At 47.2% G+C, this 107,715-nt stretch carries 136 protein-coding genes (2 of these 136 cut by a window edge); 55 read left to right on the top strand and 81 right to left on the bottom strand.

The genetic code is table 11. The annotated features are described in order from the left end of the window. From KNQ06_RS06400 to KNQ06_RS06380, 5 genes are all read right to left on the bottom strand, one after another. Window positions 1-239, bottom strand: partial view of an SDR family oxidoreductase gene (locus KNQ06_RS06400; protein WP_215147629.1) — the 5' portion only. The gene continues 520 nt to the left of window position 1, outside the view; 239 of the gene's 759 nt are visible here — the first part of the coding sequence; its start codon is at window positions 237-239; its stop codon lies beyond the left edge, outside the window. A gap of 123 nt (window positions 240-362) precedes the next feature. Then, complete coding sequence (locus tag KNQ06_RS06395; protein WP_023468370.1) at window positions 363-800, bottom strand: Asp23/Gls24 family envelope stress response protein; 438 nt, start codon at window positions 798-800, stop codon at window positions 363-365. Window positions 801-842: 42 nt separating this feature from the next. Then, a complete protein-coding gene (locus KNQ06_RS06390; RefSeq protein ID WP_035397250.1) occupies window positions 843-1,049 on the bottom strand; it encodes a DUF2273 domain-containing protein in 207 nt (68 codons plus the stop codon). Between the two features lie 15 nt (window positions 1,050-1,064). Further along, entirely contained in the window at window positions 1,065-1,607 is a 543-nt protein-coding gene (gene amaP / locus KNQ06_RS06385) for an alkaline shock response membrane anchor protein AmaP (RefSeq protein ID WP_023468372.1), read from the bottom strand. 285 nt (window positions 1,608-1,892) lie between these two features. Beyond that, a complete protein-coding gene (locus KNQ06_RS06380) occupies window positions 1,893-2,342 on the bottom strand; it encodes a hypothetical protein (protein ID WP_215147627.1) in 450 nt (149 codons plus the stop codon). 85 nt (window positions 2,343-2,427) lie between these two features. Between KNQ06_RS06380 and KNQ06_RS06375 the strand changes: the two genes are divergently transcribed. Further along, window positions 2,428-3,156: an SDR family oxidoreductase gene (locus KNQ06_RS06375; protein ID WP_023468374.1), complete on the top strand. Its 729-nt coding sequence runs from the start codon at window positions 2,428-2,430 to the stop codon at window positions 3,154-3,156. Window positions 3,157-3,222: 66 nt separating this feature from the next. On the opposite strand, the gene KNQ06_RS06370 is transcribed toward KNQ06_RS06375, so the two are convergent. The 3 genes from KNQ06_RS06370 to KNQ06_RS06360 all read right to left on the bottom strand — a co-directional run bounded on the left by KNQ06_RS06370 (window position 3,223) and on the right by KNQ06_RS06360 (window position 5,445). Beyond that, the gene (locus KNQ06_RS06370; protein ID WP_215147625.1) at window positions 3,223-4,191 is read right to left on the bottom strand and encodes an LLM class flavin-dependent oxidoreductase; all 969 of its coding nucleotides are present in this window, start codon (window positions 4,189-4,191) and stop codon (window positions 3,223-3,225) included. Window positions 4,192-4,253: 62 nt separating this feature from the next. Further along, window positions 4,254-4,943 carry an ABC transporter ATP-binding protein gene (locus KNQ06_RS06365; protein WP_050677982.1) on the bottom strand — a complete coding sequence of 230 codons (690 nt, stop codon included), beginning with the start codon at window positions 4,941-4,943 and terminating at the stop codon, window positions 4,254-4,256. 109 nt (window positions 4,944-5,052) lie between these two features. Beyond that, a complete protein-coding gene (locus KNQ06_RS06360; protein ID WP_050677983.1) occupies window positions 5,053-5,445 on the bottom strand; it encodes a hypothetical protein in 393 nt (130 codons plus the stop codon). A gap of 197 nt (window positions 5,446-5,642) precedes the next feature. Here KNQ06_RS06360 and KNQ06_RS06355 point away from each other — a divergent pair, with 197 nt between their 5' ends. Then, on the top strand, window positions 5,643-6,161 hold the full coding sequence (locus tag KNQ06_RS06355) for a DUF4256 domain-containing protein (RefSeq protein ID WP_215147623.1): 519 nt from the start codon (window positions 5,643-5,645) through the stop codon (window positions 6,159-6,161). 137 nt (window positions 6,162-6,298) lie between these two features. Beyond that, the gene (locus tag KNQ06_RS06350; protein ID WP_215147621.1) at window positions 6,299-7,162 is read left to right on the top strand and encodes a sensor domain-containing diguanylate cyclase; all 864 of its coding nucleotides are present in this window, start codon (window positions 6,299-6,301) and stop codon (window positions 7,160-7,162) included. On the opposite strand, the gene KNQ06_RS06345 is transcribed toward KNQ06_RS06350, so the two are convergent. Both KNQ06_RS06345 and KNQ06_RS06340 read right to left on the bottom strand, forming a co-directional pair. Continuing rightward, window positions 7,124-7,813: an alpha/beta fold hydrolase gene (locus tag KNQ06_RS06345; protein WP_215147619.1), complete on the bottom strand. Its 690-nt coding sequence runs from the start codon at window positions 7,811-7,813 to the stop codon at window positions 7,124-7,126. The two genes, KNQ06_RS06350 and KNQ06_RS06345, sit on opposite strands and share 39 nt — an antisense overlap. After that, a complete protein-coding gene (locus KNQ06_RS06340) occupies window positions 7,810-8,655 on the bottom strand; it encodes an alpha/beta fold hydrolase (protein ID WP_215147617.1) in 846 nt (281 codons plus the stop codon). Before KNQ06_RS06340 ends, KNQ06_RS06345 begins: the two co-directional genes overlap by 4 nt. A gap of 45 nt (window positions 8,656-8,700) precedes the next feature. Between KNQ06_RS06340 and KNQ06_RS06335 the strand changes: the two genes are divergently transcribed. Both KNQ06_RS06335 and KNQ06_RS06330 read left to right on the top strand, forming a co-directional pair. After that, a complete protein-coding gene (locus tag KNQ06_RS06335; protein WP_215147615.1) occupies window positions 8,701-9,366 on the top strand; it encodes an HAD family hydrolase in 666 nt (221 codons plus the stop codon). After that, window positions 9,363-9,746 carry a GNAT family N-acetyltransferase gene (locus tag KNQ06_RS06330; RefSeq protein WP_215147613.1) on the top strand — a complete coding sequence of 128 codons (384 nt, stop codon included), beginning with the start codon at window positions 9,363-9,365 and terminating at the stop codon, window positions 9,744-9,746. The genes KNQ06_RS06335 and KNQ06_RS06330 overlap by 4 nt, the downstream gene beginning before the upstream one ends. On the opposite strand, the gene KNQ06_RS06325 is transcribed toward KNQ06_RS06330, so the two are convergent. Genes KNQ06_RS06325 through KNQ06_RS06315 form a run of 3 tightly spaced genes read right to left on the bottom strand, consistent with a single transcriptional unit; the run spans window position 9,738 to window position 11,136 of the window. After that, complete coding sequence (locus KNQ06_RS06325) at window positions 9,738-10,175, bottom strand: GNAT family N-acetyltransferase (protein ID WP_215147611.1); 438 nt, start codon at window positions 10,173-10,175, stop codon at window positions 9,738-9,740. The two genes, KNQ06_RS06330 and KNQ06_RS06325, sit on opposite strands and share 9 nt — an antisense overlap. A gap of 14 nt (window positions 10,176-10,189) precedes the next feature. Then, on the bottom strand, window positions 10,190-10,645 hold the full coding sequence (locus KNQ06_RS06320; protein WP_215147609.1) for a hypothetical protein: 456 nt from the start codon (window positions 10,643-10,645) through the stop codon (window positions 10,190-10,192). Then, the gene (locus tag KNQ06_RS06315) at window positions 10,642-11,136 is read right to left on the bottom strand and encodes a sigma-70 family RNA polymerase sigma factor (RefSeq protein ID WP_215147607.1); all 495 of its coding nucleotides are present in this window, start codon (window positions 11,134-11,136) and stop codon (window positions 10,642-10,644) included. The genes KNQ06_RS06320 and KNQ06_RS06315 overlap by 4 nt, the downstream gene beginning before the upstream one ends. Before the next feature lie 145 nt (window positions 11,137-11,281). On the opposite strand from KNQ06_RS06315, the gene KNQ06_RS06310 reads away from it, so the two are divergent. The 4 genes from KNQ06_RS06310 to KNQ06_RS06295 all read left to right on the top strand — a co-directional run bounded on the left by KNQ06_RS06310 (window position 11,282) and on the right by KNQ06_RS06295 (window position 14,178). Further along, window positions 11,282-12,301, top strand: a complete 1,020-nt coding sequence (locus KNQ06_RS06310; RefSeq protein WP_353049189.1) for a serine hydrolase domain-containing protein — start codon at window positions 11,282-11,284, stop codon at window positions 12,299-12,301. Next, window positions 12,298-12,708: a group-specific protein gene (locus tag KNQ06_RS06305; RefSeq protein ID WP_215147603.1), complete on the top strand. Its 411-nt coding sequence runs from the start codon at window positions 12,298-12,300 to the stop codon at window positions 12,706-12,708. The genes KNQ06_RS06310 and KNQ06_RS06305 overlap by 4 nt, the downstream gene beginning before the upstream one ends. A gap of 11 nt (window positions 12,709-12,719) precedes the next feature. Beyond that, window positions 12,720-13,268 carry a P-loop nucleotide/nucleoside kinase family protein gene (locus KNQ06_RS06300; protein ID WP_215147601.1) on the top strand — a complete coding sequence of 183 codons (549 nt, stop codon included), beginning with the start codon at window positions 12,720-12,722 and terminating at the stop codon, window positions 13,266-13,268. Window positions 13,269-13,371: 103 nt separating this feature from the next. Next, window positions 13,372-14,178, top strand: a complete 807-nt coding sequence (locus KNQ06_RS06295) for a phosphotransferase (protein WP_215147599.1) — start codon at window positions 13,372-13,374, stop codon at window positions 14,176-14,178. Between the two features lie 67 nt (window positions 14,179-14,245). Here the strand turns inward: KNQ06_RS06295 and KNQ06_RS06290 are convergent, their stop codons facing one another. Genes KNQ06_RS06290 through KNQ06_RS06265 form a run of 6 tightly spaced genes read right to left on the bottom strand, consistent with a single transcriptional unit; the run spans window position 14,246 to window position 18,916 of the window. Beyond that, complete coding sequence (locus tag KNQ06_RS06290; protein WP_215147597.1) at window positions 14,246-15,559, bottom strand: HAMP domain-containing sensor histidine kinase; 1,314 nt, start codon at window positions 15,557-15,559, stop codon at window positions 14,246-14,248. After that, complete coding sequence (locus tag KNQ06_RS06285; protein ID WP_214857693.1) at window positions 15,556-16,227, bottom strand: response regulator transcription factor; 672 nt, start codon at window positions 16,225-16,227, stop codon at window positions 15,556-15,558. Before KNQ06_RS06285 ends, KNQ06_RS06290 begins: the two co-directional genes overlap by 4 nt. A gap of 16 nt (window positions 16,228-16,243) precedes the next feature. Continuing rightward, the gene (locus KNQ06_RS06280) at window positions 16,244-17,389 is read right to left on the bottom strand and encodes an ABC transporter permease (RefSeq protein ID WP_215147595.1); all 1,146 of its coding nucleotides are present in this window, start codon (window positions 17,387-17,389) and stop codon (window positions 16,244-16,246) included. After that, a complete protein-coding gene (locus tag KNQ06_RS06275) occupies window positions 17,386-18,063 on the bottom strand; it encodes an ABC transporter ATP-binding protein (protein WP_215147593.1) in 678 nt (225 codons plus the stop codon). The genes KNQ06_RS06280 and KNQ06_RS06275 overlap by 4 nt, the downstream gene beginning before the upstream one ends. Further along, a complete protein-coding gene (locus KNQ06_RS06270; protein WP_251133483.1) occupies window positions 18,063-18,530 on the bottom strand; it encodes an efflux RND transporter periplasmic adaptor subunit in 468 nt (155 codons plus the stop codon). Before KNQ06_RS06270 ends, KNQ06_RS06275 begins: the two co-directional genes overlap by 1 nt. Continuing rightward, on the bottom strand, window positions 18,527-18,916 hold the full coding sequence (locus KNQ06_RS06265) for a hypothetical protein (RefSeq protein WP_215147591.1): 390 nt from the start codon (window positions 18,914-18,916) through the stop codon (window positions 18,527-18,529). Before KNQ06_RS06265 ends, KNQ06_RS06270 begins: the two co-directional genes overlap by 4 nt. Before the next feature lie 168 nt (window positions 18,917-19,084). On the opposite strand from KNQ06_RS06265, the gene KNQ06_RS06260 reads away from it, so the two are divergent. Genes KNQ06_RS06260 through KNQ06_RS06235 form a run of 6 tightly spaced genes read left to right on the top strand, consistent with a single transcriptional unit; the run spans window position 19,085 to window position 26,887 of the window. Then, window positions 19,085-19,780, top strand: coding sequence for an ABC transporter ATP-binding protein (locus KNQ06_RS06260; protein ID WP_215147590.1), 696 nt, complete (start codon window positions 19,085-19,087; stop codon window positions 19,778-19,780). Window positions 19,781-19,807: 27 nt separating this feature from the next. Continuing rightward, on the top strand, window positions 19,808-20,578 hold the full coding sequence (locus tag KNQ06_RS06255; RefSeq protein ID WP_215147587.1) for a hypothetical protein: 771 nt from the start codon (window positions 19,808-19,810) through the stop codon (window positions 20,576-20,578). Window positions 20,579-20,597: 19 nt separating this feature from the next. Beyond that, complete coding sequence (locus tag KNQ06_RS06250; RefSeq protein WP_215147585.1) at window positions 20,598-23,240, top strand: ABC transporter permease; 2,643 nt, start codon at window positions 20,598-20,600, stop codon at window positions 23,238-23,240. 52 nt (window positions 23,241-23,292) lie between these two features. After that, on the top strand, window positions 23,293-23,709 hold the full coding sequence (locus tag KNQ06_RS06245) for an NUDIX hydrolase (protein ID WP_214723299.1): 417 nt from the start codon (window positions 23,293-23,295) through the stop codon (window positions 23,707-23,709). A 14-nt stretch (window positions 23,710-23,723) separates the two neighbouring features. Then, window positions 23,724-26,342 (top strand): ABC transporter permease, encoded by a 2,619-nt coding sequence (locus KNQ06_RS06240; RefSeq protein ID WP_215147583.1) that lies wholly within the window; start codon window positions 23,724-23,726, stop codon window positions 26,340-26,342. A gap of 17 nt (window positions 26,343-26,359) precedes the next feature. Continuing rightward, window positions 26,360-26,887 (top strand): HAD-IIIA family hydrolase, encoded by a 528-nt coding sequence (locus KNQ06_RS06235; protein ID WP_215147581.1) that lies wholly within the window; start codon window positions 26,360-26,362, stop codon window positions 26,885-26,887. 201 nt (window positions 26,888-27,088) lie between these two features. Here the strand turns inward: KNQ06_RS06235 and KNQ06_RS17085 are convergent, their stop codons facing one another. Beyond that, the gene (locus tag KNQ06_RS17085) at window positions 27,089-27,211 is read right to left on the bottom strand and encodes a hypothetical protein (RefSeq protein ID WP_255359375.1); all 123 of its coding nucleotides are present in this window, start codon (window positions 27,209-27,211) and stop codon (window positions 27,089-27,091) included. A 157-nt stretch (window positions 27,212-27,368) separates the two neighbouring features. Here KNQ06_RS17085 and KNQ06_RS06230 point away from each other — a divergent pair, with 157 nt between their 5' ends. From KNQ06_RS06230 to KNQ06_RS06220, 3 genes are read left to right on the top strand one after another with little or no spacing between them, the layout of a single operon-like run. Continuing rightward, window positions 27,369-28,031 (top strand): hypothetical protein, encoded by a 663-nt coding sequence (locus KNQ06_RS06230; RefSeq protein ID WP_215147579.1) that lies wholly within the window; start codon window positions 27,369-27,371, stop codon window positions 28,029-28,031. Between the two features lie 5 nt (window positions 28,032-28,036). Then, window positions 28,037-29,293, top strand: coding sequence for a hypothetical protein (locus tag KNQ06_RS06225; protein ID WP_215147577.1), 1,257 nt, complete (start codon window positions 28,037-28,039; stop codon window positions 29,291-29,293). A gap of 30 nt (window positions 29,294-29,323) precedes the next feature. Further along, window positions 29,324-30,577: a hypothetical protein gene (locus tag KNQ06_RS06220; protein WP_215147575.1), complete on the top strand. Its 1,254-nt coding sequence runs from the start codon at window positions 29,324-29,326 to the stop codon at window positions 30,575-30,577. Window position 30,578: 1 nt separating this feature from the next. Here the strand turns inward: KNQ06_RS06220 and KNQ06_RS06215 are convergent, their stop codons facing one another. Together KNQ06_RS06215 and KNQ06_RS06210 are read right to left on the bottom strand one after the other, a co-directional pair. Continuing rightward, window positions 30,579-31,109, bottom strand: a complete 531-nt coding sequence (locus KNQ06_RS06215; RefSeq protein ID WP_215147573.1) for a nucleotidyltransferase family protein — start codon at window positions 31,107-31,109, stop codon at window positions 30,579-30,581. Beyond that, on the bottom strand, window positions 31,106-31,693 hold the full coding sequence (locus tag KNQ06_RS06210; protein ID WP_215147571.1) for a TetR/AcrR family transcriptional regulator: 588 nt from the start codon (window positions 31,691-31,693) through the stop codon (window positions 31,106-31,108). The genes KNQ06_RS06215 and KNQ06_RS06210 overlap by 4 nt, the downstream gene beginning before the upstream one ends. 154 nt (window positions 31,694-31,847) lie before the next feature. On the opposite strand from KNQ06_RS06210, the gene KNQ06_RS06205 reads away from it, so the two are divergent. Both KNQ06_RS06205 and KNQ06_RS06200 read left to right on the top strand, forming a co-directional pair. Then, the gene (locus KNQ06_RS06205; protein ID WP_215147569.1) at window positions 31,848-32,564 is read left to right on the top strand and encodes an ABC transporter ATP-binding protein; all 717 of its coding nucleotides are present in this window, start codon (window positions 31,848-31,850) and stop codon (window positions 32,562-32,564) included. Further along, window positions 32,564-33,592 (top strand): ABC transporter permease, encoded by a 1,029-nt coding sequence (locus KNQ06_RS06200; RefSeq protein ID WP_215147567.1) that lies wholly within the window; start codon window positions 32,564-32,566, stop codon window positions 33,590-33,592. The genes KNQ06_RS06205 and KNQ06_RS06200 overlap by 1 nt, the downstream gene beginning before the upstream one ends. Here the strand turns inward: KNQ06_RS06200 and KNQ06_RS06195 are convergent, their stop codons facing one another. Next, entirely contained in the window at window positions 33,593-34,297 is a 705-nt protein-coding gene (locus tag KNQ06_RS06195) for a hypothetical protein (protein ID WP_215147565.1), read from the bottom strand. Window positions 34,298-34,379: 82 nt separating this feature from the next. Here KNQ06_RS06195 and KNQ06_RS06190 point away from each other — a divergent pair, with 82 nt between their 5' ends. From KNQ06_RS06190 to KNQ06_RS06180, 3 genes are all read left to right on the top strand, one after another. Beyond that, a complete protein-coding gene (locus KNQ06_RS06190; protein WP_215147563.1) occupies window positions 34,380-34,724 on the top strand; it encodes a DUF2200 domain-containing protein in 345 nt (114 codons plus the stop codon). Window positions 34,725-34,736: 12 nt separating this feature from the next. After that, on the top strand, window positions 34,737-34,907 hold the full coding sequence (locus tag KNQ06_RS06185) for a hypothetical protein (protein ID WP_215147561.1): 171 nt from the start codon (window positions 34,737-34,739) through the stop codon (window positions 34,905-34,907). A 68-nt stretch (window positions 34,908-34,975) separates the two neighbouring features. Beyond that, entirely contained in the window at window positions 34,976-35,185 is a 210-nt protein-coding gene (locus tag KNQ06_RS06180) for a hypothetical protein (RefSeq protein WP_064299809.1), read from the top strand. A 59-nt stretch (window positions 35,186-35,244) separates the two neighbouring features. Here the strand turns inward: KNQ06_RS06180 and KNQ06_RS06175 are convergent, their stop codons facing one another. The 6 genes from KNQ06_RS06175 to KNQ06_RS06150 all read right to left on the bottom strand — a co-directional run bounded on the left by KNQ06_RS06175 (window position 35,245) and on the right by KNQ06_RS06150 (window position 39,275). Next, on the bottom strand, window positions 35,245-35,787 hold the full coding sequence (locus tag KNQ06_RS06175; RefSeq protein WP_215147559.1) for an NADPH-dependent FMN reductase: 543 nt from the start codon (window positions 35,785-35,787) through the stop codon (window positions 35,245-35,247). Window positions 35,788-35,832: 45 nt separating this feature from the next. After that, on the bottom strand, window positions 35,833-36,816 hold the full coding sequence (locus tag KNQ06_RS06170; protein WP_035397186.1) for a ring-cleaving dioxygenase: 984 nt from the start codon (window positions 36,814-36,816) through the stop codon (window positions 35,833-35,835). A gap of 59 nt (window positions 36,817-36,875) precedes the next feature. Further along, a complete protein-coding gene (locus KNQ06_RS06165) occupies window positions 36,876-37,310 on the bottom strand; it encodes a MarR family winged helix-turn-helix transcriptional regulator (protein ID WP_215084123.1) in 435 nt (144 codons plus the stop codon). 136 nt (window positions 37,311-37,446) lie between these two features. Next, window positions 37,447-38,070 (bottom strand): Type 1 glutamine amidotransferase-like domain-containing protein, encoded by a 624-nt coding sequence (locus KNQ06_RS06160; protein ID WP_215147557.1) that lies wholly within the window; start codon window positions 38,068-38,070, stop codon window positions 37,447-37,449. Window positions 38,071-38,094: 24 nt separating this feature from the next. Further along, window positions 38,095-38,853, bottom strand: a complete 759-nt coding sequence (locus tag KNQ06_RS06155; protein ID WP_215147555.1) for an aminoglycoside phosphotransferase family protein — start codon at window positions 38,851-38,853, stop codon at window positions 38,095-38,097. After that, a complete protein-coding gene (locus KNQ06_RS06150) occupies window positions 38,850-39,275 on the bottom strand; it encodes an Lrp/AsnC family transcriptional regulator (RefSeq protein WP_215147553.1) in 426 nt (141 codons plus the stop codon). The genes KNQ06_RS06155 and KNQ06_RS06150 overlap by 4 nt, the downstream gene beginning before the upstream one ends. A gap of 136 nt (window positions 39,276-39,411) precedes the next feature. Here KNQ06_RS06150 and KNQ06_RS06145 point away from each other — a divergent pair, with 136 nt between their 5' ends. Continuing rightward, complete coding sequence (locus KNQ06_RS06145; RefSeq protein ID WP_215147551.1) at window positions 39,412-39,570, top strand: DUF1272 domain-containing protein; 159 nt, start codon at window positions 39,412-39,414, stop codon at window positions 39,568-39,570. A gap of 35 nt (window positions 39,571-39,605) precedes the next feature. Here the strand turns inward: KNQ06_RS06145 and KNQ06_RS06140 are convergent, their stop codons facing one another. Together KNQ06_RS06140 and KNQ06_RS06135 are read right to left on the bottom strand one after the other, a co-directional pair. After that, entirely contained in the window at window positions 39,606-40,070 is a 465-nt protein-coding gene (locus tag KNQ06_RS06140) for a DUF4188 domain-containing protein (protein ID WP_215147549.1), read from the bottom strand. Between the two features lies 1 nt (window position 40,071). Further along, window positions 40,072-40,608: a PadR family transcriptional regulator gene (locus tag KNQ06_RS06135; protein WP_075642403.1), complete on the bottom strand. Its 537-nt coding sequence runs from the start codon at window positions 40,606-40,608 to the stop codon at window positions 40,072-40,074. Window positions 40,609-40,755: 147 nt separating this feature from the next. Between KNQ06_RS06135 and KNQ06_RS06130 the strand changes: the two genes are divergently transcribed. Next, complete coding sequence (locus tag KNQ06_RS06130) at window positions 40,756-41,028, top strand: hypothetical protein (RefSeq protein WP_214770276.1); 273 nt, start codon at window positions 40,756-40,758, stop codon at window positions 41,026-41,028. Window positions 41,029-41,033: 5 nt separating this feature from the next. Here KNQ06_RS06130 and KNQ06_RS06125 read toward each other — a convergent pair whose 3' ends face one another. Together KNQ06_RS06125 and KNQ06_RS06120 are read right to left on the bottom strand one after the other, a co-directional pair. Continuing rightward, window positions 41,034-41,591 (bottom strand): histidine phosphatase family protein, encoded by a 558-nt coding sequence (locus KNQ06_RS06125; protein ID WP_214770279.1) that lies wholly within the window; start codon window positions 41,589-41,591, stop codon window positions 41,034-41,036. After that, entirely contained in the window at window positions 41,588-42,250 is a 663-nt protein-coding gene (locus KNQ06_RS06120; RefSeq protein ID WP_214770282.1) for a Type 1 glutamine amidotransferase-like domain-containing protein, read from the bottom strand. Before KNQ06_RS06120 ends, KNQ06_RS06125 begins: the two co-directional genes overlap by 4 nt. 90 nt (window positions 42,251-42,340) lie before the next feature. Between KNQ06_RS06120 and KNQ06_RS06115 the strand changes: the two genes are divergently transcribed. The 5 genes from KNQ06_RS06115 to KNQ06_RS06095 all read left to right on the top strand — a co-directional run bounded on the left by KNQ06_RS06115 (window position 42,341) and on the right by KNQ06_RS06095 (window position 45,216). Next, window positions 42,341-43,060, top strand: coding sequence for an alpha/beta fold hydrolase (locus KNQ06_RS06115; protein ID WP_149427442.1), 720 nt, complete (start codon window positions 42,341-42,343; stop codon window positions 43,058-43,060). 81 nt (window positions 43,061-43,141) lie between these two features. After that, a complete protein-coding gene (locus KNQ06_RS06110; protein ID WP_214770288.1) occupies window positions 43,142-43,849 on the top strand; it encodes a hypothetical protein in 708 nt (235 codons plus the stop codon). A gap of 10 nt (window positions 43,850-43,859) precedes the next feature. Further along, window positions 43,860-44,564 carry an AAA family ATPase gene (locus KNQ06_RS06105; protein WP_149427443.1) on the top strand — a complete coding sequence of 235 codons (705 nt, stop codon included), beginning with the start codon at window positions 43,860-43,862 and terminating at the stop codon, window positions 44,562-44,564. Between the two features lie 105 nt (window positions 44,565-44,669). Further along, complete coding sequence (locus tag KNQ06_RS06100) at window positions 44,670-45,008, top strand: hypothetical protein (RefSeq protein ID WP_214770290.1); 339 nt, start codon at window positions 44,670-44,672, stop codon at window positions 45,006-45,008. Next, window positions 44,998-45,216 (top strand): helix-turn-helix domain-containing protein, encoded by a 219-nt coding sequence (locus KNQ06_RS06095; RefSeq protein ID WP_167507574.1) that lies wholly within the window; start codon window positions 44,998-45,000, stop codon window positions 45,214-45,216. The genes KNQ06_RS06100 and KNQ06_RS06095 overlap by 11 nt, the downstream gene beginning before the upstream one ends. Here the strand turns inward: KNQ06_RS06095 and KNQ06_RS06090 are convergent. The 3 genes from KNQ06_RS06090 to KNQ06_RS06080 all read right to left on the bottom strand — a co-directional run bounded on the left by KNQ06_RS06090 (window position 45,191) and on the right by KNQ06_RS06080 (window position 47,189). Then, on the bottom strand, window positions 45,191-45,601 hold the full coding sequence (locus KNQ06_RS06090) for an SRPBCC family protein (protein WP_149427447.1): 411 nt from the start codon (window positions 45,599-45,601) through the stop codon (window positions 45,191-45,193). The two genes, KNQ06_RS06095 and KNQ06_RS06090, sit on opposite strands and share 26 nt — an antisense overlap. Before the next feature lie 86 nt (window positions 45,602-45,687). Continuing rightward, entirely contained in the window at window positions 45,688-45,906 is a 219-nt protein-coding gene (locus KNQ06_RS06085) for a hypothetical protein (RefSeq protein WP_149427448.1), read from the bottom strand. Further along, window positions 45,903-47,189, bottom strand: a complete 1,287-nt coding sequence (locus tag KNQ06_RS06080; protein ID WP_214770292.1) for a right-handed parallel beta-helix repeat-containing protein — start codon at window positions 47,187-47,189, stop codon at window positions 45,903-45,905. Before KNQ06_RS06080 ends, KNQ06_RS06085 begins: the two co-directional genes overlap by 4 nt. Window positions 47,190-47,306: 117 nt before the next feature. Between KNQ06_RS06080 and KNQ06_RS06075 the strand changes: the two genes are divergently transcribed. Further along, entirely contained in the window at window positions 47,307-47,885 is a 579-nt protein-coding gene (locus KNQ06_RS06075; protein ID WP_214770295.1) for a hypothetical protein, read from the top strand. A 36-nt stretch (window positions 47,886-47,921) separates the two neighbouring features. On the opposite strand, the gene KNQ06_RS06070 is transcribed toward KNQ06_RS06075, so the two are convergent. Then, window positions 47,922-48,536, bottom strand: a complete 615-nt coding sequence (locus KNQ06_RS06070) for a histidine phosphatase family protein (protein ID WP_215147547.1) — start codon at window positions 48,534-48,536, stop codon at window positions 47,922-47,924. A gap of 144 nt (window positions 48,537-48,680) precedes the next feature. On the opposite strand from KNQ06_RS06070, the gene KNQ06_RS06065 reads away from it, so the two are divergent. Continuing rightward, window positions 48,681-49,556, top strand: coding sequence for an alpha/beta hydrolase (locus KNQ06_RS06065; RefSeq protein ID WP_149427456.1), 876 nt, complete (start codon window positions 48,681-48,683; stop codon window positions 49,554-49,556). 273 nt (window positions 49,557-49,829) lie between these two features. On the opposite strand, the gene KNQ06_RS06060 is transcribed toward KNQ06_RS06065, so the two are convergent. Then, entirely contained in the window at window positions 49,830-50,516 is a 687-nt protein-coding gene (locus tag KNQ06_RS06060) for a hypothetical protein (protein WP_215147545.1), read from the bottom strand. Between the two features lie 20 nt (window positions 50,517-50,536). Next, entirely contained in the window at window positions 50,537-51,067 is a 531-nt protein-coding gene (locus KNQ06_RS06055; protein WP_149427460.1) for a nucleotidyltransferase family protein, read from the bottom strand. Between the two features lie 186 nt (window positions 51,068-51,253). Between KNQ06_RS06055 and KNQ06_RS06050 the strand changes: the two genes are divergently transcribed. After that, window positions 51,254-51,841 carry a hypothetical protein gene (locus tag KNQ06_RS06050; protein WP_064299787.1) on the top strand — a complete coding sequence of 196 codons (588 nt, stop codon included), beginning with the start codon at window positions 51,254-51,256 and terminating at the stop codon, window positions 51,839-51,841. A 65-nt stretch (window positions 51,842-51,906) separates the two neighbouring features. After that, a complete protein-coding gene (locus tag KNQ06_RS06045; protein ID WP_215147543.1) occupies window positions 51,907-55,143 on the top strand; it encodes an FtsX-like permease family protein in 3,237 nt (1,078 codons plus the stop codon). Between the two features lie 52 nt (window positions 55,144-55,195). On the opposite strand, the gene KNQ06_RS06040 is transcribed toward KNQ06_RS06045, so the two are convergent. The 5 genes from KNQ06_RS06040 to KNQ06_RS06020 form a co-directional block, all read right to left on the bottom strand. Next, complete coding sequence (locus tag KNQ06_RS06040) at window positions 55,196-56,119, bottom strand: DMT family transporter (protein ID WP_215147541.1); 924 nt, start codon at window positions 56,117-56,119, stop codon at window positions 55,196-55,198. 105 nt (window positions 56,120-56,224) lie between these two features. Then, on the bottom strand, window positions 56,225-56,695 hold the full coding sequence (locus KNQ06_RS06035; protein WP_215147539.1) for a hypothetical protein: 471 nt from the start codon (window positions 56,693-56,695) through the stop codon (window positions 56,225-56,227). Between the two features lie 31 nt (window positions 56,696-56,726). Then, window positions 56,727-57,044, bottom strand: a complete 318-nt coding sequence (locus KNQ06_RS06030) for a hypothetical protein (protein ID WP_215147537.1) — start codon at window positions 57,042-57,044, stop codon at window positions 56,727-56,729. 29 nt (window positions 57,045-57,073) lie between these two features. Beyond that, a complete protein-coding gene (locus tag KNQ06_RS06025) occupies window positions 57,074-59,518 on the bottom strand; it encodes an ABC transporter permease (protein ID WP_215147534.1) in 2,445 nt (814 codons plus the stop codon). Continuing rightward, complete coding sequence (locus KNQ06_RS06020) at window positions 59,515-60,258, bottom strand: ABC transporter ATP-binding protein (RefSeq protein ID WP_353049188.1); 744 nt, start codon at window positions 60,256-60,258, stop codon at window positions 59,515-59,517. Before KNQ06_RS06020 ends, KNQ06_RS06025 begins: the two co-directional genes overlap by 4 nt. Before the next feature lie 184 nt (window positions 60,259-60,442). Between KNQ06_RS06020 and KNQ06_RS06015 the strand changes: the two genes are divergently transcribed. Continuing rightward, window positions 60,443-62,011 (top strand): serine hydrolase domain-containing protein, encoded by a 1,569-nt coding sequence (locus tag KNQ06_RS06015; protein WP_215147532.1) that lies wholly within the window; start codon window positions 60,443-60,445, stop codon window positions 62,009-62,011. Between the two features lie 64 nt (window positions 62,012-62,075). On the opposite strand, the gene KNQ06_RS06010 is transcribed toward KNQ06_RS06015, so the two are convergent. The 6 genes from KNQ06_RS06010 to KNQ06_RS05985 form a co-directional block, all read right to left on the bottom strand. After that, window positions 62,076-62,498, bottom strand: coding sequence for a cytidine deaminase (locus tag KNQ06_RS06010; RefSeq protein ID WP_215147530.1), 423 nt, complete (start codon window positions 62,496-62,498; stop codon window positions 62,076-62,078). A 10-nt stretch (window positions 62,499-62,508) separates the two neighbouring features. Beyond that, window positions 62,509-63,279 carry an ABC transporter permease gene (locus tag KNQ06_RS06005; protein ID WP_064299780.1) on the bottom strand — a complete coding sequence of 257 codons (771 nt, stop codon included), beginning with the start codon at window positions 63,277-63,279 and terminating at the stop codon, window positions 62,509-62,511. Continuing rightward, complete coding sequence (locus tag KNQ06_RS06000) at window positions 63,276-63,977, bottom strand: ABC transporter ATP-binding protein (protein WP_214723369.1); 702 nt, start codon at window positions 63,975-63,977, stop codon at window positions 63,276-63,278. Before KNQ06_RS06000 ends, KNQ06_RS06005 begins: the two co-directional genes overlap by 4 nt. 96 nt (window positions 63,978-64,073) lie before the next feature. Then, complete coding sequence (locus KNQ06_RS05995) at window positions 64,074-64,514, bottom strand: NUDIX domain-containing protein (protein WP_167507577.1); 441 nt, start codon at window positions 64,512-64,514, stop codon at window positions 64,074-64,076. A gap of 10 nt (window positions 64,515-64,524) precedes the next feature. Continuing rightward, window positions 64,525-64,896, bottom strand: a complete 372-nt coding sequence (locus KNQ06_RS05990) for a hypothetical protein (RefSeq protein ID WP_214723371.1) — start codon at window positions 64,894-64,896, stop codon at window positions 64,525-64,527. Continuing rightward, a complete protein-coding gene (locus KNQ06_RS05985; RefSeq protein WP_215147528.1) occupies window positions 64,896-66,500 on the bottom strand; it encodes a M3 family metallopeptidase in 1,605 nt (534 codons plus the stop codon). Before KNQ06_RS05985 ends, KNQ06_RS05990 begins: the two co-directional genes overlap by 1 nt. Window positions 66,501-66,659: 159 nt before the next feature. Between KNQ06_RS05985 and KNQ06_RS05980 the strand changes: the two genes are divergently transcribed. Further along, the gene (locus KNQ06_RS05980; protein ID WP_023468455.1) at window positions 66,660-66,866 is read left to right on the top strand and encodes a helix-turn-helix transcriptional regulator; all 207 of its coding nucleotides are present in this window, start codon (window positions 66,660-66,662) and stop codon (window positions 66,864-66,866) included. Then, complete coding sequence (locus KNQ06_RS05975; protein WP_215147526.1) at window positions 66,863-67,561, top strand: DUF3169 family protein; 699 nt, start codon at window positions 66,863-66,865, stop codon at window positions 67,559-67,561. Before KNQ06_RS05980 ends, KNQ06_RS05975 begins: the two co-directional genes overlap by 4 nt. Before the next feature lie 44 nt (window positions 67,562-67,605). On the opposite strand, the gene KNQ06_RS05970 is transcribed toward KNQ06_RS05975, so the two are convergent. Next, window positions 67,606-67,755 (bottom strand): hypothetical protein, encoded by a 150-nt coding sequence (locus KNQ06_RS05970; protein ID WP_023468457.1) that lies wholly within the window; start codon window positions 67,753-67,755, stop codon window positions 67,606-67,608. Between the two features lie 100 nt (window positions 67,756-67,855). Here KNQ06_RS05970 and KNQ06_RS05965 point away from each other — a divergent pair, with 100 nt between their 5' ends. Next, on the top strand, window positions 67,856-68,038 hold the full coding sequence (locus KNQ06_RS05965) for a hypothetical protein (protein ID WP_023468458.1): 183 nt from the start codon (window positions 67,856-67,858) through the stop codon (window positions 68,036-68,038). Window positions 68,039-68,044: 6 nt separating this feature from the next. Continuing rightward, on the top strand, window positions 68,045-68,905 hold the full coding sequence (locus tag KNQ06_RS05960; protein ID WP_215147524.1) for an NAD-dependent epimerase/dehydratase family protein: 861 nt from the start codon (window positions 68,045-68,047) through the stop codon (window positions 68,903-68,905). 47 nt (window positions 68,906-68,952) lie between these two features. Here KNQ06_RS05960 and KNQ06_RS05955 read toward each other — a convergent pair whose 3' ends face one another. Next, window positions 68,953-69,927 carry a phosphotransferase gene (locus KNQ06_RS05955; RefSeq protein ID WP_215147522.1) on the bottom strand — a complete coding sequence of 325 codons (975 nt, stop codon included), beginning with the start codon at window positions 69,925-69,927 and terminating at the stop codon, window positions 68,953-68,955. 101 nt (window positions 69,928-70,028) lie between these two features. Here KNQ06_RS05955 and KNQ06_RS05950 point away from each other — a divergent pair, with 101 nt between their 5' ends. Next, the gene (locus KNQ06_RS05950; protein WP_149427488.1) at window positions 70,029-70,430 is read left to right on the top strand and encodes a VOC family protein; all 402 of its coding nucleotides are present in this window, start codon (window positions 70,029-70,031) and stop codon (window positions 70,428-70,430) included. 110 nt (window positions 70,431-70,540) lie between these two features. On the opposite strand, the gene KNQ06_RS05945 is transcribed toward KNQ06_RS05950, so the two are convergent. The 8 genes from KNQ06_RS05945 to KNQ06_RS05910 all read right to left on the bottom strand — a co-directional run bounded on the left by KNQ06_RS05945 (window position 70,541) and on the right by KNQ06_RS05910 (window position 76,857). Beyond that, entirely contained in the window at window positions 70,541-71,992 is a 1,452-nt protein-coding gene (locus tag KNQ06_RS05945) for a 6-phospho-beta-glucosidase (RefSeq protein ID WP_214805039.1), read from the bottom strand. A gap of 14 nt (window positions 71,993-72,006) precedes the next feature. Then, window positions 72,007-73,845, bottom strand: a complete 1,839-nt coding sequence (locus KNQ06_RS05940; protein ID WP_215147520.1) for a beta-glucoside-specific PTS transporter subunit IIABC — start codon at window positions 73,843-73,845, stop codon at window positions 72,007-72,009. A gap of 170 nt (window positions 73,846-74,015) precedes the next feature. Then, a complete protein-coding gene (licT, locus tag KNQ06_RS05935) occupies window positions 74,016-74,858 on the bottom strand; it encodes a BglG family transcription antiterminator LicT (protein WP_149427491.1) in 843 nt (280 codons plus the stop codon). 175 nt (window positions 74,859-75,033) lie between these two features. Continuing rightward, window positions 75,034-75,387: a DUF2178 domain-containing protein gene (locus tag KNQ06_RS05930; RefSeq protein WP_149427492.1), complete on the bottom strand. Its 354-nt coding sequence runs from the start codon at window positions 75,385-75,387 to the stop codon at window positions 75,034-75,036. Next, the gene (locus KNQ06_RS05925) at window positions 75,384-75,599 is read right to left on the bottom strand and encodes a helix-turn-helix transcriptional regulator (protein ID WP_149427493.1); all 216 of its coding nucleotides are present in this window, start codon (window positions 75,597-75,599) and stop codon (window positions 75,384-75,386) included. Before KNQ06_RS05925 ends, KNQ06_RS05930 begins: the two co-directional genes overlap by 4 nt. Window positions 75,600-75,655: 56 nt before the next feature. Next, complete coding sequence (locus KNQ06_RS05920; protein ID WP_244290033.1) at window positions 75,656-76,111, bottom strand: GNAT family N-acetyltransferase; 456 nt, start codon at window positions 76,109-76,111, stop codon at window positions 75,656-75,658. Between the two features lie 16 nt (window positions 76,112-76,127). Beyond that, window positions 76,128-76,472 (bottom strand): DUF3147 family protein, encoded by a 345-nt coding sequence (locus KNQ06_RS05915; protein WP_244290034.1) that lies wholly within the window; start codon window positions 76,470-76,472, stop codon window positions 76,128-76,130. Continuing rightward, entirely contained in the window at window positions 76,453-76,857 is a 405-nt protein-coding gene (locus tag KNQ06_RS05910; RefSeq protein WP_149427494.1) for a MarR family winged helix-turn-helix transcriptional regulator, read from the bottom strand. Before KNQ06_RS05910 ends, KNQ06_RS05915 begins: the two co-directional genes overlap by 20 nt. A 142-nt stretch (window positions 76,858-76,999) precedes the next feature. Here KNQ06_RS05910 and KNQ06_RS05905 point away from each other — a divergent pair, with 142 nt between their 5' ends. Continuing rightward, window positions 77,000-77,287 carry a hypothetical protein gene (locus KNQ06_RS05905; protein ID WP_149427495.1) on the top strand — a complete coding sequence of 96 codons (288 nt, stop codon included), beginning with the start codon at window positions 77,000-77,002 and terminating at the stop codon, window positions 77,285-77,287. A gap of 12 nt (window positions 77,288-77,299) precedes the next feature. Next, entirely contained in the window at window positions 77,300-78,067 is a 768-nt protein-coding gene (locus tag KNQ06_RS05900) for a nucleotidyltransferase domain-containing protein (protein ID WP_149427496.1), read from the top strand. On the opposite strand, the gene KNQ06_RS05895 is transcribed toward KNQ06_RS05900, so the two are convergent. Next, a complete protein-coding gene (locus KNQ06_RS05895) occupies window positions 78,056-78,766 on the bottom strand; it encodes an SAM-dependent methyltransferase (RefSeq protein WP_149427497.1) in 711 nt (236 codons plus the stop codon). The two genes, KNQ06_RS05900 and KNQ06_RS05895, sit on opposite strands and share 12 nt — an antisense overlap. Before the next feature lie 183 nt (window positions 78,767-78,949). On the opposite strand from KNQ06_RS05895, the gene KNQ06_RS05890 reads away from it, so the two are divergent. Beyond that, window positions 78,950-79,585 (top strand): homing endonuclease associated repeat-containing protein, encoded by a 636-nt coding sequence (locus KNQ06_RS05890; RefSeq protein WP_149427498.1) that lies wholly within the window; start codon window positions 78,950-78,952, stop codon window positions 79,583-79,585. A 48-nt stretch (window positions 79,586-79,633) separates the two neighbouring features. On the opposite strand, the gene KNQ06_RS05885 is transcribed toward KNQ06_RS05890, so the two are convergent. From KNQ06_RS05885 to KNQ06_RS05875, 3 genes are read right to left on the bottom strand one after another with little or no spacing between them, the layout of a single operon-like run. Next, window positions 79,634-80,044, bottom strand: a complete 411-nt coding sequence (locus KNQ06_RS05885) for a DUF4362 domain-containing protein (protein WP_082665915.1) — start codon at window positions 80,042-80,044, stop codon at window positions 79,634-79,636. 17 nt (window positions 80,045-80,061) lie between these two features. Continuing rightward, window positions 80,062-80,523 (bottom strand): SRPBCC domain-containing protein, encoded by a 462-nt coding sequence (locus tag KNQ06_RS05880; RefSeq protein ID WP_244290035.1) that lies wholly within the window; start codon window positions 80,521-80,523, stop codon window positions 80,062-80,064. A gap of 16 nt (window positions 80,524-80,539) precedes the next feature. After that, entirely contained in the window at window positions 80,540-80,905 is a 366-nt protein-coding gene (locus tag KNQ06_RS05875) for an ArsR/SmtB family transcription factor (protein WP_149427500.1), read from the bottom strand. 136 nt (window positions 80,906-81,041) lie between these two features. Between KNQ06_RS05875 and KNQ06_RS05870 the strand changes: the two genes are divergently transcribed. After that, entirely contained in the window at window positions 81,042-81,896 is an 855-nt protein-coding gene (locus KNQ06_RS05870) for a LysR family transcriptional regulator (protein WP_149427501.1), read from the top strand. On the opposite strand, the gene KNQ06_RS05865 is transcribed toward KNQ06_RS05870, so the two are convergent. Continuing rightward, a complete protein-coding gene (locus KNQ06_RS05865) occupies window positions 81,884-82,513 on the bottom strand; it encodes a hypothetical protein (protein ID WP_149427502.1) in 630 nt (209 codons plus the stop codon). The two genes, KNQ06_RS05870 and KNQ06_RS05865, sit on opposite strands and share 13 nt — an antisense overlap. Before the next feature lie 118 nt (window positions 82,514-82,631). Between KNQ06_RS05865 and KNQ06_RS05860 the strand changes: the two genes are divergently transcribed. From KNQ06_RS05860 to KNQ06_RS05850, 3 genes are all read left to right on the top strand, one after another. Then, on the top strand, window positions 82,632-83,399 hold the full coding sequence (locus KNQ06_RS05860; protein WP_215084045.1) for an SDR family NAD(P)-dependent oxidoreductase: 768 nt from the start codon (window positions 82,632-82,634) through the stop codon (window positions 83,397-83,399). 63 nt (window positions 83,400-83,462) lie between these two features. Next, window positions 83,463-84,260, top strand: a complete 798-nt coding sequence (locus KNQ06_RS05855) for an SDR family NAD(P)-dependent oxidoreductase (RefSeq protein ID WP_215084043.1) — start codon at window positions 83,463-83,465, stop codon at window positions 84,258-84,260. Between the two features lie 26 nt (window positions 84,261-84,286). After that, the gene (locus KNQ06_RS05850; protein WP_215147518.1) at window positions 84,287-85,312 is read left to right on the top strand and encodes a phosphotransferase; all 1,026 of its coding nucleotides are present in this window, start codon (window positions 84,287-84,289) and stop codon (window positions 85,310-85,312) included. Between the two features lie 17 nt (window positions 85,313-85,329). Here KNQ06_RS05850 and KNQ06_RS05845 read toward each other — a convergent pair whose 3' ends face one another. After that, window positions 85,330-86,577, bottom strand: a complete 1,248-nt coding sequence (locus KNQ06_RS05845) for a polysaccharide deacetylase family protein (RefSeq protein WP_251133482.1) — start codon at window positions 86,575-86,577, stop codon at window positions 85,330-85,332. Between the two features lie 193 nt (window positions 86,578-86,770). Here KNQ06_RS05845 and KNQ06_RS05840 point away from each other — a divergent pair, with 193 nt between their 5' ends. Together KNQ06_RS05840 and KNQ06_RS05835 are read left to right on the top strand one after the other, a co-directional pair. Continuing rightward, on the top strand, window positions 86,771-88,186 hold the full coding sequence (locus KNQ06_RS05840; RefSeq protein WP_029341858.1) for an NAD-dependent succinate-semialdehyde dehydrogenase: 1,416 nt from the start codon (window positions 86,771-86,773) through the stop codon (window positions 88,184-88,186). A gap of 157 nt (window positions 88,187-88,343) precedes the next feature. After that, the gene (locus tag KNQ06_RS05835) at window positions 88,344-88,787 is read left to right on the top strand and encodes an NUDIX hydrolase (RefSeq protein ID WP_215084037.1); all 444 of its coding nucleotides are present in this window, start codon (window positions 88,344-88,346) and stop codon (window positions 88,785-88,787) included. A gap of 85 nt (window positions 88,788-88,872) precedes the next feature. Here KNQ06_RS05835 and KNQ06_RS05830 read toward each other — a convergent pair whose 3' ends face one another. Together KNQ06_RS05830 and KNQ06_RS05825 are read right to left on the bottom strand one after the other, a co-directional pair. After that, a complete protein-coding gene (locus KNQ06_RS05830) occupies window positions 88,873-90,888 on the bottom strand; it encodes a Na+/H+ antiporter (RefSeq protein WP_215084035.1) in 2,016 nt (671 codons plus the stop codon). A gap of 56 nt (window positions 90,889-90,944) precedes the next feature. Then, window positions 90,945-91,853: a helix-turn-helix transcriptional regulator gene (locus KNQ06_RS05825; RefSeq protein ID WP_215084033.1), complete on the bottom strand. Its 909-nt coding sequence runs from the start codon at window positions 91,851-91,853 to the stop codon at window positions 90,945-90,947. Between the two features lie 83 nt (window positions 91,854-91,936). Between KNQ06_RS05825 and KNQ06_RS05820 the strand changes: the two genes are divergently transcribed. Beyond that, on the top strand, window positions 91,937-92,461 hold the full coding sequence (locus tag KNQ06_RS05820; protein ID WP_215084031.1) for a dihydrofolate reductase family protein: 525 nt from the start codon (window positions 91,937-91,939) through the stop codon (window positions 92,459-92,461). A 49-nt stretch (window positions 92,462-92,510) separates the two neighbouring features. On the opposite strand, the gene KNQ06_RS05815 is transcribed toward KNQ06_RS05820, so the two are convergent. Genes KNQ06_RS05815 through KNQ06_RS05805 form a run of 3 tightly spaced genes read right to left on the bottom strand, consistent with a single transcriptional unit; the run spans window position 92,511 to window position 94,478 of the window. Then, entirely contained in the window at window positions 92,511-93,731 is a 1,221-nt protein-coding gene (locus KNQ06_RS05815) for a cation:proton antiporter (protein ID WP_023468483.1), read from the bottom strand. A gap of 3 nt (window positions 93,732-93,734) precedes the next feature. Continuing rightward, on the bottom strand, window positions 93,735-94,235 hold the full coding sequence (locus KNQ06_RS05810) for a cation:proton antiporter regulatory subunit (RefSeq protein WP_023468484.1): 501 nt from the start codon (window positions 94,233-94,235) through the stop codon (window positions 93,735-93,737). A 24-nt stretch (window positions 94,236-94,259) separates the two neighbouring features. Then, entirely contained in the window at window positions 94,260-94,478 is a 219-nt protein-coding gene (locus KNQ06_RS05805; RefSeq protein WP_023468485.1) for an AbrB/MazE/SpoVT family DNA-binding domain-containing protein, read from the bottom strand. A gap of 248 nt (window positions 94,479-94,726) precedes the next feature. Between KNQ06_RS05805 and KNQ06_RS05800 the strand changes: the two genes are divergently transcribed. Further along, window positions 94,727-95,032 (top strand): hypothetical protein, encoded by a 306-nt coding sequence (locus KNQ06_RS05800; RefSeq protein WP_214805066.1) that lies wholly within the window; start codon window positions 94,727-94,729, stop codon window positions 95,030-95,032. On the opposite strand, the gene KNQ06_RS05795 is transcribed toward KNQ06_RS05800, so the two are convergent. Further along, the gene (locus KNQ06_RS05795; RefSeq protein ID WP_215084027.1) at window positions 95,015-95,638 is read right to left on the bottom strand and encodes a zinc dependent phospholipase C family protein; all 624 of its coding nucleotides are present in this window, start codon (window positions 95,636-95,638) and stop codon (window positions 95,015-95,017) included. The genes KNQ06_RS05800 and KNQ06_RS05795 overlap by 18 nt on opposite strands. 3 nt (window positions 95,639-95,641) lie before the next feature. After that, the gene (locus KNQ06_RS05790; RefSeq protein WP_214723420.1) at window positions 95,642-96,211 is read right to left on the bottom strand and encodes a GNAT family N-acetyltransferase; all 570 of its coding nucleotides are present in this window, start codon (window positions 96,209-96,211) and stop codon (window positions 95,642-95,644) included. Between the two features lie 130 nt (window positions 96,212-96,341). On the opposite strand from KNQ06_RS05790, the gene KNQ06_RS05785 reads away from it, so the two are divergent. After that, on the top strand, window positions 96,342-97,553 hold the full coding sequence (locus tag KNQ06_RS05785; protein WP_214805070.1) for an MFS transporter: 1,212 nt from the start codon (window positions 96,342-96,344) through the stop codon (window positions 97,551-97,553). A 16-nt stretch (window positions 97,554-97,569) separates the two neighbouring features. On the opposite strand, the gene KNQ06_RS05780 is transcribed toward KNQ06_RS05785, so the two are convergent. From KNQ06_RS05780 to KNQ06_RS05770, 3 genes are all read right to left on the bottom strand, one after another. Then, window positions 97,570-98,115: a ribonuclease FAU-1 family protein gene (locus tag KNQ06_RS05780; protein ID WP_214723424.1), complete on the bottom strand. Its 546-nt coding sequence runs from the start codon at window positions 98,113-98,115 to the stop codon at window positions 97,570-97,572. Between the two features lie 105 nt (window positions 98,116-98,220). Beyond that, on the bottom strand, window positions 98,221-99,678 hold the full coding sequence (bglA, locus tag KNQ06_RS05775; RefSeq protein WP_214805072.1) for a 6-phospho-beta-glucosidase: 1,458 nt from the start codon (window positions 99,676-99,678) through the stop codon (window positions 98,221-98,223). Between the two features lie 24 nt (window positions 99,679-99,702). Beyond that, window positions 99,703-101,595 carry a beta-glucoside-specific PTS transporter subunit IIABC gene (locus tag KNQ06_RS05770; protein ID WP_214805074.1) on the bottom strand — a complete coding sequence of 631 codons (1,893 nt, stop codon included), beginning with the start codon at window positions 101,593-101,595 and terminating at the stop codon, window positions 99,703-99,705. Window positions 101,596-101,758: 163 nt separating this feature from the next. On the opposite strand from KNQ06_RS05770, the gene KNQ06_RS05765 reads away from it, so the two are divergent. Then, the gene (locus tag KNQ06_RS05765) at window positions 101,759-102,469 is read left to right on the top strand and encodes a GntR family transcriptional regulator (protein ID WP_214805077.1); all 711 of its coding nucleotides are present in this window, start codon (window positions 101,759-101,761) and stop codon (window positions 102,467-102,469) included. A 478-nt stretch (window positions 102,470-102,947) separates the two neighbouring features. On the opposite strand, the gene KNQ06_RS05760 is transcribed toward KNQ06_RS05765, so the two are convergent. Next, window positions 102,948-103,289, bottom strand: coding sequence for a hypothetical protein (locus tag KNQ06_RS05760; RefSeq protein WP_214805079.1), 342 nt, complete (start codon window positions 103,287-103,289; stop codon window positions 102,948-102,950). 321 nt (window positions 103,290-103,610) lie between these two features. Here KNQ06_RS05760 and KNQ06_RS05755 point away from each other — a divergent pair, with 321 nt between their 5' ends. Then, on the top strand, window positions 103,611-104,996 hold the full coding sequence (locus tag KNQ06_RS05755; RefSeq protein WP_058713244.1) for an MFS transporter: 1,386 nt from the start codon (window positions 103,611-103,613) through the stop codon (window positions 104,994-104,996). Window positions 104,997-105,038: 42 nt separating this feature from the next. Here the strand turns inward: KNQ06_RS05755 and KNQ06_RS05750 are convergent, their stop codons facing one another. Genes KNQ06_RS05750 through KNQ06_RS05740 form a run of 3 tightly spaced genes read right to left on the bottom strand, consistent with a single transcriptional unit; the run spans window position 105,039 to window position 106,971 of the window. Continuing rightward, window positions 105,039-105,671 (bottom strand): HAD hydrolase-like protein, encoded by a 633-nt coding sequence (locus KNQ06_RS05750; protein WP_214805080.1) that lies wholly within the window; start codon window positions 105,669-105,671, stop codon window positions 105,039-105,041. After that, the gene (locus KNQ06_RS05745) at window positions 105,668-106,162 is read right to left on the bottom strand and encodes an AAA family ATPase (protein ID WP_214805081.1); all 495 of its coding nucleotides are present in this window, start codon (window positions 106,160-106,162) and stop codon (window positions 105,668-105,670) included. The genes KNQ06_RS05750 and KNQ06_RS05745 overlap by 4 nt, the downstream gene beginning before the upstream one ends. Then, entirely contained in the window at window positions 106,159-106,971 is an 813-nt protein-coding gene (locus KNQ06_RS05740; RefSeq protein ID WP_214805082.1) for an MBL fold metallo-hydrolase, read from the bottom strand. The genes KNQ06_RS05745 and KNQ06_RS05740 overlap by 4 nt, the downstream gene beginning before the upstream one ends. Window positions 106,972-107,100: 129 nt before the next feature. On the opposite strand from KNQ06_RS05740, the gene KNQ06_RS05735 reads away from it, so the two are divergent. Beyond that, entirely contained in the window at window positions 107,101-107,484 is a 384-nt protein-coding gene (locus tag KNQ06_RS05735; protein WP_244290037.1) for a VOC family protein, read from the top strand. Window positions 107,485-107,528: 44 nt separating this feature from the next. On the opposite strand, the gene KNQ06_RS05730 is transcribed toward KNQ06_RS05735, so the two are convergent. Beyond that, window positions 107,529-107,715: the 3' portion of a hypothetical protein gene (locus KNQ06_RS05730; protein WP_058703992.1), read on the bottom strand. 242 nt of this gene lie beyond the right edge of the window; 187 of the gene's 429 nt are visible here — the last part of the coding sequence; the start codon falls outside the window, past its right edge — the gene reads right to left on this strand; the stop codon is at window positions 107,529-107,531.

Genomic DNA, 107,715 nt, shown 5'->3' with positions numbered 1-107,715 from the left:
TAAGCCTCAAGCGCTTGTTGGACGAGTTCTGTTGCTGCGTTAGGTTTGGCGACATCACTCGCAACAGCGATCGCTTCTCCACCCGCTTCCTTGATGTCAGAGACGACCCGTCCGACGGTATCCAACTGAATGTCGGCTGCGACGATCCGTGCGCCTTCTTGTGCAAACAATTTGGCCATGGCTTCACCCATTCCTGAGCCAGCTCCCGTGACGATGATCGTTTTACCTGTTAGTCGCATCTTGAATCATCCTTTCGTTTATCGTGATACTAATCTATTCCCGAAAAAGGCTCTAGTTTAGTCAAACGTCGTGTCGATTCCATGAAAAAAGACCCGACGAGTTCGTCGGATCTTTGGACTGCCTTATTGCAGTTCGCGGCTCTTTTCTTCTTGTTCGTTGTTCGATTTATTTTTCGCTTCAAATTCAGCGCGTGTCATGACGTCCTCGACGTGCATGTTGACCTCGACGACTTCAAGTCCTGTCATATCACTGATTGATTTTTTAATTTTAGCGACCGTCTCTTGGAAGATTGACGGAATGTTTTTACCGTATTCGACGATGACTTTCAAATCGAGTGCGACTTGGCGTTCGCCGACTTCCGCACCGATACCTTTCGTGATGTCTTCTGAACTCCGGAGACGATCCGTCAGTCCACTCATGAATCCACCACTCATTGACAAGATGCCCGTCACTTCATTCGACGCGATCCCTGCGATTTTTTTGATGACTTGATCTTCGAACGTCAATTTATTCTCGCGTACCACTTCGTTTTCAGTTGTTGTGTTTACTTCGTTTGCCATTTGAAATCTCTCCTTTTGAATGTGTAGTTAGATATATATGAATCAGTCCCGTTGAAAGAACTGAATCCACCCTTCGATATCGAGCGCACCATCGCGCCACTTCCCAATCAAGAATCCGATCGCTGCGAAGGCAACGATGAGAATTGTCGGACCAAAGCCAATCGTCAAGAATAAGATGGCGAGGATTAGACCGACAAGTCCTCCGATCAGTCGGAACCGATACGGGTAAAGTGCTTCCCTTGTCTTCATGTTCCCTCTCCTCTCTTAGACGACACGTTCCGATGTTTTTGTTTTCGTGTCACTGATCGTGACCTTCGTACTCGTAACTGGTAACTCGAGTAAGGATTCGACGGCTTGTTTAGCGCGTTCTTGGATATCCTTCGCGATCGTCGGCAGTCCCTCTTGTCCGAAGACTGAGCAGTCGACTTTTAAAGCAACCGTCTCTTTTTTCGAATGGATGTCAGCATGGACACGCGGTGTACGTACGCCACCAATCCCACGAATCGACTCCAGTGCCGTCCGTTCGATTGTTTCCTTCGAAATCGTGATCGTTCCGTCACCCGTTTGAATCAACAGACGTTGACCTTTTGAGCGGCTGAATAATCCTGTGAATAATAGAATGACGAATACGAATGCTAAAAATCCTCCGATGGATAGAACGGTATAGCTATACCATTGCTGATCCTGCCACTGCTCAATCAATGAACTGAGCCGTGGAACATCATACACACCGAGCACAAGCAGCCCGACACTGACGAGTCCGAGTATGCCTATGATGACGAGTAAGAATCGATTGAACCCATTCATCTGCACCTCTCCTTTACGATTGTTAACTTCTTTCACCTAGGTGATTCAACACATGAACTATTATGTGTATGGTGCTTTTATTCCCGTTCATTCGAACCCGAAACATTTACATACACTTTTGTTAAAATGTTCATATATTCTGATTATTCAGACTATAATCAACGAAACAAGTGGATTATTTACTATATTTAACGAAAAAAGACCTCTTTTAATAAAAGAAGAGGTCAACGATTCATTTATTTATCACTAAACATATATCCTGTCAATATGTTTTTATCTTGCCTTTCATTTCACTTCAATCGGAAAGGCGAAATCGCCATCACCTTCTTTCCAGTCGGCTGTAATCTGGTAGACGTATCGTCCGGGAGTCGTCGGAACGGAAATCTTCCCGGTCTTCTCATATATTTTAATTTTTTTATTATCTTCGACCGACCATAAGACGATCGTGACAGACTTCGGAGCTGGTTCCTCTTCAAAACGGATCGTCAAGCGATCTTCAGGATTTGCTAGCGTACTCGGATCGCCTTTTACTAAATCGACGGCTTCCGACTTCGTATCAGCTACTTCTCCACGAAACATCCCTGACCAACTATAAGTGCCGGTATACACCTTCACGTCGCGACCTTTGATGGTTACAGTAGGTTCTGGTGGTTGATGCCGAAATGGATCAAGCGATAAAAACCATCCGATTGCCATTGCAATCACAATCAATCCAATAAAGAGATATCGTTTCATGAATAAACCTCCTACACAATGTTTTCAAATCAATAAAAGCGGCAATACCTCTCAAGGAGTACGTTATTCAAAAGGAGGAGTTCAGATGATTCAGGATAAAGTCGTCATCATTACAGGAGCATCAAGCGGGATTGGGGAAGCAACCGCTAAAGAACTTGCAAAACAAGGCGCAAAACTCGTTCTTGCTGCACGCCGGGAAGATCGTTTGCAAGAACTCGTCAAAGCCGTTGAAGCAGAAGGTGGTCAAGCCGTCTATCAAGTGACGGACGTCACTGATCGCGAGCAAGTCGATGCACTCGCTAAGCTTGCGAAAGACAAGTTCGGTTCAGTTGATGTCATCGTCAACAACGCGGGATTGATGCCACTATCACACCTCCATAAGAATCAACAGGATGAGTGGAATACGATGGTAGACGTCAACATCAAAGGTGTTCTCCACGGAATCGGAGCCGTCTTGCCGTACATGCGCGAACAAAAAAGCGGACATGTCATCAACATCTCGTCCGTCGCAGGTCACGAAGTCATGCCGTCGAGCGCCGTCTATAGCGGTACGAAATTCGCCGTTCGCGCGATCACGGAAGGTCTCCGCAAGGAAGAATCGGTCGACAATCACATCCGTGCAACAATCATCTCACCGGGAGCGGTCGATACAGAACTGAAGGACCATATCTCGGATGACGAGATCAAACAAGGGATTGGTGACTTGAAAGCGATCGATGCGAGCGCGATTGCGCGTGCCATCGCTTACGCCGTTAACGAACCAGAAGATGTCGCGATTAACGAGATCCTGATTCGTCCAACGGCTCAACGTTAATTGAATGTAGAATTTATTAACAGGACCCCTCATTAGCCAAACAGCTAACGAGGGGTCCTGTTCTGTTTAGAGTAGTCGTTCCGCGATGAGCTGGTACGACTGTAATCGTTTTTCTTGATCAAAGGCATTGTTGATCAGTAAAAATTGATCCGTTTGATAACGCGTTGCTAATACCTCTAGCTCACGCTCAACGACATCCGGTGTCCCAACAATTGCTCGTCGGCGATCTTTGCGGATCCGTTCTACTTGCACGTCATTCCAGACCTTTGCTTCTGTCGTCGTAAACGACGGAACGATCGAATTCCCGAGTCGGACGCCTTGAATCCATGCATCCTGTGTTCGAGCGAGACGTTCTGCTTCTTCTTGTGTCGGAGCACAAATAACGAAAACACAGACGATGACGTTCTTCCCGCCTGCCTCGCGATATGTCGAGAGCGTCTCTTCCCAACGATCCGGATTGATGAAGTGACCAAACACGAGACCACGATCTTGTTCGGCTGCAATCCGCGCGCTACGTGGCGACAGACCCAAGATCGAGATCGGCGACGGTTTCCGGTCACGCGGTGTCGTCTTGACGATCCGGTACGGGTGTCGATTCGATAGACTGTCTGTCAAGAAGCCCGCCGTTTCATTGACGAGTCGACTAAACTCCGCCGCTCGGTTTTCTTCTCCATCCGTCAACGCAAGTCGTGTCCGTTCACTCCCGCCCGGCGAATTACCGATTCCGAGTTCGATCCGTCCCGGATAAAACGCATCGAGCGTTGCAAAGCTCTCGGCGACTTTCAGCGGATGATACTGCGGCAACAACACGCCACCTGAACCAAGCTTGATTTTTGACGTCTTCGCACCCATTCGGGCGATGAACAACTCCGGTGCCGCACTGAGCAAACCGTTCGTATTATGATGTTCGGCGAACCAGTACCGTTCGTAACCGAGTCGCTCGGCTTCTAAGACGAGTCGTTCCGTCGCTTCCATCGTCGCTTCGACCGTATCGCCCTCATGTAACGGTACTTGATCCAGTATTCCTAGTCGCATCACGCATTCCTCCTCTACCCTTTCAGTGTAAAGGGTGGAGGAACGGAGTTCAAAAACGAGGCTCAGACACGCACGAGACGATCTTCGATGATGACGCCATCTCGCATCTCGATCGTTCGGTTCGCCCGTTCGGCGAGTGCCGGATCGTGGGTGACGAACAAGACGCCGCAGCCTTTTTCTTCGTTTAATGACCGTAAGAGATTGAAGATGATTTCTCCCGTATCCGTATCGAGGTTCCCTGTCGGCTCATCGGCAAGCAACCATTTCGGTTCATGAACAAGTGCTCGGGCAACGGCGACCCGTTGTTGTTGTCCACCGGAAAGTTGCGACGGCAAACTGCCTGCTTTATCAGCAAGACCGACTTGTGCAAGTAACTGCTCGGCGCGTTCTTTTTTATCGTATGGTACTTTTCGACCGAACAAAGGCGCCATGACATTTTCAAGCGCCGTCAGCGTTGGAATCAAATGAAACTGTTGGAAGATGAAGCCGATGTTCTCGAACCGGAAGTCGGATAGTTCTTTGCTGTTTAATTTGTTGATTGGTTTTCCGTCGTAATGCAACTCCCCGCTCGTCGGACGATCGAGTGTTCCGATCAGGCTGAGTAACGTTGATTTTCCGGATCCTGAAGGTCCAATGATCGAGATGAAGTCACCTGCCTCAAGTGTCACATCGATGTCTTGTAACGCATGTGTCTCGACACCGTCTCCCGAAAATGATTTTCCCATCTGTTTGCATTGAAATGTTCCTTCCATATGTAAGCCCTCCATATATTCGTGATAACGTACTATTCAAGAATTTATTGGGAATTCCTTCTAAATGAAAGGAAATAAAAAACAGCATTCTTGAGGAACAAGAATACTGTCAAGAAACACGTGGTTGAATGGAGACGAAATTTTTACGATAGACGAGTTCATACGGTAAGACGAACAATAGGCAAGCGAGAGCCGTGAATTGGATCATGCTACCGAATGGTGGTAACGGAGACAATGACGCATCATGCCACGCTTCATATAGACCGATGAATAGAAATAAGACGACAGCACTCGTCGTCACGTAGATGAGTAGACGAAGGGTTAACGGATAGTGGCGAACAATCCACAACATTGGTAAACCAAAGATAAAATAGGATAACGTCATCGCAAACGTTCCGAACTGATAGACGATCTCAAAGTCGATCGTCGTCAAGAACGAATACGCTGTGAACGCTAAGAACGAAAGAATCGTCACAACAGCCGCATAACTGATCCAGCGCATACGGTTGGGCTCCTCTCCTGAATGTCGTTCCTGTTCGCGCAATCGCGACAGAAACCGGATATGTACAATTAGTGTAGGCAGTCCGATTTCATTTGTCAATTGTCTTCAGATTGACTTATTCAGTCACTAAACGATTGCACTGGAAGCGGATTCATTGAATAATGGAAAAAAGGAACTAGGAAAGTGAGGTTTTACCGATGGAGGACCAATTCACGAAATTTTGTGATCGCTTTGAAGCTACTCCTGATCGCCATGAGGGTCTTTCGTATGACGAGGTCGAGTCACGACTGACGTCTTCGAAACAAGCAGCCCTCGCTTGGATGGAACAGACAGGCGGAGAGCCGAATGTCGTAACCCTTGATGGACGATTCGTCATCGTCGACACTGTCAAAGAGAGTCCGTCTGGTCGTCGAAGTGTCTGTCTGGACGAATCCGCTCGACTTGGTCGAAAGAAAAATGCGCCTGCCGCAAGTGTCGAGTCGATGATTGAGACGCTAGAGGTGCACCTCTTAACACCTGAACAGTATCAAACACTGCAGACGCAGTTTTCGTTTGACGAAAAAACGTCCAGTTGGCTTGCGACGCCGGACGTGATTCGTCAAAAAGGTGGCGCCTTATTCGGAGATCGTCGCTATGAGACGACGTTCATCTACCACAACGGGGCGGATTCCTATTATGCGAGCCGAGGATTTCGTGTCTGCATTGAGCTAGACTAATCAAAAAACACTCTACGATTAAAGTAGAGTGTTTTTTGTAAATTATAGGTAATAAAATCCAATTATGATATGATGGTCGATGAATAGAGGAGGTGGACGTCATATTTGTATTGGGATTGATTGTGGGTGGTCTTCTCATGTTGATCAGTTTCCGGTTATTCCGCCAGCAACAGCCGGATACAATCGCATTGTGCAAAGATATTTTCTATGTGTTCGAAGTCCAGCCGGAATATCGGTTTCGTTATATCAGTCCTTCCCTCGATGACCATATGGGGAAAGGCGTGGCAGCAGCTAGCTACATGGATCCAGACGAGTGTTTCGCGCGGATTCATCCGGAAGACATCGAAGTCTTGATGTCGAAGATTTCGGGCGACTGTGACTACGATCAGCCATTTCGGCAACGCTGGCGGACGAATGACGGAACGTACATCTGGTTCGAAGAATATGCGACACCAATTCGTGAAAATGGACAGATCGTTGCCATCCAAGGGGTAATCCGTAACATTGACGAGCAGTTGAAATCACAACAGGCATTGCTCGATCAATACCGGATCGATGCTTTGACACGTCTTGGGAATCGCCATGCCTTCAACGAGGCTGTCCACACACTCGATCAAGAGAAGACGGCGTATGGGGTGATTCTGCTTGACTTGAATGAACTAAAAGAACTCAACGATCGGTTCGGTCACGCGGTCGGTGATGCCTTGCTTGAACAAACTGGACTTTGCATCCGCCGATTGACAGATCATGGCTACCGGATCGGTGGTGATGAATTCGTCTTGATCGATGAGAGTCCGTCGATTGAGCTGTTCGAGGGATTCGTCGAACACGTCCGCTCGACGTTCGCGACACACGAAATCGGGCTCGCAATCGGCGCCGTACATACGACAACAGGACGCCGTGTCGACGACGTCCTGCATGAGGCAGATGAGCAGATGTATCAAGAGAAGATAAACGAACGCTTAAGTCGTCAGCATGGATTGATGCGCTTGAAACAATAAGGTGTTGAAGCGTTCCGGTTGATCGAGATTCGCTGTATGCCCGGCTCCCTCGACTGGTAAGACGATGACGTTCGGCACGTGTTCCGCAACGAACGCGGTTGCGTCGACTTCGTATGTTTCATTCGTTCCGTTTAGGATGATGACCGGTAAGGTGATCGACTGCAGCATCGTTTCCGTTAATGCCGGAAAACGGAACGTCATCAAATCAAGGACTGCCCGCGCCGTCGTTTTCCAGGCAGGACCATGCAACTGTTCGAACTGGTCGGCAATTTCCGGTGCCTGCTGTTCGAGGTCGAGGAAGAACTCTCGTTGCTTGCGCATCAGCGGTTCCATCGCTTTAGGAATGAATGGTGAAAAACCCGTGATACATATCCCTTCGAGTTCGTCCGGTGGATCGAGTGCCAGTTGCATAGCAAGCGTTGCGCCAAGCGACAACCCGAGAATCCATCCTGGACCTTCCTGTGCCATCCGTTCGCGGATGGCACGTGTTGCTTGTGATAAGTAATCTTCCGTTGCCGGTTCCGTCGTCATTCCGTGACCAGGCAGATCAATCGGAATGAACGTAAAATCATCCGCTAAAGCGGATAGCTGTGGTGCAAAGTGTGTTGCTGCCGTTCCCATTAAACCATGTAGTACATACATACGTGTCATACGGTATACTCCTTAAATTGATGTAGTGTCAATATCGCGTCTACGATGACGTCCGGACGATCGCGATGCATCAGGTGTGATGTTCCCGGAACGAACGTCACGTTCGCCTGATAGGATAGATTCGCCTGTCGCCGAATCAATTCCTGCCATTTTTCTTCCATCTGCTCCAGTTCGTCTTTTGGAAAACCAGCAGCCATCATCGTTTCGATCGACTGCGCTTTGTCCCGTCCAAGAACGGTCAACGGAACACCGAGATCGCGCATGCGTGGTTGAAGATCTTTCGCATCAGCTTTCCACTGCGAGATGATCGCATGCATCGACCGGTAATACGCCGGGTTCCAATCCGTGCGGTCATCCCCGTCCGGGAAACGGTCACGTAAATCAGTTGCTTTTGATAGTTCTTCGAACCGATCGATCCAGACGGCGTCATCCCCTTCTCGGTCGAGCATCGGTGTATCCAGCTGATCGAGTTCTGCTAAATCAACGGACGTCGCATCCACGAGAACGAGACCGGCGACACGTTCTGGATGATGTAGAGCAAAAGCTTGCGCGACAAGACCACCGTAGGAATGACCGACGAGTGTGACCGGAGTCGCAATATTCGTCGCGTTAAGAAACTGATCGATTTGCCGTAAGATGCCGGTCGTCCCGTCGATGTAATCCTCCGACCATTCGTGTGGATGAAAGCTGACGACGCGGTAGTCCGGTGTCAGTTTAGTCAGAATGTCCGCCCAGTCTTGATACGTCCCACCGAGCGAGGGTAGGAGTAACAACGGTCGACCTGTCGAACCGTCATCATAATACGTCACTTGTTTTCCTTGCTTCTGAATAAAGCGTTCCATTACAATCGCTCCTCTATATCTATAATTAAAAAGGTGGTGTTACTCTTGATTCGTGCCCTATTGTTTGATTTAGACGAGACGTTACATGACCGGTCCGGTTCTCTTCCCTATTTCCTTCGGGATCAGTATCAACGTTTTCGTGAAGTTGCGCATGTTCCAATCGACGACTACATCAAGACGTTCTTGGCGCTTGATCAAGAAGGACGCGTCTGGAAGGACGTCGTCTATGCCGAAATGATTCGTCGCTTCGAATTGTCGCTTTCTGTTGAAGTACTGCTACAGGACTACGTGACGCGTTATCCGATCTTCGCACGGAGCTTTCCGGGAGTCGACACCTTTTTTGCGCAATTACCGCCTGATCTACCCATCGGCTTACTGTCGAACGGTCGGACGACGTTCCAACGTGCCGTCTGTGACGCAATCGGACTGTCTCCCTCCTTTACGCAGATTGGGATTTCGGAACAAGAAGGCGTCCGTAAACCGGATCCGATATTTTTCCTTCGCTTAACGGACCGTTTAGGTGTTCGCCCGGACGAAGTCCTTTATGTTGGCGACAATTACGACCACGACATCTTACCGGCACGCGCCCTCGGCATGCAGGCGATTTGGAAGCGCACAGGTGATGTTCTATTGACTGACACGCAATTTTCGGACTGGTGCCAGTTACCTGCCCCACTCCAAGACCTGATACGAAAGGAGAACCAGCCATGACGGAACAGATTCGCCGTTTCCAACCTGACGATTTTGAGCAGATTCATCGATTGAACGCATTAGAAGGGTGGCAGGATCTCGTCGCTGATCAAGAGCGGACCCGCAACGCGTGGATGAAAGCAAATGCCGCTTTCGTCCTTGAGTCTGACGGAGAAATCCTTGCCTATGTCCGCGCCTTAACGGACGGTTCAGTGACGACGTTCGTCTGTGAGCTCCTCGTCAGCCGAAACGCACGCAAGCTTGGGTACGGACAACAGTTACTCGATCACTTACAACTTACCTATCCGACGCGGATCGATCTCCTGGCAACCCGTCAGTCTGCTTCTTTTTATGAACAACAAGGATTTCGTGCTTTCCATGGTTTCCGTAAATCACGATGAAGCCCATGATTTCGAATAACTCGTGCTCGTTACGCTGTAGCCCATCGCTTGATAAAAGTGATGGGCTGCTTCGCGTTCTGGTCGATTACCACTGTTCAGTAAAACGGCAGTTGCTCCTCTTGCATGCGCCCAGTCTTCCGCTGCTCGGATCAAACGGCGCCCAATTCCCTGCCGACGATGTTTCGCGTTGACGACGAACGCGACGATTCGGACATAGGTCGTATCATGCTCGAACGCTTGCGCCTGAAACAGACCGACGCAGCCGAGAAGCATATCGTCGTCTTCTAACACAAGCAATTCATAATCCGGATGACGAGTGATCCGCGAAAATCGTTCGCGTAAGACGTCCTCGCTTGCCGGATAACCAAGGTGCGTCATCAATCCGACCAATTGTGGTAGATCGTCTTCTTTCCAAGACCGGATGGTCATATTTCTCTCCCCCCTTATCGTGTGGGTGACAGAATCATCACCCGTTCTCGTCCCTCTTCCTCACCAACGACCAGCACGTGCTCAGATACCGGATCATCTTTGATTTGATAGACGGTAAACGCATCAAGGTTCGACGCAAAATCAGATGTGTCCTGTTCTAGTTGCGTATCGGTCAAGACATCATCCGTGACCCCAAGTCGTTTCCCTTTCAGCTGTTGCCAGTCTAAATTCGTCATCTCTTTTGCTACTTTGTAAAACTGTTCATCATAATACATGCCGACCCTCATCGATTGCGATGATTGTTCGGGAACGGTCTCATGCAAGGAGCTGAAACCGATGATCGTCAGACCGGCAGCGAGACAAGCAGCTTGTAACGAGCGCCGGCGCCGTTTCGCTTTGCGGATACCTTGGATTGTCCGTTGCCTGACAGATGACGGTACGTCGATCAAGATTTTTGGCTCGTGATTCATAGACTCATCCCCTTCTGTCGTCGTACTTTCTCGAGTGCGCGGTACAACGTGCTTTTGATCGTACTCAGTGGCACATTGAAGGTTTGCGCAATCTCTTGCAATGACAAATCTTCTTCATACCGGAAGTAGACGATTGATCGCTCGGTCGGCTCGAGGACATCCAGTAAATCGTCCAAGTACAAGCGATCGACGAGACGCTCTTCAAACGACGTCGTTTGACTGGGTTCGATCGCGAGCGGCTGAAACGACGCTCGATGTTGCTTGAAAGCGCAATTCATCGTGATGCGCGTCAACCACGTCTTAAAATACGAAGCATTCCGTAGACTCTTTCGCCCACGCCATGCCCGGTACGCGACCTCTTGGACATTCTCAAGCGCTGCCGCCTCCTCTTTCAAATAAATGAAGGAAATACGGTACACATAGTCTTCTTCTGCGAATAAAGCTGCTTCAAAAGCAGCGTCGGATAATGCTGCACCTGACTTTCGAAACACATCGGCATCCTCCTTTTTTTGCAATCACTCCCCTATTAGATACGCGACACGTTTAAAAAGTTTCATTTTTTTCAAATTTTTCTTATAATTCCCTTTTCTTGCATGAATGAATTCGATAGGATGGGAAACAGAGAGGATGATGAACGTGTACAAGAAACTCACTGCTTTACCGGAGCTTATGCATCTCGAAGGGGCGGTCTCCATCCACCAGCAAGGTGAACAAATCTTTAGTCATGCTAACGGATTCGCACATCGGGGCTACCGTGTATTGAATAAAGAAACGACGCGCTTCGGAATTGCCTCTGGTGCAAAACTTTTCACGGCGGTCGCCATCTTACGATTAGTCGAGGCAGGAAAGGTTGCACTCGACGAACGCGTCGCGACGATTCTACCGGACATAGGAATCGATCTAGACGGTGTGACCATACATCATCTGTTAACTCATACGTCAGGCATCGGTGATTATTTTGACGAAGCGACGATGACCGATTTCGAGGAGGTCTTTCAAGATCTCCCAATGTACCGTTTGCGTCGTCCCATCGATTTTTTACCGTTGTTTCAGGACCAAAAAAGACAGTTCACTGCGGGCGAACGTTTTCATTACAACAATGCGGGATACATCCTGCTCGGTCTCGTGATCGAACAATTGACGAAACAACCCTTCTCGGATTACGTGACGAACGAATTATTCGCTCATGCGCAAATGACACAGTCTGGTTACTTCCGACTCGACTCGCTACCGGCGGATACAGCCACAGGCCACATCGAGAATGAAGACGGAACGTGGCGAACGAATCACTATGCGTTACCGATCATTGGTGGACCAGATGGCGGTGCCTTCCTCACAGCATCAGACATGGAACGTTTCTGGCGAAGTCTTCTGACGCATCAGTTGCTGTCTGAATCGATGACCACGCAACTGTTTCATCCCCACGTCAAAGTCAACGATGTTGAGTCTTATGGTTACGGCGTCTGGCTGAAACGACTCGATGCCTCGCACGAGAAGTGGCACATCATGGGTTACGACCCGGGTGTCAGCTTTCATTCCGCCTATTATCCACAATCGGAAACGATCGTCACCGTCTTATCGAATACGTCTGACGGAGCCTACGCGCTCGTTCAGGCTATCGAACAACTTTTACTTGAGAAAGGAATCCATACATGAACCTTTATATCGCTTCTCGCTTTGATCACACGTTGACCGTCCGCTGGCTCCGCGATGAACTCCGCTTGCGTGGACACGATTTAACATACGACTGGACGATGAATGATCGGGCAGAGGATCCCGAAGCATTACGAAAGATTGGTCTTGCTGAATTCGAAGCCGTACAACAAGCGGACGCCTTCGTGCTCGTGTTACCAGCAGGAAAAAGTAGTCACGTCGAACTCGGGATTGCGCTCGCGACGAATCGCCCGATTTACTTATGCATGCCGGATGCGACCTACTTCACAGGACCATTGGCCAGTACGTTTTATCATATCGGACGGACGACTCCTTGCTTCGGAACGAAAGAAGACTGGCTCATGCAGATTCTCGCCGATCGCTTACCGGAAGAACAACTGACGTCATGAGGACCGTCCTGTTGACGATTGGGACGATTGGACCGACCCATGCCGGGAAAACGACGTTCGCACGACAGCTTGCTAAACGTCTACCAGCAAGCCTTGTCATCGATCAGGATCTTCAAGCACGCTTTTTGCTCGAACATTATCCGGACCTCGTTCCAACAGAAGGACCGAATCAGATCAAACATGACTTGACGGGATGGTTGATCGAACAGGCAATCACGTCTTCCTTTGAGACGATCATCTTATGTAATGCCAACACCACGCAGACCGGTCGGAAACAATTATTAGATCCATTCTCCCGTTCGACGTTCCGCTCGATCCTCGTCTGGTTCGATTTACCCGAAGTGACAATTGCAGACCGACTGACTCACTCCAAACGCGATGGACGAGAGATTCGTGGCGACTCGTCGTACTACGACATCTTTCAGCGGCAACGAATCGAGCCGCCAGTTACAGGTGAAGCGGACCAAATCGTTCGTCTTCGTTCGACCGAAGACGTTGATACATTCCTCGAACATGTCACGAATCCATCGCTTGATGCTCTCTTCAATGCGGTCGACTGATTGAAGAACGTGACAATCGTGCGTAAAGCACTCGCTTCTTCATAAATGCATGCAAAAAGACTAGCCGATATGTAACCGATTACAAAAGAAAGAAGGAACACTCATGTCTGAAGAACAACGACTGACTGGTGGAAATGTCTCTGCTGTCTATCAAAAAGGTGAGCATGTCTATCGCTCACAAAAGGAGAACAGCAACAACGTCCAACGGTTATTACGCCACTTAGAAGCTAAACGTCTATCCGGTGTTCCGCGTTTCGTCGGCATCGACGAACAAAATCGAGAGATCCTGACCTTCCTCCCTGGCGAAACGGCCGATTATCCGCTAAAAGCATACATGTGGCATGACGACATATTAGACGATGTTGCGCATCTGATGCGCCATTATCATGACGCGACAGTCGACTTCGACGTCTCACCGGACTGGGCACCGTTGCTCAATACCCCGACTCCACACGAAGTCATCTGCCACAACGATTTTGCCGTCTACAATACGGTTTTTCAGGATCAAAAACTGAGTGGCGTGATTGACTTTGACCTCGCAGCACCCGGTCCACGTGCTTGGGATATCGTCTACACGCTCTATACGTTCGTTCCGCTTAGCCGCAGACGACAAGCACCTGACGGATCCGTTCTTGCTTATTCACCAGAGCAAGATGACACACGTTTCGCCAAGCGAGTGAGTCGGTTCCTTGATGCGTATGGCTATGAAGGACCGCGTTCCGAACTGCGATCCATGTTATTGTTGCGCATCGAAGCCCTCTATCTATTAATTGATCAAAGAGCTGCGGACGGTGATGCTGCCTTCATCAAGATGAAAGAAGAGGGTCACGACACACATTACCGCGCGGAATACCGTTTCATCGCGGAACATGGGGAGAAGTGGTTTACCAGTTCAAATAACTTAAGCTAACACATACTAAAGGAGCGCCACACTTCACGATAACATCGTGTAAGTCCGCGCTCCTTTTCGTCTGTCATCATTCTAGCGTCTCGCGCGCCATCAACGTAACGGTCACGATTGCTCCTTGATCTGGATGATTCTTAATCGTCAACTCACCGTCATGTAAATCGATGATTCGTTTAACAATTGATAAACCAAGACCATGTCCTTCATTCGCTCGTGACTGTTCGCCCTGATAAAAGCGATCGAAAACGTACGGTAAGTCCTGTTCCGCGATTCCTGGTCCTTCATCGCGAATCGTGATACGAATGTTCTTTCCTTCATGCAAAGTCACTTCTAATACTCCCGATTCCGGCGAAAACCGAATCGCGTTCTCGAGCAGATTGAGCCAGACGTGCTGCATCAGTTCCTCTTCCCACTCGACGGACACTTCCGGTAAATCGAGCTCCAGTCGAAGTGATTTCTCCGTCCACTGTCGTTCCAGTAGTAAAAGACATGTCCGAAGTTGTTCATCAAGGCGATACCTTTTCCGCTCGATGATCGTCTGATGATCAAGTCGCGACAAGCGGACGAGATTCGACGTCAAACGTGATAGACGGGTGCTCTCTTGCTCCATGATCCTCAAGTACTGCTGCCGTTTATTCGGATTTTCTTCTGTCTGTAACAACCTAGAAAATCCTTGAATCGAAGCAATCGGTGTCTTCAGCTCATGCGAGATCGAGGCGACGAGATCCTTTGCGAGATGATCGTTTCGTCGCAGTGCTTCGGTCATGTGATTGAAGTTTTCAACGAGGAGCGCGACCTCATCATTTCCGCCTTCCGTGATCGAGACATCATAGTTCCCGTTCGTCACTTCAATTGCCGCTTCACTGATGCGACGAATCCGTCGTGTCACGAGCGTGACGGCAAGCCAGGTCAGGATGAAGGCGACGCCGATCGTGATTGTGATACCGATCCCAGCTGACGCTCGTAATCCGTCAAGGATGCGTTGCCCGGCAATCGGTGTCGAAACGAGATATCCTGTCTCCATCTGACGGATATATCGCGACGGTTCGATCCACGTTCCATCAATCGTGATTTCACCCTTTTGCTGTAACTGGTCACGTTCTGACGACGATAATGATTGTACTTGATTGAGCGACGTGTATTGTGTCGTTTGAATCAAAGACTGATCCATGTACTGACTCGCCTCAGCGAACGACAGATTTTGGTCTTGCATCAATCGTTCAATCTGATCCGTTCGTTGTTGCAATTGATTATTTAGGTCTTGATCGACTTCTTGGAACTGGAACCAGACCGTCATGATGAACGGTAACAGCAGTGGTAGTAACAATAAACCGAAGAGAATGACGAAAAAGCGACCAGAGATCGAGCGGACGAAGCGTTTCACTGGATCACTCCCTTATAACCGAGTCCCCAGACCGTCTCGATCGTAAAATCATCATAGGCGCTGAACTTGTCACGCAACCGCTTGATGTGGACATCGACCGTCCGACTGTCGCTCTCGACATCATATCCCCAAATTTCGTCCATCAACTGCTGACGTGTAAAAATCTGCTTCGGATGTGCGAGCAAGCGATAGAGCAGTTGAAACTCCTTTTGTGGTAACGGTATCTCACCATGAGGCGTTACGACCGTTGCGTCTGTCATCCGTAGTTGCAGGGCACCCACGATTAATTCTTGCGCTGCTACGATCTTTGACCGGCGTAACAGCGCTCGGATCCGCAGTAACAGTTCGTCCAAATCAACCGGCTTGACCATATAATCATCAGCACCGGTCGTGAACCCGGCTTCCTTATCCTGAAAGGAATCCAGCACCGTCAACATCAAGACAGGTTGTTCGTATCCTGATTCACGCAGCAGCTCAACCAGTTCGATCCCTGAAACGTGCGGCATCATCACATCCGTTACGACGAGATCGACGTGTTTCTGATCGAGTTGATCGAGGGCGTCTTTCCCGTCTCTCGATTCAATCACCGTAAAGCCGGCGGACCGGAGTGTCTCGCCTAATAGTAGACGGACATTCCGGTCATCTTCGGCAATCAAAATCGTTACCATCGTCCTCCTCCTTCACTTAAACATTTCGTAAGGCTTCGATCGGATTCAAACGAGATGCCTTTCGCGCTGGCATATAACCGAACAAGACACCGACACCGATCGAGAATCCGGCGGCAAGCAGAATCGTGCTCACGGAGAGTGTGAACGGTGTACTAATCATCAGACTGACGCCAAATGCGAGCATCGCTCCGACAAGAATGCCGATCACTCCACCCATCAAGGACAGCAGAATCGATTCCAAGAGGAACTGAAGGCGGATCGTACGTGGTTTCGCACCGAGTGCTTTTCGTAAGCCAATCTCCGTTGTTCGTTCCGTGACCGAGACGAGCATCATGTTCATGATGCCGATCCCACCGACGATCAAGGAAATCGACGCAATACCCGTCAACAAGAGCGAGAGCATCGTATTGATTTGGTCAATCGAATCGAGGGCTTCATCCAAGCTGACGACGTCATACGTATCGTCGCGTCCGTTATAGAACTGATACAGCTTTGCCGAGACATCCCGTTTGACGGTCGCGACGTCTGCTGCGTCCGTCTTGAAGATATCCACTTGCTTAACGGCTGTCACCCCAAGCGTCCGCAATGCCGTCGTATAGGGAATGACGATTTGATCGCCATCCGCGTCACTGACACCGACGATCCGGTAATCGAGTCCATCGAGCTTGATCGTCTCCCCAATCGCGACCTGACCCGGATAGAGCGTCCGGGCGACGGACGGACTGACGACGGCGACATGCGTCTGTTGTTTCACATCACTGATGACGATACCACGTCCTTGCGGGACATCTTCTGATTCCCGGTAATAGATGTGGTTTCGTCCTTCAATCGTCACCTGGTCGAGCGTGTGATTTTCGAAACGGACGTCCCGAACCGTCGAAACGGTCGGTGAGACACCGCGTGTTCCTTTAATCGTGTTTAACTCTTCCAGTTGTGCAGGTGATAATCCTTCTTTCAATGGCGTCTCAGTCGTTTGGACCGTTAATTTATTGGCACCGAACGAGGCGACCTCTTCATTGATTGAGGCCGTCGCGCCGTTGACGATTGAAATCAAGGCTATGATCGATGCGACACCGATGATGACACCAAGCGTCGTCAAGAACGACCACATCTTATGATGCCAGATATTCGACCATGCCATCCGTAACGTTTCGCGAATCATGTCGTCACCTCCGTCACCTGACCATCCTCGATTCGGATAATCCGGCGGGCTTGCTTAGCAATATTGACATCGTGTGTAATCATGATGATCGTCTTCCCTTCCTCCGAGAGGCTCTCGAACAACTCCATGATTTGTTTCCCTGTCTTTTGATCGAGCGCTCCGGTCGGCTCATCGGCGAGTAAGATCGTCGGTCGCGTCACGAGCGCCCGTGCGATCGCAACCCGTTGTTGTTGACCACCGGACAGTTGACTCGGTAAGGCATCGGCTTTATCTGTCAATCCGACACGTTCCAGGAGCTCAAGCGATCGAGCGCGGCGCTCTTTGCGCGAGACGCCGGCATAGATGAGCGGTAATTCAACGTTTTGTAAGACGCTCATGCGCGGCAGCAACTGAAACTGTTGAAAGATGAAGCCAATCTCTTCATTGCGAATCGTCGCTAGCTGATCTTCGGATAGATTTTGGACGAGCTGCTCCTGCAAGCGATAGACGCCGCTTGAAGCGACATCGAGGCAACCGATGATATTCATCAGCGTTGATTTTCCTGAACCCGAAGGTCCGAGGATCGTCACATATTCACCAGCCTCGATCGTCAGCGATACTCGGTTGAGGACGATGTGACGATTGGTTCCTTCACCGTAAGCTTTTTGGATTTCTTGCAAGTCAACGACCGGCATCAGGACGCACCTCCTGGTGGAGTCGGAAGAAGACCGGAACCACCGTCCTCACTCGGCAGGAAGACTTCGTCTCCGGCGGACAATCCGTCCTTGATTTCAATATCCTGTCCGTCCGTCACGCCCGTCTCGATGTATTGACGAGTCGTTTCCCCGTCTTTTTTCACATACACATACGGACGATCCGACTTCGAATACGAAATGACATCGAGCGATAAGACAGGTACATCTTGTGCGAGTTGGTACGGTAAGCGTCCCTCGACCGTCATGCCGGGTAACCAGTTTGACGAGCTCGGTACCGATACTTTTGCATTAAAATACGTACTCCCATTTTCCGTCACAGCTTCCGGACTAATCGATTCGACCCTCCCTTCGATGGTTTTATCAGATGCATCCGTCTGCAGTTCAATCGTATCTTCAACTTCAATTCGTTCGATATCTTGTTCATCAATTTTCAGACGAGCGATCAACTCTTTGTTGTCTGCAACAACGAAGAGGACGGTATTCGGGGCACTTCGCCTTCCGTGACGTCAAGACGAACGAGTTGTCCGGAGCGAGGTGCCTTGAAATCTTCTCCTCCTTCGACGCTGATGATCGTTTGACCCGACTTAACGGCATCCCCTTCTTCAAATCGAACGTCGGTGACACGGACATCACGATCACTGATGACCGTCTGTCGATCTTTCGCTTCAAGCGTGCCCGAGAAGTAGAAGAATGTTTTTAATGTCTTCGACTCGACGACCTCCTTCGTTCCTTGTGCCTCTCCTCGTCCTAAAAAGAGCGTGGAACCGATTAACAGGAGTACCAGGATGACCCCTCCACTGATCCATAACCATTTCTTGTGTGTTCGTTTCATGTTAAATGCCTCCCTTGATTGGTGTTAATCCGATCATAGGGAGAAGTTATGAACCAATTATGAACAAATGTAAAAAAAGTGGTTGGATCAGACATAAAAACGCAATAGACAAAATTTTCTAAAAATAATACACTGAACATAACCAAATTATGTAAAAGGAGTGGTCTTATGGATATTACCTTTCAAGATATTTCGCATACATTCGAACGAAGCGGTGTCCGGACCGATGTCTTGCATCAACTAAACGGTCAGTTTTCGCAAAGTGAGGTGACGGCACTCGTTGGTCCATCCGGTTCTGGAAAATCAACGTTCCTGAGTCTCCTTGGTTCGCTTGATCGCCCGACGTCCGGTCAGATTCTTTATGACGGACAGGACATCACGTCTTGGAAGAACAAACGGTTATCGCAATTTCGTTCGCAAGAGATCGGATTCATCTTCCAGCAGTTTCACTTATTACCGGCACTGACGGTATCTGAGAACTTAAAGGTCGCCTTGTTAAAGCAAAAGACATCCTTCAATCAAGAGGAGCGGATTCTCGAGTTACTCGAACGGGTTGGACTCGCTGACAAACGGAATGCTTTACCGGCTCAATTATCCGGTGGACAACAACAACGGGTTGCGATCGCCCGTGCCCTGCTTCACCATCCGCAATGGATTCTCGCGGACGAGCCGACCGGTAATCTCGATTCCGTGACCGGAGACGCAATCTTCGAGTTGTTACTAGAGCTGCATCGTGAAGCTAAATGTGGCGTTTTATTTGTCACACACGACCTAGAACTCGCCGAACGTGCTGACCGGATTCTCTTCATGCAGGACGGACGAATCGTTGAAGACCGCCGGAAGCGCACGGTGCAAAGTGTCTAAGTACTGTTTATAGGGAGGTGTCTCGCGTTGCACACGTTTCGTGCCAAATTAATCACGAGCTTCATCTGCTCGATTGTAGTTTTTCTGTTGCTATCGGTATCAACGCAGTCCGCGTATGAAGCGTTTCGGAATGCGGACTTCTCGGAACAGGAGACGACGATCGTGCGGGGATGTAATCATAATGACTTATCCAATTTATTCTTCACAAAAAATAGTTGTAATTTCGATGACAAAATCGATGAGCGAGAAGACGGCATCGATTTAGGTGAGTCCGATGAACAAAATAAAAATACGGGTGGAACACCACGTGATCGAAAAGTAAAAAATCTCCCTCCGCTTTCGTTAATGAATATCGTAGAAAGTACGTCTTCTTCCAACAAACTTCTATTCTTCACCGCTGTACTTTTACTCGTTGCTTTCGTAGGATACCGGATTCTTCGTCGTCGGCGACGTTCATCACAATCACGAGAATCTGAAAGTGAAGCAAACCATTGGGTCCAACCATCTCCTGAAAGTTATGTCCAACAAACAAACCTTCAATCGATGCTTACTCCGCCTGAAGAATCATTACGCCTGATGCTATTTGATTTTAACCAACGATTACCACGGGCCCTCAGACGACGAAGCCATGAATCATTGACAGACTGGACGGAGCGCATTCATCTGGTAACGCCACTCTCCCCTTACTTCGTCACCCGCTACGCAGCGCAAGCAGAAGTAGAAGCACTCGATGCACAAGCGATTTACCATTTCGAACAAGATCTTGCGCGTTATTTAAAGACGCAGTTCTCCCAATAACAAGCAAAGGAGACTACATATGCTTCGTTTCGTCATCAATCACTGGCACCGGCAGCGAGGGAAATTCATTCTGACGCTCGTCGGTGCGCTCATCATCAGTGCCGGACTCAGTTTGATGTTCAATCTTACCGACTCCAGTCAAGGAACGGTTGAACAGACATTACAAAAGAAATGGTCGTCTGCGTACGACATCGTCGTACGACCGAAAGGAAGTCAGCTTGCAAGTGAGTCGAATAATTTACTGGAACCGAACTATTTGAATGGAATCGACGGAGGAATTTCCTTCAAACAATACGAAACCATCAAGAAAATGAACGACATTGAAATTGCGGCACCCGTCGCCGTGATGGGCTATGCAAGCTTCAATGTTAACGTTCCGAAGGTCTTAAAATTCCCAAAAGAAGACGGAGTATATCGGTTAACGACGCAAGAATACGATGACTCGGGTATTAAAAAAGAGCGCCTTTATGATCAGTCCTATCATATTGCCCAAGGATTAAAAAATCCTGCTCCAGAAAAGAAAACATTCTCTACCAGACCGATACAAGAGTTTTCGAATCTTACGATGAATCACCTGACACTTCTCGTTGCAATCGATCCAGACGCAGAAGCTAAACTTGTCGGACTAGATAAGAGTATTCTTAAAGGTAAAAATTCACGGTATTTTGAAGAGACGGACCAATATCGTAAAGGAGGAAGTGATGGCTCATTCCATACCATCCCAGTCATCATCGATCCCGATGCCGTGAGTCGCGGTAATTTTTCATTTAAAGTCGAAAAATTAAAGGTACCTTTCTCGACTGCCAAAGAGCAACACTCGTTTATCAATCGTCTTGCAAAAGAAGATCTGCACAAAACGTCGTTTAATTCATCTTTAAATGACTACCCAGCAAAAGTTCTACAGACGGAAACAGTTTCCGTCATGGATATGCAACGTATTTTTCTAAATTCATTGAATGGAAAAACGACACGATTCATGAATCGTGACGCTACTGGTTCCACTGAGGTAGGTCTATTCTTTAAAACGAGTCCACTAAAATACAAGGCTACTAAAAGTCCCTTTCCTACACGCTGGTCCAATGCGTATGCCGTTGAAACAGCTCCAACAAAATTAAAAAATTGGAATTTTTCTGAAACTAATGTTCCTACATTCGGTTATCGCTCGATTCAATCGACGGGCAAAAAATTTAACTCGAAAGATCCGGGAATGCTCCCTTACGTCGTACCTTATTTTTCGATGAACATCATCGGACAATATGATGCTGACAACATTCAGGTTTCAAAAGATCCGTTAAATCAGTTACCGATGGAGACGTACAGACCGTCAACGGCTGATTTAGTTCTTGACGAAAAACAACAACCGATCAATCCAGCTCGAAAAATTCAATCGTCTGGAAACCCGGTCGGACTACTGACAAACTCACCGCATATTCTAACAACACTTGATGTTGCAAAAGAGACATATGGTGAAAAATCGATTTCGTCGATTCGTCTAAAAATCAAAGGGACTTCGACCGTCAGTGAAGAGTCAGAACAATTACTCCAAGACGTGAAGCAACAAATCGAGCGAGAAACTGGCCTCATCGCTACGATCACTAAGGGTTCTTCCCCACAACCCGTCGTCATAAAAGTCGTCGAACAAGGCAAGACACTCGGTTGGATTGAACAACCATGGGTTCATATCGGTGCTGCGATGACAATCTTCCGAGAGACGAGCGTTGGATTCTCCGGTGTTATCTTCGCGATGCTTGCTGTCGCGATCGTCTATGTCCTCGCGACGAGTTATGTTTCGATGCTCGCCCGCCGGAAAGAATTCGCTGTCTTACTCGCACTCGGCTGGCGGACGAAGGATCTCTACAAAATAGTCTTGATCGAGGCGGTAATCCTCGCCGGATTCGTCTCGACGATTGCCTTGATTGTCGAAGGAATCTTCTCAATCGTTCGGAGCGAAGCGATGAACGGCTGGAGTCTCCTCTGGATCACGCTGTTCAGTCTCGTCATCTACCTGGCTGGTGCGACCTGGTCGGCGTGGACGATCCGTCGCATCTCACCATACGAAGCGATCAAGACCGGTGAATACGCGAAAGCGGCTCGTGTCGGACTGAAGCTTCGTTCGACCGCGACACTCGCACTAAAAGAACTAATCGGGAAATGGAAGCGGAACAGTTTGTCGGTCCTCTCGATTCCTCTACCGACGGCGCTCTTGACGTTCTTCTTATTCGTGACGTTCCATTTACAGGGTGTTCTTTACACTTCGTGGCTCGGTCAGTTCGTTGCCCTGCAAGTCGGTCCGATGCATTACGTGACGATGGGTGTTGCGATCACGATCGCTATCTTAACGACGGGTGAGATCATGTGGCAAAACGTCACCGATCGTAGGGCATCGCTCGCCGTCCTAAAAGCACTCGGCTGGACGAACGGCGCGATCCGTCAATTGATTGTCCTTGAAGGTTTCCTCGTCGGTCTCATCTCCGGAGTCATTGGACTGATTGTCGCCTACTCGACGATTTACGTTTTATACGATCTTGTTCCCTGGAATGAGCCGTTATTGATTGGCGTATCGCTCGCCCTACCGATTCTGTTCGGTGTCATTGCAGCCTTCATCCCAGCACAACTGGCAGCACGTGTTCAACCGTATCAAGAACTGAAAGATGCATCTTAATATTTGGCGGAGGGGCAACAGGCGTTGTCCCTCTCTTCACAGGAGGAAGTCTATGTTACCGACATCGATTTATTCGTTATCAGCTGGAGCGGTCGTCTTGAATGACCAAAACGAGATTCTTTTGATCCAAGGACCAGATCGCGGTTGGGAGTTTCCGGGTGGCATCGTCGAGCCTGGGGAAAGTGCAGCTGACGGTATCATTCGCGAAGTCAAAGAAGAGTCTGGAATTGAGATTGAAATCGTGAAATTTTGCGGCATCTATCAAAATCTCGAGGCGAATGTCTGTGCGACCTGTTGGCTTGCAAAAGCGATTGGTGGTCAACCGCAGACGAGCAGCGAAAGTTTAGCAGTCGGTTTTTTCCCGCTCGAAGAAGTGTTACGACGCGTAACGTGGTCGAACTTCAGCGAACGAATCATACATATCTTAGATGAACAGTCTCATCCGTTTTTCGTAGCTTTTACCCCATAAAAGGAGGAATGACGATGTTTCATTTTGTCTTAAACCAGTGGCGCCGGCAACGTGGAAAATTCATTTTGACGCTCGTCGGTGCGCTCATCATCAGCGCTGGACTCAGTCTGATGTTCAACTTGACCGATTCAAATCAGGGTACGGTCGAGCAGACGTTACAAAAGAAATGGTCGTCAGCGTATGATATCGTCGTTCGACCGAAAGGCAGTCAGATGTCGACGGAGTCGAATGATTTGCTGGAGCCCAACTACTTAAACAGTATTACAGGTGGTATTTCTTTCGCACAGTATGAAAAAATCAAACAGATCGAGGATGTGGACATTGCCGCGCCAGTAGCGGTGATAGGATATGCCAATATCGGTCTAACCATCAAAGATCAGATGACAGCTCCGAAAGCCCCTGGGTTCTATCGCATTTCTCGCACGGAGTACAGTGATTCCGGATTGAAGAAGGAGAAGCTCTTCACGACCAACATCCATGCCATCAAGAGTGACGTCTCTTCTGAATTACGCATCCCAAACCTCGATAACTTCTTCGTCGAGGATATCAACCCTTCGAAGATGGCGATGATTGTCGCAATCGACCCGGAACAAGAAGCACGCCTCGTCGGTCTCGATAAAAGCGTCAAGAAAAGTCCCACATCCCGTTATTTCGAAGAGACGGACCAAGCAAATCCGACATCTAATGTCGTTAACGGTTTTACGTTACCGATCCTCATCAATCCGAATACTTCAGATGCGGGATATACCGACTTTAAAATCGAACGGCTTGATTTACCATTTAAAACGGAACAACAACAGACGGAGACGATCGACCGCCTCCAACAGCAATCAGAACTACAGGATTATTTAGGAACGATTAAAAGTAAAACACTCGAAACGAAACGTATTTCCGCAAAACGTCTAGATTCACTGTTGTTCAATGCTTTAGCAAAACCAGATTCCGTGAAACGAAAAGAACTTGAAGTCACCTCATCTGGACAGCTACTCTACCGGACGGGAGCTTTAAACTATACTGCAACCGATAGCCCGTTTCCGAAGCGATGGAGTCAAGCCTACTCGTTGAACAGCGAGACGCTTCAAACTGATCAATCGCTTTTTGATATTCCCATCCTCCCCTCAAAAGGATACCGTCCCGTCCAGTTCAGCAAGATGAAAGTCAAAGATACAGACACGAAAGAAGTATCTGAACTTACTCCAACCGTCGACTTTGATGTCATCGGATTGTTTGACCCGAAAAAAATCACAGTATCCAAAGATCCGTTGAATGAACTACCGTTAGAAACGTATCGCCCGGCGACCGCTAATCTGGTCCTTGATGCAACAGGAAAGCCGATCAATCCGTCACCTACCATCAATTCATCGAATAACCCGGTTGACCTATTGACGGGTTCACCGAATATTTTAACGACCTTAAACGCCGCTCAACTGATCAACGGAAAACAATCCATTTCGTCCATCCGTTTAAAAATCAGTGGTGCCAAACAGATGGGTGAGAAGTCCGAACAATTACTCCAAGACGTGAAGCAACAAATCGAACGAGAAACCGGTCTCATCGCTACGATCACCAAAGGTTCCTCTCCTCAACCGGTCGTCACGAAGGTGATCGATGACGGGAAGACGCTCGGTTGGATTGAACAACCTTGGATCCACATCGGTGCTGCGATGACAATCTTCCGCGAGACGAGCGTCGGGTTCTCCGGTGTCATCTTCGCGATGCTTGCCGTCGCGATCGTCTATGTCCTCGCGACGAGTTATGTCTCGATGCTCGCGCGCAGAAAAGAATTTGCCGTTTTACTCGCACTCGGCTGGCGGACGAAGGATCTCTACAAAATCGTCCTGATCGAGGCGGCGATCCTCGCCGGATTCGTTTCAACAATCGCCTTGATCGTCGAAGGGATCTTCTCGTATGTCCGTAACGAAGCGATGAACGGCTGGAGCCTCCTCTGGATTGCGCTGTTCAGTCTCGTCATCTACCTCGCTGGTGCCGCTTGGTCGGCGTGGACGATTCGCCGGATCTCGCCGTACGAAGCGATCAAAACAGGCGAGTATGCAAAGGCGGCTCGTGTCGGACTAAAGCTTCGTTCGACCGTGACATTGGCGCTAAAAGAACTGATCGGGAAATGGAAACGTAATAGCCTGTCCGTTCTCTCAATCGCTCTTCCAACGGCTCTGCTGACGTTCTTCTTATTCGTAACGTTCCATTTACAAGGTGTTCTCTATTCATCGTGGCTCGGACAATTCGTTGCCTTGCAAGTCGGTCCGATGCATTACGTGACGATGGGCGTTGCAATCACAATCGCTATTTTGACGACGGGTGAAATTATGTGGCAAAACGTCACCGATCGCCGCGCCTCACTCGCCGTCTTAAAAGCGCTCGGCTGGACGAACAGAGCGATCCGTCAGTTGATCGTCCTTGAAGGCTTCCTCGTCGGTTTAATTTCCGGCATCATTGGACTGATCGTTGCCTATTCGACGATTTATGTCTTGTATGACCTCGTACCGTGGAATGAACCGTTGTTGATTGGCGTATCGCTTGCCTTACCGATTTTGTTCGGTGTCATCGCCGCCTTCATCCCAGCTCAACTGGCAGCACGTGTCCAACCGTATCAAGAACTAAAAGATGCTTCGTAAACTAAGGAGTTGTACACATGAATTCTATTCAGGCAATATTTCTTGACCGAGACGGAACGATTGGTGGAGATGCTACCGTCCACTACCCTGGAACGTTTGCGTTATTTCCATACGTTTCTTCGTTAATCGAACGCTTACGTAATCAAGGGATTTTACTGATTGCGTTTACAAATCAACCTGGTATCTCAAAAGGATTGGCGCGTGAAGAGGATTTTCGGACAGAATTACTGAGCTTAGGCTTTGATGATACGCTGATTTGCCCGCATGCCGCGGAAGATTATTGCACCTGTCGCAAACCATCACCTGAATTATTAAGGCAAGCACAAGCAAAACACGATCTCCGACTCGATCAATGTGTCGTCATCGGGGACCGATGGAGTGATATGGTGGCAGCTGCGCACGCCGGGTGTATCAAAATCTTAGTCCGAACCGGTGCCGGAGAGAGCTCCATTCGTGATTACGCTGACCGGGTGGAACAAGCAAACGTCGACTATATTGCCGACGACTTAACGGACGCGATCGCTTGGCTCGATACGCAAAACTGAACAAACAAAAAGGCGCGCTTCCACAATGGAAGTCGCGCCTTTGTTATTTCTTCGAACGTTTTGGTTGAGAAGATGCGTAGACACTAACCGCTAACACAAATAAGATTGCAAACCATGTCCAAAATGACATGTTATCGCCTCCTTTAAATGATGCGTAGGTACTTTAACTATCTTCTTGTTCTTACCAATAAATCCCTGCAATTATTTATTAGCAATTTTTCGTAACAGATAAAGCGCGTAGATGATTGATGGAACAGCCATCGCCATGAGGATGATATGGACACTTCCGAATAACACGTTCATAGCTAGATTAAAATCTGACACTTTTTTTCCTCCTATATTTCAGTGGTTCTCTTATATTTATTCTACTATAATATTACATTCACTATATTTTGAACCCTTACAATTATGTAATAATTTTCAATTCTCCTTCATTATGAAGGGATTCACGTTACACTGAACGTACGAAACAGAGGTGAATATGTTGCAATTAACATTTGAGTACATGCCTTATTATTACGATGATGATCTTCAATTGATTCCAAATGATTTTTCAGACCCTGATAATTTGCGCTTCGTCATCGAACAAGACTACACGTCAGCTTTTAGCATCTTTACGAATCCAGACGATGAATCCTCCTCGTTTGAAAGTTCATTTCTTGAGCAGTGGTTTCATCGATTACAAGCTTTCCCACTATTCGTCTGTGTAGAGGTGAATCGTTATGACGAAGAAGAGTTTGAAGCGTTATGTCGCTTTTGTTCAATTACATATAATGATTTAATACCACTTGCGGACAAACGTGTCATCGTCGCTGAACTGAAGCATGTTACCGATTTTCAACACCTGTATTCTTACTTACATTCCCACGCGAGTTGGAATGATCTTGTCATCTGGTCGACCAAACCAAATGTCTTCCGGATTGAATACCGAACGCACTACTACTCCGAAAGACCAGAAAAAACGGTCATCGTCTCCATGCAGGAAAACATGTCTATCTTTGCGTTCAGCTACGATGCAGATGTCGTGAATGTTGTCTCGAATCAACCGTTTTTTGAGACGGCCGATCGCCTGTTTAATACCTTACCCGACTTCGTCGTTCCGACCTTAGTTGACGATACAGAAGACGTACAAGAAAAGGAGTGAATCCTTTGGATCCTTTAACAAAACAGCTAATTGAATACACTCTCGAGAAGTATCAGTTAAATGATTACATTCTCTATGAGTCATCTTACGCTCGACACAAAATAAACGACCAAACCGTTTACTCTTTTGAAACGTTTTGGATTCCGCGAGGTGCATCGGTTATCGAGGAAGAGGATGGAACGATGCTTCCAGAAGGAACCGTGCAGATTACGATTGACCCTGTTACGAAACGAACGACGACGTTATCCTTACACGGTCCGACCTCGATTCATTCCGTGCCTAACGATTTACGTGATCCAACCACTCGGATGGCTTGGATCGAATCAGAGACCGACATGATCCATGGTACGCATTTTATGGTAGAAGAAGAAAACGACACTTTTTTTAGTTATGTGAGTTGTCATGAAGGGATTCGGCTGTCTCCCGGTTGTTTCATTCATCTGACGTTAACGGACAACGGTCAACTCGATGAGTTGTTCCTATACGGTCCTCATCCGCTTGATCATCATGTGAAACAGGAACCTTTCGCCTTAACGCTCGAGGACATCGAATCGCTAACTAAACAACAACTAAAATGGTTCTCCTATACAAAACCAGGACATCAATACGCGCATACCGTCGTCGAGACGTTCGTGACGCAAGAAGGGTCTATCCTTGTGCCTAGTAAACTGGATTTCACGTCGTCACTCGATCGAAATGACATCTTAACGTGGACAAATCCGTCCTCTTCAATTCTCAAACGCCATCCTATCCAATCAGCAGCAAGCGTGACAGCAGAGGATGTGATCACGCAATCCGAACATCCTGATTTTCGTCCGATCCAGCAAGAGACGGTGAACGCCTGTCAAATTACGATTCAAGAAATCGTCCAAAACGTCTACCCTAGTGAATCAGGACAATGGGCGATTCGTCACATTTACCGGCAACATCCCTACCTTGCTGTCAAATTGTCACGCGCGCATCCGACGTCCTATGTTGAGCAGCATCGGCGCGTCACGATTCTCCTTGACGAAAAGACGCTTCACTGGATTAGCTTGACCGACGATCAGGAACTCCATACCGTGTTCGATTCCGTTAGCGCACCGGAGCTCGAGGATGAGCAGCAAGACATCATCTTCAACGCATTACGTCCGTACCTTTTACTCACGCCGCGTTATGTGTTTGCCGCTTCAAAAGGTCAATACGTTCTTTGTGGCTTACTTGACTCGAACCATGCTTACTTACCGGCAACAAATGAAGTCGTTTTATTGCGCAATCTATAAAGTGAAGATAGATACGAAGGAGTGAACGAGTTGCATCCATTAACGAAAGATTTAATCTCCCATATTCAAGATAAATATCAACTGAACGATTATGTTTTACATGAAACCTTCTATCGCCGTGAAAAAATTCGTGGTGAAACGCAATATTCGCTTGAGACGTGTTGGTTCCCCATCAATCACGGCCCTTGGTCTGAAGACGAGAGTTATCCAGACGGTACGATAGAGATTCAAGTCGATACAGCTACACGACGAACGACATCAATCAACAAACATGGTGATGTCACAATTTATTCTCTTCCAGAGGACTTGCGTGATTCAGACACACAAACTTCCTGGCTAGAGCAAGAATTAGGAATGACGTTCGACCAGGAGTTCATGTTATTGAAGCACCAAGATTCGCTGTATCAGTATGTCAGCTGCCAAAACGGAATTCGCCTCTTCCCTGGTTTTTTCATTTCGCTTGAATTGACGGACGACGGAGCGCTTGATTTTTTCAGTGTGTATGGAACCCCCGCCCTGAGCAACAAGTATCCGACTGAATCGTTTTCACTGTCACCTGTTCAAATCATACCGATCATTACAGAACAGATACGGTTCTTTTCAGCTCCTGGTGATCAACAACGAATACAGGCGCATACAATCGAGGAAATCTTTGTTTCTCAAAACGACTCGCTCACGTATCCCTTTAGTGATCCAGACACTTCGTCCGTTGCCATGAATGAGATCGTGACATGGGACAAACCATCTACGTTCTCCTACACGCGCAAATTGATTAAACGGAGAGACGCCGTCACGGCACGCGATGCCGAAGCTCAAACGCCACACCCGGATTACCGACCGTTGACCGATGGGACATTGATGACTTGTAAGTCAATTGCTGTAGACCTCATCGCTGCGGAGTATCCGGAGGAGTCAGGAGCGTGGACGATTCAGGAAATCTATCGGGATTTTCCATTCATTAACGTGAAAGTACGCCGGACTCGTGACGATATAAATCTCGCTCATAAACGTCGTTTGACGATTCTCCTGATTGAAGATACTTATGAAATTAGCCTAATCGTTGATAACGAGTCGATTATCGCGCTCTACCATGACTCGTCACAACCGTTGCCTAATAGCGTGCCCAAAGAAGCCATACGTGACGCACTCATGCCTTATCTGACATTAAAGCCATATTATGTCTTCGACCATGCGCTCGATCAGTACGTCCTCTGCGGACTGCTCGACTCCGATCATGCTTACTTACCGGCAACGAACGAAGTCGTTTTATTGCGCGACTTATGAGTTAGTTCAGCCATTGACCTATCCGATTCCTTATTGCTTTTGGAAGAACGAGTCGTCTCAGCTGTTCCAGTCGCTCTCGGTCCACTTTCTGTTTCGTAAATACGTCTTCGATCATCGTGACCTTTTGTTCCCGTCCCGGAATCAGTTGATAGATGACGTACCAATCGACGAGTGCCATGAACGATAGTCCAGCTGAATCGATCGATTGTTCATCAAACGGATAGACGAACACACCCTCGCCATGGCGAATCTGCAGTCCGCTCATCAGATCAAGATCGATTCCTTCGATCATAAATTCTTGGAATACTTCCGTTGCATAGAGTGACGTCTCGTCTTGTTCAACGACAGTTCCCATCTCAGATAACAATAGGACTGCCCGTTCGGCGTCCGCTAACGCGACGACGAGATCGATGTCGCGCGGAGTGACAGGCAGTCCATGATGGTGTAACAATAATGAACCCCCGATACCAAAGTGAATCTGTTCATGCTGCAAACACGCGACGACTTTTTCTAACACTTGCTCAAGACTCATCGTCGGAACCCCGCTGCTCGAAACGGCCCTTCCATCGAAATCGTAAAGATGATTCGCGCAATTTCATCCGGTGATGTCTCGTTTGAATGGCTCAACCAGGATTCGATGACACCGAGATGAGCGGCTGAGAGATAGGCAATGAGATAATTTTCTGGAACGAGCCGTTCTCCTTGTTCCGGTAGTCCTGAAAACAGAATCTGTTGCATGTAATCACGTACCCGCTTTCGAAACATCCCGTCACTCGTCGGACTGAGTAGGATCCGCATCAGCGTTCGGTGTTCATAAAGAAACGTTAGAAACGGAATGATTCGTCGGTACGGTGAGTCCTCTTTTTGGTTGATCAGGACAAAGGGAATCTCGCGTTCAAACGTCGCTTCAATCTTTTCAAAAATCTCATTCGTCATCCGCTCGAGTAGTTCGTATTTATCCGCGTAATGATGGTAGAACGTCCCGCGGTTGACTTCCGCCCGATCCGTCAACAACTTGATCGTCACAGCATCAAAGCCGACTTCGTCGATCAGCTGAAGGAACGTCTCACGAATCCTCCGGTCGGTCCGGATAACGCGTAAATCCTGTTTTTTCATCGAAATCGCCTCTTTCTTCAACATTTTAGAAGGATGTGTCGCTTAAGCGACAGATGGACGTCAACTGGTCATTGCTCCCAGTTTCTCTCCCTTTTATAATGAAATTAATCAACACGTTGTTCAATAATTATTTCATAAAAGGAGGGAGAATACGATGGATTTACAATTGCACGGTGTATCAAAATCGTTTCATCAACAGAACGTCCTCCAACAGATTGATCTTTTGATTCCGTCCGGTGAGATTTGTGGGTTACTTGGTCCGTCAGGTTCTGGTAAGACGACACTGATTCGTTTGATGATTGGTGCGATCCAGGCAGACGCAGGTTCGATTCAGATTGGTGACACTTCGATGCCAAGCTTCAAGATGTTATCGCAGATCGGTTTCATGCCACAAAACGATGCTTTGTATGAGGATTTATCGGGGCTTTCGAACCTACAGTTTTTCGGTTCCCTATACAACATGTCCCGTCAGGATTTAGCAAAACGCATTGAGGAGGTCTTGACACTCGTCGATTTAACGAATGATCAAAAAAAGCTCGTTCGCCATTATTCCGGCGGGATGAAGAAACGATTGTCCCTCGCCATCTCAATCTTGCATCGTCCGACCGTCTTATTCCTGGATGAGCCGACCGTCGGGATTGATCCCGTGTTACGCCGCCAGATTTGGAATCAATTCCAAGCGATTCGTGCGCAAGGTACGACGATTGTCGTCTCGACCCACGTCATGGATGAAATCAATGAATGTGACCGGGCAGCATTGATCTATAACGGTCGGATCATCGCCTACGATCCGCTCGACCGTTTGCTCGCACAGACTGAAAACGGTCAGGTCGAGGAACTATTCCTGCTCGCTGGAAAGGACGTGACGTGATGTGGCAACTCGCACGACGGGTCATCCGTCAAACGTTGAACGATAAACGAAGCGTCGGACTGATTTTACTTGCTCCGTTATTGATCTTCACCTTGATCTATTTCCTACTTGGAAACGATGACTACACGCCTGTCGTCGCCATCAGTCAAGATGTACCGGCTCCGGTCTCACAAGCGATCGAAAAACAGGATCTGTCGCTTAAAACGTATAACGGCAGTGATGCGGACGCCTATCTCAAAGATCATGAAACGGTCGACGTCGTCTTAGAGATGAGCGACAATCAGCTGTCCTTAAGTCTCCGCGAACCATCGACGAAAAGTTCGAAAGCACTACGCGAGATTCAAGCTGGACTTGCGTCACTGCAACCAACGATGCAACTTGAGACGAACTATCTCTACGGCGATGTCGATCAATCGACGTTTGACGCGCTCGGTTTCGTCTTTTTATCCTTGTTTTCCTTCTTTTTCGTCTTTATCTTATCGGCAATGGCACTCGTCAAGGAACGCAGTGGCGGAACGCTCGAGCGATTGATGATGACACCAATTCGCCAAACGGACGTCATCTTCGGCTATACGCTCGGTTATAGCGTCTTCGCTTCCATCCAAGCCATTCTTGTTGTCCTATATGCGACGACCGTTCTTGATTTGCCATCAGATGGTTCGATCATCTGGGTCTTCCTGACGATGCTTGGACTTGCCGTCGTCGCGGTCTTGTTCGGGGCAACGATTTCAATCTTTGCCCAGTCTGAATTACAAGTCGTCCAGTTGATTCCCTTTACGATCATTCCGCAAATCTTCTTCTCGGGTTTGATTCCGCTTGATTTGATTCCGTACGGACTCGGTAACATCGGATATATCACCCCGATCTTCTACGGGGCGAGTGCAATCAAGGAAGTGCTTGTCTACGGCAATGGTTGGTCAAGCATCTGGCCGTTCTGGCTCGGACTATTCCTTTATGGTGCAGCACTGTTCCTCTTAAATATGCTCGCCCTCAACAAGTATCGTGGACATCAAAAAAGACACGGCTGATTATACGAGCCGTGTCTGATTTTGCTTAAGTTGTTCAAGGAAAGCAGTCCGTCGAGAAGAATCAAGTGTCTGCTCTGCCACGTCGGCATACCGAACGAGCTGATAGACCTCACGCGGAACCGTGACCTCTAGGCGTGTTAACCACTCCGTCAGCGTCTCATGTGTCCGTCGCTGTTGCGCTGGAGCAAGTGACCGATTGAACGCGCGCACTGCTTCACGAATTTTTGAATCAAGCATACTGTCTTCTGATGAGGACTGGACTTCAGGCGTTAGCGTTAGCGATAGAGCGGTTCGTTTTGGTTGATGCCTTGGTGGAAATGACCACTGCATGCGGTTGAATCGTTGTCGACGATACAGATAGAAGATGATCACTAAAGCGACCATCCAAGGAGTCACACGTACGATTTGATTGATCGCATCTGTCAAGAAACCTTTCCCAAGCTCAATCGGTTTTTTCTTTTTAGGTTCCTTCCGATATCCTTCGTGCCCGCTTTTTGAAGAATCCAGTTGTTTGATGATTTGCTCTTTTTTCGCATAGATGACCTTTTTAGTCGGTAAAATCGTACTCGGAACACGTACCCAGTTTCCTGTCGATTGATCAATCGGTGGATCGATCAATGCCTGATACGATAGTTTTACACCTACGACGCCTAAAAATAGTACTAGGCACGTCATGAAAGTCATTCCAATGATTCGACGTCTCATTTCATCCTGCACCTCCAAACCGACTTAAAATCCTTGACACAAGACCTTTTCCCATATGTTACCATGAAAGGAGGCGATTCAGATGAGTTACGAAAAAGTATTTCAAATGCCGATGCAGCAGCTGTATCAGGTATACCGTCAAAAAGTCGAGCGCAAGCAACGGACGCAAGACGAGCTTGATGAAGTGCTGTTCTGGTTGACCGGACACACGCAATCAACTCTTGAACAAGCCATACAAACCCAAACTGTCGCAGCCTTTTTCGAGCACGCACCCGACCTGAACGAACGCCGATTTTTAGTCACTGGCGTCATCTGCGGGATTCGTGTGGAAAATCTAACGGATCCGCACATTCGTAACATCCGGATTCTCGACAAACTCGTCGATGAATTGGCGAAAGGAAAAGCGTTAGCTAAAATCTTACGATAAGGAGGAATGCTGATGTCTACTTTACTCAGTACACTGGCGATCCTCGTCATGGTGACCAGTGTGACCTATTTCATCGTCTATCAAGTCAAACGAAGCAAAGGAACCCATCGTTCACCCGTCTATCGACTTGTCTTTGGTGGTCTGTTGGTCGGCTTGATGGTCAGTTATTTTTTGCTGACGTGAGTCGTGATTTTTAATTTTAACAATAAAATCATTAATACAGTATTTGAAATAATAGAGGAGGTATACGCTTGCAACTTCGAAAATGGATCCTTCCGCTTTTGCTACTCATCTGTCTCGCCTCACCGAATGCCGCAACGACATATGTGAAATGGACGGTCGCTCCAACAGGTCACTATCTCGAACGGCTTCAAGCGGCTGACATTCCTTACAAAGTCCGCCAACACACGCTTTACGTTCAAGAAAAGGATCTGCGCCGCGTCACGTCGTGTTGTACATGACAACGATAGAAAACCCCCTCATTTCAGCGAAATGAGGGGGTTTTCTGATCAATCACGATTTAGCGAATTGTTTTTAATGCTGTTGCCCACGGGATGACTTGATCGAGCATTTGGTTGACCGATGTTTCTTGAACGGCTGCCGCTTTTAAGACCGATCCGTTCTCGAAATCAGTGAACAAGGATAACGCCGGATGCACCCGGACGTCGGCGATCAATAACTCACCTAAGATGCCGCGCAAATGTTCGGCTGCCCGTGCCCCACCGACAGAACCATAAGAGACGATCCCTGCCGCTTTGTTGTTCCATTCGACACGTAGATAATCGAGCGCGTTCTTGAGTGACGCTGCAATCGAATGGTTGTATTCCTGGACGATGAAGACGAAGCCGTCTTGTGCTGCGACATCCTTCGACCAAGCAGCAGCACCCGACGCATCCCCATTCTTTTCACCTAGAAGCGGTAATTTGTAGTCGGCGATATCAAGAATCGTGTAGTTTGCATCCCCCCGTTGATCGGCGAGTTGTTTGACCCAGTTCCCGACTTGTGGGCTGAGGCGTCCTTCACGTGTGGATCCTAAGATGATACCAATGTTTAATTTCTCCATTTTCATTTCCTCCTCGTATTTAGATGCTGTCAGTTCACTTTCCTATTAAAGATATTCTTTTTCGATCTTGCGCGTACTCCGGACCGTATCGATTGGACGGACCATTTGTTCGATTTGTGCTCGTTGTGGCTCGAGGAATGGTGGTAATGACAATTTCTCCCCGACCGTTTCGTATGGCTCATCACCCATGAAACCAGGACCATCCGTTGCCCACTCGAACAAGACACCGCGCGCGACACGGGCATAAAGGGACTCGAAGAAGAAGCGATCGACGTAACCGGATGTGTTGAAGCGAAGCTGTTGCATCCGCTCGATCCATTCCTGTAAGGCAGCCGTATCTTCAACTCGGAAAGCGACGTGGTGGACCGTTCCGAATCCTTGACGTCCGCTTGGTAGAACGACGTTGTGCTCAACGATGACTTGGGCACCGTTTCCGCCTTCGCCCATCTCGAACAAGTGCAGGGAACCAGCTTGATCGACTTCGCGCATCAACATCGCTTGTTCAAGTACCGCTTTTAAATTGTCGAATTCCGCGATCCGGATGTGAATTGGACCGAGTCCCGTGATCGCGAACTCGAGTGGTACCGGACCGTTTTGCCACGGTGTGCCGGAAGCGACACCTTGATTATGCTCGTCAGAGATCAACATGTATTGTTGCTCATCAAAATCGACGAACGAGAGCGTCTGCTTACCGAATTGTTCTTTGATACCACGGTGCTTGACGTCGTATTTGTCAAAGCGTTTAATCCAGTATTCGAGTGCCGCATCCGTTGGTACACGGAACGCCGTCTTGAAAATTTCATTCGTTCCGTGTGACCCTTTTTGAATACCTGGGAAATCAAAGAACGTCATATCCGTGCCGGCAGATCCTTTATCATCGGCGAAAAATAAGTGATACGTCTGGATGTCATCCTGATTGACGGTCTTCTTGACCAATCGCATTCCTAGGACGTTCGTAAAGAAGTCATAGTTTTTCTCGGCACTGCTCGTAATCGCTGTCACGTGGTGGATTCCTTTTAATTCATTCATGAAAAATCGCTCCTTTAATGGTTATTATCTTGAATTCGAGATATCAGCCTAAAAATTTTTTATTGTTTTTTTGCTTGATAGCCGATCGTTTTGGCTGTCTCGATGAATGCTTCGAGTTCTGACGGGGCTATTCCTTGAAATACTTGATTGATTGCTTGCTCGTGCTTTGGAAAAATAGCTTCCATCAGTTGGTGTCCTTCAGAGGTCAGTTCCGCAAATGTCACACGCCGATCCTCTGGACATGCTTTTCGGACAACGTAATTTTTCTTTTCGAGCTTATCGATGACATAGGTGATGCTACTGCTGGTGATCAAGACTTTTTTCCCAATCAATTGAATCGGTTGCCTGCCCCTGTGAAACAGCAACTCAAGAACCGAAAAATCCGTCGGGTTCAATCCCCATTGCGCAACATCCTTCTTGATGACTTCATGTAACGCATCAACTGCGCGCACCATGACCGTCAATGCTTTCAAGTTCGGATTCGGTCGTGTCATTTCGTTCACCTCTTTTGTATCTTCAATTCATATATCTTTAATTCGAGATAAATATACCATCCTGATTTTTGTTCGTCAACTGTTTTGAATCACTTTAAATGATGATAAACACTTTAGATGTTCGAAGCGTTTATCATCATTTAAAACAAAGCATGTGCCCTTCTCCTAATCGATAGTGATCTGTCCCAGAAAGAATATACGCCGTATCATCAGGTAATCCGATCGCGTGATTCATTTGAGGCAGGTGTTCCTGAAAACGGGTTGCCCGTTTTTCCTGGTTTAAATGAGGACAGATACAACCGCTCAGCCAGCCTTGCCCCGTATCCAGGCAATAGTCCGTTCCGTCCTCACTCGTACGGATCCCGTATTCCATCGCATAGATCGCTCCAGCACTGACACCGACGTACCATATTCCACGCTTAACGGCTTGTTCAAGCCATAGATCCATGCCTTTTAGAGCAAGCATCTGAACGAGTAACGGATAATTGCCACCGCCGACATAAAGAATGTCGGCACACTCTATTAATCGTCGTTGCGTCGCCATGGATTGTTCGTCGTCAAATAGCGTGACGACCGAGACTATCGCTCCAAGTGCTTCATATGTATCTCGAAATTGGTATTGGTATAACGATTCATCTCGACTTGCCGTCGGCAGGAAGACGATATGTGGCGCGTGTTTCGTCAGTTGAACGACATGCCGATTGATGAATTGATGAGACGGAGCAACCAGTTGACCGCCTCCGATTAGCATGAGGTTCATCTTTTTTCTCCTTTGCAACGCTTTTTAGAAAAAGGAATACAGTCCGTGTTCGTAATAATCAAATTCTCGTTTAGTCAGTCGCTCAAAACGGTAGCCTTCATAAAAGGCATCAAGGGCTGACGGATCATCGATGATTGGACTGATCGCAAGAGCGATGTCATACCGCCGATCGCCCGGTCTCATCGCTCCGACATCAATGAACGACAGCGTTCCGTCCGTCGCGATGAACAGATTGTCCGTCGTACAGTCTCCATGAATCCAACTGGCAGTTATCGGCTCCGGACAGGAGGACTTTAATCGTTTCAGTAAATCCAACGTACCGGAAGTCCAAGCAGATGCGACATAACGTTCCGCTGTCATAAGTCGTTCCGTTAACCACTCCTGTGACGTTCCCCCTGTCGTACGTTGATGAAACTGGAAAAGATACGTTCCGAACGCTTGCCACAGCTGAATCCGTTGCTCGCTTGTCGCCTGTCTTAAAGCTGTCGTCAACGTCATCCCGTCTCGCCACTGCATCAAGAGATGGTTTTGCTGTTCCGTCTTAAAAAAACCAACGTACTCAGGTAGGAACCCTGGTTCTCGTTGCATCCATTCTTCTAAGACAATTGCTTCTTCTGCGAGCCATTCTAGGTATCTCGTTTCCGTAGCAGTCTTTAGTAAGTAACTCCCTTTCTTTGCTTCAATCCGGTACACAATCGAAGTTCCCCCTTGCTCAAAAAGCTTTTCGACGTGCCCGATATCCCCCGTCAGTTGTTCGATCCGTACACGGGTTGCTTCCGTCATACCGTATATCCCGTGAACGGCACTGGCGTCGACAGTCGAATCCAGGTCGACGGTTTGCCGTAGACCGATGCGTCATCGAGGAAACGTTCCAGCGTTGTAACGGACGCCGTTTGCAACTTGACCATGAAGTTATAGCTACCGGTCAGGCGATGACACTCGACGACTTCTGAATGTCCTTTACAAAATTCAATCAAGCCTGCGCAGCGTGTCTCTTCGAACATGACGACCGCGAGTAACCCTTGCGCGAGTGCTTCCGGATTTATGACAGCGCGGAATCCTTCGATGATTCCCGCGTCCTCCATTTTTCGGACCCGTTCGATGACGGCAGGTGCCGATAACCCGATCTGTCGTCCGAGTTCCGACCATGGAATCCGGGCATCATCTTGCAGAATCCGGACAATCTGTTGATCAATTTGATCCATTTTTCATCTCCCTTTCGAATTAAAACCACTTTCTTCAAATTAACATGGAATCAAAGGAAAATATAGCCTTTCCCTATGTTCTCCTACTGTGCTCATCAAAATGCTTTTCTTATACTAATTACAGGAGGTGATACATATGGAATCAACCTGTGTCCGGTGTCAAGAAACGATTGAAACGACGGTCTATCAGTGCTCGCACGCTTGTACGTTTTGCGAACCGTGTACGAAAGCGCTCGATCATATTTGCCAAAACTGCGGGGAGATGCTCGAACCCGTCACGCCAGTCGCGACATAAAAAGACGGATGCCTCGGCACCCGTCTTTTGTCTATTTAGATCGTCTCTTGTGATTGTCGCTCGGCTAAGCGCTCTTTTGCTTGTTCTTGATGCGGCTTAATCGCCGACTCCCCGAGTGCTTTCGCTAGACCTCGTGTTGGAAGATTGACATACATCGACTCATAATTGCTGACTTCGAACGTCTCATGGAAGATCCCGACCGCTTCTGATGTCCGTGCCTTCTGATTGAATCGTTTCCACGCCGTCAAATGACGGGAACCATGGGCATATGCCATCAATTCTTCCGTCGAACGCCAATACTGAATCAACGTCACGGAACGCCAACCGACAAGTGACTCATGCGAAATCAGACCGACATCGTTTTCATAACACTCTTGTAGCATCGGTCCCATCGCTTGGACCGTCGGTAACCACTGCCGGACAGAACGTAGGCGATTGATCCGTAAACCGATGATGAACACGACGACGTCTTTGTTCGGAGTCGCAATGATCCGTTTCATGTCAATTTCCTCCTTCAAGGGTCTCAAGGGAAGCGTCGCACCAGTCGAGTAACGCCCGTGTCTTCCGAATGCCATAATCAAGCGTCAATAACCAATAGACGGCATCATTCGAGTCAGGATAAGAACGAATCATCGCATCGATCGCTTGATACGTCTCAAGCCGTTCTTCGAGCAATCGCGCGTGCTCCTGAATTTTCTGCAACGTGACCTCTTTTGAAGCATGTCGAGCGAAGTACAGCTTCAACAACAGGTCGTTCCGTTGCACCGGCAGTTCGACGGACGGTTCAGCGACCCACCTCTCGAGCTCTGCATGCCCGTTTTCCGTCAGGGCGAATTGTTTCCGTTCCCCATCCGTGACCTCTTCAACGATCAAACCTTCCGCTTCTAACCGTTTCAGCGTCGGATAGACTTGTCCGAAGCTGATTTTCCAAAAGTGATTCAAGCTCGTATCGATCGTGTGTTTCATCTCATAACCAGACGTACATCCGCTTGCAAGAAGTCCGAGAATCGCATAACGGGTCATATTTTCTTTTGGCATCGGTCCCTCCTATATCTAAAAGATAGTATCTTTTAGATATAGTTCCCGTTCATTCAAATGCCAAACAGGAAATTTACTGGATGAAGCAGGAATTCTCATTTTAAATCCGAATTCTTGTTCACATACTTAATTAAAAGGAGTTCTCACATGACATATGCTAAAACTTCTCTCTTCTTTAGTTTGCTCGGTCTGCTCATCGCCTCTATGATTTTCCCGCCGCTCAACTGGTCGTTCGGACCAAACTCGATGCTTACGATACCGATTGGACTTGTCATTTATCTGTTTGGAATCGGACTCGGGATCGTTGCCATCAAACGACGCGAACCGGGAATTCTCAAATACGTTAGTCTCGCCTGTGCCGTTCCACTTGGTGTGTTACTATTGCTCTTTCTCGGTTTCATCTTCAGCGGGCAGATTTAATCATTTTACAAGAGTTGTTCATGAGACGTTTTCCCGTCTGCATCGAACGTCAGCTGATGGATTGCTGGACTCCCCATCGCGCCCAGCCACTCATTTGCCGGTCGCCCAGTGTAGTGTTCAAGCACTAACGCCAACACGAGACCATGCGTCGCGACGACCAATCGGTGGTGCGGGTGGGTTTTACGTAGCTGATCGATGGCTACTAGAGCACGATTGCGTGCTATTTGATTCGACTCTCCACCTTTTTGCGCGTAATCATCATTTTGGAATGATCGCTTCAACAGTTCTTCTAGCCGTTCAGGTGATAAACGTTCGTCTGTTTCCTGAAAACACCGTTCCTGAAACGCTGCCTCGTAGATCGGCAAACCTCGTTGCTCAGCAAGTGGGCGAACGGAGTCCATCGCCCGTTGCATCGGACTCGAGTAGATGGCGTCAATCGGCAGCGCTTCAAAGAACGCTACGAGTTCCTGCGCTTGTTCTTGACCTGCATCCGTTAATCCCCGCCCTCGATCACTGCCTGTTTTGATCGATTCGCAATGGCGAATGAAATAGAGCGTCCTCATCGCAACTGGACCCACTTTCCTTCAGAAATCACGTCTACGTTCGAACCGATAACACGGATCGCTGTCGCGTCGTCGATCGCGTACGCCGGATTCGTCAATGTCTCAGCCCAAGATTTGGCAGCTTGTAAGTGATTATCTGGTAATTGCGGATGATCGAGGTGTGGGAAAATTGAAAAGTCAACGAGACCTAATGTTGCGTCCGATTGCTCCGGCGTCTTTTTCCATCCAACGAAATCTGTTCCGATTCGTGGCGTAAGGACCATGCTACCGGCGCTCATCCCGACATAAACACCGGTCAGTTGCGGTAATAGTCGATCGAAGCCCGATTCGACGAACCAGTGATATAGAAAGAGTGGATCACCACCATTAACGAGAATGACATCCGCTTGTTCGACCGCTGGTTGCCAAATTGCTGAATCAATTACCGAGACCGCTGATAATTCCAACAGACCGACTGACTTCCATCCTAAATCGACCATCGGTGCCTCATCTTTTCCTTGAATGAAGTTGACAGCGAGGTCCGTTCCTCTGCCTAATGCGTAGGAAGCTGTCGTGATCGCAATGGCATGGCATTCCTCAATCGGTTTTCTGAGCATCTCGCGTAACGCTTTGTGAATCGATGGATTTTGTATTCCACCGGACGTTAATAAATAGTCCATCATCATACCTCCAGTCCTTTGCTTCAGTTTACAATATTTGTTTCTTTCTGGTATCCTTACTTTTATTCCCACTAGAATAGGAGGAATCATATGTCTTTCGATTTAATGACGTTACCTGAAACGACGTTACACTATCGTCTGATTCTCGGAACTTCCGATCAACCGACGTTTATCTTTGAAAATGGATATGGACAAGATCTTTCAACCTGGCAACCAATCATGGATCAAGTTGAAGGACTTGGAACGATCTTGATGTATGACCGTACGAACATCGGTGGTAGTATGCAGTATGATTCCGAGACTAGTCGCCAGAGCGTGAATCGCCTTCGCCGTTTGATCCATACCTTATCTCTCAAACCACCCTTTATTCTTGTGGGTCATTCCTATGGCGGCACGTTAGTTCGACAATTTGCATCGCAATATCCAAGTGAAATAAAAGGTCTATTGCTCATCGATGCAACACCAGAATCCTATATTCAACGCTTCTTACCAGTGATGCCAAGCACGTTCCAATCCATATACAAAAAACAATTCACGCTCGAATGTACATACGAAGATTTTAAAGAGAGTATTGAAGCGACGAACGTCGATGTCCTCTACCCATTTCCAGTCGTTGTTCTGTCTGCTGGTAAAAAGGATCATTATTCGCGTGAGGCGCAACTATTGTGGCACGAATTGCAACGACAAACTGCTGCACAGTCGATTCAAGGCTTGTTGATCGAAGTTCCAAACAGCCGGCACTTCATTCAACAGGATGCCCCCCATATTGTTGTCGATGCGTTACATCGTTTGATTTCAGGTGATTCTTAAGCTCTTTTCAAAGGAACTATTTCCCATTTCCAAACGTATACTTAATATAAGCTTGATTCGACACACTGATTGGAGGCACATATGTATTCGATTCCTAGCTATTTCACACTCTACTTAAAAATCATGCTAACCGATAAGATTCCGGTCTTTTGGTCGTTGATTTTCCCGTTGATTCTCGCCTTTGTCTTCGGGTCACGCCTCGACTTCACCGAGAACAGTTTCCTCTCATTCCTCGCGCTCTTTTGGGGCTATATCTTACTTTCGATTTACGTGAATGGCATCGGACTCCAACTTGCCCGGATGCGGGAGCATGGTTTGATGAAGACGTATATCATGATTTCCGGTAGTAAGATTGGTTGTATTCTCGCACTCGTACTCGTTCAGCTCGTGTTCGCAGCCGTTAGTTTGACGGTCTTTACGACGATCCTGATGCTTGTATTCGGCTTCTTCTCACCTTTGACGTTGTTACTCGCTTATCTCGTCTTGTTGCTCAGCATCCCGCTTGCTTTTGCAAGTATCGCCTTGACGATGCTTCCGGCAAAGATTTCGAGTATGTCGACATTAATCAACATCGTCATGTATCCCCTGTTCTTGTTCGCAAGTAACCAACCGGATCGCTGGTACAGTTACTTGAATCCTTTTTATGTCATGAAAACACTTGGTCTCGCCGTCTCTGAGCACGTTACGGGAGCATCGTTACTTATCTTGACCGTCGTACTCGTCGTTTATCTGTTACTTGGTCTATTCTCTGTCAAACGCTTTAATCTCATGTCATTGCTGACCCGATAGGAGGATTCAGATGCACGTTCAACACGTACGCTTCAACTATCCGAAATCACCTGATCTGTTACACGATGTCTCCTTTTCGCTTGTTCCCGGAAAATTGAACGTCTTGATCGGGATGAACGGTGCCGGGAAAACGACACTGTTTGATTGCATGACCGGTGCCTTACCGATCACGTCCGGAGAACTGGACTTACCCGATATCTCGGACATTCTCTATTTGACGCAATTCATCTATTACTCGGATGAATTAAAGGGTAAGGATGTCGCCGTCTTCGTCGGTCGGCTCGCTCGTTTGAAAGCATATCGCAAGCAAGAGACGTATACGCGTCATCTGAAACAGCCGCGAGAGCTTGATTTATTCGCTCATCTGTGGGAAATGAAAATCGGTAAGATGTCCGCTGGCGAAAAGAAATGGTTGTTCGTCACCCTGTTGACGACAGTACCACGTTCGCTCTACATCTTTGACGAGCCAACGAGCGGGGTCGACCCGGCAACACGGCTTCATATCATGCGACGCTTCGAGCAGATGACAGCAAACGGTCAAACGTGCCTCTTCTCGACGCATCAATTACACGATCTATTGCATACCGATGCCCATGTCATCTTCCTTCATCACGGTCGTATTTTGTACGAAGGCGACTTCAAGGATTGGTTGAACCGATTCGAGACGACCGATCCGGACGTCGCGTTCGTTCAGATGCTTGAACTGGCAGGATAACGTTAACCACCTCTATTTTGGAGGTGGTTTTTTTGTAATATTTGAAATATAGGTTTTCTAAAAACATGTAAAGGATATACACATTATAAGAAAGGAGGTCGTCCGATGAACTTCATTTCCGGTCAAGCTTTTATCACGATGATGGATTCACTTTTCAACGAAGAGGAATGGAATCGACACGTCCTATACGTCACTGCGAATTCAGCAGCGATCCACTTACAAAAACGATCTACCACCATTCTCTCGCAGCCTATGGAATGTCAGATTTCGTTTCTCGTGCATTTACCAACGCTAGAAAAACGACTGATCGTCAAAACGAATCAACAGGAGACGCGTCAATTTTTCTTTGATTCAATGGCTTCCATCGATTGTATGTGCAATAGTATAATGCCGTGGGCGAATCCAGGGAGATTCAATGAGGAGGAAAACGTTCATGTCCACTAACACTCTTGAACAACGCATGAATGCCGTCCTCGATTGTTTGGCGGCCGCAAAGGACTACCAACGCATCGCCGGACGGCATGATGTGTCGTATCAACAATTGTATAACTGGGTCCGGCGCTATGAGAGCGGCGGTATTCCTGCCCTGACGGATCGCCGTGGCCGGAAGTTACGAAGCGAACGACTTACTTCGACTCAGCATACGCTTTGAACCGATCAAGGATTGCCTGCCAGCCCGCTTGTTGCATTTCAGGCGGGTTGCTTGTTTCGGCATCAAACGATTCGACGACTTCGGTCTGTTGCCCGTTCCGAGAGAAGTCGATTGTCACCTGGCGACCATCTTCGAGGACATACGCAATGCGTTCGTAAGGAACGATTGTCTCGTATGTACCCGTGAAATCAAACCCGATGCTACCATCTTTTGCTTCCATTCGATTCGTGAATTGACCACCGACCGTCAAATCATTCGTTGACGCCGTCGTATGCCAATCGTCAGACGCTGCGTTCCAGCGTTTGATGTCTTCTGGTGCGTTCCAGATCTCCCACACGGTCTCGATCGGACGGTCAATCACGGCTTGAATCGTTAGTTTCGTCATCTTTCTTCCTCCTTACTAATTGAAGTTCCCTCCCTATTTCGAGGACGATTAAATGAATTCCTTGTTATTATCGATTAATTCAGGTGTTATTTTGAACGCTTTGTTTTCCATAACATGAACAATAGAATTGCTGGAACGAGACAGATGATTGCATCGGTAACGGTCGGCAGTCTTAACGCCGGACTTGTTAAAAACCGAACGCCTTCCACCGTCCAAATCGTTAACATACAGGCGGTCAACGCTGCAAGCCGCCAGCGTCTCGGAATCCGGATCCAGTAAGCGAGGAGTCGCTCCGATAACTTCATCTTCCTTCCACCTTTCGGACCGCTTTCAGAAAGCTTTGTTCCGTTTTATAGGAAGCGTCGCGCCACATGAAACGTTTTGTATGCTGGAACGTATTTTTTTCAAACTGATTTCCCGAACTCGTCTTGAAGTAATGGGCGACACTTAACGAACCATCGAATGTGTTCCCGATGATTTTGTTGTCGTGGACATCATGCTGGACGAGCAATTGACCACCCTCGAGCCCTTTCGTATCATTCCCGATCAACTGATTTTGCTCGATCCGGACACGTTTTGTACCGCCTCGCTTCGTGTCATACCCACCGATCGCAATTCCGGTGTAGACGTTTTGCCGTACATCATTCTGGCGCACGATGACATCTTCTGCGTATCGTCCGGCATGTTCACTCGTCACTTCAATCCCGATATCACTCGCTTCGACGAGATTCTTCTCAATTGTTAGGTTTTTCCCACCATCGACATAGATACCGGCTGCATTGTATTCCTTCCCGTAAGCAGGATTGCCGTAGCTCGACGTCCGGTAAACACGATTTTCCGACACGACGCCCTCACGGACGTAGTCGTCTTTCTTCGACTGAGCGATCCCTTCGTGTCCGATCAAATCAATGCCGATGTTGTCGTTATCCCGTACGACGTTCTTCGTCACACGGAAATGTTTGACGTTTCCGTTTAAGACGAGGGCTTCACTGAAACCGAGACGATTCTGCTCGACTCGGTTACCGGTGATCGTCAGGTGACGAATCGCTCCCGTTCCGTAGACGGCGATGCCGTGTGCATTCCCATCTTTCGCGAGCGTCTTGATCTGGCGAACCGTATTGTTCTTCAACGTGATGTTAAATCCTGATCCCGTGACCAAAATGCCGATCGGTGTCGCATCCGACCGTTTCGACTGAACGGCTTCGATCGTCAGTCCTTGGATTGTCACATATTTTCGATTTTTCACCTGAACGATCGGTAAGGTTGCGTCCCGATCTTTGATGTTTTTCCCGCTTAACGTGACCTGCTCGTCTTGATAGTTTCGGAAGGTGATCGGGCGTTCTTTCGTTCCGTTCTGTCTAACGTTCAGCTTCTCGTAATACGTTCCTTTTCGCAAGTAGACCGTCGTACCCGCAGTCGCTTTTTGTGTCGCCTGTCGAATCGTTTTAAACGGATGCTTCAACGTGCCAGTATTTTTATCACTGCCGTTCGGTGCGACGTATAACGATTTTGCCGTCGATTCGGCCTCTTCACTTGTCGAGGCACAACCGACGAGCAGGACGGTTGCTAATAACCATTTGCCTTTCATGATTTCCTCCTTTATTTAGCAAGAACATTGTTGGTATAATCTAGGTAACATTTCTAATTTTTTGAATATTTCAATTTCATCTCGATTCACTATGACTATGGAAAAGAGGATCACGTCATGAAATACGCGCTCTTATTCACTCTGCCCTTCTTGCTTGCTGGTTGCACAACGGAAGCAACCGTCCTTCCAAAAGAAGCCGTCAACATCAAGAAGTCTTCCTTTTCGATCACACCTTCTACCACGAAGGACGAGTCGCAGCAACAGCGGACATTTTTCTTAACTGGTACACTCGATCGCCCACTCCAGCTCAAAGCGGTCCAATTTGACGATACAGAACCACCAGAGGTGCTGATCGACAAATCGATTCCTGCCGGTACATATGATCGCACACCGTTCCAATTGACGTATGATTTGAACCTGCTCAACGATTCGCATGCCTTCACCTATTCGCTTGATACGAAGAATGGTATTCCTGAGACGAAAACGGTCTATACCTTACCTCAAAACGTCCAGACTGACAGCGGTCAATTCAATGATCAGAAACAGACGATTGCTTCGTTCTATCCCTTACTCCTCAAACGCTATACGACAGGAGAATCGATCATCGGTCGCTCGATCGACACGTTATCCTCTCCTCATCTAAAAGTCAGAAAACAAGAAGGCGCAATTTTGATTTATTTGGCGAAATCACGATAAGGGGAACGGCGGACCGAGAAAAAGTCCGCCGTTTTTTTAGTCCGCTATGACATGCGACATGTCAGCTTCTAATCGAATCACGGCTTCCCCATCCCTGTATTCAACGATCGTCAAACTCGTTCCATGAATGAACGGCGGATCCCATAATGTCGCGAACGGCTTTCGTTGAAGATATGTCAGCAAGATGTTAAGGAAGATGCCGTGGGTGACGATCAAAATGTTTTCGTCTTCTTCATGGTCTGCTAGTCGTTCCAAAAACGATAGAATGCGCTCGCGGACCGCGTCAAAGGACTCTCCACTCTCCGGTATGTAGGTATGCGGCGTTTGCCAAAATGCAACATGAGCAAGCGGATGCGCGACTTCAATTTCCGCTGCCGTCCGTCCTTCCCAGGCCCCCATGTGCATTTCACGCAATCGATCGTCGATGGTGACCGGAATCGCTGGATCGAGATCCATCATTCGAACTGTTTCTCGGACGCGACCAATCGGACTGATATAGAGGTGATCCAGATGAATTTCACTTAAGCGGTGACCAAGATCCCGCGCATTTTGTCTGCCCTTTGCTGTCAAAGGAGAGTCTTCCCAGCCTTGCATTCGTTTTTCGAGGTTCCATTCCGTCTCGCCATGACGCGTAATGTAAAGTGTTGGCATCTGTTCCATCCTTTCGATTTCTAGTTTCTTTCAAAAGTGTATCAAACTCTGGCTGCTTTTTCCTGCAACTAGAGAAAACGAATCCAGTAGAGAAATTCACCAATCCGTTCGGTATGATGAAGATAGACCTAAAGGAGGAATTCGATGAATCGCCAAGAGATGATTGACCTTGCCAAACAAATCCGCTCGGATGAGGAACGTCCTCAAGTCACACCTCCTCATCCATCGCAAGCGACAACGACTACACTACAAGTGTCGACTTCAGTCGGAGATGTCCGAGTGTTGTGCCACTCACCGATTGATGCAGTAGAACCGTTACCCGGATTCATCAGTTTCCATGGTGGTGGTTTTATCACCGGAACGCCAGAGATGGATGAACCATGGAATCTGTTTCTCGCTGAGACCGTCAACTGTCATGTTCTCAATATTGAGTATCCGTTAGCCCCGGAGCATCCATTTCCTGTTCCGGTTCACGTCGCCTATGAGGTCGTTCAGTGGATTTTCCAACATGCTGATACGCTACACCTCGATGCTTCACGCATCGCAATCGGAGGGCATAGTGCTGGTGGCAATCTTGCGACTGCCGTATCGTTATGGAACGCTGAGCAGACAGATCCTGTGCCGCTCATCGCTCAAATTCTGGACTATCCTCCGCTTGATCTCGCGACGGATCCCGCGGATAAACCATTCTTCGAGGAGGCGATCCCCGCTGAACAGGCACGGCAGTTCAATGCGATGTACATCGCTCGTGCGGAAGACGCGTATCATCACCTCGCTTCGCCACTCTATGCGGCTCAACTCGATGCGTTACCACAGACGCTCGTCCTGACGGCGGAGCACGACTCGCTGGCGCAGGAGGCGCGGCAGTATGCGAAACGTCTTCAGGCGGCAGGTGTCGCTGTTGAACACCAGGAATTTGCTGGTCAAGCTCATGCCTTTACACACCACGGTGACATAGATGCGGCGCTTCAGGCGTGGCACCATATCGCGGATTACCTCAAGTCCGTCTATCGTTCGTAAGTATACGGAGCTGACTCAAAAGTCGGTTTCCACAAAGATAAGGGGGGCAGAATGATGATTTTCCACCCTTATTGCGTAAATAAAGAATGACGCGTTTCACGCCACTCCTACAGGAAAAAGCGCATTGTTGCGCTGTCAGAGACAAACAAGACCCGCTTTCCTGCTTGAATAAGGCAGGAAAGCTGGCTTGTGTCTCGCCTGAGGAAAGGGCGTGAAAAGACGTGTCATTCTTTTTTGAGTCAGCCTCTTTGTCTTTTTAGCCTGTCTAATCGTTTACTCGGTGAGAAGCGAGTCAATCGGACTGTCTAGTGATCGCTGAATCAATCGTATGATCGTCTCTTCCGGTCGATCACTGACGATCCACATCACGTCTGTTCCGTTTTGGTAGGCAAGATTGAGCTGTTTTCCTTGCTTTAGAACGTGTACTATCAATCCATTAACGGTACGTACCCGTTTTCCAAATCGTGTCGGAATCTGCTCACTTTTCAGTCGTGTCTGAATCACTGTATAATGACGATTCGTTACAAGTTTCGTCGTCATTTTCTTCTTGTTTCCTTCCCACGCTAGGCTCCCTTCGATTGCCTCGCCTTTCGTCGATTGATCCCGAATGAGATCCATTGAACTGCTTAACATCCAGTTCGACTTTTTTTCGTAAATCATCAGCGTATCGTATCGTCCTTCAATCACGCTTGCTAACAGTAGATTATAGTCACCGAATCGAGCGTCCACTCGAAAATCGTCTTGCTTTAACGTATAGGTGGACTTGTCACTCAAGTCATACTTAAACTGATGCTCAGCGGTCTGAGACGCAGTCGGATAGGAACCACTGTCGAACAGACTCATACCATCAACGTGAATCTTTTCCTTCACCTCGACATTCTTTTCCGGCGCGCATCCGCTGATACAGAGGAGTCCTACTAGTAAAATCGGTATCGTTTTTTGATAACTGATTCGTTTCATCGCATAAGCTCCTTCTTGTTTCATGGACGTATATGTAGACTCGGATCGTCTCTCCATCCTTTTTTACTCACCCGTTGCTGAAAGATCGAATGACGTTCAGTACCAACTTGAAAAGACGGTGTCGGTCGAATGATCCGATTCGTAAAGTCACTTGCGCCGTATGGAAGATAGAGTTCAAAGTCTGGTCGTCTCGTCACACCGATTGCCGTGACGGTCTCCGGGAACTGCGCGATTGCATCTTGTGCTGATGTGTATGGAGGCAAATCGTTGACTGCGTGCATGCGTGCTTGATTCTTGACCGACCACGGTAAATCAAGCCATTCACACAATTGTCGCTCATGTCTTTTTTCCGTCTCTTCTGAAATATCCGATGGATCAAAATAGACGATATCGATATCCGACTGTGCGTTTAAGTCGGTTCCCCAAACCTTCGAACGTAAGACACCGGCACAGATCCACCAATCCGGCAAATCAAGTCGTTCTACAGTGGCCAGCATGAGTTGCACTTCCGCATCCTCTCGTAATCGCTGTTCGATGTCAGCTTGATTCATTTCGTTTTCTCCCTCCAACGCAGCATGATGCTGGTTGCTTATTTTCTATAGTTTACCTCATTTCATCAGAACTGGAATCATTTCCTGACTTTTATCCCATTTTTTGTATTATCACTTGTTTCCATTCCTTGTAAATAGTATATTTTGTATAACTATTCTGACAATTCAACGAAAAGGAGTGTTTTCATGTCACGTTCTCGTAAAACGATTCCCGTGCTTGTGACTTCTTTTGCTCTACTTGGTGGTGTTGGTTGGTACTGGGCTTCACATCAGGATAAACCCGTCAACGTCTCATCACAAACGAAATTAGCTGGTGTTAATGAAACAACCGAAGATCATGTTCAATCGATTCAAGAATTGATGAAGCTAGGAATTGTTAAAACGTATCCTGGTGATCCGGAATTAAAAAAGAAGTCATTCCGTGCTGAAGCACTTTTAGCTTCTCCCCCAAAAGAATTACAGTTAAAAGAAAAGACGGGTTTCCGCTACGTAACCGTACCACTTGTCCTGCATGATACGACTGAGACTGTGGGAGGTTACAGCATTTATAAACCGAACTTGTTTGTTCTAAATGACGGTAAGGGCAACGAATACAAGGTGGTCGACTATGTCAACCATAATCCGAAGGCATGGCGTAACAGTCATCAGTATTACGCTCCACAACGTGCTCAACTCGATCTCGTGTATCAAGTACCAGTCAAATCGAAAACGTTCGTCTTACTCGCAGATTCCGACGCGTTCCCGAAAACACATGCGATTAAGATCGAGTTATGAACTGTCGCGCTTGCATGAATGTGTAGGCGCTTTTTACATAGTATTTTAGAAGGGACGTGGTGTGAGTGCTACGATTCATTTGGAATTCTTGGTGGCGCAACAAAGAACGATTCATCCTCTTACTTGTCGGCGTACTCGTCGTCAGTACCGGATTGAGTTACTTGATCGGCACGACGCAAGCGAACAACGGTACCGTCGTTGACGAGTTACAAAAACGCTGGAAATCTTCCTACGATATCGTCGTTCGTCCACCGAACAGCCGGAGCGTGACGGAAGACCTCAAACTACTCGAACCGAACTATATGAGTGGTCTAGACGGTGGGATCACGATGAAACAATACAAAACAATTCAAGCCCTTGCAGATGTCGACGTCGCTGCTCCAATCGCGATGATTGGAAATCATGCGACAGGTGCAAACGTCGGCACGCATCGTTTTGATGATTACGGTGTCTATAAGTTGACGATCACTGACAAACAGAATACCGGACTAAACGTCGAAAAGTATTCTTCCGTCAACTATCTTGCTGCTGGGTGGACGCCGGATGAAAATGCCACTATCTCTGGTGTCTCACCTGCTGCGCTCGGTGAAGAACCTTTGCTCGAGTTCGGGAGCGATACGATGATTGCCGGAATTGACCCAAAAGCGGAAGCCCGCTTGATTGGTCTAGACGAGGCGACAGTCGACGGCAAACATAGCCGTTATTTTGACGAACAGGACACAGCAAACATCGTCGATCCGGAACTTGGAACGGTCGAGCTTCCCATATTGATGAACGAGCGCGAGTATGTCGACGCATCGCGAACGTATACGTATGAAAAGTTAGATCTTCCCCTCATTAATGATTCGATTCAGGAGACGATTCGAGATGTGACGAAACGGGGCGGTAAAAAATATTTAAAAACGTTAAAGACGACGGATAGTCCTGGAAAAACCTATTCCGTCACGACACAAGACGTTCAGAAAAAATTGATCCAGCAAATCATGACCGACTCCTTTCCGACATTACCCTCTGGTAACTCCGAGTGGCTGATCCTCAAACCGTCACCAATCAGTTACCAGACGATTTCGAGCCCTTTCGCTTCGCGTTGGCCTTTCAGTTATCAGGTCGAACCGAAAAAAGTCAATCCTGATTCCTTACTTGCGAAACGGACGATGTATCGTGAGGCACGGATGTTCGGAAAAACGAGTGACGATTGGCCACGGATTCGCTTGAACTATATCGGCGTCTTCAATCCGAAGAAATTGAATTTATCAAAGGATCCGTTAACCGAATTACCGATGGAAACTTACTTCCCAGCTAAAGCACAATGGGTCATGGACAAAAACGATCGACCGGTCAATCCGGTCAAGGACGTCAAGCCGACGAACGACGCCTATGATTTCTTGACGAAACCACCTTCTATGTTGACGACGCTCGATGCCGCCTTTAAGATTCGCGGTGAAAAAGCGATTTCCGTCATTCGTGTCAACGTCAAAGGTGTCGATCAGATGAATGCCGCGAGTGAGCAAAAACTCCAAGATGTCGCTCGCGAAATCGAGGATAAGACCGGTTTGATCACGGACGTCACGCTCGGTTCGTCACCGCAACTTGCATTGACTTACTTACCGGGTCTAGAAAAAAAATCGGCGCTCGGCTGGGTGCAGCAACCGTGGATTAAGCTCGGTTCTTCGATGACGATTTTCCAGGAAGCGAAAGTCGGTATGTCTGGTGTCATCGCTAGCGTCATCGCGGTCGCACTCGTCTATGTCTTTAGTTCTAACATCATCCTGCTGTACGCTCGTAAAAAAGAGTTCGCGATTCTATTATCACTCGGTTGGCGGTCACGTCAGCTCTCTAAACTGCTATTCCTTGAAGCGACGCTACTCGGTTCTCTCGTCGCACTAATCGCCTGGACGATCCTCGGTACGTTCTGGTTGACGACGGACCATCCAATCGCACTGGGTCGGATTCTTCTAATCGGACTAGCCGGTTTACTCATCTACTGGGGTGGTACACTCGTACCGATGACATTGATCCGAAGAATCAAGCCGTATGAGAGTATGCGTTCCGGGGAAGTCTCTCGTTCACGACGCTTCGTCCGCTCCCAATCGATTGTTGGTATGAGCATGAACCAACTCTTCACATACTGGCAACGAACGCTTCTTTCCATCATCGCGATTGCCTTACCAACGGGTCTGTTCATCTTCTTCCTGTTCGTGACATTCCGTCTAAAAGGAGTCTTGTATGCAACGTGGCTCGGCGAATACGTCGCTTTAGAAGTCGGCACGATGCATTATGTCGCGATGGGTGTCGCCTTATTGATTGCTATTTTGACGACGACGGAAATTCTTTGGCAAAACGTCAATGAACGTCGCAGTCAACTCGCCGTCTTAAAGGCGACAGGTTGGCAAGACAAACTCATCCGCCGAATTGTCTTACTGGAAGGTTTGTTGACAGGGCTACTTGCTGGGATTGTCGGTCTTCTCTTTGCGCTAGCGATGATTTGGCAAGTCTACCGTCAATTCCCGACATCGGAACTCGGTTTCTTATCTGCAACGATTCTAATTCCGCTTGTAACTGGAATTATCGGAGCCGTCTTGCCAGCTCAACGGGCTGTCCGAATCGTTCCGAATGCAGCGATCGGTAGTGTCAGCGTCAATTCCAAAGAGACGGAGCGTCGCTTCAAGCTGGCCCTCTCAACGATTGGTGCCGTGCTATTTGTCGGTGTCTTATCGCTATTCCTGTTTGCGACAAATGAATCGCCAGCTGAACAGACACCGATCGCTCAAGCACCGAAGGTCATCACGACAGGTAGCAAGATTACAGATGGTGTGACCGGATCGAAGAGAACGCTTAAGAAAACAGAAAAACAAGCTTCCGGTGTGATTGAAGAAACGATGGCGAAAGGCGTCATCAAGACGTTCCCGGGAGACCCCGTCGTCAAAGATACAAGTTTTTGGGTTGGTACGTTATTGAAGCAACCGCCTGCCTCCTTGAAATTAAAAGAAAAAGCCGGTTATCAATACATCACTGTACCGACGTTCTATCAAGACCCATTTTATCAAGAAATCGGTGAAGAAAGGTTTTACCATCCGAATCGTTTCAGTCTGACTGGAGTCAGCGGAGTCTACGAACCGATTGATTATGAAAATAAGAACGAAAAAACTTGGAAACAAGGACTGAAATACGTCGCCCCGGGCAAAGCACACGTCAATCTCGTCTATCAAGTTCCGGCAGACGAGACGGAATTCGTCCTGTTCGTCTCAGGGGATAACTTCGCGAAGACGATTTCAATCAAAATCGATTTAAAGAACGACTAAAAACAGACCGTCTCATGCGTAGAGTCTCTTACGCGCAAGACGGTCTGTTTGTTCATAAACGAATCAGGATGATGCCACCAAGCATGACAAGTAGACTGACGATCTGCACACTAGTGACCGGTTGTTTTTTCGCACCGAACCAGCCGAAACGGTAAATCAATAGGCTGCCGGTCAGAAGACCGATCGTGACGATGACGACGGCGAGTCCTGTACCAACGAGCGGAACGATGAAGGCATTACCGGCAACGAACAACGCACCGATCAATCCCCCGATCCAAATCCAAGCAGGTAAGGGTTGCGAACGATCGATGTGCCATTTCGTTCGGAGGATCAGATTCAGTAATAATAAGGTGATCGTACCGATGACGAATGAAATCAAGGCACCTTTGACGGCTGACCCGAGAACACTTCCGAGATAACCATTGATCGCCGTCTGGGCAGCACTCATCATACCCGTCAGAATCCCGAGCAGACGCCAGACAAGCACCGAGTTTTCTGATGATGCCACCTGTTGCTTCCGCCGTCGTGCGAAATAGTCACCAAGCGCGACCGTCCCGACGACACCGAGTAACACAAGCACTGCACCGATGACCCGTGTCAACGAAAGTGTCGTGACGTTCGCTTCAAACAATCCAAAATGATCGATCAACAGTCCCATGATGACTTGACCGAAAATCGGCATGATGACCGTTTGGACACCACCGAGTCGCGGAAACAGCAAGATGTTCCCAGTCAAATAGATGACGCCGAGCAACCCCCCACCCCAAATCCAGAACGGTTCATCGACAGTAGCCGTAAGACCTGTGAGATTCCCATCGACGAGCAACACGAGAATCAGTAAGAAGAGTGAGCCGATCGAAAAGGAAATTAGCGAAGCGAGGAACGGCGATCCCACGACGCCCCGTAGCCGTGTATTGACACTCGTTTGAACCGGTACGAGCAGACCGATGATAAATCCAATAATGATTGCAAGCATACGAGGACCTCCTTCTTCATGTGCCCCTTCATCATACGGCAGTCGAACACGCTGAAGCGACCGGAATGCTCAAAAAGGAGCCGGTTCATTGACCGGCTCCACGAATTATATCTTTTCCCAAGATTTCGGATACGTCCGCAGTTCCTTCTTCGTCGGATGCTCGGCATCGAGACGTTTTCCGTTTCGTTCAAGTCGCATATCGGACACGAGCAAAGCAATCGCAAGAACGACGTAGACGGCAAAACTAAGGAAGAATGGCAAGTCGAATACGATCAGCATCGGGAAGAAGAGTCCCATCAAGATCACGAACAGAAAATCCGTCACGTACTGCCATTGAATGATTCTCTTCATCTGTGGCTCTTCTGTCAATGCCATATCACGTTCGACTTCTTGCGAGTGAAGCCGCGCAATCCAGACCAATGCCACAAATAATAAAAATAGTGGCCAGTACACGTCCCGATTGGCAACGACCAAAAATATACTGACACCGTACAACAACGAGCTGTATAAACGTGGTTTGACGAGTTGCCGCTTTTCTTCTTGAATGAACGCGATGCGTTCGGCTTTCGTTTTCATCTAAATCCTCCAACTGATGTGACGTATCTTTTTAATCTGATCGAACGGTCCGTGACCGACCGATGTACTCGACCTTATTCTGAAATACGCGATACATTCGGTATTCTCCAGTCGGTGCCGATTTCAATTGAACGGCAATTTGGTGACGTCGTGATTTCGATGATTCGGACGCTACGAAATACGGTTTGACTGACGCGATATTGTCACGCCCAAACTGCTTCGTCACGTGTCGAACGACTTGTACTTCAACAATCTGTTCATAGGTCGCATCCCGTTCATCTGCGATCATCCACCAGCCGACACCGCTAATTATTACGAGTAATAGAATCGCCCCGATCGTTTTTCGCATTTCGATCCCCCCGGTTCACGTGCCCTTATTTACTGTTTCAATTCGTGAACGAGGTTTTCCTGCTTTCGTCGGGTGATGAACCAAGCGATGCTTATGACAAGCACTATTAAACCGACAATGGTTCCGGCAATCGTCGGTACGTTGAAGTAAAATGATCCTGCATCATCAATCCGTGTCACGAAGAAGGTCGCCCCGATACCACTGATCAGTCCAAAGGTGATGCCGCTCCCAATGAATAAGAGCATTTGAATGAGTGTCAGCTGACGGAGCTTGTTCCGTGTCAACGCAATCGTTCGTAGCAATGCGTATTCACCTCGTTTTCCACTCACGAAACTGAGTAAGGCGTTTGCAAGTCCGAACCAGACGGATCCACTCATGACGACAAGCGCGATCAAGAAGACGAACCAGCGTTCCGTCGTTTGTTGCTCCGCATCGCGAAGTGCGTCAGATAGTCGATTCACTTGCAATGTCGGATAACTTTCTGTGATCTCTAATAATGTTGTGGTCACTTGCGCCTTCGTTAACTCGGACGGAACGTCGATAAAGACATTCAAGATGTGATCGTTTGGTTGCCGCAGTTGCTCGTTCCGCCAATCCACGAGGACGTCTGGTGCTATCTTCTTTTCAATTCCAACGATTCGGAATTGACCGACCGAAACGTTTCGTTCTTGTTCCCCGTCCCATCGCCCGATTGGCAACATATCGCCTTTTTGAAGACTGTGTGTTTTAGCAAAGGCGCGTGAGACGATGATTCCTTCTGTGTCACTCGTCTGCTCTCCCGCTAAGACATCAAGACGACGATAATCCGTCACTTCGTATTCGATCGAGACATCTTCTTGAGGCGACTGGTATTCGAAGGAATTGCGAGACGACAGGAAGGTCGCTCTTGCGCCAGGTAGGTCGGTTTCAATTTGTCGAATCAATTGCAACGGGTTTCCTTGCGATCCTTCATCCAAACGACTCTTTAGGACGACTTCTGTCGGATATTGGCTGATGATGTACTTCCGCTCGTTTTGTTGCACCGTCTCAAGGAACGTCGAGCCGATGACGACGATGATCATCAATACTTGAACGATCAGCATCAACCAAGCATTTTTCCGTAGTTGCGGTAACACGCCCCGGAAGGCAACGAAACTCGTCGGTCCCGCTAACCGACGAACAATCGGTTCCGCTCGCTGGAGCACTCCCTTCAAGAGGAGTGGCGTCGCAAGGTACATCGTCAGTAAAAAGGCGACGGTTGCACCGAGCCAGGCGATTGCCCGTGACCCATCCGTACTGGCAATCACTTCAGCGAACAACACCAAACTGACAGTCAATCCACTACTGAACAGGACGAGACGTTTTCGTCGAGTCGGTCGTGACGCCGTTTTCAGATTTTCTCGCAAGACGTGGAGTGGTAACACATCCCGTTTTCGATAAGCCGTACTCGCAAGCAACAGCAGAATCAACAAAGCACTACCGATCGTGATGAGCATCAAAAACGCTCCCTGTTCAATCATGAGGGAGACGATCATTTTACCCTCTGTCGGCCATACGAGTTGACCGAGCAACGGTAAGCAAATACTGCCTAGAATCGTAAGCATCGTGCCCGCTAAGACAATCAATCCAGATTGAACGAAGAAGAGCTGAAACAATTGCCGGGTCGTTGCTCCAAGCGTCCGCATGATGGCAAATTGGACAGCATGTTTACGTAAATACAAGTCGAAATTCGCCATCAAGATGAAGCCGGACACGACAAGGATCAGTACTGACAAGATTCCGATGTAGCCGTTCAGCGCCGGTGAGAGGGCTTGCCCCTCCGCAAGTTCAACCCGGAGCTTCGGATTCGCTTTGACGAGTGTATCGGCATAGTGAACGAAATCCACCTCTTTTTTTAGATTGAGCAAGACGGCTTTCGTTTCGATCGGATGTTTCCTTTTAAGATCAGCATACGAAAGCAAGACTTGATCGTGCGAAGCTTCAGGAGTTTTTGCATTTGGTAAAATCTCTCGGATCCGATACGTCTTTTCTCCGACGCGTAGCGCTTGCCCGACACTACGATCAAGCGACGTCGCGAGTCTAGCTGACACGATTACTTCTCCCTGTTTCAAATCGTTCGTGAAATGATACCGACTTTTCGTCAGGGCATCCGAATGAACTCCCATCGTCTCCACGTCGGCCATCGTTTGACCAGCGACGCGCGCCGTCGTCTGTAAGATCGACTCTGCGCGCAAGACACCGTGATTCTTTTCAAGTTGCTCCAACACGGACTGATCCGTCCGCTCGTCTTCTGGTGTATATTTGACCGTCAGATCGACTTGACCGTATCTTTGTTCACGATCCGCTTCGATTGCGGCTTGATTATGTAGTAAAAAAATGACCATCGTTAAAACGAGACCAATCGAAATCATGACGCTTCCGATTGAGGTCACTAAAATCATCGGACTTTTACGGTACAGTCGGTGGGAAAGACGGAAGAGATGTTGTCGTTTCATACAGCCCCCACGAACTGCTCGTATGTCTCTAAGATCGGCGCCACGTCACCGGTCGACAGCTGATCGGCGACGATCTGTCCGTCATGGAAATACAGCACCCGCTTCGCATGAGCGGCTACGGTCGCATCATGGGTCACGAGCAGGATGCTCGTTTGTTGTTCGCGATTGAGTTCTTGAAGCAATTGCATGATTTCCGCAGATGTCTTGAAATCGAGGTTCCCCGTCGGCTCATCCGCTAAGATGATCGGTGGTCGACTGATCAAGGCACGTGCGATCGCGACACGTTGTTGTTGACCACCCGACAGCTCTTGCGGTCGATGATTGTTCCATTTCGTCAGTCCGACTCGTTTGAGCCAAGTCTCTACCTCTTGATTGATCGTTTTGTCATCCATCCCCTTCAACATCAATGGTAAGGCAATGTTCTCCTGGACCGTCAAATCATCGAGCAGGTGAAACGATTGAAAGATGAACCCGATGTGTTGTTGTCGGTATAGAGTGGCTACTGGTTCAGTGAAGATGTCGCGTTGACGTTTTCCCCTTAGCGTCAACGTTCCACCGGTTGGTGCGTCAAGTGCCCCTAGTATATTCAGTAATGTACTTTTTCCAGAGCCACTCGTGCCCATGATGGCGATGAAGCCACCTTCTTCTAACGTGAAGGAGACTTGTTTTAACGCTTCAATCGTCTCTGTTCCCCGCGTATAGTTTTTTGATAACCGTTCTATTTCTAGTAAACTTTCCACCAGGACCCCTCCTGCAACATGATGTCATTATAATAACCAATATAAGGATTTTTTAGAAGTAAATATATAAAAATAGCTGATATACACGTACCATCAAGGGAATAAAAGGAATTACACTACTTTAAACGAACTAGTCCTAATAAGGAAAAAGGTAAAGCAAACAAAAAAGAAAGCGAGTGAACAGATGATTTCTACGTTAGAGCACGACATTCAAGAACAAGTCATTTCTCAGTCAATCCCCGGATTTTCGTTAGCGATCGTCAAAGGTCAGGAAGTCGTCTACTCCAATGGATTTGGGGTAACAAATCTCGAGGATGGCGGGGTTCCCGTTACAAAGAACACACTCTTTCGAATTGGTTCATTAAGTAAGCCGTTGACCGCAACTGCCATTATGATCCTTGTCGATCAAGGAAGGTTGGATTTAGATGTTCCTATCATCGAATATGTGCCGTTCTTTTCTTTAAAAGATCTAGGTGCTACGAATAAGATCACTCTTCGGATGCTGTTGAGTCATACGTCTGGGCTTCCTGATGGGACGGACATCGTCGGAAGTCGTAACGTCGACGCATTAGAACAGTACATCCGCCGCGACGTGCCAAAGTTATCATTGATCGCTCCTCCGGGTCTCCTTTTTTCTTACAGTAACCACGGATTTAATATCGCGGGGTACGTTGCAGAATACGTGACTCAAACGTATTTTCCAGAGCTTATGCGAGATCTTTTATTCAAGCCGTTAGGAATGTCACGCACGCTTTACGATCCTCTCATGGCGATGACCTTCCCACTAGCGTTACCTCATGAACGAACAGAGACTGGTCACACCGTCGTCAGACCATTTTATGAGAATGTGGCGAACTATCCTTCCTGGTTTGCGATGTCGACCGCAGCGGATTATGCCAAATTTCTCCTGATACATCTGAACGCTACACCACTCCTGTCAGCAACAGCTATACGCGAGATGCACACATTACAAGTTAGCCGTTACAATTTGCAGCAACTCGGATGTGGATTATCGTTTATTACGGAAGACTACAACGGAACACCGACGATTCGCCATGGTGGAGCGATTGGAACGTACACGAGTTTCATGTTAGCTGCTCCAGAGCAACAACTCGCTATCGTGACACTCGCAAGCCAAGACTACGGAATCGATCTCGCTTATGAAATCTTAGATCAGTTGCTGGAGACTACGCCCGACCATACGAAACCGGAAGTGATGATTCCGAATCGTTCTGATTGGGAGCGATATACAGGCTACTATCTAGGAAATCAAAATGGGCTGGTGCAAATCATTAACGACGGTCAACAACTTAAGATGCATCTGAATGGAAGCGAGATGACGCTGCATGCGCATCAAAACAAGCTCTACTTCTCGCAGGATACGGATGGGAATTCGATTACGACAGTTGGTTTTGTAGAGGATGAAAACGAAGACGTCCATTATATCGTTCTAAATGGACAAACCTGCAAACGAATTGAACAGGAACAGGTCACCCAACCAAAAATCAATTGGTCAGTGATCGAAGGAACCTATTCCAATGGTTCGATTTCCTTTGGACTTAAAGCTGTCAACGACCAACTCTTCCTGCTTGATGAAGATCAAGAATATTTCTGTCGTCCCTTGTTTGGCCCATTTTTCTTTACGGAAGAACAGGGATTACTCGAAATAAAAAAACACGAACATCGAACACTCTTGATTGTCCAAGGTAGTTGGGAATTTGATCAACTTGGAATCGAATCAAGTCCTATCTAAGACGATCGACTTTTACCTCGTAAACACGAAAGGACCTCCTTACCGAATGATAAGGAGGTCCGATTTACTGTCGAACATATTTCAAAGGAATCAAATCCGCAATCCGGACTTTCGTCAATTCTTCGTCCAGATTCAAGAGGACAAACGCGTCCGGTGCATAATCGGAAATCAATTCGCGACACATGCCGCACGGACTGACGACACGAATCGTTCGGTCCGTCTCATCCGAATAGGGATGTCGGACAGCGACGATCGTCTCAAAATCCGTCAATCCATCCGTGATGGCGGAACCGATCGTAATGGCTTCCGCGCACACCGTCACCCGTCCGATATACGCTTCGACATGAACACCCGTTTTCGTCGCGCCATCTTTCGTCCGCAACGCAGCTGCGACGTGATGTTTATCGTCGGTGTAACGGCTTTGAATCGTTTCGGTTGCTAGTTCGACCAGTTGCAGGTCGGCTTCTGTAATCGGATAAGTCTGCATAATCTGCTCCTTACGTATCTTTTTTCTTATAGGTCAAACCGATGAATTGTGCTTTTTCATTGAACAGTCGACGGTAGGATAGAAAACCAACGAGGACCGATGCCATCGCTGCCGTCGTCAAGATTAGGAATAGAATCAATAGTTGATAGAGGACGGCTTCCATCGGATCCGCGCCACCGATGATCAACCCACTCATCATCCCTGGCAGTTGGACGAGCCCCATCGTTTTTTGCGCTTCGATCGTTGGAATCATACTTGTCCGGATCGCGCCTTTTAAGCTCGTATCAATCGCTGTCTTCGCATCTCCACCGAGTGAAAGAATCAGTTCGATGACCTCGTCGCTTCGTTCGACCTCGTCCTTGAACTTATTGAGGAACAATAAGGACAAGATCATACAGTTTCCGATGACCATCCCGCTGATTGGAATGACTTGCTGGGCTTCGAACGGAATGATTCGTAACCCGAGCAAAATGCCCATCGTCAATGCTTCAACCGCAATCAGTGTGAACAAAATGATCCACTGAATCCCGGGAATTCCGTCCCCTTTACGGATGACGTTCAGTGTCGCTGCGCCGATCATCAACAGAATCATCAATAACATGAAAATTGGACTTCCGCTTTCAAAGACGAACGTCAGAATATAACCAATGATCAAGAGTTGGACGATCGATCGAACGGTTGCGATGATGATGTCCTTCTCTAGACCCAGCCGTAACGTCCGCGCTAAGACAAGGGGGATCAGAATGAAGATGAGCGAAGTTGCCAGTTGGAGGTAACTCATATCGATTCCCCCTTCAAGAATGCTTGTGTCTCTGCTTGACCACCTGAAGCGAGTTCTTTAAAAGCACCAGACTCGATCAATCGTCCATCCTTTAAAAACCAGATGTCGTCGCTGACCCGCTTGGCTTGCTCTAAGTCATGCGTAATCCAAATGATCGTCGTCTGTAACTCCTGCTGCAAATCAAGAATTAACTTCTCAATCTCCTGTACCATCCGGTAATCAAGACTTGCCGTGATTTCGTCGAGCAACAGGACGTCCGGACGATTGACGAGTGTTCGTGCGATTCCGAGTCGGCTCCGTTCGCCACCGGACAAATCTTTGACCGGTCGCTCAAGTTCGACGGATAGGTCAACTTGTTGTAACAAACGTTCCGCTTCTTCGCGCGGTAACGATTCACCGAAGATCGATTTCGGCAAATTGATATTATCGTAGACGGTACCTGGAATCATCGGCGCGCTTTGGAACGCCATCCCGATCCGTTTGCGGACATCGAGCAGATCCATCTGTTCAAGTGGTTCGCCTCGAAAACAAATTTCGCCGCGATCGGGAGAAATCAGTCCATTGATGTGCTTCAAGGTCGTGGATTTCCCGGCACCACTTGGTCCGACGAGCGTCGTAATGAGACCTTCGCGGAACTCACCTGTTATTTCGTGTAAGATGTGTTGATAGCTGACTTCGTGAAACGTAAGAATCGACATACTGTGTGTTCACCTGACTTTCTACAAGTTTCGAGTAATACTCCTGTAAAGTTGTACCCGAAAATTCGTCACCTTAGTACGTCAAGCAACACTTCCTTACGAATGGATGATCTCTCCGGCAAAATCATACGGTACCGTTCGACCAGCAAAGAACGATTCTTTTGACGCTTCCGGAAGATTGAGGTGTTTGAACGCTTCATCACGATCCATCCAGACGAGTCCAGAAATCTCTTCCGGAACATTCGTCTTCAATTGACCAGAACTGATTTCTCCCGCGAAGAAGAAAAAGAGACAATGTTCCCCCGCTTGCGGGAAGAATGCTTCTGCCACATGGACGATGTCACCTGGAATGATCGTAAATCCTGTCTCCTCCAGAACTTCACGCGTGATTGCCGTATGTAGCGTTTCGTCACGTTCGACCGTCCCGCCTGGAAGTGTATAATAGTCACCGTGATCGCCACGATTCTCAACCATCAATAATTGATCGCCTGTGGTATTGAATAATGTCGTATAGACGATGTTTTTACGGATATTCATGTTCGTCCTCCTATTTTCTTCTTTCCGTCTGAATGATACAAAATAACGGATCCAGTTGAATCTCACTGATGCGGTAATATTCATCATCACTATGATCAAGTAACAGACGTTTTCCGTTTTCTTCAACATATTTTAAGGATTGAATTGTTTCAATTCGTAATCGTGACAGCGTCTCCCCAGTCGGTCGGAGGACATGGAGTTCCATTTCAGTAAATGCCGGATACAGAATAAACTGAATACGCTCTTTTGAGGAGTTGTGTAACATGTATTTAGACCGCTGATAGAATGCTTCTTCCTCCGGAAACTCAAGAATCGGCTCTACTCCGAAAAAATAGAGGCTTTCTAACTCTTCTGGTATATGAATTTTCTTGTCGTCCTTCATTATATCGATGTACCGTCCTGTAAAATTATCTTCCAAGTCTCCACTTCTGATGTCAAAAAGCTCACTAATTCGCTCACCTCTCCTTCAGTCGGCAAGAAAGATACACCCGCTCTCGCGTAGACATCTTGAACCGAATGGGTTTGACTAAGCGCCAAGGCTGCGATGAAGTCTTTCAGTGTTTGGTCAGGGTCTTTCGTGAAACGATGATACAACTGAAGAGCGGCAATCTGAGCAATCGCGTACTCGATGTAATAAAACGGTGTCTCAAAGAGATGGATGACACTCATCCATTCGTGACCTTTCCAATCGGGTGTTTCCGACCAATCGATGACGTCCGTATCGTATGATTCTCGGAAATCGGCATAATAGACATGTCGTTCTTTTGGATCATGGTCGGGGTGAGCATAGAGCCATGATTGAAAACGATCGACGATGATCGTCTCGGGTAAGAACTCGACAATGGAACGCATCTGTTCCAGTTTTGCCCGGGCAACGTCTTTTTTATCCGAAATCACCTGATGCCATTCGTTCATCGTCAACAACTCGAGCGACATGGCAGCGAACTCCCCTACTTCAAGCGGAATCGGTTGTAGTCCGTCGTACGTTTCTTTCATCGCATCATGATGGACGGCATGGCCGATCTCATGCATGAAGATGACGAGATCATCAAACGTATGGATGCGATTCATAAATAAGAACGATTGTTGTTCGACCGGTAAATACTCACAAAACCCTCCGCCGGCTTTGTTCGACCGGGCATCGATATCGAGATGATTCCTATGTCGCATTACTTTTAATATGTCCGCAAAATAGGGATGAACACTCTCGAGAATTGCTTGTGCCTTGTCTAAGAATGAAGTGTCAGAACCGGTCACGTGATGATCAATCTGTGTATAGGCCGATTGTCGGACGTCCCACGGATGGAGCGTCTTTTTGCCGAGAAACGTTTGTTGTTCGCGCTGAAATCGCCGTTTGACCGGTAGAAAGTCGGATTGAATGATAGTGGCGTAATGATTGACATCTTGACTCGTATAATCGACGCGTCCGAGTTCTGCAAAAGCTAGTTCTTCGTATCCGATCTTACCACTTGCAGTGGCACGCGCTTGTCGTAAATCAACGAGTCGTGAAAACAAGGGTTGAATGACGGATTCTTTCATGCGGAATGCTTCCTCAATCGATAAGAGCGCTTGTTTTCGAGTGGATTCATCCGCGTCAAATAAAGCAGCATGAAGATCGGAAACCGACTCTCCCGATTTTGTCAGCATCGTCGCCTCAATTCGGAGATAGTCTTGAATAAGACAAGCTTCCTCCTCTGTCGTACTTGTTGCTCTGAGTGATTGTTCAAAACGTGCTCTCGTTCGAAGTGGGACGTCATCGCGCGAGACGAGATCCATTTTTACGGAACGTCTCAACGTATCGAGCTTATCCGATAGCTGCTGACGCCCTTGTTCGTATTCAGAAGTGGTACCGGGGTCTGTGACGTCCTGGAGATACACGATTTTTTGTTTGAGCAATGTCTCTTCCATTTGGAGAATCGAAGCGATTCGATGCGCAACATCCTTATCATTATAAAAATTATCATTTACAGGTGACTGAGATTTCATCGACGGATTTCACATCTCCTTTCAACTTATTCCAGTATACAGTTTATGCCAACGATATGATCATTTTACAAATAAATGACTATCATATTGTCTTATTTGACTATTATCTTTGTCAAAAAGACCGTGATAAGTTACATTATATAGGAGGTGAATCCCTATATGAAATCCAGATTAAAAGAATTACGTGCCCGTCACGGATGGAATCAGTCTGAACTGGCACGGCGTGCGAACATTTCGCGCCAGACGATCAGCTTAATCGAACGCGAAGAATTCATGCCGTCGCTATTGATCGCTGTCAAAATTTCTCGTGTGTTTGATACGCCGTTAGAAGACATCTTTTATTTCGATGAGGAGGAATTAACATGAACAAGGAAGCAGTCAAAGTCATCATCGCAGCTTTACTCGGTTTCATTAGCAGTTATTTCGTCATGTTTGTCCTCAAAAATACCAATTTGTCACAGTTTGAACGATCGCTCTATCTTGATTACATATTCACTGGTCTTTTGGTTATCTTGACGATCTTGACTCTCAGTTACATCGTACGCTATTTACAAATTCGTCAATTGACTAAACGCTCTGTTTCTTCCGACGAAGAGGACGCGATTGACGATCAAGTGAATCGCTACTATGCGGACGGCATGATGATCGTGCAGTTCTCCAATCTCCTCAGTATCGGGCTCGCTTCTTTTAGCATCATTGAAAACCAGTTCGGTCTTCATTTGATACTGAGTGGATTCTTTTTCGTCATCAGTTGTATTTCCTCGATTTATTTTCTCAATCTTATGCGCCAGATCTATCCCAACCGCTATTTCCCAAAGTATTCGGAAAAGAACTATGCTGAAAAGCTATTCGCTGCCTCAGATGACGGAGAACGTCACGTCATGTTCGAAGGTCTGATTCGGTCACAGTCCCTGTTACAATTTTTATTGATGGGTATCATTGTCGTATTAGTCGTGTATTCGTCTGAGACCGGTCAATCTCAGATCTTTGCAATCAGCTTATTGATTATCGCCTTGATCTGGAGCAACGCAAAATATTTTCTCCATGTACGCAATCGCTAAAAAGGAGCATCCGGTCCGTCGACCGGGTGCTCCTTTACATGCCTTCAAAAATCACGATGATTTTGTTGCTGATGGACATCATGTTGATTCAATGTATATTCCTGATCGTCGAGCGATCGATGTTTCGATTGACTCCGCGCTGAAATGAACCAAACGACTCCACCAACGGCGAGAAAAATAGCAATGAAGATCATAGACACCCTCCTTTAGATTCCTTTTTTACTTTATTCTTCCAACACTCTGGTTTTTCCTTTACGATAAGATAGAAGATATTAATTTATAGGGGGCGTTAGGATGTTCGGCAAAGAACCGACATGTATGCATTGCGGCAAAACGATTGAAGGAAATGAAAAAGTCTACATCCAGATGCGCTATCCGAAACATCGCGGGATGACGGAAGTCAAAGCATACCTAAAAAGCGAAGGACGTTTCATTTGTGAGCAATGTTTCGCTGAAAAGACAGAGTCAAAGGGTTAAGCACTTATGAACCTGAAAGAGAGTACGATTTTAGTTACAGGAATGACCGGAACGCTTGGTTCTCGTGTTGCGCGACGTTTTCTAAAAGAAGCGCGTGAAGTGCGAGGTTTGTATCGCTCTCAGGAACAAGCGGATCAATACGCTTTCAAAGGTGTCCACGCAGTCATCGGTGAACTCGGTGATCCGAATTCGCTTCTTACAACACTTCAAGTCGATCTGTTGATTCACTGTGCTGCCTATCTCGGAGATGATCCCGATTTAGCACAGGAAGCAAATGTTACAGGTGTACAACATCTCGCGGATGCTGCGACAAAAGCTCGTGTCAAGCGCATCGTTCACATCTCGACGACTTCCGTGTACGGCGAAGTCGTGAGTGGACATTTTACGGAAACGTCACCGCTCTTACCGTCCGAGCACGTCTATATCCATACAAAACAGGAATCCGAACGCCTGTTACAGGAATATACACCCGATTCCGATTTAATCATCTTACGTCCAGGATCAATTTGTGCCGAGGAGCAGTCCTATTGGGGGGATCGTCAAGTCGAGCGGATGAAGGAGGCGGATGTGATTACCTGGGTGCACCCGGACGATGTCGTCCCGTGGGTCCATACGGATAATCTAGTCGAAATGATCGTCCTTGCCGCAACGAATGCGCATAATGGGGATATTTTTAATGCGATCGATGCGAATCTACCTGAGACGGATTTCCGGATGAAGTTGATCACAGCAAGTGACAAGCCGTACCAAATACCGAAGCGTGCAGCGGAACACGCGACATTTGCGAATGACCGAATCAAGCAACTTGGTTATATTCCGATTCGCACTCCTGAATCAACTATTGAACAGTTGGTCAAATCGTTTTAATAACGAAGAGGCATCGAATTCGAGTGATTCGGTGCCTCTTTTTATGCTTATCTTACGGATATCCACTTGATCCAGCGATTCCGGTCGTGCGCTCGTAATTCTTCTATCGTTAAAAGGACTTGCTTCGTTCCAAGTACTCGTTCCGCCTCAGGGATTCCACTTTTCCCAAGTGAGCGATTGAGATTAAAATTCAGCCAGTCGAGCTTTCCTTGAACACTGCTATCGATGACGTGCGTCCAGTCGACATCAGACAAACGTTGGTTTGTCGCGTAACCGTCAAGAAATGCGTTAAATCGAACGCGGTCAAACGTATTGTTTTTCAGCTTCGCCCAATAACAGGCTGTCTCGAACACGTCGACGGCTCGATGGATCAGACCCGCAGACTCCCAGTCAATCAGGACTGGACCCGTTGGTGTCCAGAGGACGTTTTTTGGATCGAGATCACGATGACTGACGATCCAGTCTACTGGCAGTTGTTTCTGTGCTTTCTGTGCTAATCTTTCAATTCGTTGCAAATGTTCCTGCTCTTCCATGAATAGCTGCAGCCACTTTCCTTGCTGCCGTTTTCCTTCTTCTAAATGACCGTTCCAATCGATTGAAGTACTTGAGGTATCCGGCTTTATGAAGCCAGTCGTCGCTATAGAAAGAGCGTGCAATCGTCCTAATTGAACTCCGATTTGTCGTGCATGTGCCGATCGAAACTGATCGGTTGATAACGTCTTGCCATCGATCCAATCAAATAAAAGGTAATCCGAGCCGTCAATCGTTTGTACCGCTTGATCGTTGACGCGACGTGCTGGTAATGCTGCTAAGTGAAATGACGCTTGCATGGCGACATCTTCTGACATTTTAAAATTTTTTCGCGCTTCAGGACGTTGCATGATGTCCGGATTCAATCGCTTTAAGACGTAAGATCCAGTCGTCGTCTGTAATCGCCATGTCTCATGCATGAGTCCGCCAGTCAATCGTACAGGTTCGCTAATCATTTGCCCTATTGTAAAACGTTCACAAATCAAATTCATCGTTTGTTGCATCCTATTCTCCATTTCGTTCGTTCCAACCGATCCATGAAATGCTACACTAGTTTTGCATGATTTCATTGAACACGAAGGAAGGTTTTAGTATGAAACAAATTCATCACATCTGTATTCAGACGACGGACTACGCTGCGTCTAAACACTTTTATGAACAGCTTGGGTTCTCCCTCGTTCAAGAGTCACCTGGTTTTCACGACCGCGCCTTTAACAGCTGGTTACGACTCGGTGATTTCTATATCGAATTGCAAACACCCAAATCGGGTCAGCCGTTCACCGATTATACGAAACAAGCAGCGGGTCCCGTCCATTTCGCACTTTACGTTGACGACTTGCAAGAAGAAGTAACACGCCTGGAACGACTCGGGATGCCTTTCCTACCGAAACACGGCGGAAACATCTACTTCGTCGTCGATGGTCATCTCAGCAAATTAAAAGCACCAGAAGGAACAATCATCGAATTACGGGATACGTTTGCGATTCATGGTTGAATATTGAAAATACCTTCATTGATGATTTTTTATGAAAGAATCTAATAATAATTAAAAAGCTAACGATTTGTAATCTAAACATTTCTAGATCAAAATCGTTAGCTATACCTTTATTTGATTTTAATATGTTTTTGATTTTCTATAAAGGCACCATTTGATGCAATTACTTTTTTATACCAATCAAATGACGCCTTTTTTTGTCTTCGATTCGTTCCACTGCCATCATCATGACGATCTACATAAATATAGCCATACCGTTTTGCATATTCTCCGGAAGAAGCACTAACGAGGTCAATACAGCCCCAACTCGTGTAACCGATAAGTTCTACACCGTCTTGAATCGATTCGTACATTGCGCGTATGTGATCTGTTAAATAAGCAATTCGATAGTCATCTTGAATGTTTCCTTCACCATCCAATTCATCAAATGCCCCTAAGCCATTTTCGACGATGAATAACGGGAGTTGATAACGGTCATATAACTGATTCGCCGTTAAACGGAGTCCTTTCGGATCAATCGTCCATCCCCATTCCGATTGATTCAAATATGGATTTTTAACAGTCGGGAACACATTCCCCGCTGTCATCTTATCCAATATTTCTGGATCAGTACTGATACAGCGACTCGAATAATAACTAAAACCAATAAAGTCCACTGTGTGGTTGCGTAATAGTTCAATATCACCTGGTTCCATCTGAATTTCAATTCCAGCATCTTTCAATTGTCTTAATGCATAACCAGGATAGGCACCGCGAGCTTGTACATCAATGAAGAAGAAATTCTCACGATCACGTTCCATCGCTTTTTCGACGTCATCTGGGTTACAGGTATAAGGATATGTCATAGCTGCTGCCAACATACACCCAACCTGAAGATCCGGTTTAATCGTATGAGCAATTTCCACGGCACGCGCACTCGCTACCAATTGATGATGTGCTGCTTGATACTGAATTTGTTGCCGATTCTCTCCTTCTGCGAATACTAATCCAGCTCCCATATAAGGAAGATGGAACAACATATTTATTTCATTGAAAGTCATCCAATAACGAACTTTTGAATGATACCGGGATACGATCGTCTTCACATATTGTTCGAAGAATGTAACCATCTTTCGATTGCGCCAACTTCCGTAATGCTTTACTAAATGAACGGGGACATCAAAGTGCGCCATCGTAACGACCGGTTCAATTCCATATTTCAATAATTCATCGAACACTTCATCGTAAAACTTCAATCCTTGTTCGTTTGGTTGTTCTTCATCACCATTTGGAAAGATACGCGCCCATGAAATCGATAAACGAAGTGCTTTAAATCCCATTTCGGCGAATAACGCAATATCCTCCTTGTAGCGATGATAAAAATCAATCGCCTCATGGGATGGATAAGTTAGTTCTGGGAGCGGCTCATAATGTGATAAGTCTCCTTTCATGACGGCTCTTCGAGTCGACCCATTAGGAATTAAATCAACGGAAGATAATCCCTTTCCATCGGATAAATAGGCACCTTCTGCTTGATTAGCAGCAATAGCGCCACCCCATAAAAAGTTTTTTGGAAATTGCATCGTCTCATCCTTTCTTATGCAAAAGCAGGTTTATTGTATTCACTTACTGAAATTTGATCTTGGTCAATCGTAATTTGTCGTTCTTCTGATAAATTCGTGAAAATCACAGGTGTGATGATGTCATAACCTTCCGCTTGAATCGATTCCATATCAAAAGTGATTAATACATCCCCTGGTTCGATTTTCTGGTCTTGTGTGACGTGTAATTCGAAGTGAGTTCCATCTAAGCGTACCGTATCAATCCCAACATGAATGAGGATCTCCATTCCGTCCTCTGACCGAATACCAATCGCATGTTTGCTTGCAAATATAGCAGTTACTTGACCTGACACTGGGGCGATTACTTTTCCTTCAGTCGGAACGACTGCGAAACCTTTCCCCATTGCTCCACTCGCAAACACACTATCCGAAACTTTTTCGAGAGACACGATTTGACCTGACACTGGGCTTGGAATCGTCATCTCTGTTGATGGACGAATATTTTTTTCCACTTCTTTTTTAATCGGATCATCTTCAAAACCAAGGATGTATGTTAAGACCATCGATAAAAAGAATGAGACACCAACACCAATTAACAACCCGTAAAACGCTGTCATACTATCTCCAATAAAGACGGGTAACGTCAATAATCCCGGAGGACCAGAAGCAACTGCTACACTTCCAAAATGTCCTACGATTCCTCCACCTACTGCTGCACTAATGATTGCTGCAATGAAAGGACGCTTTAAGCGTAACGTGACTCCATATACGGCAGGCTCTGTAATACCGAATAATGCGGTAATTCCCGTAGAACCTGCTAATGTTTTTAACTTTTTATTTTTTGATCGAAGCATGACACCAAATGATGCTCCTGCCTGTGCAAAAATTGCTGGTGCAGTTGCCGGTTTGATATAGTCATATCCTTTAGTAGCAATGTTATTGATGAAAATCGGAACAACTCCCCAGTGAATACCGAAAATGACGAGGATTTGCCATACACCGGCAATGAACGCCCCTGCTAAAATCGGATTAAATGCTAGTACCTTTAAAATAAAAGCAGCAATCAAGTCACCTGACGTAACGCCGATTGGTCCAAACACGATTAATGTCAATGGAACGATTGTAACGAGAGCAATCAAAGGAGTAACAAAATTTTTAACACTCTCATGGACATATCGATTGAAAAATTTCTCAACATAACTCATAACCCAAACGGCAAGAATGATCGGAATGACTGTAGATGTATAGGACATCATCGTCACGGGTATACCGAAGAATGTCGTCGCGACTGCATCCGCTTTCAGTTGAATGATTGTAGGATAAATTAAAGCACCCGCTACTGTCATGGCAACAAATTGATTTGCACCAAACTTTCGCGCTGATGTAACCGCTAACAAAATAGGTAAGAAGTAAAAGAGACTATCCGCTGTAGCATTTAAAATGATATAAGTTGTTTCGGTAGGAACTAACCAACCTGCATTCGTCGCAATCGCAAGTAAACCTTTCAAGATACCTGCTCCCGCCATGACACCAAGCAACGGCGTAAAGATACTCGAAATAACATCAATCGCTCGACCGAAAATATTTCCCTTTTCACTTGTCTCAGAAGTATCTGTTGATTCTTCCATCAGCTTTGTTTGTTTCCCAATTGCTTGATATACCTCAGGTACTGTATTTCCGACGACGACCTGAAATTGCCCTCCGCTCTCTTTTACAGCAATAACACCTTCTAGTTTTTCAAGTTTTAGTTTATCAGCCTTTGCTTTATCTTTAAGTACGAAACGTAGTCGGGTCGCGCAATGGACAAGTGAACTAACGTTTTGTTCACCTCCGACAGATTCAATGATTGCTTTAGCCAGTTGATCGTATTTCATAGTACACCTCCATAGTTGATAGACACAAAAAGAAACCCAGATGAGAACAAGTTACGTATTTCATAGAAATACGCATTGCTTCACCTAGGTTTCGCCTGCTTGACCAGTAACAATCCTATTAGATAAATATATATTTATTAACCACATAATAACAACAATACATTAATATGTCAATCTTTCTTTTTTTCTTTAATCAATCTTGTAATATGAACCGTTAGGTACAATTTCTCTTCATCCGTCAACCGATAATCATATTTTGTCTGAATAAAGGTAGCGATTTTTTCAGTGCAGACATAGGACTTTGGATATTGCATTTTCACTAGATCGAAAAGCGCACTCTCATCTCCTTCGTATTCCGTTCGTGTCACGAGTCGTTGTGCAAAAAATTTAAGGTGGGTTACAAAACGATGATAGGCGAGAGCATTCTCATCCCATTCTAGTGCAAAGTGGTATTTTACGAGATTCAATACTTCTTGAATGACTTTTGTCATTGAGACGATGTTTGGCATCTCTTCGTTTAATTCAGCATTCACGATATGAAGTGCAATATAGGCTGCTTCGTCTTCAGGTAATATGATATTGAATTTTTCTTCAACCAGTTCAAGCGCTTGCAGACCAACACTAAACTCATCTTGATATAAACGTTTAATCTCCCAAAGCAATACATTTTTGATCTCTAAGCCTTTTTCATGACGTTCTAATGCAAAATGTAAATGATCAGCAAGAGCGATATACACAAGTTCATTGAGTTTTTTCCCGAGCGTCAATTTAGCAATCGTTACGATATCATCAGTCAAGACGATGATTTCTTCAGGAATTTCTTGAAGTAGTAATTTAAATCGTTCATGATTACCTGCATCATCGAGATAAAAGACTTTTTCCACATCGGAGGCTAATATCTTCTGTCCTGAATTCCGTTTAAAGCCGATTCCCTTCCCCATGACGACTCGCTCACGCCCTGCTTCGTCAAATACACTGATGACATTGTTGTTGAAAATTTGATGAATGATCATCGGTGACCTCCTTTCAAATCAGAAAAATAGAAAAACCCAAATCAAACGTCACTCACGGTTCCAGTGATCGCTGATTTGGGTTTCGCCTGCTTGACCAGTAACAATCCCTATTCCATTACATTCTATATCATTGTTGATAACGGTTACAAGTATCATTTTTATAAACATTCATTCCTTACATCTTTCGGTTCACGTACAGCAATACAAGCGGAAAGAATAAAAGTTGTCCTCCTAATGCTAATAACAGAGCAAATTGAATGTCTTTTATGATCGACAGATTGACGAGAATCAAGATCAAGAAAAGATATCCGATACTTACGAGATAAGCGATATGTCCACTACGGATTTTAATCTCTCCTTGGCGCTCATCATACGGTTCCGTTGGCGAGAATACCGTTCCTGTGATACGTGACGTGACGCCAGCTAAAACGAGGATAATCCCAAGAGTTTTAGCCGCCGGATCTGTCATCGTTAAGTACAGACCTACTCCAATTAAAATGAAGTCTAACAACACATTAACTCGCTTCATTCTATTCCCTCCTCGTTCGTTCGATTCGGTGTAAAGATGTCTTCGATTCGCCGTTCAAACAGATCAGCTAGTGAAAACGCGAGGTCGAGTGACGGATTATACCGCTCTTTTTCGATGGAAATGACCGTCTGACGCGACACGTTCAATCGTTTTGCCAGTTCGCCTTGCGACCAACCTCGTTCTTCGCGCATCTTCTTGACCTTATTTTTCATGATTTCACCTCGTAGTCCCACTATATGTAAATAACATACCACCTGTAAAGTTTCCTTTACACCCTCTTCATACGCTCCCACATGGTATACCGATCGTCTCTCCCGACCTGAATCAATCCCGCTTTTTCGAGTACTCGGATTGATGCTTGATTCGTCGACTCCGTCTTCGCAAGTACCCCTGTCACTTCCGTTTGTTCAAACGCCCATTCAATCAATGCTTGAACTGCTTCCGTCGCAAACCCTTGATTGAGATACGCTGGTAACAGACCATAACCGATTTCGACCGCTTGTCGTATGTCCGGCTTCCCCTTGAATCCGATATCCCCGATTACTTGACCATCCTTTGTCATGACGAGCCAGCTGCCCCAGTATAGCAGCGAGGGATCTGACGCGAGTAACGTCAAGTGATGCTGAACTTCCGGTCCGTTATCGTAGTGCTGTTGTTGTAAACGTGTCACGTCATTCGCTGTACATGGATAAATCGTCAATCGCTTTGTTTGAAGGGTTATCATTACTTTGTCTCCTTTTTTAGGTTTGCCACCACTGTTGTAGGTGACGTTGGATATACCAACAAGCAATAAAAAAGCTCGTTGCACCGAGTATACTGTAAAAAATAGGAATGCCTAAGCGAATCAATCCATATAAGACGGCAAGCAATAAGAACGTCGCTGGTAATCCGAGTAACACACTCTTTAAGAATGTACTCAGTTCTGCCCGTTCACTTCCCTGTTTAACGAGCCAGGCAAAGCTAATCAGACTGACGACGGGCAATGCAGACAACACGCCTCCCAGTGACGGTGAACGCCGGGCGACTTCCGTGACGAGACCGATGACCAGTGCGCTCGACAGCACCTTAACGAGAAAAGCAGTCATCTGCCGCCTCCCGCAACAATCGAAACGCCTGTTCAATCGCCTGTTGATCTGTTTTTGACATCGTAGCAAAGACTTGATTCAACCGTTCAGGATCGAGTTCCGTATGACGACGAACGATTGTATCTCCTAAGTCTGTCAAACCAATCGTCACTTGGCGTTGGTCTTCTGGATTCCGTTTTTTTTCGATATAGCCTAATCTGTCCAACTTTTTGACGTGCTCGGACGTCGTATTATGTGAGAGGCGAAATGCCTCGGCAATCTGCTTGATCGTCGGACTCACCGCAAATTGAATGTATTGCAAAATACGCACACTTTGGTGAGACAGGTTTTCCTCGAACCTAGGATGTAGTTGATAATAGATTTTTGCAAAATCAGCTGAAATCATGATGCTCCCCCTTATATCGTATAATCCGAATATATCGTAAATTACGATATATAACCAGAGAAAGAGGTATTTTCATGAAAAAAGTGTTAGCTACTATCGTATTGATCATTCTTTTCTTAGTGGATGCTTAGCGGAGACGACGATGACAACGACAGACCTCATCGCGGCAGAAGCCATTGAACAAGATCAAGACGTCATCCGCTTGAACGATCGCGTGTACCGACTAGATCAGGTCGTAACCGTCTCCGATCTTTTCTTGACTCCTGGTCCACGTGTTCAAAAAATAGCACCCGAAAAGACGCTCGAGGACGGCATGGCAACTCGTCTTAAGAGCGGTACGGTCATCTATCAAGAAAAAGATGATACGATGTTTATATATGTGCAGCGAAACAAGAAGTGGTATCGCTATCAATCCATCCCTGAAGGATGAGGAGGAAGACAGATGCAGTATCCAACGACATTTGGCACGAAAAATGGCTACATCCACAATCCGACTTCCGCTGAAGCGATTCCTGTCCGTTATCGTGCCGTGATTCGAGACGTCGTCGCCTATTTACAAACCTTATCCGTGTTTCATGGCGTGTACTTGTATGGCAGCGTCGCAAAAGGAACGGCGCGTCCCTTTGAATCCGATCTCGATTTTACACTGATTTTGACAGAACCGTTGACGGAAGAAGAACACATGCAGTTAGATAAACGGACGGAAGATTGGTTGACGGACTATCCATTCGTCACCAAAATCGATTATGACATCGGTCTGCTTGGCGACGTCATACGGGATGACGAAGCACTTCGCTGGGGCGTCTGGTTGAAATCCGTCAATTTGTTTTTGGCAGGCGAAAATCTCCAAAGTCGATTTCCGTCCCTTCGTCCGACACGCGCTCTTGGCTTCGCGTTAAACAGTGGGTTATGCGAGCAGTTGAAAACGGATTTATTTCTCCTAGAAACAGGTCGGGTCGCTCTGCTTCATTCGGATTCGATCGTGAAACGGATTGTTCGGAGCGCCTATCACCTCATCTTAGAGGAAGATCAAAGCTTCGTGCATGACCTAGAGACACTCCGCTCGATCCTGCTTCATTATTTCCCTGATGAACCGCGCTTTTTGTCACTGTTCGCCGCTTACGATACACACCAAATCGTATCGCTAGAGGATGTCCATTACTTTGTAGACTGGTTCATGTCTCGAATGCCGGACGAATCAATCCTTTAATCGAAACAAACCGGTCCACAGTCCAGTATGACCAAATAATGCCTCTGGATTGTCGACGGGTTGCATTTCCGTTAGTTCGATGACGTCGAATGCATCGAATATAGAGAGTAATCGCTCTTTCGTGTAACTGAGTCCGCCTTGGAGACTATTTTCTTGATAGACTTCCCAGTCCGTCAACGTCGCCCCGCCAAGCGGACCGCCCGCAACAAAACACGTCAATCCGAAATATCCTCCTGGTCGCAACATCTCCTTCAGTCGCGTCACATAAGTCACACGTCGATGTGGCGCCATATGATGAAAACAGCCGGAATCGTAAATGAAATCATATGTATTCTGTTCGGTCGTCTCTAGAAAATCTTGCTTTCGAAACGCAACGTGCGCTCCAGTCTGTTGTGCTTGTTCCGTTGCCCAGTCTAACGCGGTTGCTGAGAGATCCAGTCCCGTCACCGAGAAACCGTGTGTTGCGAGATAGATCGCATTTCGACCCGGTCCTGTTCCGAGATCTAACGCATCACCAGGCGAGAGCCAGCCCTCTTCGACGTAGCGAACTAAGTTCTCGTCCGGAATGTTCTTAAAAAACGGGACCGGTTTCGACCGATCTTCATAGAACTTGTCCCAAAACGGTTCTGGTTCACGCAATCGTGCGTCGAGCATCTTTAAAATATCCTCCATCGTATTAATCGTCTGTGTTTCTGTCATTGATCAGTTCCCCCTCTTTTCTTCTATAATATTGTATTCGTGTTTCATCTCTGATTTTCCTGTATTTCCCGGATAGAAATGCGCTATTTTTCTTACCTTACGATATTGTTAGTATGTTCTCGCAATCGCTCATGCTACACTAGCCTGTAATTGGAACAACCATTCAAAAGGGAGATATCTTGCATGCGTCAACATCCGACTTCCACTTCCACCTTAGCAACGGATGAGAAGATCATCCGCTTGATTCAAGGTCTTCATCAAATGCACCATTCACCTATGAAAGCTACCCATTATCAAAAGTTAGCAGCTCAACTTCCTTACCCTTCGCTTGAAGAAATCAATGCCCGATTCGGTTCGTGGGCACACTTGTTAGAACGAGCTGGAATCGTCAAGACTTCCCATTTATCGACGAAAGAACGCATGACGTTGAACCGTCCCGCCGCGGTCAAGCGAACGAAGCGGTGGTCGATCGAAGAGAGCGTCGCTTTTTATGTCGCACAAAAAGGAACGAACATGACGATTCGCTCCTACACGGAATTGCGGGATCTACACCCAGAAATGCTGAGTGCGAATACGATCATTCGTCGGTTCGGCACCTGGAAAAAGGCCTTGGCACACTTCGATCTCACCTCGAACGGCTTCTTCACCGATCAAGACTGCTTAGACGCTCTTCAACAAGCTGCTGCCACACATGGACCGCTTCTGACGAGTCAGCAATATGCCAAGTGGGCGCGTGCGCACCAAGCACCTTCACTGACATTGTTGATTGAACGCTTCTCCAGTTGGCGCGAAGCCTTACGTCGGCTCGACAGCGAATAAAAAGGATCGTGCCCGCTGATTGATTCGACGGGACACGATCCTTTTTGATTATTGTTTTGGCAATCGTAGCAGCTCATGATCCTCTCCTTCAGCGCATTGACGTAACGTGTAGGTTGCCTTCTGCTTCACGATTGTCTTGTCGAGTTGCTGACAGACTTCGTTTTTACGATCATCGTCTGTCGTACCGAACTGATCACGCGATGAATCGGACGTATAGTGATACGACTTGCCCTCATACTTGACGTCATACAACACCGGATCGCCTTCAGTCGTAAACGCCGTGATGCGAATCTGATCCGATTCCCCTTGCTTCGACTTCTTCAAAAAGGACTCGAATCGGTCGCTGTTCGCAACATCCTTCTGGACGATGATGTCGCCGTTCTCCTTCGCCTCTTCCATCGTATACTTTCCGCAACCGGCTAAACAAAGCATACATACTATAAGACTGAGCTTCCGCATCCCTCACCGACTCCTTCTCACTGTTTCACTAATAGACGATCGAGGCGATACAGTTGCGACGTAAAGCCCTCCTTCATCCCCATACCGAGCACTTCTTGCACGGCTGCTTCTGTCTCATAGGTTGACTCGAAGACGATCAACGTCGTCTCCCCGTGGTCGAGAAATGTCGTGATATTCTCGCTTCCTGGTAAATGTTCAGAGATCGCCCCTGACGCGTCCGAGAAATAATCGGCATGACTATACGTGTTCGGAGCATCGATGTGTCTGAAAATCGCTTTCCCCCACGACTCCATGCCGTAAAAGTCACCTTGCGTCGGATCAATACAGCGCATGCAATAATGCCACACACCACCTGGTTGAAACTCAAACGTCTCGATCGTCGTCTCCCAGCCTTCCGGTCCCCACCACGCTTCAAGCTGCTCTTTTTCCGTGAATGCGGCAAAGACGCTATCTCGCGGCGCCTCACACGTCCATTCCATTCGTAGAGTCTTCCCCTCAATCGAAGTCTTCAATTCCTTTTTCATTGGTCCCGTCTCCCTTCACGTTCGACTGAATCTGCTTCAAATGTGCGTCTAGACGATGCATGCGGGCTTCCATTCGCGCAAGCGAGTTGCTCCACATGACGAGCTCTCGAAACGCTTCTGGGCGAAGGCTATACAAGCGACGATTCGCCTGCCGTTCGACAGTGATTAGTTCCGCGTCAAGCAACAGCTTCAAATGCTTCGAGGTTTGCGGTTGGCGTATCTGTAGTTGTTCAGCTAACTCATTGACGGAGCGAGGACCATCTCGTAACGCTTCGATGAGTTGGATCCGTGTCGCATCTCCGAGAGCTGAGAATCGTATTGGTATCCGATCGTTCATATCCGTTCACCTCTTCATTTTATATATTCCCACTTTAGAATATTCCAAACTAAGAATATAAAAAATGCAAAATGATTGTCAGATGCGTTCAAATGGCGTAAGTTCTAAACAACCTGTATGAAAAGAGCGTGAACCAATGAAGACCGAATGGATGGAAGCATTCCTCGTCACCGCGGAGACCGGTAGCCTGACGAAAGCAAGCGAAGTACTGCATATGACGCAACCGGCGTTAAGTAAACAAATCAAAAGTCTTGAGAGTGCACTCGAAGTCTCGTTGTTACACCGTTCGGCACATGGTGTCACGTTGACGACAGCTGGCGAAATCGTCTTTGAAGAGAGTCGCGAACTGCTTGACCGGATCGATCAGATGAAACGACGGATCGGTACGATTGACGAACGGACGACGTTGACACTCGGATCATGGCCAAGCGTCGCGATGACGTATCTCCCGCGTCACGTCTCGCGTCAAGCGACGGTCCCGGATCTCAAATTGAAGACGGCGCATACGACGATCGATTTGATGCAAGGTCTTGAAGAACGGCGATACGATGCTGTCTTACTCGACGATCGTCACCATGTCCATCCGTATCATACGACGCATTTGTATACGGAGAACTTTTTGCTTTATGTGCATCAAGACGATGAACGATTTATAGGCTGTACGTCTGTGGCGTTTGAGCAAATTCGTGACGCCTCTTTCTTATCGCTTCCGATCGATTGTGATTCGACGAACATCCTAAAGGACGCGTTCATCGAGCGAGGTGCCGTCTACCAAGCAGAAAACGAGATGGAATTCGGTTCAAGCGTCCTCGGTTTCATCCGTGCAGGGCTCGGTATTGCCCTGTTGCCGGAGATTTTCCAAGACGGACTATCCCCAGAAATCAAGACGTTACCGGTCGACGGGTTTGATGTCGTCCGTGAATTGTCACTCGTCTCACGGGACGCCTCTCATCATGCGATTCTGCTTGATTTACTTGGTCAGTCGCGCTGAAGGTGCACTTGTAGTTCATGCCTCAGCCCATCGACTTGATCTTGTGAAATCGCCGAATCCGGTGTGTCACCGTACCGGACGAGATGGTAGATCGATGGATCAAGCGTGACATCAATCCGTTGTAACCATTCGCCGACCGTCTCTTCGGAGCGGCGGCGTTTTTGTCGTGTCAGTTGCCGATCGAACGTTTGTAACAGACGGCGAATCTCTGACTCTGATTCTTCACCAACAAGTGTTTGTCGTGTCGAACGATTTGGGGAAAACACCGGCGGCGGATCCATTAAATCGTCGATTACATTCTCTCGTTTGCGTCGTTTTCGCAAACGCTTCAAGAAATATCGCACACTGAAGATGACAATCAGTAGTATGATAAGACCGACGACGCCATAAAAGGTAGCAACACCTAAGGCATCCTTATCCGCAAATCCCCCGCTTTGGATGTCCATTTTTTGCTTGGTCGGTTTTCCTTCTTCTTTCCCGCCTCCATCAAACATAAATCGGGCTTGATAGGTTGCCGGATCATAAAAGAAATAACGATAGACTTCGGTACCGACTAGTTGAATAGCAGCAAGGCTCACGAGTGCTATACATAATGTCACAACTAAACCACGCTTCATCTCATCCCTCCTTTTCAATATTTTACCATCTCCACTTTACTATGGAGTGATTTTTCTTTCTTTTCAGTCAATTTTTCATTAGAGTAAGTGGTGACTCTCAATAAAAGGACGTGACATCATGTATCTTCCAAGTTTTTCGTTAACCGATCAGACATTTCTTATCACTGGAGCTGGACGAGGCATCGGACGCGCGCTCGCCATCGGGATGGCAGAAGCCGGTGCTAACATCATTCTCGTCGCCCGGACGGAACGGGATTTGAAGGAGACGGCACAAGAAATCGAACGACTCGGTCGAACGGCTTACATCTTCCCGTGCGACATCACTGACCGGAAACAAGTCGTCGAGACGGTAGCTCGTGTCTACGAACAAGTAACGCAGATTGATGGGCTCGTCAACAACGCTGGAATGAACATTCGCTCGAAGGCACTCGATGTGACGGAAGACGAGTGGGAAACGATCCAACAGACTAATCTGAAATCCGCCTTCTTCTTTGCTCAAGAAGTTGGTAAACGGATGCAGGAGACAGGTGGAAGCATTCTGAACATCGCCTCGGTTGCTGGTCACGTCGCCTTACGGACCGGTGTCGTGTATGCGACGACAAAAGCGGCAATGATTCAGATGACGAAAGTACTGGCGCTTGAATGGGGACCACAAAATATTCGCGTCAATGCAATCGGACCGTGGTATTTTAAGACACCATTAACAGAACCATTGCTGGAAGATCCTACATACCTGCAAGAGATCGTTGACGTGACACCGCTCGGTCGAGTCGGTGAATTAGAAGAACTGGTTGGACCAGCTGTCTTCTTATCGTCTGCTGCAGCCCGTTACGTGACCGGACAAACGCTTTATGTCGATGGTGGGATGACGATTAAAGGTTTTTAAAGACAGAAGAAGACGGATGCGCATCTGCCCATCCGTCTTCTCGTATCTGAAAGGAGTTTCATCATGTCAAAACGGATTGCACTCGTCGCTGGCGCCTCCCGTGGTGCCGGACGTGGCATCGCATATGCCTTGGGTGACGCTGGAACGATTGTCTACATCACGGGACGGAGTACGAATGAACAGACAACGGACAACCGTAGAGAGACGATCGAAGAGACAGCTGCTGGTGTCACAGCACGCGGCGGACTTGGCATTCCCGTCGTTTGTGACCATACGAATCAAATGGACATCGATCGTCTGATTCAGCAGATTCAGCACCAACATGGTCGAATCGATCTCCTCGTCAACTGCGTGTTCGGTGGTTCGGAAAGCCACTTGCCGTCTGGAACCGGACGACGGTTTTGGGAGCGACCACCGGAACATTGGGACGCGATGATGTCTGCCGGACCAAAAGCGTATTTGTGGACGATTCGGGCTGCGATGCCATTGCTACAACAAAGTCCAGCTGCGCTCGTCATCAATTTGACGTCATTCACTCCAAATCAGATGGCGGGAAACCTCTATTATGATTTGGCGATGCAAACGATTAATCGGATGACGCACGTCATGGCGCAGGAGTTAGCTCAGACGACCATCTCCGTTATCGCGCTCTGCCCCGGTTTCATGCGGACGGAACGGGTTGTCGATGCCGGTTTCGCGAGTGCCGCGACTGAATCGACGACCTATATCGGACGAGCCGTTACAGCGCTCATGGCGGATGACGATGTTAGCCGTTATTCTGGACAAGCCGTCTTCGTTGCCGATCTCGCGAAGACCTATCACTTTACGGATCAGGACGGGACGCAGCCACTACCGTTTTGAGCTATACCGTTTGAGGAGCGTGAACTATGTGTCCTGAAGATAATCAATTGATTTCGATCGCTCTATCACGATTTGGGATTTCATATGATTCTGCTCTAGATCATTCAATCTCTTTATCGACTTTCGGAATTCATGGTGACAAACATTATCGAATAATCTGTAATAGTAACGCTTATTCTTTACGCCTTCTTGCGGATGATCGATATAGTTTTGAGACAGAACTTGCCTCTGCATCTGATTTGAATCAGCAATTATACGCAACTGATAGGATACGTGCACACGGACTCCCCTTCATGAAACGCGTCCAACCGACAACTGACTCAAATACATTTTCATTGATTCGGGATGATGCTGGTCAAGCATGGCGCTGTGTCCTCTTTGATTGGATAGACGGCACACATATTACTGCACAAACTAAATCATCTGCGTCAAAAATGGGTGCGTTGCTCAGTCAGCTACATGATATACCGGTCGATTCACAATTTTCTTTTCCGGTCGTTGACCATACCGTCGCCTACCAAAAATGGCATCATGATCTATCAAAGTTGGGTACTGTCATCACCTCAATAGACCAACAAAGGTTAGGTAACTATCTCGATCTCGTCCAGTTCCATATCTATCAGGCACAACGCAGATTGAAGAACGATGTGCTACCTGTATTATCAACAGACCTCAATACACTAAATATATTATGGAAGAACAATCATATCGTCGGAATCGTTGATCATGAGCATATCGGTTACTCTGATCGTATACAAGACCTCGCATGGATCCTTAAATGGTACGCACGTAATGAAGGGATTCATTCTTTTAGCGTGTCCCCTGAACTAGCGCAAACGATTTTAGAAAACTATGACATGAATATTTTTGATCACGATGATTTTGTTCGACTTAAATCGTTACTCTGGCTTTCGGGTTGTTTCAATTTTCATTTCGTTCGACAAACATTTAATCTTTTATCTGATTCTATCGTTTCAAACGAGGAATTGAGCAATCACCTAGAACGTTACCGTCAAAGAGGAAAAGCTCTCCTCTCACTACTAGCTAGTTGATCAATCGAAGGACCATGTCACTTCCGTTCCGGTCGTGCTGGATCAAAGACCTCTTTCGCATCAAAGAATGGATCGAGGACGCTCGTCTTTCCAGCAACGGCTTGACGTAAACGAATCCCATCAACGTTGATTCGAGCTTGGCGGAAGTAGTCGGGTCCAACTTGTTTCCACGCATGTTGACTCGCATCAACATTGAAGAAATAACGGAAACCGCTATCGATGAGTAAACGATATTTCTCACCCGAATACTCATGCCAATCCCCGACATCACTGCCATATGGATAAATCAGTTGCGTCGTTTTTCCGATCAGCGGAGCAACGTCCTGTTTGTAGCGTTTAAGATCCGCACGAATCGTCGCGACTGATTCTTTTCCGACCCAAATATGTCCGTACGTATGACTCGCGAACTGCCAGCCGTCCTCTTTTAATGCGATGGCGGTCTGTTTCGCTTGTTTTCGTGCCGTCTCGACCTGTTTATTGTGTCCATATTGATTGTAGGAGGAACGATACCCGAGCACCCCGTTATAACCTGTGATACCAAGCAACCCTTTTGCTCCTTTATAGGAAAAGTCAGGATGCGACTGGACGAACGCATCGACGATTGGTACGAGATCATAGGCACCATCCGGCTTTCCAACCATCGCGTTGACGATTTTGCCATCCTTCACTTTTAAATTCTTCGCAAATCCATCGCCTTTCATGTATTCGTAATAATTGACGTCGTCCTGCGAGAGCACGAGCGGGTGTTTTCCTTTTGGTAAACGGACGGGTGTCTCGACGATCTTCCCGTTCACCTCTTTTGCTAAATCTGTTGGTCGGACGAGTACGTAGTTGTTTTTGTACAACGCATCCAAGATCCGTTCGAACTCCTGTTGTGTCACCATGTAATCATCGTATCCCGCTTCCTTCCGGTCACCGTCAAATGCTTGGTTTGGATCAGCAATCAATGAATGGAAAAAGAGATGTGGCACAGGTTTCGTCACAGGCAGGAGCGCCTGCTTTTTCTGTTCGTATTCCTCTTCCCTCTGTTTCGTCTCTTTTGTGCGGACGGGTTTCAACACTTTGATCGCCCGGTCATAATCGTACTGGGCAGCGTAACGATCAGCACGCTGTATCGTCTTTTCTATGTATGCCTGTTGCGAAGCTTGTCTTTTTTGCTGTGTCTCTCGTGGTTTTTCCGACTTTTTCTCGCTGACTTCGCTTTCCCCACATCCACTTAGTAGCAGACTCAGCGCCACACCGCCAATGATCCAGTTTCGTCTCATGTTTTTCGACCCCTTCATCAATTTTGACGTTTTCATTCCCCTCTATTCTAACTGTTCCCGATTGTTCAGTCGATTAACTACTTTTTTGAGTCATTCCGTTTCGTTATGACTGTCCATCCAAAGCGGAACTTCCGCTCCTTCATCTTGAGGTGTTTAATGGAGGACGTAATGAAATTCACGGAGGTGCAACAAGATGATAGAAAAGAACTTAATTAATGGTGAATGGTACGACACAACAGAAACGATTCCGGTCTACGACCCAGCAACGAAAGAACTGCTCGGACATGTTCCGGCAAGTTCAGCGGAAGACGCACAACGTTCCGTTGATGCAGCGAGCGAAGCATTCGTCAAGTGGTCAAACGAAACTGCAGACACACGTGCGAATTTAGTCGATGCCTGGTATCGCTTGATCAACGAACACCGTGAGGAACTCGCCCGGATCATGACGACAGAACAAGGGAAACCGTACGTCGAAGCACTCGGTGAAGTCGATTACGGCAATCAATACGTCCGTTGGTACGCTGAAGAAGCACGCCGGATTTACGGTGAAACGATTCCGGCTTCTGTTCCAGGAAAACGACTCTTCGTCGAAAAAGAACCAGTCGGTGTCGTCGCAGCGATCACACCATGGAACTTCCCGGCAGCGATGATCACACGTAAACTTGCACCGGCTCTTGCAGCGGGTTGTACGATTGTCCTTAAACCATCGGAAGAAACACCGTTTACAGCACTTCGCCTAGTTGAATTAGCAGAAGAAGCAGGTATCCCTAAAGGTGTCATCAATGTCCTAACAGGTGACGCGGCAACAATCAGTGGTGTCTGGCAAGCCGATTCCCGTGTCCGGAAGATCACGTTCACAGGTTCAACAGCCGTCGGGAAATTGATCATGCGTCAAGCAGCCGATACGATGAAAAAACTATCACTTGAACTCGGTGGTCACGCACCCTTCATCGTCACGGAAAATGCGGATCTCGATAAAGCCGTCGAAGGCGCGATGCGCTCGAAATTCCGAAATGGTGGACAAGCGTGTGTCGCGACGAACCGCTTCTATGTGCAAGCATCTGTCCTTGATGCATTCACGGAAAAATTCACAGCAGCCGTCAAACAACTGCAAGTCGGTAATGGGATGGACGCTGACTCGACAGTTGGTCCATTAATCAATGCGAAAGCCGTCGCAAAAGTCAAAGCACACATCGATGACGCTGTCGCAAAAGGAGCAACGATCCTGACTGGTGGTACGATTGACGAATCTGTCGGCTACTTCGTCACACCGACCGTGCTTGCCAATGTCACTGAAGATATGCTTTGCATGCAGGAAGAAACGTTTGGTCCGCTCGCACCGATCTCTGTCTTTGAGACGCTTGATGAAGTCATCGAACGGGCGAACAACACACCATACGGACTTGCGGCTTACGCGTTCTCTGAACGCATCGATGAAGCATTGATGCTCGGAAAACGACTCGAATACGGGATCGTCGGTCTGAACGATGGTGCGCCATCAGCTGCACAAGCCCCATTTGGTGGCTATAAAGAGAGTGGTCTTGGCCGTGAAGGTGGCGTCTACGGCATCGAAGATTATCTCGAAGTCAAATACTTGTCGCTCGGTTAATCCATCAGACATTTCGTTTGAAACGAACCATCTTTATTCATAGGTAACCCCTCATTTCTAAATCGAAATGAGGGGTTTTTGTACGGCTGATGCTTACATACTATTTTTTAAGGTATGATTGAATTCAAATGATTATACGAAAAGGAGTGATTAAACAATGGATGTCATCACATTCGGGCAGAGACAACAGAACCAACACTACATCACGAGACCTGCTGTTTATGCGGTCATGCGCGACCCTCAAACAGGTAAAATCGCCGTCATTCAAAAAAAGGACGGTATGTTGTTTCTTCCAGGTGGCGGTATCGAGACCTATGAGACGTATAAAGACTGTCTTACAAGAGAGGTACTAGAAGAAACGGGGATGGACGTCGAAATCGGTGATTTCATCGGACGAGCCAATCAATATTTCTATTCAAAAAATGAAACGACATATTATTTGAATGAAGGGCAGTTCTATCGTTGCGATGCTGGGCAGAAAATTCAAAGTCCAATCGAGGATGATCATGCCTTACGATGGATCGACCCGGTTGAAGCAATCGAACATCTATTTCACGACCATCAACGCTACGCAGTCCAAAAGACGCTATACATGATTTAAATCAAGACGCACAAAAGGAGCACGATTCTCTTTTTCAGAGAAAACGTGCTCCTTTTAAATATGTGACAAACGAACAGTCTCGTTGTTATTCGACGTATTCGTAGAGAACGACACTCTCGATGTAGTGAATGAAGCGACGTAATTCCTTCTCCTCTTCGTTCGAGAGATCCCCTTCTTTCGACATATTCGCGATTTCAAGACGCTGAACTTCGATCGCTTTCAAGCAAAGTTCTTCTTTTTGCTGATCGACGTCCTTGCCACCGATTGGTGACGACCAACGCGTATGTTTGAAGCGAAGTCGTTTATAGAATTCCAGCACACTTTGAACGACGTCTGGTGGGTACGATGAGCGGCAATTCTCGAGACGTTCGATCACTGTGCCCATTACCTTTTCATACAGTTCATGCTCGACTTGTGTCATTTGAATCAACGCATCAGACGACATGTTCGATCGTTTCCGTTTCCACCACAATTTACGAATCGGTTGGACGATTTGGAAACGCGAATCCTTGCCGATCGCCTTACGACGGTTTTCGATCGAGCGGAAGACATCCTTCTTCAACAGATCCGGCACCTTGTGCTCAGCGACGAAACGTTTTGATTCTTCCTTTTCCCACTGGACGGCTTCCAGTCGCAATGCTTTCAATTGATCATTGAATTGATCGAGCTCTTCCTGACTTTTTTCCTGTGCCCGAAGTAACCGAAGCATGACATGATACTCATTAAGGAGATCAAACGCAACGACCGCATTATCTTCGTCCGTCACTTGTTTGATTTCTGAGATTGCACGGCGAATCATTCGTTGTTTTTGAGCGTTCAAGTCGAGTGCAATCGGTGTTGACGCTTCTCCCCGGTTCAAGACCGGTAAGAGAATCGTTGCGAGAACGAGTGTATAGATGATGACACCCGCTGCAAGGAAGATGATCAATGAGCGTTCCGGGAAGGCTTCGCCGGACTCCGTCAAGAACGGTAATGACAAGACCCCTACCATCGTGATCGTTCCGCGAACCCCGACCAGTGTCGTGATTAAATCTTGTTTGAAGGACGGTCGACGATGATCGCGGTCCTCTTTTTTAAAGAACCGATGATCGAACCAATTGAAGAACATCGTCCAGACGAGACGGATCGCGAGAATGAATGAACCGATTTCGATGACATATAGCATGAGACGCCAGTTGTTGATCGCATCATCTGCAAAAATCTCGCGTGTCGCTTCCGGCAACGTCAAACCGAGCAATAAGAAGATAATCCCGTTTAACGTATACGCAATCATCGTCCAGATGTTATCCGTCAACGTCTGCTCTTGTGCAAAGAACGTTTCCGTCCGTTCTTTGATCAAGGCATGCAAGATACCACCTGTCACGACGGCGATGACGCCTGACGCGTGAAACCCTTCTTCGGCGATGAAGAAGATGATGAATGGCGTTAAAATTTGCAATAAGGCATAAAAGACGACATCTTCAATGCCGGCGCGACGCAAGCGAACCTTGAGAAAGTTCATCGCGAGTGAAATCGTCAATCCGATCAATGCTCCGACGATGAACATGTAGAAGAACTCAGTCGTTGCGCTTTGAAGCGAGAAATACCCCGTGACGACAGCAGCGACCGCATAACTGAACGCAACGAGTCCCGATGCGTCATTGATCAGCGATTCTCCACGGACGAGCGTCAGAATCTGTTCTGGAATCTGGACACGTTTCGCAATCCCGTTGACGGCAATCGGATCGGTCGGCGATAAAATCGCAGCTAAAGCAAAGGCAGCAGCGACTGGAATAACTGGAATCAACCAGTTGATGAAGTACCCTCCGACGATCGTCGTCAACAAGACGAGAATGATCGCGTTCCCGAAGATCGCTGTCCGCATCCGCCATAAATCTTCTCGTGGGAAGTGAGAACTATCGTTGTAAAGTAACGGTGCGATGAATAAGAGGAGGAACCACTCGGATTCGACCTCGATTGTCAAGCCACTCATCAGGAGAGCGGCGACGGTTCCGGCAATGATTTGAATCAACGCCGTTGGGATGAAACGGATGTAATGTCCGATGACTTGCGTCAATAAAATAAGCGCAAGCATCAATAAAATCAATGATAGTGTTTCCATGGAAGACCCCTTCCTCTATTGTTTCTTTCTACCTATATCCTAACATAGTTTTTTAATCAATCCTGTCCGAACGCCTTATCGGACCGTTGCACAGCAATCATTTCTTCTGCTTGACGAATCAACTGCTCCCGGAGTTCGAGTGGTTCAAGGACTCGCACTTCCGGACCGAGCCGCATCAATTGGCGTCCGAGATACGGCAGTTCGGTTTCCGGAACCAACCATGTTCGTTCCGACTGAATCGGTAAAATCCCCTCTAGCAACCGTTCGCCTAATGGTGATACTTCCAGTTTCACCGTCGTCATCGGTACACGTGTCATGTCTTGTTCCAAATCTGAAAAGGTTAACTCGGTTGCTGGCAACTCATGAAGCGTCACGTCTTTGATCCGATCAACACGGAACTGGCGATACCCTCGATTCGTCTGTCCATAGAAGTACCAGCGATTCTGTTCGAACGATAAACCAATCGGATCTACGACGATCATGCGTTGTCCTTTTGTCGTCTCATACAGAATATTCCCCATCCGTCCGCTCTCTAACAAGTCGAGTAACGCTGGATTTTGCGGCGACGGTGGTGTGTCGACCGTTTGAAAGCGAAAGCGGTCTTTCCATTTTACAATCTGTTGCTCCGTCATTTTCGGTAACTCGTTCGCATAGCGTTCAGCGACTTCCTGTCGAATCGTACCGAATGGAAAATCGGGAATCTGTCCGACCCATTCCAGAAGGATGAATAAGACAATCGTCTCTTCATCCGTCAAGACGAGTGGCGGCATGTTCCGGTGCGGCAGCATCCGGTAACCCCCCGCTACGCCTGGTTCGCTGTAGATCGGATAACCATTTGCTTCAAGTACCGTCATGTCCCGTTGAATCGTCCGGATCGACACCTGACATTCTTCCGCAAGCATCCGTGCAGAGAAGTGTTCCCCCCGGTTTAACAAGCGGACTAAACGCCATTGTCTCGTATTCATACATTTCCTCCTCAAATAACGACATCTTTTGTCGTCATTATACGCTAAGATGAAGTCACACGATGCAAAAGGAGGAATTATGGATGTCACAACCTACGACCGTTCTTTATATCGCTTGTAGTCTTGACGGGAAAATTGCCAGACTCGATGGTTCACTTGATTGGTTATTTGCCGTTGCCGGAGACGGGGATAATGGTTATCAAGCGTTCTATGATCAAGTCGGTGCCGTCATCATGGGACGAAAAACATATGATGAAGTCCTACAACTCAGCGAGACATACCCTTACGCAGATATTCCGAGTTATATCTATAGCCGGACGCAACGAACGTCTGAGACGGTCACCTATACGGATGAACCGCTCGATCAACTGCTCGACCGGATTTCGCCAACGATCGAAGGTAACGTTTGGCTGATCGGTGGTGGCGAGTTGATTCAAGAAGCGTTGCGCTTAAAGCGCATCCGCTCGATTGAACTGGCGATCGCCCCTGTCATCCTTGGAACAGGTATCCCGCTGTTTCCGGAAGGAACGAATGAAACCAATCTTCGTTTGACAGCGAGTCGCCATTCGGGACAATTCCTGATGGCGACGTATAAAGTCTTGACTTAAACAACAACAACCGGTTCGGGAAAGCGAACCGGTTGTTCGTTTATATCAGTCAGGCATTTTTCTTCGTCTTTTTCGCTTTTGGTTCCGTCCACTTGAAGATTTTATTCATGACGTTGTAAATCCGTTTTGATTCCTTCGTCATCAACGGTCCGAGAATGGCGAGAATCAAGACATATAAAGCAGAGAATGGTGACAAGATATCCATCAATCCACCGGCGATTCCGAGATTCGCGACGATGATCGAGAACTCCCCGCGCGAGACGATCGTCAAGCCGATGTTTGAGGATGCTTTGTGTGACAAGCCTGCTTTACGTCCCGCAATCATACCCGCCACGTAGTTCCCGATGATCGTGATGACGACGGCACCGAGTGCGAGCCAGACGGCGTCAAGTAACATCGTCGGATCGATGCTCAATCCGAAACTGAAGAAGAAGATCGCACCGAAGAAATCACGGAATGGTACGACGAGATGTTCGATCCGCTCACCTTGGTCGGTTTCTGAGAAGACGAGGCCGAGTAACAACGCCCCGATTGCTTCTGCAACATGAATCGTTTCCGAGAATCCGGCGATGAAGAACAAGGCAGCAAAGACGACGATGATGAAGACTTCATCCGAGGCGATCTTCAGCATCTTATTCAAAAGCGGTGTTGCCTTCCGAGCGACGATGAAGAACAACAACATATAGCCGAGGGCGATCAAGATCGATGTGAGGGATGCGAGTAATGTCGTCCCACCACCGAGAAGCAGTCCCGATAAGACCGACAAGTAGACAGCGAGGAAAATGTCCTCGAACATGATGATTCCAAGAATCAATTCCGTCTCCGTGTTACCAGTCCGGCGGAGATCAACGAGGACTTTCGCCACGATCGCACTCGAGGAGATCGTAATGATTCCGGCGATGACGAGTACTTCATAGAGTGGGAATCCGGCGATGAATCCATAGAGTAAACCACCTGTAAAGTTAATCGATAAATAGATCGTTCCGCTCGTGACGATCGATTTTCCAGACCGGATCAACTTACCGATCGAGAACTCGAGTCCGAGATAGAACAAGAGGAATAGGACGCCGATTCGTCCGAGGAAACTGATGAACTCAGCACTTTCAATGAACTTGAAGTCTAGTATCCCGATTGTCGGAGCGTGCGGTCCAACAATCATCCCGAGAATAATCAGAAACGGGATGATTGAGAAATTGAGTCTGTTCGCGAGCACTGCCGCGATCGCCACTAAGATAAGCGCGGTACCGACTTCAAATATGAGATGATCCATATATTATCCGCCTCCTTCGATTGAGAATAATGCTTTCGTGATGTGACGGACGTTTTGACGTTCTCCTGACAGGACAATCGTATCTCCCGCTTCAAGGCGCGTTTCTGGTCCAGGATTTAACGATTTCGAACGGTCATGTTTAAGCACTGCAATGATCGAGATGTCATATTGGTTACGGACATCGAGTTCCCCAATCGTTCGATTGTTGACCTTTGAATCCTGACCGACTTTGAACCACTCGATGACGAGATCATCAAACGCGAGTTCAATTTTTTCAAGATCCTTTGGCTTATAAGATAATCCTCCGAGAATCCCTGCCATCTGACGAGCTTCTGCATCATTGAACGTCACGCTCGAGATGCTCTCATCAAAATCATCGTCATCATAATGATGCATTTCGCGTCGTCCGTCGTCATGGACGATGACGACCACCTTATCTCCTCGTGTCGTGATGCCTTCGAACTTCCGTCCGATTCCTGGTAAATCTACTTCTCGCATATCCATCTGTTATTTCCTCCTTTTTATTTTTTACAAATGATGATTCGCTTTGTGGATGAGCGTCTTGAACGTCTCATCGCTCAATATATCTTGAAGGTCATGCAGCTGTTTCAAATCCGCTTTCGCCATGATGACAAACCCGTCCTCCTCAATGAATGCCACGCGATCTCCTTCCTCCACTTGCAAGGCCTGCCGAATTTTTTTGGGGATGGTGATCTGTCCTTTTGACGTTAACTTTGATAGCTCCATCACGAACTTCCTTCTTTCTGTGTTTTTTCTTGTATTCCTTACTTCCTTACTTTTCTTATTTCCAATATAACATAGTTCTAAACTTATTCCGAGTGTTTTGCTTTGAATTAAAATTTAAAAATCGATTTTCTTTTTGTTCAACCGTATTCATACGATTATTTTCAAGACATCTTACAATAAACATAGAAAAACGCATCCTAATCTAAATGGATGCGTTCTTCGTCTTATTGTTATTCGGAGGTGATTTTATGTCGCAATTATTTTCAATTGCGTTTGTAATCTATATTTTATCGTTGAACATGGCAGCGATCTATCTTGTCCATAAACGAATCGTACCAGCTATAGTCGCTGGCTTAACAATTCTCTTCCTGATTCCAACCGTCAGTTGGACCGTCATGGTACTTTTTGTATTCGCTTTATTCGTCACACCAGTCATGGATTGGTTTGAAGGTTTAGAAAGTCTGATTAACCTGATGTGGATTGGTCTGTTGAACGGATGCTGCTACATATTATTCGGGATCGTCAAATGGGTCATTTCAATGATTCGGAGATGATTCTTTGACCAGAACTATCTTTAGCCCTTTTTCACCTAAGTGATGGAAGGAACGTTCAATCGCTGTTTCGATGTATCCGTCCAATTGATGCGGCAACAAGATATCATATTCTTGTGGCAGAACGGTTCGTCGGTCCTCTTCTACCTCGCTAACAAATTGTGGAAGTGCTTTCCACCTCGACTGTACACTCACTTCGTGAAGCGCTCCGTTGATCGCTTGTTCATTCCAGTTCACGAACGGAGCGATGCGTGTATTGTACCGCCTAAAATCATCATGATATCTTGAACCGATCGAGGCGTCGGCTATGATCGCTTGCCGCAACCAGGTCATATAAAATCCGCGTAACCAAATATCGTCTGCTATCAGATGGACGTAATAGCCAATTCGAAAAGATGGATCCCAAGACGTCGAGTCTCTCCAAAATGCTTCGTAGTCAATTGTTCGTGTCCCGTTCGCTAATTCACCCGTATAATAGTGGGCTTGCTCCTTCTCGTCATGGCGTGCATCAGGAGCGATCGTACCTATAAGGAATCGAGCAGGGTCTAGTTCCGGAAGTAACGTAATCAATCGTTGTCCGATGTAGGCATGCATCAGTCGTGAACCCATCGCTTACCTTCCTTCATAATCACTGCGCGTGATCGCATAAATCTTTAAGTCCCAGAAACGCTCTTTAACGAATAAAGCACTCCGCGAGACTCCTTCGAACGTCATACCGATCTTTTCCATGACACGAGCAGATCCATCATTTGCAACAAAACAACGGGCTTGAATGCGCTCGAGTCCGAGTGTCTCAAAACCGTACTGTACGAGACGCGCTGCTGCTTCCGGCATCAAACCCTTCCCCCAGTAATCGCGCGACAGCGCATAACCGAGTTCTGCTTGCTGTTGCTCAAACGAGACTTTGATGAAATCAATCGTTCCGATGACTCGTCCGTTCGTTTTGTCTTCAATCGCCCAAGGTGCCGGATTCCCTAGTTCGTATTGGCGAAGGATGTGATCGACGAATTGCTCAGAATCCGTGAGGCTTTTATGCGCATGCCAGCTGACATATCGCGCCGTCTCTTCATCTTTCGTGTAGGCATAGATATCTGCTGCATCTTCTGTGCGAACCGGTCGCAAACGGAGTCGCTCCGTTTCAAGTACAGGCAAAGCTTGATATAAATCGATGGTCGTTAACATGATTGAACCCTTCTTCCTTTGATTTTTTCCAAGTATACCCACTCTTCTATAAAAAGTATAGAGATATACGAAAACGTTATCAGAATTTTCTGGTATACTATTGGAAAATGATGTAAGAAAGGGTGTTGTCATGTCTTCTAGGGAACGAACGCTCTTAAGTGCGCTCGGTATTTCACAGTTTGGTGACTTCATTTATCTCGTTGCGATCAACGTATATATCTATCGATTGACCGGCTCAGCGTCAGCCGTTGCTGCCCTGTGGATCATCAGTCCAGTCGTATCTCTCGTCATCAAGTCGTTCGCAGGAGGTTGGGTCGACCGATCCGACTTACGTCGACTGTTGATTCAGACTGATGTGTTGCGTGCTTTCTTAATCGGTATCATGCCATTTCTACCATTATCGTTGCTTTACATCGACTTGATCGCCTTAGCCATCATCAAAGCGGTCGTTGAACCGGCAACGTTGACCTACATCACGACGCTTGTTCCACAAAACGATCGGACGTCGTTTAATGCCTATCGTAGTCTGATCACGTCAGGTGCCTTTTTGATTGGTCCGGCTCTCGCTGGAGGACTGCTCTATGTTACTTCTGCTGATGTTGCCATTTGGCTCAACGCTGTCTCGTTTCTCGGATCAGCTGTCCTGCTGATGCGCTTGCCGCGTTTTACCGCTTCGGTCGAACGAGGGATGCGGCTGCAAGACATTATATCCGATTGGCGGCTTGTCTATCAGTTCAGCAAAAGCGCACGCTACGTGATCGGATTATACATCCTCGCGATGCTGATGATGATTGCGACACTTGCACTTGATACGCAAGAAGTCGTCTTTTTACAGCGAAGCATCGGCTTATCGGAAACCGATTATGGTTTACTGATGAGTCTGACTGGGATCGGTTCCGTCGCCGGCAGCTGGGTCGTCGCCCGCTACGCCAAAACACTCTCCGTTCGGATGATGCTGACGATTGGCTATGTGTTCGTCGCCGTCGGTTACATGCTGTATGCGAGTGCGAATTCGTTTTCAATCGTCTGTACTGGTTTCTTGTTGCTCGGTTGTTTCCACGCATTTGCGGGAACCGGTTTCCTGACGTTCCAACAGACGAATATTCCACTCCACTTAATGGGACGCTTTACGAGTCTATACGGTGTCGGTGTCAGTCTGCTACAGATTCTAGCGATCGTCGCAATCGGTCTGCTCGGTGACATCTGGTCGATTCGTTTCAGTACGATTCTATTTGCCGGTCTCCTCGTGATCGTGACGATCTGTTTCCTTGGATGGGTTCTCCTCCCGCGCAAGCAACAGTATTTCGCAACGAACGAGATCAACGAAGAACAACATGCCTAAAAAACAGGGAACCCCGTCAACGCGGTGTTCCCTGTTTGAGTTGCTGTTTCATCACTTCTGCGTGTGCGACGAGCGGAAAAGATCCATCTTGTAATTGTTTCTGCAGTTGTTTGGCTTCCACCCAAGCGAGCGCATATTCCGCTTCTGAGACAATCCCTTGCTCCCGTGCTGCTTCCAGTTCATCCACATCGACTAACAAGACTTGTCCCGATGGCAAGGCGATGAGATCGAGAAACAGATCCTCCCAGTAGACTCGTCCGTCCTCTAATCCGGTACGTAGACAGATATCGATATAGGTTTGTACTAACTGACCCGTGGCGTCATACATCGAGGTCACGGCATGATGGGCATCGATTGGGAATTGTTGTACCCAGACGTAACCAGCGTCAGCGATTCGAACTATTTCGTCACCATAACGGACATCTAACGGTGAAGTGACTTCAATCAGTTGAAGGAGTGTCACATGTCCGTTGAACACCTCGTTTTCTACCTGTTCATGAACATAGTGTCGTTGTGTGATGCGACGCCAGTCACGTCGATCGGCATAGCGTTTTTTGATCATTTACCGGTCCCCCGTTTTTTCCTTAGTGTGCCATACCCCACTTCTTTCTTATTCTAATTCTTTAAAAAAAGGGGCAACGGATTTTTTCCGTTGCCCCTTACTTCATCATTTTGCCGTCTCTGAACCGTATAACGCAGCACCATTCGTCTCGATGACGTGACGGTACCAATCGAACGAGTCTTTTTTCATCCGTTCCATTGATCCGTTGCCTTCGTTATCCCGATCGACATAGATCATGCCGTAGCGTTTTTTCATCTCACCTGTCGTAAAGGAGACGATGTCGATGACGCCCCACGGCGTGTAGCCAATCAATTCGACGCCATCTTCGAGCACGGCTGCTTTGAACGCTTCGATGTGCGCACGCAAGTAATCGATCCGCGCTGTATCATGAATCTGACCATCCTCGATCGTATCAATCGCACCGAAACCGTTCTCGACGATGAACAACGGAATCTGATAGCGGTCGTACAGACGATTCATCGCATAGCGCAGACCAACCGGATCAATCGCCCAGCCCCAGTCGCTCGACTGGATATATGGGTTCTCGACACCATTCGCGAGACCACCGTTGACGATGTTGCCCGTGTTATTGACGACAGCATCATGTTTGACGGTCGTCGACATGTAGTAACTGAATCCAAGATAATCGACCGTTCCGTTTCGTAAGATTTCTGCGTCACCGTCTAGGATCGGAATATCATACCCTTCCCGTTTGAACTCATTCAACGCATAAGACGGATAGTAGCCGCGGACTTGGACGTCTGGGAAGAAATAGCGCTGACGCATCGATGTCTCAGCGAGCAGGATGTCTTCCGGGTGCGATGAGTACGGATAGATCGGTACGTGTGAGACCATTGCTCCGATTTCGAAGTCCGGGTTGATCGCTTTCCCTTTCGCGACGGCAAGTGCACTTGCGAGTAACTCGTGGTGTCCCGTTTGATACATGACTTCCATCGCGTTCTCTTCCGGGTCGAGGAGGACACCGGAATTCGTCCAGAGGAATAATGGATTGCTGACGTCCATCTTGTTGTTGATCTCATTGAACGTCATCCAGTACTTAACCTTGTCTTTGTAACGTGTGAAACAGACTTCCGCGAATTTTTCGAAGAACAGCGCTACTTTTCGGTTTCGGAATCCACCGTATTCACGTGCGAGGTGGAGTGGCATCTCAAAGTGCGACAATGTGATGATCGGTTCGATGCCGTATTTCAGTAATTCGTCGAAGACGTCATCATAGAACTTCAGTCCTTCTTCGTTCGGTTCTGTCTCGTCCCCGTTCGGGAAAATCCGACTCCAACCGATCGATGTCCGGAGACACTTCAGTCCCATCTCAGCGAACAGCGCGATGTCCTCTTTATAACGATGATAGAAATCAATCGCTTCATGGTTCGGATAAAATTCATCCTCTTCTACTTGATCCGTGATGCGACGAGCGACACCGTGCGCCCCTGCCGTCAATACATCGACGACGCTCGGTCCTTTTCCACCAGCGTTCCAGCCGCCTTCGAATTGATGCGCTGCTAACGCACCGCCCCATAAGAAATCGTTTGGTAATGTCTTCATCTTCATGTCCTCCTTCTATTTCTCTTACTTGATGATCGTCAAGATTTCTGTGTTTGCCGTCGTGACCGTCTCGTCCGTCGGTAGGATTTGCGCATAACTCTGCGTGTTCGTGATAATGATTGGCGTGATTGTCTCAAGTCCATGCGCTTCAATCGCTGTCGCATCAAACGTTACGAGTAGATCGCCTGTCGTCACGGATTCGCCTTCTTTGACGTGAAGCGTAAACGGTTTACCGTCGAGCGTCACGGTCTCAAGACCGACATGGATCAAGACTTCGACACCACTCGTCGAGCGTAATCCGATCGCGTGACCTGACGGGGCGACCATGACGACGGTACCGTCAAACGGAGCCGTGACCCGGTTGTTCGTCGGACGAATCGCTACCCCTTGTCCCATCGCACCGGAAGCAAAGACAGGATCCGGTACATCTGATAAAGCAACGATTTTTCCTTCAAGTGGTGCGCGAAGCGTCTCTTCGTTTGTCAGAGTTGCGCTGACTTCCTGTTTTGCAACTGGTGTCGCTGTACTTTCAGGTGCTACGACCGGAGCAGCCTGCTCCCCGAAACCGAACACTTGAATCAAGACGATCGGTAGAATCAAGGCAATCGCCGTTCCGATCAATAAGCCGATGATCGACGATGGATAGTCGGAATCGATGCCGTTGACGAGCGTCAATGGTCCCGGTAATCCGGCGTAGGCAAAGTAATACGGTTTAAAGAAACTTGCCGTGACAGCGCCGATTGCTCCCGAGATACAGCCATAGATGAACGGTTTTTTAAAACGGAGCGTCACCCCATAGATAGCCGGTTCCGTGATACCGAAGATACCTGTCAGTCCGGCTGAAACCCCGACTTTTTTCGTTTCTTTGTTACGTGCTTTCAAGATGACCCCGATGACAGCACCGATTTGGGCGATGACAGCAATCGTTTGGTAGGCTTGGAACGAGTCGCGACCATATTGCTCAAAGTTTGCGAGCACCATCGGCGTGACACCCCAGTGGACACCGAAGATAACGATGACTTGCCAGAAGCCACCGATGATGAGACCAGCTACCGCAGGAGCATTCTCCGCTAAGTAGTTATACCCGTTTGCGATCCCTTCTGCACCAAGTGTCGTGATCGGTCCGATCAAGAGAATCGTAAGCGGCACCATCAACACCATGCTGAAGAATGGAACGAACAACGGACGAATGACTTCATGAATCGTCTTGTTCAGGAATCGCTCAACATAGGACAAAATCCAGACGAGGAATAATGGCGGTAAGACCGATGACGTATACGTCGTACCGGATAAAGCGATTCCTAGGAACGTGATGGATTCACCGGCAGTGATGCGTGCTGCGATATCTGCCCATGTTGGACTGACCAGTGCCGCACTACAGGCGACCGCGATGAAGGCGTTGACCTTAAAATGATTCGCTGCCGTGATGGCAATGAAAATCGGCAAGAACGTAAATGGTGCCCATGAGATGAAGCTGAAGACTTCATAAGTACCTGTCTTCGCAAATGCCGGAAAAGCGAGCGTCGTCAAAATCAAAGTTCCCTGCAGAATCCCCGCTGCAGCTAAGATGTAGACGAACGGTGCAAAGACGGCTGACATCGTCGCAATGATTCGGTTGAGGACCGTCCCTTTCGGCGCCTCTTCCGTTTCTGGTTGCTCCAAATCGACGAGCTTCAAAAATTCTTGATGGACTTCTCCGACGTGTTGACCAATGACGACCTGAAACTGCCCGCCAGACTCAACGACCGTAATGACGCCAGGTAGTGCACTGACTGTTTCCTTAGCTGACGAATCCGATCGTTTCAAGACAAGACGAAGTCGAGTTGCACATCGGACGGCGCTGATGACGTTGTCTTCGCCACCGACAGCTTCTAATATCGAATGCGCCAATTGTTGATAATCGCGAACCTTGCCCATATCGTGTCCCTCCCCTGAATATGACGCTTGAATACCCTTTCATTTTAATTGTACATGCACAATTAATCAATACATAAATAATTAAATTTAACATGTTATTAATCAACAGAAGGCTTATGCTATACTAAAGAAAGAAAAAGTTCGCAAGAAAAGAAGGTGTCCTATGCTGAAATACCAACAGACGGCTGATGAAATCGAACGGTACATAGAACAACATGAGTTGAAACAAGGGGACAAACTACCGATTCTTGAAGAGTTGATCCGGCAGTTCGCCGTCAGTAAGACGACGATGACAAAATCACTTGAGTTACTCGAACGAAAAGGAATCATCTTTCAAGTCCGCGGAAGCGGGATTTTTGTCCGGAAGACGAATCGCACCGGCTACATTCGTCTGTTCTCGACCCAAGGATTCAAGCAGAATCTCGTCGGTCATACGATTGAGTCGACCGTTCTTGCACTCGAATCAATGTCTGCAACGAATAACATCGCGAAGAATCTCGGGATCGAGGCAGGTGAGACGGTTTATTACGTTAAGCGAATCCGCTACATCGACGGCAAGATCCTCTGTCTCGAAGAGTCTTACTATCGCCAATCAATCGTTCCGTACTTAAATCGTGAAATCGTCGAGCAGTCAATCTTCGAATACTTAGAGACGGCACTCCAATTGAATATCGGGTTCTCGGATATGTACATGCACGTCGGGAAGTTAAGCGCTGAGTCGGCTCGTCATCTGGATCTCACCGAGAGCGATCCTGCCATGACGATCGAGACGGTGTTTCATTTGACGAACGGTCGTCCGTTCGACTATTCCGTCATCACATACCACTATGAACATTCACAATTCGTCGTTCAGGCAAACGGACTATATCTTTAACAAACGAAAAAAGTAAAAAAGCGAAGTCTGATGATCGTCTTCATTTTACTGAAGACGTTGCATCGGATTTCGCTTTTTCTTTTAAGAAACTAACTAAAATTAATATACAAAACGGATAAATCGCTAAAACGACAATCAATAATAAGCCAAGAACTGGGCTCGGAAAATCAGTAGGATACATGACTGGGAACCACTGACTCAATGCATACGACATGAAGACAAAATACGGTATCCAACTAAAGGAAAACGACCAAGTAAGTCGACTTCGAACTATTATCCCCTGCATCAGACGAATAGGTGTAAAGAATAGGATCATACACACCGTGATCAATAGAAAATCCATTAGGTAAAAAAACTGATATGATGTTCCCGTTATGCGGATAATACGTTCAATGTTTAATGTCATCTCAACAGGAAGAAAGAGCATCAAGGCGAAAAACAGACTCCATCCGTTCCATTTTACAAATAATCGCATGCTTTAAATAACGATCTCTTCTTTACTCGATTTCTCGAGATACAGTTCCCCATCAAACGTCGTCAAGGCAATCACTTTCCTGTCTTTTTCATACCATGCTGTCGCTCCTTCACGATCGAGTTCTTTCCAACCGGCTTGGCGAATCCGAGTTCCATAGAGTAGACCCGGTCCATCGGTTTCCGAGACAAGACGCGTTTTGATTTTCCACTCACCTTGTTTTTCAACTGCCGTAGCAAATCGTGGCACTGGAAAACTGGATACCTTCGATTCTTGAAATCCAGCATACCAACCACCGACGACTACAATGAGCCCAAGACATATAATGGCGATCCATTTATTTTTCATAAGCATTCTCCTTTACTTTCCACCCTCATTTTAAAATTACCAAAATATAGTTTTCTTACCCTCATCCTAAAGACGGATTACTGATTTTTTCGTTGTGAAAACACATGAAAATTATTTCGAATTTATGAAAACACCCAAAAAATTTTCAATTTTTTTCATAAAAAATGCACACCTTTGTTTGTCCTTAGAGTCGCAACGGTTTGACAACTCCAGGCACAGAGCCATTTTCAATCATTTTCAAGTGGTTAAGCACATTAGCAACTTGACTTCATTTCCTGCTATGGTACGATACGAACTTATTAAAGGGAGTGAACAGAACTTATGAAATTCAGAAAAGAAAAAGTCAATGTCGTTGACATGAAGCAAACCAAAAAAAGTGTCTACGCGACCGGAATTGGGAATGCGATGGAATGGTTCGATTTTGGTCTTTATTCCTATCTCGCAATCATCATCAGTCAAAACTTCTTTAGCGCTGTCGAAAATGATGAACTGAAGCTCGTCTTTACGTTTGCGACCTTTGCGATCGCTTTTTTAATGCGACCAATCGGCGGAATCGTCTTTGGGCGAATTGGAGATCGACTCGGGCGGAAGGTCGTCTTAACGACGACAATCGTTATGATGGCTGGTTCGACGCTCATCATTGGACTATTACCGACCTATGATCAAATCGGAATTTGGGCACCGATTCTGTTATTGTTAGCACGTATTTTACAAGGATTCTCGACTGGCGGTGAATACGCCGGTGCAATGGTCTACATCGCTGAGTCATCACCAGATAACAAACGAAGTGCTCTCGGAAGTGGACTTGAAATCGGTACACTCGGTGGATATATTCTCGCTTCATTACTTGCTACAACACTTTTTGTCACCTTATCGGATGATCAAATGGCATCTTGGGGATGGCGAATTCCCTTCATTCTAGGGGCACCACTCGGTTTATTTGGTCTCTATTTACGTCGTCACTTGGATGAATCACCGATCTTCGAAAATGAGATCAATGAAAATACAGAAGAACCCGCGACATTCCGCGAAATCCTGCGTGACCACAAACGTGATATCATCGTTTGTTTCATCGCTGTCGCCTTCTTCAACATTACGAACTACATGCTCTTGTCCTACATGCCATCGTACCTCGATGAAGTCATCGGCATGTCAAGTTCGACAAGCACGATTCTCATCACCGGTGTCATGGTGATCATGATTCCGCTCGCTTACTTCTTCGGGAAGCTTAGTGACAAAAAAGGCAATCGCAATATCGTTCTTTTCGCGTTAGCCGGACTATCGTTGCTTTCAATCCTGTCGTTCTTCTTGATTGGTCTTAAACCACTCTTGTTCGTCGGGATCGGAATCTTCATCCTTGGCTTCTTCTTGGCGATCTTTGAAGGAACGATGCCAAGTCTTCTACCGAGTATCTTCTATACGGATGTCCGTTACCGGACGCTATCCGTGACGTTTAACGTCTCTGTCTCGATCTTCGGTGGAACGACGCCACTCGTTTCGACGTGGCTCGTCCATACGACACAAAACCCGCTCGCTCCTGCTTTCTATTTAACAGCAGTCAGCGTCATCGGCTTCGTCACGTTCTTCTTCTTCTTTAAGAATACAGCTGGTAAGGCACTGAAAGGGTCGCATCCGACTGTATCGAGTGAAAAAGAAGTCGCGTCGATCGCGAAGAAACCAGACGATGCTCTCTGGTGGGCAGAATAATCGCTATAAGTAAGAGCCGTCTTCCACAGAAGACGGCTCTTTTTAATAAACAGCACTCAACTCTTTTACGACGCGGTCCGCGACTGCGAGTTCCTGCTCTTGCGCAAAATCGAACTGACAACCGATTGCTACCAGTCCGTTCGCATGCGCCGCTTTGAAATCAGATAAGCGGTCACCGACAACGTAGCCTGACGAGATGTCGTGCGTCTTACAAATCTCCCGTACGAGTGCTGATTTATCACCGGAACGGATGTCTTCGATACTATAGACATGATCGATATAGGATTCGAGTCCATATGTCGTCACGATCGCTGACAAGTAGGACGGCCACCCATTACTGGCGATATAAACGGAGTGACGCGCTTGTTTCAAACGACTTAGCAACTCGACCGTTCCCGGATATAGGCAACCATGCCCCGCCTTGACTGCCTGCTCTATGCTACGTCGAAACTTTTGATCCGCAGCCTGTTGGTCTGTGGCTGAAAAGTCCGGTAGTAACGTCTGCCAGACTTCCGGTAACGAGACGCCCATGATCTGCTGATAGAGGGCGACTGGCGTCTCTCCCTCCCAGCTCCCCGTCTGACGCAACTCATGAAAGACATCTTCTAGCGCATGCGCCAGCACGGCATTCGTTTGAAACAACGTTCCATCCATGTCAAAAATGTAGTGTGTCATTCGCTCTCCCCTTTTTGCTCTTGTTTTATTTTCTGAATCATGGCTTCTATCGATGTATCCTCAGCAATCAGACGATCCGTTGGGCGGTGATCCCGATCAATCCACCAGCGTTTCATATCCGTCTCAGAAAACTCCGTCGGCTGGCGCATCGCATGGCGACGAATAGTTTCTTCGAATGAGACGTCAAAATAATACGCCGCGTAACGTGACGTAAAGCGACGTTCCAACCGGTCAATCATCTCACCGTACCAGTCCTGTGCAAGAATGCCTTCCAGCAGAATCGTCGCGTGGCGTCCGTCAGCAAGTCCGACCAACTCCTCGATCCAGCGAATCGCCGGATTTCCTGGTCCATCTTTTACGTTCAACATCTCCCTGCGGATGACATCTTGTGACAACAGGATGCTATCCGGTAAAACCGATCGTAACGCTTTGGCAAGCGTCGTTTTTCCACTACCAGAATTCCCGCGAATGACGATCAAGCGCGACTTCATGTCGTGAACCAGTCCCCGTTCAAGGCAGCAATGTACCGCTCTGCAGAGAGTGCTACTGCTTCAGACGCGCCGGTTTCGATTTTCCGATGAAAGGCGTCATATAATTTTTCAAAGTGAAGCGGACGTAACGTTTCTGCTATTCGCGCGACCGTCTTTGCCGGAAGCGGAATCACATTCGGATAGCTGTACATAAAACTGACCCATGCCCGATCGGCAACGATCCGAATGATGTCCCCTGTCAACAATAGCCCCGCCGATGCGTCTTTTCGTTCACAGATGACTGCTCCTTTGAAGTGACCACCGACGCGATGTAACATCACATCTTCCGCCAATTCCAAGCGTTCACCACTCCAGAAGACGATGCGTTCGCTTGGTCGCGTCACGAACGATGCATCATCTTCATGAATATAGATCGGCACGTCAAAAGTCTCCGCCCATTCGACTTGTGTCGCGTAATAATGCGGATGTGATAAAGCAATCGCCTGAATTCCGCCTAATTTCTCAAGTTGCTCTTTCGTTGTTGAATCAAGATATGTAATGCAGTCCCATAACAGGTTGAACGATTTTCCTTGGACAAGATACGCCGTCTGACCGATACCGAACGCCGGTGTCGTCTGAATCGCATAGACGCCTGCTCCGTCGTCACTAATGACGTTTTGATATGTTCCTGACGTTTGCATGGCAGCGAGCGTCGTCCACGTTTGACCAGTTGGATTGACATACTGTCGTTCCTCTAAGCAAATCGGACACGTTTCACGTTGCGGATTAATTTGTTCGACACCACACGTCGTACAGATGATGGTTTCCATATTATCATTCCTTTCCCATTCGTAAATGATTTTCCTGATATATCATACCATATTCCATTTATAGGGATTGAAGGAATTAAGAGGTGGTTATCGAAAGGAACATGTATGAAAACAAAGGAGGAGATGCTCATGTCAATTTCGACCCACCTTATTGCGCCCCGCTTGAACGCTGTCTTTTTGCATGTTCAGGATGTGAAATGTGCCGCCGCTTGGTATCATCAGTTACTACAGCTCCCGTTTGATGCATCGCGCGTCTCGTCACCTGTTTATAATCTCCCACTCGAAGGTCCAACGAGTTTGACGCTTGATGATCATTCGAATGACGCAACGTACCAACATCATCCCTCCCCTCATGCCTTATTTAATTTTTATACGACGGACATCGATGCCTCCTATCAGTTCGTCTTATCACTACAAGCACCCATCATTCGTGACATCGAACGTTTCGATAATTTTGCTTACTTTACGTTTGCAGATCCCGACGGCAACGTCTTGATGCTCTGTACAGGGTAAGACAAAAGCAGGCCGAACCACTGATGTGGCTCGACCTGCTTTGTTTAATAAGACGTTCGATCATCATTTATGACGCTTTGAAAACGTTCTGTGAACCGATTGATCGCCTCTTCAGTATCAAGAATGCCAGAAAACCAGATCTTTTTGTCTTCCGAAAATATAAGATGCAATGACCCTTCTATTGTAGACTCCACATTAAGTGTAGCAATCGTATCTGACTTCAATAATGTC

It is taken from the genome of Exiguobacterium sp. s91 (assembly GCF_018618915.1).
Classification (GTDB): domain Bacteria; phylum Bacillota; class Bacilli; order Exiguobacteriales; family Exiguobacteriaceae; genus Exiguobacterium_A; species Exiguobacterium_A abrahamii.
The sequence above is the reverse complement of the archived record's forward strand: the minus strand, read 5'-3'. Positions and strand labels throughout refer to the sequence as shown.

What these genes read in the sequence shown, in the direction of transcription:
- KNQ06_RS06005 (WP_064299780.1), bottom strand. Translation starts at nt 63,279, where the DNA reads ATGAGTTACCTCCAACTGGCAACTTCGCTCATCTTCATTCTGATCCCC.
- KNQ06_RS06120 (WP_214770282.1), bottom strand. Translation starts at nt 42,250, where the DNA reads ATGGACTATTTATTAACGTCCGGTGGAATACAAAATCCATCGATTCAC.
- KNQ06_RS06210 (WP_215147571.1), bottom strand. Translation starts at nt 31,693, where the DNA reads ATGAAAAAACAGGATTTACGCGTTATCCGGACCGACCGGAGGATTCGT.
- KNQ06_RS05770 (WP_214805074.1), bottom strand. Translation starts at nt 101,595, where the DNA reads ATGGGCAAGGTTCGCGATTATCAACAATTGGCGCATTCGATATTAGAA.
- KNQ06_RS06275 (WP_215147593.1), bottom strand. Translation starts at nt 18,063, where the DNA reads ATGCCGGTCGTTGACTTGCAAGAAATCCAAAAAGCTTACGGTGAAGGA.
- KNQ06_RS05865 (WP_149427502.1), bottom strand. Translation starts at nt 82,513, where the DNA reads ATGAAGCGTGGTTTAGTTGTGACATTATGTATAGCACTCGTGAGCCTT.
- KNQ06_RS05875 (WP_149427500.1), bottom strand. Translation starts at nt 80,905, where the DNA reads ATGAACGATCGGATACCAATACGATTCTCAGCTCTCGGAGATGCGACA.
- KNQ06_RS05800 (WP_214805066.1), top strand. Translation starts at nt 94,727, where the DNA reads ATGTCGCAATTATTTTCAATTGCGTTTGTAATCTATATTTTATCGTTG.
- KNQ06_RS06135 (WP_075642403.1), bottom strand. Translation starts at nt 40,608, where the DNA reads ATGCCAAAAGAAAATATGACCCGTTATGCGATTCTCGGACTTCTTGCA.
- KNQ06_RS06320 (WP_215147609.1), bottom strand. Translation starts at nt 10,645, where the DNA reads ATGAATCACGAGCCAAAAATCTTGATCGACGTACCGTCATCTGTCAGG.
- KNQ06_RS05940 (WP_215147520.1), bottom strand. Translation starts at nt 73,845, where the DNA reads ATGAAATACGATCAACTGGCTAAAGCAATCATTGAATCTGTCGGAGGT.
- KNQ06_RS06245 (WP_214723299.1), top strand. Translation starts at nt 23,293, where the DNA reads ATGTTACCGACATCGATTTATTCGTTATCAGCTGGAGCGGTCGTCTTG.
- KNQ06_RS05810 (WP_023468484.1), bottom strand. Translation starts at nt 94,235, where the DNA reads ATGGATATGCGAGAAGTAGATTTACCAGGAATCGGACGGAAGTTCGAA.
- KNQ06_RS05830 (WP_215084035.1), bottom strand. Translation starts at nt 90,888, where the DNA reads ATGGAAACACTATCATTGATTTTATTGATGCTTGCGCTTATTTTATTG.
- KNQ06_RS06350 (WP_215147621.1), top strand. Translation starts at nt 6,299, where the DNA reads ATGTTGATCAGTTTCCGGTTATTCCGCCAGCAACAGCCGGATACAATC.
- KNQ06_RS06025 (WP_215147534.1), bottom strand. Translation starts at nt 59,518, where the DNA reads ATGAAACGACAACATCTCTTCCGTCTTTCCCACCGACTGTACCGTAAA.
- KNQ06_RS05955 (WP_215147522.1), bottom strand. Translation starts at nt 69,927, where the DNA reads ATGAATTTGATTTGTGAACGTTTTACAATAGGGCAAATGATTAGCGAA.
- KNQ06_RS06085 (WP_149427448.1), bottom strand. Translation starts at nt 45,906, where the DNA reads ATGAAGTTATCGGAGCGACTCCTCGCTTACTGGATCCGGATTCCGAGA.
- KNQ06_RS06380 (WP_215147627.1), bottom strand. Translation starts at nt 2,342, where the DNA reads ATGAAACGATATCTCTTTATTGGATTGATTGTGATTGCAATGGCAATC.
- KNQ06_RS05835 (WP_215084037.1), top strand. Translation starts at nt 88,344, where the DNA reads ATGGATGTCATCACATTCGGGCAGAGACAACAGAACCAACACTACATC.
- KNQ06_RS05760 (WP_214805079.1), bottom strand. Translation starts at nt 103,289, where the DNA reads ATGAAAAATAAATGGATCGCCATTATATGTCTTGGGCTCATTGTAGTC.
- KNQ06_RS06070 (WP_215147547.1), bottom strand. Translation starts at nt 48,536, where the DNA reads ATGCCAACACTTTACATTACGCGTCATGGCGAGACGGAATGGAACCTC.
- KNQ06_RS06205 (WP_215147569.1), top strand. Translation starts at nt 31,848, where the DNA reads ATGGATTTACAATTGCACGGTGTATCAAAATCGTTTCATCAACAGAAC.
- KNQ06_RS06395 (WP_023468370.1), bottom strand. Translation starts at nt 800, where the DNA reads ATGGCAAACGAAGTAAACACAACAACTGAAAACGAAGTGGTACGCGAG.
- KNQ06_RS06250 (WP_215147585.1), top strand. Translation starts at nt 20,598, where the DNA reads ATGCTTCGTTTCGTCATCAATCACTGGCACCGGCAGCGAGGGAAATTC.
- KNQ06_RS06375 (WP_023468374.1), top strand. Translation starts at nt 2,428, where the DNA reads ATGATTCAGGATAAAGTCGTCATCATTACAGGAGCATCAAGCGGGATT.
- KNQ06_RS06155 (WP_215147555.1), bottom strand. Translation starts at nt 38,853, where the DNA reads ATGACGGAAGCAACCCGTGTACGGATCGAACAACTGACGGGGGATATC.
- KNQ06_RS06060 (WP_215147545.1), bottom strand. Translation starts at nt 50,516, where the DNA reads ATGAAACGAATCAGTTATCAAAAAACGATACCGATTTTACTAGTAGGA.
- KNQ06_RS06160 (WP_215147557.1), bottom strand. Translation starts at nt 38,070, where the DNA reads ATGAACCTCATGCTAATCGGAGGCGGTCAACTGGTTGCTCCGTCTCAT.
- KNQ06_RS06035 (WP_215147539.1), bottom strand. Translation starts at nt 56,695, where the DNA reads ATGAAAACGAAAGCCGAACGCATCGCGTTCATTCAAGAAGAAAAGCGG.
- KNQ06_RS05780 (WP_214723424.1), bottom strand. Translation starts at nt 98,115, where the DNA reads ATGATCAAAAAACGCTATGCCGATCGACGTGACTGGCGTCGCATCACA.
- KNQ06_RS05860 (WP_215084045.1), top strand. Translation starts at nt 82,632, where the DNA reads ATGTATCTTCCAAGTTTTTCGTTAACCGATCAGACATTTCTTATCACT.
- KNQ06_RS05970 (WP_023468457.1), bottom strand. Translation starts at nt 67,755, where the DNA reads ATGATCTTCATTGCTATTTTTCTCGCCGTTGGTGGAGTCGTTTGGTTC.
- KNQ06_RS05840 (WP_029341858.1), top strand. Translation starts at nt 86,771, where the DNA reads ATGATAGAAAAGAACTTAATTAATGGTGAATGGTACGACACAACAGAA.
- KNQ06_RS05820 (WP_215084031.1), top strand. Translation starts at nt 91,937, where the DNA reads ATGTCACAACCTACGACCGTTCTTTATATCGCTTGTAGTCTTGACGGG.
- KNQ06_RS05900 (WP_149427496.1), top strand. Translation starts at nt 77,300, where the DNA reads ATGCAGTATCCAACGACATTTGGCACGAAAAATGGCTACATCCACAAT.
- KNQ06_RS06175 (WP_215147559.1), bottom strand. Translation starts at nt 35,787, where the DNA reads ATGGAGAAATTAAACATTGGTATCATCTTAGGATCCACACGTGAAGGA.
- KNQ06_RS06370 (WP_215147625.1), bottom strand. Translation starts at nt 4,191, where the DNA reads ATGCGACTAGGAATACTGGATCAAGTACCGTTACATGAGGGCGATACG.
- KNQ06_RS05805 (WP_023468485.1), bottom strand. Translation starts at nt 94,478, where the DNA reads ATGGAGCTATCAAAGTTAACGTCAAAAGGACAGATCACCATCCCCAAA.
- KNQ06_RS05750 (WP_214805080.1), bottom strand. Translation starts at nt 105,671, where the DNA reads ATGACACACTACATTTTTGACATGGATGGAACGTTGTTTCAAACGAAT.
- KNQ06_RS05890 (WP_149427498.1), top strand. Translation starts at nt 78,950, where the DNA reads ATGCGTCAACATCCGACTTCCACTTCCACCTTAGCAACGGATGAGAAG.
- KNQ06_RS05850 (WP_215147518.1), top strand. Translation starts at nt 84,287, where the DNA reads ATGTGTCCTGAAGATAATCAATTGATTTCGATCGCTCTATCACGATTT.
- KNQ06_RS06340 (WP_215147617.1), bottom strand. Translation starts at nt 8,655, where the DNA reads ATGGAACGCTTTATTCAGAAGCAAGGAAAACAAGTGACGTATTATGAT.
- KNQ06_RS05920 (WP_244290033.1), bottom strand. Translation starts at nt 76,111, where the DNA reads ATGATAACCCTTCAAACAAAGCGATTGACGATTTATCCATGTACAGCG.
- KNQ06_RS06080 (WP_214770292.1), bottom strand. Translation starts at nt 47,189, where the DNA reads ATGAAAGGCAAATGGTTATTAGCAACCGTCCTGCTCGTCGGTTGTGCC.
- KNQ06_RS06130 (WP_214770276.1), top strand. Translation starts at nt 40,756, where the DNA reads ATGACATATGCTAAAACTTCTCTCTTCTTTAGTTTGCTCGGTCTGCTC.
- KNQ06_RS06265 (WP_215147591.1), bottom strand. Translation starts at nt 18,916, where the DNA reads ATGAAACGAACACACAAGAAATGGTTATGGATCAGTGGAGGGGTCATC.
- KNQ06_RS05910 (WP_149427494.1), bottom strand. Translation starts at nt 76,857, where the DNA reads ATGATTTCAGCTGATTTTGCAAAAATCTATTATCAACTACATCCTAGG.
- KNQ06_RS05855 (WP_215084043.1), top strand. Translation starts at nt 83,463, where the DNA reads ATGTCAAAACGGATTGCACTCGTCGCTGGCGCCTCCCGTGGTGCCGGA.
- amaP (WP_023468372.1), bottom strand. Translation starts at nt 1,607, where the DNA reads ATGAATGGGTTCAATCGATTCTTACTCGTCATCATAGGCATACTCGGA.
- KNQ06_RS06230 (WP_215147579.1), top strand. Translation starts at nt 27,369, where the DNA reads ATGTTGCAATTAACATTTGAGTACATGCCTTATTATTACGATGATGAT.
- KNQ06_RS06100 (WP_214770290.1), top strand. Translation starts at nt 44,670, where the DNA reads ATGAACTTCATTTCCGGTCAAGCTTTTATCACGATGATGGATTCACTT.
- KNQ06_RS05845 (WP_251133482.1), bottom strand. Translation starts at nt 86,577, where the DNA reads ATGAGACGAAACTGGATCATTGGCGGTGTGGCGCTGAGTCTGCTACTA.
- KNQ06_RS06000 (WP_214723369.1), bottom strand. Translation starts at nt 63,977, where the DNA reads ATGTCGATTCTTACGTTTCACGAAGTCAGCTATCAACACATCTTACAC.
- KNQ06_RS06140 (WP_215147549.1), bottom strand. Translation starts at nt 40,070, where the DNA reads ATGAAACGGATCATTGCGACTCCGAACAAAGACGTCGTCGTGTTCATC.
- KNQ06_RS06075 (WP_214770295.1), top strand. Translation starts at nt 47,307, where the DNA reads ATGAAATACGCGCTCTTATTCACTCTGCCCTTCTTGCTTGCTGGTTGC.
- KNQ06_RS05985 (WP_215147528.1), bottom strand. Translation starts at nt 66,500, where the DNA reads ATGAAATCTCAGTCACCTGTAAATGATAATTTTTATAATGATAAGGAT.
- KNQ06_RS06360 (WP_050677983.1), bottom strand. Translation starts at nt 5,445, where the DNA reads ATGCGCTGGATCAGTTATGCGGCTGTTGTGACGATTCTTTCGTTCTTA.
- KNQ06_RS06390 (WP_035397250.1), bottom strand. Translation starts at nt 1,049, where the DNA reads ATGAAGACAAGGGAAGCACTTTACCCGTATCGGTTCCGACTGATCGGA.
- KNQ06_RS06110 (WP_214770288.1), top strand. Translation starts at nt 43,142, where the DNA reads ATGTATTCGATTCCTAGCTATTTCACACTCTACTTAAAAATCATGCTA.
- KNQ06_RS06365 (WP_050677982.1), bottom strand. Translation starts at nt 4,943, where the DNA reads ATGGAAGGAACATTTCAATGCAAACAGATGGGAAAATCATTTTCGGGA.
- KNQ06_RS06010 (WP_215147530.1), bottom strand. Translation starts at nt 62,498, where the DNA reads ATGCAGACTTATCCGATTACAGAAGCCGACCTGCAACTGGTCGAACTA.
- KNQ06_RS05740 (WP_214805082.1), bottom strand. Translation starts at nt 106,971, where the DNA reads ATGGAAACCATCATCTGTACGACGTGTGGTGTCGAACAAATTAATCCG.
- KNQ06_RS06170 (WP_035397186.1), bottom strand. Translation starts at nt 36,816, where the DNA reads ATGAATGAATTAAAAGGAATCCACCACGTGACAGCGATTACGAGCAGT.
- KNQ06_RS06330 (WP_215147613.1), top strand. Translation starts at nt 9,363, where the DNA reads ATGACGGAACAGATTCGCCGTTTCCAACCTGACGATTTTGAGCAGATT.
- KNQ06_RS05765 (WP_214805077.1), top strand. Translation starts at nt 101,759, where the DNA reads ATGCTGAAATACCAACAGACGGCTGATGAAATCGAACGGTACATAGAA.
- KNQ06_RS06295 (WP_215147599.1), top strand. Translation starts at nt 13,372, where the DNA reads ATGTCTGAAGAACAACGACTGACTGGTGGAAATGTCTCTGCTGTCTAT.
- KNQ06_RS06015 (WP_215147532.1), top strand. Translation starts at nt 60,443, where the DNA reads ATGATTTCTACGTTAGAGCACGACATTCAAGAACAAGTCATTTCTCAG.
- KNQ06_RS05960 (WP_215147524.1), top strand. Translation starts at nt 68,045, where the DNA reads ATGAACCTGAAAGAGAGTACGATTTTAGTTACAGGAATGACCGGAACG.
- KNQ06_RS05945 (WP_214805039.1), bottom strand. Translation starts at nt 71,992, where the DNA reads ATGCAATTTCCAAAAAACTTTTTATGGGGTGGCGCTATTGCTGCTAAT.
- KNQ06_RS06200 (WP_215147567.1), top strand. Translation starts at nt 32,564, where the DNA reads ATGTGGCAACTCGCACGACGGGTCATCCGTCAAACGTTGAACGATAAA.
- KNQ06_RS06240 (WP_215147583.1), top strand. Translation starts at nt 23,724, where the DNA reads ATGTTTCATTTTGTCTTAAACCAGTGGCGCCGGCAACGTGGAAAATTC.
- KNQ06_RS06195 (WP_215147565.1), bottom strand. Translation starts at nt 34,297, where the DNA reads ATGAGACGTCGAATCATTGGAATGACTTTCATGACGTGCCTAGTACTA.
- KNQ06_RS06325 (WP_215147611.1), bottom strand. Translation starts at nt 10,175, where the DNA reads ATGACCATCCGGTCTTGGAAAGAAGACGATCTACCACAATTGGTCGGA.
- KNQ06_RS05825 (WP_215084033.1), bottom strand. Translation starts at nt 91,853, where the DNA reads ATGAATACGAGACAATGGCGTTTAGTCCGCTTGTTAAACCGGGGGGAA.
- bglA (WP_214805072.1), bottom strand. Translation starts at nt 99,678, where the DNA reads ATGAAGACATTACCAAACGATTTCTTATGGGGCGGTGCGTTAGCAGCG.
- KNQ06_RS06260 (WP_215147590.1), top strand. Translation starts at nt 19,085, where the DNA reads ATGGATATTACCTTTCAAGATATTTCGCATACATTCGAACGAAGCGGT.
- KNQ06_RS06285 (WP_214857693.1), bottom strand. Translation starts at nt 16,227, where the DNA reads ATGGTAACGATTTTGATTGCCGAAGATGACCGGAATGTCCGTCTACTA.
- KNQ06_RS05785 (WP_214805070.1), top strand. Translation starts at nt 96,342, where the DNA reads ATGTCTTCTAGGGAACGAACGCTCTTAAGTGCGCTCGGTATTTCACAG.
- KNQ06_RS06105 (WP_149427443.1), top strand. Translation starts at nt 43,860, where the DNA reads ATGCACGTTCAACACGTACGCTTCAACTATCCGAAATCACCTGATCTG.
- KNQ06_RS05870 (WP_149427501.1), top strand. Translation starts at nt 81,042, where the DNA reads ATGAAGACCGAATGGATGGAAGCATTCCTCGTCACCGCGGAGACCGGT.
- KNQ06_RS06165 (WP_215084123.1), bottom strand. Translation starts at nt 37,310, where the DNA reads ATGACACGACCGAATCCGAACTTGAAAGCATTGACGGTCATGGTGCGC.
- KNQ06_RS05790 (WP_214723420.1), bottom strand. Translation starts at nt 96,211, where the DNA reads ATGTTAACGACCATCGATTTATATCAAGCTTTGCCTGTACTTGAAACG.
- KNQ06_RS06095 (WP_167507574.1), top strand. Translation starts at nt 44,998, where the DNA reads ATGTCCACTAACACTCTTGAACAACGCATGAATGCCGTCCTCGATTGT.
- KNQ06_RS05930 (WP_149427492.1), bottom strand. Translation starts at nt 75,387, where the DNA reads ATGAAGCGAGTTAATGTGTTGTTAGACTTCATTTTAATTGGAGTAGGT.
- KNQ06_RS06090 (WP_149427447.1), bottom strand. Translation starts at nt 45,601, where the DNA reads ATGACGAAACTAACGATTCAAGCCGTGATTGACCGTCCGATCGAGACC.
- KNQ06_RS06030 (WP_215147537.1), bottom strand. Translation starts at nt 57,044, where the DNA reads ATGCGAAAAACGATCGGGGCGATTCTATTACTCGTAATAATTAGCGGT.
- KNQ06_RS06190 (WP_215147563.1), top strand. Translation starts at nt 34,380, where the DNA reads ATGAGTTACGAAAAAGTATTTCAAATGCCGATGCAGCAGCTGTATCAG.
- KNQ06_RS05905 (WP_149427495.1), top strand. Translation starts at nt 77,000, where the DNA reads ATGACAACGACAGACCTCATCGCGGCAGAAGCCATTGAACAAGATCAA.
- KNQ06_RS06115 (WP_149427442.1), top strand. Translation starts at nt 42,341, where the DNA reads ATGTCTTTCGATTTAATGACGTTACCTGAAACGACGTTACACTATCGT.
- KNQ06_RS06355 (WP_215147623.1), top strand. Translation starts at nt 5,643, where the DNA reads ATGGAGGACCAATTCACGAAATTTTGTGATCGCTTTGAAGCTACTCCT.
- KNQ06_RS05815 (WP_023468483.1), bottom strand. Translation starts at nt 93,731, where the DNA reads ATGGATCATCTCATATTTGAAGTCGGTACCGCGCTTATCTTAGTGGCG.
- KNQ06_RS05915 (WP_244290034.1), bottom strand. Translation starts at nt 76,472, where the DNA reads ATGACTGCTTTTCTCGTTAAGGTGCTGTCGAGCGCACTGGTCATCGGT.
- KNQ06_RS06305 (WP_215147603.1), top strand. Translation starts at nt 12,298, where the DNA reads ATGAACCTTTATATCGCTTCTCGCTTTGATCACACGTTGACCGTCCGC.
- KNQ06_RS06185 (WP_215147561.1), top strand. Translation starts at nt 34,737, where the DNA reads ATGTCTACTTTACTCAGTACACTGGCGATCCTCGTCATGGTGACCAGT.
- KNQ06_RS05755 (WP_058713244.1), top strand. Translation starts at nt 103,611, where the DNA reads ATGAAATTCAGAAAAGAAAAAGTCAATGTCGTTGACATGAAGCAAACC.
- KNQ06_RS06050 (WP_064299787.1), top strand. Translation starts at nt 51,254, where the DNA reads ATGTCACGTTCTCGTAAAACGATTCCCGTGCTTGTGACTTCTTTTGCT.
- KNQ06_RS05950 (WP_149427488.1), top strand. Translation starts at nt 70,029, where the DNA reads ATGAAACAAATTCATCACATCTGTATTCAGACGACGGACTACGCTGCG.
- KNQ06_RS05885 (WP_082665915.1), bottom strand. Translation starts at nt 80,044, where the DNA reads ATGCGGAAGCTCAGTCTTATAGTATGTATGCTTTGTTTAGCCGGTTGC.
- KNQ06_RS05745 (WP_214805081.1), bottom strand. Translation starts at nt 106,162, where the DNA reads ATGAAGTCGCGCTTGATCGTCATTCGCGGGAATTCTGGTAGTGGAAAA.
- KNQ06_RS06215 (WP_215147573.1), bottom strand. Translation starts at nt 31,109, where the DNA reads ATGAGTCTTGAGCAAGTGTTAGAAAAAGTCGTCGCGTGTTTGCAGCAT.
- KNQ06_RS06055 (WP_149427460.1), bottom strand. Translation starts at nt 51,067, where the DNA reads ATGAATCAAGCTGACATCGAACAGCGATTACGAGAGGATGCGGAAGTG.
- KNQ06_RS05925 (WP_149427493.1), bottom strand. Translation starts at nt 75,599, where the DNA reads ATGAAAAATAAGGTCAAGAAGATGCGCGAAGAACGAGGTTGGTCGCAA.
- KNQ06_RS06040 (WP_215147541.1), bottom strand. Translation starts at nt 56,119, where the DNA reads ATGCTTGCAATCATTATTGGATTTATCATCGGTCTGCTCGTACCGGTT.
- KNQ06_RS06235 (WP_215147581.1), top strand. Translation starts at nt 26,360, where the DNA reads ATGAATTCTATTCAGGCAATATTTCTTGACCGAGACGGAACGATTGGT.
- KNQ06_RS05965 (WP_023468458.1), top strand. Translation starts at nt 67,856, where the DNA reads ATGTTCGGCAAAGAACCGACATGTATGCATTGCGGCAAAACGATTGAA.
- KNQ06_RS05895 (WP_149427497.1), bottom strand. Translation starts at nt 78,766, where the DNA reads ATGACAGAAACACAGACGATTAATACGATGGAGGATATTTTAAAGATG.
- KNQ06_RS05795 (WP_215084027.1), bottom strand. Translation starts at nt 95,638, where the DNA reads ATGGGTTCACGACTGATGCATGCCTACATCGGACAACGATTGATTACG.
- KNQ06_RS06125 (WP_214770279.1), bottom strand. Translation starts at nt 41,591, where the DNA reads ATGAGGACGCTCTATTTCATTCGCCATTGCGAATCGATCAAAACAGGC.
- KNQ06_RS06345 (WP_215147619.1), bottom strand. Translation starts at nt 7,813, where the DNA reads ATGACACGTATGTATGTACTACATGGTTTAATGGGAACGGCAGCAACA.
- KNQ06_RS06145 (WP_215147551.1), top strand. Translation starts at nt 39,412, where the DNA reads ATGGAATCAACCTGTGTCCGGTGTCAAGAAACGATTGAAACGACGGTC.
- KNQ06_RS05990 (WP_214723371.1), bottom strand. Translation starts at nt 64,896, where the DNA reads ATGAAGGACGACAAGAAAATTCATATACCAGAAGAGTTAGAAAGCCTC.
- KNQ06_RS05735 (WP_244290037.1), top strand. Translation starts at nt 107,101, where the DNA reads ATGTCAATTTCGACCCACCTTATTGCGCCCCGCTTGAACGCTGTCTTT.
- licT (WP_149427491.1), bottom strand. Translation starts at nt 74,858, where the DNA reads ATGATCATTCATCAAATTTTCAACAACAATGTCATCAGTGTATTTGAC.
- KNQ06_RS06150 (WP_215147553.1), bottom strand. Translation starts at nt 39,275, where the DNA reads ATGGATCAAATTGATCAACAGATTGTCCGGATTCTGCAAGATGATGCC.
- KNQ06_RS06280 (WP_215147595.1), bottom strand. Translation starts at nt 17,389, where the DNA reads ATGATTCGCGAAACGTTACGGATGGCATGGTCGAATATCTGGCATCAT.
- KNQ06_RS05880 (WP_244290035.1), bottom strand. Translation starts at nt 80,523, where the DNA reads ATGGAATGGACGTGTGAGGCGCCGCGAGATAGCGTCTTTGCCGCATTC.
- KNQ06_RS05995 (WP_167507577.1), bottom strand. Translation starts at nt 64,514, where the DNA reads ATGAATATCCGTAAAAACATCGTCTATACGACATTATTCAATACCACA.
- KNQ06_RS05980 (WP_023468455.1), top strand. Translation starts at nt 66,660, where the DNA reads ATGAAATCCAGATTAAAAGAATTACGTGCCCGTCACGGATGGAATCAG.
- KNQ06_RS05975 (WP_215147526.1), top strand. Translation starts at nt 66,863, where the DNA reads ATGAACAAGGAAGCAGTCAAAGTCATCATCGCAGCTTTACTCGGTTTC.
- KNQ06_RS06065 (WP_149427456.1), top strand. Translation starts at nt 48,681, where the DNA reads ATGAATCGCCAAGAGATGATTGACCTTGCCAAACAAATCCGCTCGGAT.